The sequence below is a fragment of the Streptomyces sp. NRRL F-5135 genome (assembly GCF_000719775.1).
GTDB lineage: Bacteria > Actinomycetota > Actinomycetes > Streptomycetales > Streptomycetaceae > Streptomyces > Streptomyces hebeiensis.
The window spans coordinates 1-100,219 of record NZ_JOHR01000023.1 but is presented as its reverse complement, the minus strand read 5'-3'; the positions used below and the strand labels follow the sequence as shown (position 1 = coordinate 100,219).

The 100,219-nt window shown below is 71.2% G+C and carries 84 protein-coding genes, 1 tRNA gene and 5 pseudogenes; 40 read left to right on the top strand and 50 right to left on the bottom strand.

Going from position 1 to position 100,219, the window contains the following annotated elements; all coding sequences use genetic code 11:
• Positions 1-212: 212 nt before the first annotated feature.
• The 5 genes from IG02_RS43730 to IG02_RS0131120 form a co-directional block, all read right to left on the bottom strand.
• Positions 213-320, bottom strand: a complete 108-nt coding sequence (locus IG02_RS43730) for a putative leader peptide (protein ID WP_324604758.1) — start codon at positions 318-320, stop codon at positions 213-215.
• A gap of 342 nt (positions 321-662) precedes the next feature.
• On the bottom strand, positions 663-1,412 hold the full coding sequence (locus IG02_RS0131135) for a DUF2993 domain-containing protein (RefSeq protein ID WP_030755436.1): 750 nt from the start codon (positions 1,410-1,412) through the stop codon (positions 663-665).
• 244 nt (positions 1,413-1,656) lie between these two features.
• A complete protein-coding gene (locus IG02_RS0131130; protein ID WP_030755433.1) occupies positions 1,657-3,018 on the bottom strand; it encodes a hypothetical protein in 1,362 nt (453 codons plus the stop codon).
• A gap of 10 nt (positions 3,019-3,028) precedes the next feature.
• A complete protein-coding gene (locus tag IG02_RS0131125; protein WP_030755431.1) occupies positions 3,029-3,283 on the bottom strand; it encodes a MoaD/ThiS family protein in 255 nt (84 codons plus the stop codon).
• Positions 3,284-3,348: 65 nt separating this feature from the next.
• Positions 3,349-4,464, bottom strand: coding sequence for an alpha/beta hydrolase family protein (locus IG02_RS0131120; RefSeq protein ID WP_030755429.1), 1,116 nt, complete (start codon positions 4,462-4,464; stop codon positions 3,349-3,351).
• 215 nt (positions 4,465-4,679) lie between these two features.
• On the opposite strand from IG02_RS0131120, the gene IG02_RS0131115 reads away from it, so the two are divergent.
• From IG02_RS0131115 to IG02_RS0131090, 6 genes are all read left to right on the top strand, one after another.
• Positions 4,680-5,507, top strand: a complete 828-nt coding sequence (locus IG02_RS0131115; RefSeq protein WP_051765942.1) for a response regulator transcription factor — start codon at positions 4,680-4,682, stop codon at positions 5,505-5,507.
• Between the two features lie 237 nt (positions 5,508-5,744).
• Positions 5,745-6,767, top strand: a complete 1,023-nt coding sequence (locus tag IG02_RS0131110; RefSeq protein WP_030755424.1) for a LacI family DNA-binding transcriptional regulator — start codon at positions 5,745-5,747, stop codon at positions 6,765-6,767.
• Between the two features lie 120 nt (positions 6,768-6,887).
• Positions 6,888-8,015 carry a S1C family serine protease gene (locus IG02_RS0131105; RefSeq protein ID WP_078854970.1) on the top strand — a complete coding sequence of 376 codons (1,128 nt, stop codon included), beginning with the start codon at positions 6,888-6,890 and terminating at the stop codon, positions 8,013-8,015.
• Positions 8,016-8,116: 101 nt separating this feature from the next.
• Positions 8,117-8,278 carry a hypothetical protein gene (locus IG02_RS41820; RefSeq protein WP_158712402.1) on the top strand — a complete coding sequence of 54 codons (162 nt, stop codon included), beginning with the start codon at positions 8,117-8,119 and terminating at the stop codon, positions 8,276-8,278.
• 77 nt (positions 8,279-8,355) lie between these two features.
• Complete coding sequence (locus tag IG02_RS0131095) at positions 8,356-9,111, top strand: response regulator transcription factor (protein ID WP_030755417.1); 756 nt, start codon at positions 8,356-8,358, stop codon at positions 9,109-9,111.
• Positions 9,108-10,523, top strand: a complete 1,416-nt coding sequence (locus IG02_RS0131090; protein WP_030755414.1) for a sensor histidine kinase — start codon at positions 9,108-9,110, stop codon at positions 10,521-10,523. The genes IG02_RS0131095 and IG02_RS0131090 overlap by 4 nt, the downstream gene beginning before the upstream one ends.
• 16 nt (positions 10,524-10,539) lie before the next feature.
• Here IG02_RS0131090 and IG02_RS0131085 read toward each other — a convergent pair whose 3' ends face one another.
• The 4 genes from IG02_RS0131085 to IG02_RS0131070 form a co-directional block, all read right to left on the bottom strand.
• Positions 10,540-11,802, bottom strand: coding sequence for a DUF2993 domain-containing protein (locus IG02_RS0131085; protein ID WP_051765940.1), 1,263 nt, complete (start codon positions 11,800-11,802; stop codon positions 10,540-10,542).
• A gap of 162 nt (positions 11,803-11,964) precedes the next feature.
• Positions 11,965-12,873, bottom strand: coding sequence for a phosphatidylinositol-specific phospholipase C (locus tag IG02_RS0131080; RefSeq protein WP_030755408.1), 909 nt, complete (start codon positions 12,871-12,873; stop codon positions 11,965-11,967).
• A gap of 140 nt (positions 12,874-13,013) precedes the next feature.
• On the bottom strand, positions 13,014-13,661 hold the full coding sequence (locus tag IG02_RS0131075) for a response regulator (RefSeq protein WP_030755405.1): 648 nt from the start codon (positions 13,659-13,661) through the stop codon (positions 13,014-13,016).
• Positions 13,652-14,872, bottom strand: a complete 1,221-nt coding sequence (locus IG02_RS0131070; protein WP_030755402.1) for a sensor histidine kinase — start codon at positions 14,870-14,872, stop codon at positions 13,652-13,654. Before IG02_RS0131070 ends, IG02_RS0131075 begins: the two co-directional genes overlap by 10 nt.
• Positions 14,873-15,131: 259 nt before the next feature.
• Between IG02_RS0131070 and IG02_RS0131065 the strand changes: the two genes are divergently transcribed.
• Positions 15,132-16,739, top strand: coding sequence for a serine hydrolase domain-containing protein (locus tag IG02_RS0131065; protein WP_234314977.1), 1,608 nt, complete (start codon positions 15,132-15,134; stop codon positions 16,737-16,739).
• A gap of 244 nt (positions 16,740-16,983) precedes the next feature.
• Positions 16,984-18,507 (top strand): N,N-dimethylformamidase beta subunit family domain-containing protein, encoded by a 1,524-nt coding sequence (locus IG02_RS0131060; protein ID WP_234314978.1) that lies wholly within the window; start codon positions 16,984-16,986, stop codon positions 18,505-18,507.
• Positions 18,508-18,638: 131 nt separating this feature from the next.
• On the opposite strand, the gene IG02_RS0131055 is transcribed toward IG02_RS0131060, so the two are convergent.
• The gene (locus IG02_RS0131055; RefSeq protein WP_037804773.1) at positions 18,639-19,976 is read right to left on the bottom strand and encodes an MDR family MFS transporter; all 1,338 of its coding nucleotides are present in this window, start codon (positions 19,974-19,976) and stop codon (positions 18,639-18,641) included.
• 242 nt (positions 19,977-20,218) lie between these two features.
• Between IG02_RS0131055 and IG02_RS0131050 the strand changes: the two genes are divergently transcribed.
• Complete coding sequence (locus IG02_RS0131050; RefSeq protein WP_030755392.1) at positions 20,219-20,980, top strand: phosphoglyceromutase; 762 nt, start codon at positions 20,219-20,221, stop codon at positions 20,978-20,980.
• Between the two features lie 717 nt (positions 20,981-21,697).
• Here IG02_RS0131050 and IG02_RS42320 read toward each other — a convergent pair.
• From IG02_RS42320 to IG02_RS0131025, 7 genes and pseudogenes are all read right to left on the bottom strand, one after another.
• Positions 21,698-22,153 (bottom strand): annotated as a pseudogene (locus IG02_RS42320) (tyrosine-type recombinase/integrase); the annotation flags it as partial.
• Positions 22,139-22,546: pseudogene (locus tag IG02_RS42315) on the bottom strand (helix-turn-helix domain-containing protein); the annotation flags it as partial. The pseudogenes IG02_RS42320 and IG02_RS42315, both read right to left, overlap by 15 nt.
• 466 nt (positions 22,547-23,012) lie before the next feature.
• Positions 23,013-24,086: a hypothetical protein gene (locus IG02_RS41815; RefSeq protein WP_158712401.1), complete on the bottom strand. Its 1,074-nt coding sequence runs from the start codon at positions 24,084-24,086 to the stop codon at positions 23,013-23,015.
• 34 nt (positions 24,087-24,120) lie between these two features.
• Positions 24,121-26,685 carry an AAA family ATPase gene (locus tag IG02_RS41110; RefSeq protein ID WP_158712400.1) on the bottom strand — a complete coding sequence of 855 codons (2,565 nt, stop codon included), beginning with the start codon at positions 26,683-26,685 and terminating at the stop codon, positions 24,121-24,123.
• 747 nt (positions 26,686-27,432) lie between these two features.
• Positions 27,433-27,771, bottom strand: coding sequence for an XRE family transcriptional regulator (locus tag IG02_RS0131035; protein WP_030755384.1), 339 nt, complete (start codon positions 27,769-27,771; stop codon positions 27,433-27,435).
• The gene (locus tag IG02_RS0131030) at positions 27,768-28,130 is read right to left on the bottom strand and encodes a type II toxin-antitoxin system RelE/ParE family toxin (RefSeq protein WP_030755381.1); all 363 of its coding nucleotides are present in this window, start codon (positions 28,128-28,130) and stop codon (positions 27,768-27,770) included. Before IG02_RS0131030 ends, IG02_RS0131035 begins: the two co-directional genes overlap by 4 nt.
• Positions 28,131-28,294: 164 nt before the next feature.
• Entirely contained in the window at positions 28,295-28,948 is a 654-nt protein-coding gene (locus tag IG02_RS0131025; RefSeq protein WP_030755377.1) for a response regulator transcription factor, read from the bottom strand.
• Positions 28,949-29,022: 74 nt separating this feature from the next.
• Here IG02_RS0131025 and IG02_RS0131020 point away from each other — a divergent pair, with 74 nt between their 5' ends.
• Positions 29,023-29,889 carry an oxidoreductase gene (locus IG02_RS0131020; protein ID WP_030755374.1) on the top strand — a complete coding sequence of 289 codons (867 nt, stop codon included), beginning with the start codon at positions 29,023-29,025 and terminating at the stop codon, positions 29,887-29,889.
• Between the two features lie 105 nt (positions 29,890-29,994).
• Here the strand turns inward: IG02_RS0131020 and IG02_RS42310 are convergent, their stop codons facing one another.
• From IG02_RS42310 to phoU, 3 genes are all read right to left on the bottom strand, one after another.
• Positions 29,995-30,144, bottom strand: coding sequence for a hypothetical protein (locus IG02_RS42310; protein WP_199814120.1), 150 nt, complete (start codon positions 30,142-30,144; stop codon positions 29,995-29,997).
• 226 nt (positions 30,145-30,370) lie between these two features.
• On the bottom strand, positions 30,371-31,060 hold the full coding sequence (locus IG02_RS0131010) for a DUF4232 domain-containing protein (RefSeq protein ID WP_030755370.1): 690 nt from the start codon (positions 31,058-31,060) through the stop codon (positions 30,371-30,373).
• A 376-nt stretch (positions 31,061-31,436) separates the two neighbouring features.
• On the bottom strand, positions 31,437-32,117 hold the full coding sequence (gene phoU, locus IG02_RS0131005) for a phosphate signaling complex protein PhoU (RefSeq protein ID WP_030755367.1): 681 nt from the start codon (positions 32,115-32,117) through the stop codon (positions 31,437-31,439).
• 316 nt (positions 32,118-32,433) lie between these two features.
• On the opposite strand from phoU, the gene IG02_RS0131000 reads away from it, so the two are divergent.
• Together IG02_RS0131000 and IG02_RS0130995 are read left to right on the top strand one after the other, a co-directional pair.
• The gene (locus tag IG02_RS0131000) at positions 32,434-33,783 is read left to right on the top strand and encodes a sensor histidine kinase (RefSeq protein ID WP_030755364.1); all 1,350 of its coding nucleotides are present in this window, start codon (positions 32,434-32,436) and stop codon (positions 33,781-33,783) included.
• Positions 33,780-34,460: a response regulator transcription factor gene (locus tag IG02_RS0130995; RefSeq protein ID WP_030755361.1), complete on the top strand. Its 681-nt coding sequence runs from the start codon at positions 33,780-33,782 to the stop codon at positions 34,458-34,460. Before IG02_RS0131000 ends, IG02_RS0130995 begins: the two co-directional genes overlap by 4 nt.
• 260 nt (positions 34,461-34,720) lie before the next feature.
• Here the strand turns inward: IG02_RS0130995 and IG02_RS0130990 are convergent, their stop codons facing one another.
• Entirely contained in the window at positions 34,721-35,419 is a 699-nt protein-coding gene (locus IG02_RS0130990) for a hypothetical protein (RefSeq protein ID WP_030755358.1), read from the bottom strand.
• A gap of 898 nt (positions 35,420-36,317) precedes the next feature.
• Here IG02_RS0130990 and IG02_RS0130985 point away from each other — a divergent pair.
• From IG02_RS0130985 to IG02_RS0130955, 7 genes and pseudogenes are all read left to right on the top strand, one after another.
• Positions 36,318-36,800 (top strand): CarD family transcriptional regulator, encoded by a 483-nt coding sequence (locus IG02_RS0130985; protein ID WP_003953493.1) that lies wholly within the window; start codon positions 36,318-36,320, stop codon positions 36,798-36,800.
• 683 nt (positions 36,801-37,483) lie between these two features.
• Positions 37,484-38,282: pseudogene (gene ispD, locus IG02_RS0130980) on the top strand (2-C-methyl-D-erythritol 4-phosphate cytidylyltransferase).
• Complete coding sequence (gene ispF, locus IG02_RS0130975) at positions 38,272-38,895, top strand: 2-C-methyl-D-erythritol 2,4-cyclodiphosphate synthase (RefSeq protein WP_037804770.1); 624 nt, start codon at positions 38,272-38,274, stop codon at positions 38,893-38,895. The pseudogene ispD and the gene ispF overlap by 11 nt, the downstream one beginning before the upstream one ends.
• A 310-nt stretch (positions 38,896-39,205) precedes the next feature.
• On the top strand, positions 39,206-39,610 hold the full coding sequence (locus IG02_RS0130970; protein WP_030755349.1) for a PPOX class F420-dependent oxidoreductase: 405 nt from the start codon (positions 39,206-39,208) through the stop codon (positions 39,608-39,610).
• A 257-nt stretch (positions 39,611-39,867) separates the two neighbouring features.
• Positions 39,868-41,268: a cysteine--tRNA ligase gene (cysS, locus tag IG02_RS0130965; protein WP_030755347.1), complete on the top strand. Its 1,401-nt coding sequence runs from the start codon at positions 39,868-39,870 to the stop codon at positions 41,266-41,268.
• A 298-nt stretch (positions 41,269-41,566) separates the two neighbouring features.
• Entirely contained in the window at positions 41,567-42,517 is a 951-nt protein-coding gene (gene rlmB / locus IG02_RS0130960) for a 23S rRNA (guanosine(2251)-2'-O)-methyltransferase RlmB (protein ID WP_030755344.1), read from the top strand.
• Between the two features lie 119 nt (positions 42,518-42,636).
• A complete protein-coding gene (locus IG02_RS0130955) occupies positions 42,637-44,487 on the top strand; it encodes a DoxX family protein (protein ID WP_234314976.1) in 1,851 nt (616 codons plus the stop codon).
• A gap of 88 nt (positions 44,488-44,575) precedes the next feature.
• On the opposite strand, the gene IG02_RS0130950 is transcribed toward IG02_RS0130955, so the two are convergent.
• The 3 genes from IG02_RS0130950 to IG02_RS0130940 form a co-directional block, all read right to left on the bottom strand.
• Positions 44,576-45,292, bottom strand: coding sequence for a nucleotidyltransferase family protein (locus IG02_RS0130950; protein ID WP_030755339.1), 717 nt, complete (start codon positions 45,290-45,292; stop codon positions 44,576-44,578).
• 114 nt (positions 45,293-45,406) lie between these two features.
• On the bottom strand, positions 45,407-45,835 hold the full coding sequence (locus tag IG02_RS0130945) for a hypothetical protein (protein ID WP_030755335.1): 429 nt from the start codon (positions 45,833-45,835) through the stop codon (positions 45,407-45,409).
• Between the two features lie 180 nt (positions 45,836-46,015).
• Complete coding sequence (locus tag IG02_RS0130940) at positions 46,016-47,140, bottom strand: ABC transporter ATP-binding protein (protein WP_030755332.1); 1,125 nt, start codon at positions 47,138-47,140, stop codon at positions 46,016-46,018.
• A 204-nt stretch (positions 47,141-47,344) separates the two neighbouring features.
• Between IG02_RS0130940 and IG02_RS0130935 the strand changes: the two genes are divergently transcribed.
• Positions 47,345-47,421 (top strand) — tRNA-Thr (locus IG02_RS0130935).
• Between the two features lie 318 nt (positions 47,422-47,739).
• On the opposite strand, the gene IG02_RS0130930 is transcribed toward IG02_RS0130935, so the two are convergent.
• Positions 47,740-48,351: a TetR/AcrR family transcriptional regulator gene (locus tag IG02_RS0130930; protein WP_030755328.1), complete on the bottom strand. Its 612-nt coding sequence runs from the start codon at positions 48,349-48,351 to the stop codon at positions 47,740-47,742.
• Between the two features lie 144 nt (positions 48,352-48,495).
• On the opposite strand from IG02_RS0130930, the gene IG02_RS0130925 reads away from it, so the two are divergent.
• Both IG02_RS0130925 and IG02_RS0130920 read left to right on the top strand, forming a co-directional pair.
• Entirely contained in the window at positions 48,496-49,230 is a 735-nt protein-coding gene (locus IG02_RS0130925; RefSeq protein ID WP_030755325.1) for an SDR family NAD(P)-dependent oxidoreductase, read from the top strand.
• A 33-nt stretch (positions 49,231-49,263) separates the two neighbouring features.
• Positions 49,264-49,887, top strand: a complete 624-nt coding sequence (locus IG02_RS0130920) for an NADPH-dependent F420 reductase (RefSeq protein WP_030755322.1) — start codon at positions 49,264-49,266, stop codon at positions 49,885-49,887.
• Between the two features lie 68 nt (positions 49,888-49,955).
• Here the strand turns inward: IG02_RS0130920 and IG02_RS0130915 are convergent, their stop codons facing one another.
• The 4 genes from IG02_RS0130915 to IG02_RS0130900 all read right to left on the bottom strand — a co-directional run bounded on the left by IG02_RS0130915 (position 49,956) and on the right by IG02_RS0130900 (position 54,427).
• On the bottom strand, positions 49,956-51,179 hold the full coding sequence (locus IG02_RS0130915; protein WP_051765936.1) for a cytochrome P450 family protein: 1,224 nt from the start codon (positions 51,177-51,179) through the stop codon (positions 49,956-49,958).
• Between the two features lie 161 nt (positions 51,180-51,340).
• Positions 51,341-52,930 (bottom strand): multicopper oxidase family protein, encoded by a 1,590-nt coding sequence (locus tag IG02_RS0130910; protein ID WP_030755315.1) that lies wholly within the window; start codon positions 52,928-52,930, stop codon positions 51,341-51,343.
• 275 nt (positions 52,931-53,205) lie between these two features.
• On the bottom strand, positions 53,206-53,874 hold the full coding sequence (locus IG02_RS0130905; protein WP_030755311.1) for a DUF305 domain-containing protein: 669 nt from the start codon (positions 53,872-53,874) through the stop codon (positions 53,206-53,208).
• 97 nt (positions 53,875-53,971) lie between these two features.
• Complete coding sequence (locus IG02_RS0130900; RefSeq protein WP_030755308.1) at positions 53,972-54,427, bottom strand: hypothetical protein; 456 nt, start codon at positions 54,425-54,427, stop codon at positions 53,972-53,974.
• A 368-nt stretch (positions 54,428-54,795) separates the two neighbouring features.
• On the opposite strand from IG02_RS0130900, the gene IG02_RS0130895 reads away from it, so the two are divergent.
• Both IG02_RS0130895 and IG02_RS0130890 read left to right on the top strand, forming a co-directional pair.
• Positions 54,796-55,164, top strand: coding sequence for a BlaI/MecI/CopY family transcriptional regulator (locus tag IG02_RS0130895; RefSeq protein ID WP_030755305.1), 369 nt, complete (start codon positions 54,796-54,798; stop codon positions 55,162-55,164).
• On the top strand, positions 55,161-56,069 hold the full coding sequence (locus IG02_RS0130890; protein WP_030755302.1) for a M56 family metallopeptidase: 909 nt from the start codon (positions 55,161-55,163) through the stop codon (positions 56,067-56,069). Before IG02_RS0130895 ends, IG02_RS0130890 begins: the two co-directional genes overlap by 4 nt.
• 107 nt (positions 56,070-56,176) lie before the next feature.
• Here the strand turns inward: IG02_RS0130890 and IG02_RS0130885 are convergent, their stop codons facing one another.
• Entirely contained in the window at positions 56,177-57,271 is a 1,095-nt protein-coding gene (locus IG02_RS0130885; protein WP_030755299.1) for an EstA family serine hydrolase, read from the bottom strand.
• 227 nt (positions 57,272-57,498) lie between these two features.
• Between IG02_RS0130885 and IG02_RS0130880 the strand changes: the two genes are divergently transcribed.
• Positions 57,499-58,539 carry a C40 family peptidase gene (locus IG02_RS0130880; protein WP_030755297.1) on the top strand — a complete coding sequence of 347 codons (1,041 nt, stop codon included), beginning with the start codon at positions 57,499-57,501 and terminating at the stop codon, positions 58,537-58,539.
• Between the two features lie 62 nt (positions 58,540-58,601).
• Here IG02_RS0130880 and IG02_RS0130875 read toward each other — a convergent pair whose 3' ends face one another.
• The 8 genes and pseudogenes from IG02_RS0130875 to IG02_RS0130840 all read right to left on the bottom strand — a co-directional run bounded on the left by IG02_RS0130875 (position 58,602) and on the right by IG02_RS0130840 (position 66,365).
• Positions 58,602-59,513, bottom strand: coding sequence for a M56 family metallopeptidase (locus tag IG02_RS0130875; RefSeq protein ID WP_030755294.1), 912 nt, complete (start codon positions 59,511-59,513; stop codon positions 58,602-58,604).
• Between the two features lie 116 nt (positions 59,514-59,629).
• Positions 59,630-59,950 (bottom strand): annotated as a pseudogene (locus tag IG02_RS0130870) (BlaI/MecI/CopY family transcriptional regulator); the annotation flags it as partial.
• Positions 59,857-61,341, bottom strand: a complete 1,485-nt coding sequence (locus IG02_RS39960) for an MFS transporter (RefSeq protein WP_234314975.1) — start codon at positions 61,339-61,341, stop codon at positions 59,857-59,859. The gene IG02_RS39960 and the pseudogene IG02_RS0130870, both read right to left, overlap by 94 nt.
• Positions 61,338-62,666 carry an ATP-grasp domain-containing protein gene (locus IG02_RS0130860; protein WP_030755285.1) on the bottom strand — a complete coding sequence of 443 codons (1,329 nt, stop codon included), beginning with the start codon at positions 62,664-62,666 and terminating at the stop codon, positions 61,338-61,340. The genes IG02_RS39960 and IG02_RS0130860 overlap by 4 nt, the downstream gene beginning before the upstream one ends.
• On the bottom strand, positions 62,663-63,697 hold the full coding sequence (locus IG02_RS0130855) for a pyridoxal-phosphate dependent enzyme (RefSeq protein WP_078854971.1): 1,035 nt from the start codon (positions 63,695-63,697) through the stop codon (positions 62,663-62,665). Before IG02_RS0130855 ends, IG02_RS0130860 begins: the two co-directional genes overlap by 4 nt.
• A gap of 89 nt (positions 63,698-63,786) precedes the next feature.
• Positions 63,787-64,608 carry a class I SAM-dependent methyltransferase gene (locus IG02_RS0130850; protein WP_078854968.1) on the bottom strand — a complete coding sequence of 274 codons (822 nt, stop codon included), beginning with the start codon at positions 64,606-64,608 and terminating at the stop codon, positions 63,787-63,789.
• 42 nt (positions 64,609-64,650) lie between these two features.
• Positions 64,651-65,376 (bottom strand): sigma-70 family RNA polymerase sigma factor, encoded by a 726-nt coding sequence (locus tag IG02_RS0130845; protein ID WP_420707809.1) that lies wholly within the window; start codon positions 65,374-65,376, stop codon positions 64,651-64,653.
• Positions 65,377-65,681: 305 nt separating this feature from the next.
• On the bottom strand, positions 65,682-66,365 hold the full coding sequence (locus IG02_RS0130840; RefSeq protein ID WP_030755274.1) for a hypothetical protein: 684 nt from the start codon (positions 66,363-66,365) through the stop codon (positions 65,682-65,684).
• Between the two features lie 328 nt (positions 66,366-66,693).
• Between IG02_RS0130840 and IG02_RS0130835 the strand changes: the two genes are divergently transcribed.
• Positions 66,694-67,719, top strand: coding sequence for a ferric reductase-like transmembrane domain-containing protein (locus IG02_RS0130835; protein ID WP_030755271.1), 1,026 nt, complete (start codon positions 66,694-66,696; stop codon positions 67,717-67,719).
• 45 nt (positions 67,720-67,764) lie between these two features.
• On the opposite strand, the gene IG02_RS0130830 is transcribed toward IG02_RS0130835, so the two are convergent.
• A complete protein-coding gene (locus tag IG02_RS0130830) occupies positions 67,765-71,073 on the bottom strand; it encodes a right-handed parallel beta-helix repeat-containing protein (RefSeq protein ID WP_030755268.1) in 3,309 nt (1,102 codons plus the stop codon).
• 399 nt (positions 71,074-71,472) lie between these two features.
• On the opposite strand from IG02_RS0130830, the gene IG02_RS0130825 reads away from it, so the two are divergent.
• Together IG02_RS0130825 and IG02_RS0130820 are read left to right on the top strand one after the other, a co-directional pair.
• Positions 71,473-72,681: a S8 family serine peptidase gene (locus tag IG02_RS0130825; protein ID WP_078854966.1), complete on the top strand. Its 1,209-nt coding sequence runs from the start codon at positions 71,473-71,475 to the stop codon at positions 72,679-72,681.
• A gap of 298 nt (positions 72,682-72,979) precedes the next feature.
• Positions 72,980-73,309 carry a hypothetical protein gene (locus tag IG02_RS0130820; RefSeq protein ID WP_037804766.1) on the top strand — a complete coding sequence of 110 codons (330 nt, stop codon included), beginning with the start codon at positions 72,980-72,982 and terminating at the stop codon, positions 73,307-73,309.
• 674 nt (positions 73,310-73,983) lie between these two features.
• Here IG02_RS0130820 and IG02_RS0130810 read toward each other — a convergent pair.
• From IG02_RS0130810 to IG02_RS0130785, 6 genes and pseudogenes are all read right to left on the bottom strand, one after another.
• Complete coding sequence (locus IG02_RS0130810; protein WP_234314974.1) at positions 73,984-74,172, bottom strand: hypothetical protein; 189 nt, start codon at positions 74,170-74,172, stop codon at positions 73,984-73,986.
• Between the two features lie 444 nt (positions 74,173-74,616).
• The gene (locus IG02_RS0130805) at positions 74,617-75,465 is read right to left on the bottom strand and encodes a helix-turn-helix domain-containing protein (protein WP_030755255.1); all 849 of its coding nucleotides are present in this window, start codon (positions 75,463-75,465) and stop codon (positions 74,617-74,619) included.
• A gap of 6 nt (positions 75,466-75,471) precedes the next feature.
• The gene (locus IG02_RS0130800; protein ID WP_030755252.1) at positions 75,472-75,984 is read right to left on the bottom strand and encodes a DUF6879 family protein; all 513 of its coding nucleotides are present in this window, start codon (positions 75,982-75,984) and stop codon (positions 75,472-75,474) included.
• Positions 75,965-76,230, bottom strand: a pseudogene (locus IG02_RS37100) (hypothetical protein). The gene IG02_RS0130800 and the pseudogene IG02_RS37100 overlap by 20 nt, the downstream one beginning before the upstream one ends.
• Before the next feature lie 86 nt (positions 76,231-76,316).
• Entirely contained in the window at positions 76,317-76,553 is a 237-nt protein-coding gene (locus tag IG02_RS0130790; RefSeq protein WP_030755249.1) for a DUF397 domain-containing protein, read from the bottom strand.
• Positions 76,546-77,439, bottom strand: a complete 894-nt coding sequence (locus IG02_RS0130785) for a helix-turn-helix domain-containing protein (RefSeq protein WP_030755246.1) — start codon at positions 77,437-77,439, stop codon at positions 76,546-76,548. The genes IG02_RS0130790 and IG02_RS0130785 overlap by 8 nt, the downstream gene beginning before the upstream one ends.
• Positions 77,440-77,642: 203 nt before the next feature.
• On the opposite strand from IG02_RS0130785, the gene IG02_RS0130780 reads away from it, so the two are divergent.
• On the top strand, positions 77,643-78,050 hold the full coding sequence (locus IG02_RS0130780; protein WP_158712399.1) for an ATP-binding protein: 408 nt from the start codon (positions 77,643-77,645) through the stop codon (positions 78,048-78,050).
• 255 nt (positions 78,051-78,305) lie between these two features.
• On the opposite strand, the gene IG02_RS0130775 is transcribed toward IG02_RS0130780, so the two are convergent.
• Complete coding sequence (locus IG02_RS0130775; protein ID WP_030755239.1) at positions 78,306-78,995, bottom strand: restriction endonuclease; 690 nt, start codon at positions 78,993-78,995, stop codon at positions 78,306-78,308.
• A gap of 456 nt (positions 78,996-79,451) precedes the next feature.
• Between IG02_RS0130775 and IG02_RS0130770 the strand changes: the two genes are divergently transcribed.
• Positions 79,452-81,155, top strand: a complete 1,704-nt coding sequence (locus IG02_RS0130770; protein ID WP_030755236.1) for a fibronectin type III domain-containing protein — start codon at positions 79,452-79,454, stop codon at positions 81,153-81,155.
• A 160-nt stretch (positions 81,156-81,315) separates the two neighbouring features.
• Here the strand turns inward: IG02_RS0130770 and IG02_RS0130765 are convergent, their stop codons facing one another.
• From IG02_RS0130765 to IG02_RS0130755, 3 genes are read right to left on the bottom strand one after another with little or no spacing between them, the layout of a single operon-like run.
• Positions 81,316-82,530 carry a methyltransferase domain-containing protein gene (locus tag IG02_RS0130765; protein WP_030755232.1) on the bottom strand — a complete coding sequence of 405 codons (1,215 nt, stop codon included), beginning with the start codon at positions 82,528-82,530 and terminating at the stop codon, positions 81,316-81,318.
• Complete coding sequence (locus tag IG02_RS37095) at positions 82,527-82,718, bottom strand: hypothetical protein (RefSeq protein WP_037804763.1); 192 nt, start codon at positions 82,716-82,718, stop codon at positions 82,527-82,529. Before IG02_RS37095 ends, IG02_RS0130765 begins: the two co-directional genes overlap by 4 nt.
• A 51-nt stretch (positions 82,719-82,769) precedes the next feature.
• Positions 82,770-83,837, bottom strand: coding sequence for a helix-turn-helix transcriptional regulator (locus IG02_RS0130755; RefSeq protein ID WP_030755230.1), 1,068 nt, complete (start codon positions 83,835-83,837; stop codon positions 82,770-82,772).
• Positions 83,838-83,938: 101 nt separating this feature from the next.
• Between IG02_RS0130755 and IG02_RS0130750 the strand changes: the two genes are divergently transcribed.
• Complete coding sequence (locus IG02_RS0130750) at positions 83,939-84,517, top strand: DinB family protein (RefSeq protein WP_030755227.1); 579 nt, start codon at positions 83,939-83,941, stop codon at positions 84,515-84,517.
• A gap of 192 nt (positions 84,518-84,709) precedes the next feature.
• Entirely contained in the window at positions 84,710-85,831 is a 1,122-nt protein-coding gene (locus IG02_RS0130740; protein WP_030755225.1) for a winged helix DNA-binding domain-containing protein, read from the top strand.
• 64 nt (positions 85,832-85,895) lie between these two features.
• Here the strand turns inward: IG02_RS0130740 and IG02_RS0130735 are convergent, their stop codons facing one another.
• On the bottom strand, positions 85,896-89,867 hold the full coding sequence (locus tag IG02_RS0130735) for a type VII secretion protein EccC (RefSeq protein WP_037804759.1): 3,972 nt from the start codon (positions 89,865-89,867) through the stop codon (positions 85,896-85,898).
• 605 nt (positions 89,868-90,472) lie between these two features.
• Between IG02_RS0130735 and eccD the strand changes: the two genes are divergently transcribed.
• The 8 genes from eccD (at position 90,473) to IG02_RS0130695 (ending at position 100,120) form a co-directional block, all read left to right on the top strand.
• Positions 90,473-91,873 (top strand): type VII secretion integral membrane protein EccD, encoded by a 1,401-nt coding sequence (eccD, locus tag IG02_RS0130730; protein ID WP_030755221.1) that lies wholly within the window; start codon positions 90,473-90,475, stop codon positions 91,871-91,873.
• A gap of 21 nt (positions 91,874-91,894) precedes the next feature.
• Positions 91,895-93,451, top strand: coding sequence for a type VII secretion protein EccB (gene eccB, locus IG02_RS0130725; RefSeq protein ID WP_078854964.1), 1,557 nt, complete (start codon positions 91,895-91,897; stop codon positions 93,449-93,451).
• A 338-nt stretch (positions 93,452-93,789) separates the two neighbouring features.
• Entirely contained in the window at positions 93,790-94,149 is a 360-nt protein-coding gene (locus tag IG02_RS0130720; protein WP_030755208.1) for a hypothetical protein, read from the top strand.
• Between the two features lie 93 nt (positions 94,150-94,242).
• Complete coding sequence (locus IG02_RS0130715) at positions 94,243-94,572, top strand: WXG100 family type VII secretion target (RefSeq protein WP_030755205.1); 330 nt, start codon at positions 94,243-94,245, stop codon at positions 94,570-94,572.
• A 183-nt stretch (positions 94,573-94,755) separates the two neighbouring features.
• Positions 94,756-95,256, top strand: a complete 501-nt coding sequence (locus tag IG02_RS0130710; protein WP_030755202.1) for a type VII secretion system-associated protein — start codon at positions 94,756-94,758, stop codon at positions 95,254-95,256.
• Positions 95,257-95,374: 118 nt separating this feature from the next.
• Positions 95,375-99,139 carry an AAWKG family protein gene (locus IG02_RS0130705; protein ID WP_030755198.1) on the top strand — a complete coding sequence of 1,255 codons (3,765 nt, stop codon included), beginning with the start codon at positions 95,375-95,377 and terminating at the stop codon, positions 99,137-99,139.
• Positions 99,140-99,286: 147 nt separating this feature from the next.
• The gene (locus IG02_RS0130700) at positions 99,287-99,709 is read left to right on the top strand and encodes a YbaB/EbfC family nucleoid-associated protein (RefSeq protein WP_030755196.1); all 423 of its coding nucleotides are present in this window, start codon (positions 99,287-99,289) and stop codon (positions 99,707-99,709) included.
• A 48-nt stretch (positions 99,710-99,757) separates the two neighbouring features.
• Positions 99,758-100,120: a hypothetical protein gene (locus IG02_RS0130695; protein ID WP_030755193.1), complete on the top strand. Its 363-nt coding sequence runs from the start codon at positions 99,758-99,760 to the stop codon at positions 100,118-100,120.
• Positions 100,121-100,219: the final 99 nt, after the last annotated feature.

Below are 100,219 nucleotides of genomic sequence, written 5' to 3'. Positions count from 1 at the left end.
GGGGGGGTGGGGGGGGGGGTGGGGGGGGGGGGGGGGGGGGGGGGGGGGGGCCTCCGGGCACGGGGTGTGGCCCTGGGCGCGGCCCCGCGTACGGGGCGGACGCGGCCCGCCGTGCGGCCCCGAGCCGTGCGGCGTGTGCCGTGGTACGTGCTCGAAGGGCCGCGGAATCGGAATGAGGGCCGACGGGGAAGGCGGGACGCGTACGGTCCCGCTCAGACGGTGCGACAGAGCATGGCGGCCACGCGGCACAGGTCTACTGCCCGCCGCTTGGTGAGGTCCGCCTGTCCCCGCTGCCGGAGACCGCTGATGAAGCACTGCATGGGTCCGATCGTAGGGACGTCCTGGTCGCCGTGTCACCGGTGCCTCGCATGATGAGATGCCATCGTCCGTTATGTGAGACATGGCCGTCGCCGTACGGGCGGGGCGGGGCGGCGCGCGACCGGGCGGGCCCGCGTCGGCCGCTTCGCATCTACGGAGCGGACACCGGCGTCTCACGATCCGGCTACCCGCTGCCGGGGACGCGCCAAACCACGCTGCGTCCGGGCGGGGGCGGTACGCGCGGCCGGGGGCGGTACGCGCGGCCGGGGGCGGTGCGGCCGGGCGGTTCGTCCGCGTCGGCTACGGGGTCCCCGTCGGCTACGGTTCGTCCGAACCGGGGGCGGTCAGCCCGCCAGGGAGACGTTCGTTCCCGCGCCCGAGAAGCGCAGGCCGTCCTCCGTCGCCGTGACCTGGTCCAGCTTGATGGTGGACGGCAGACCGTCGATCTTGAGGTCGTAGTCGACGGCGTCGCGGATCTGGTCCTCCAGGCCGGGGATCGGCACCGTGGGGAGGTCGGCGGAGCGCAGCCGGACGGTGTCGCCGTTCACCAGCGACACCGTGCTGTACGCGCTCGCCGTTTTGTCTCCCAGCAGCGCCTTGACGGGCTCCGGGACCGAGATGCCCGCGCCCTCCAGGACGTCGGCCAGCCGGCCGGTCAGCTTGACCTGGCCCTTGGCGGCCCGTTCGGCGCCCGCGTAGCCGATGGTGGAGCCCTTCGGCGCGGACTTCGCGAGGTCCGCGTAGGAGATGTGGGCGGAGCCGGTGGCCCGCGCGGCCGTCGCGGCGGAGAAGCTGCTGTTGAACGTGACGTCCCTGAGTTCGGCCTTGACCTCCGTCACCTGGACCGCGTGGCCGTCCGCCGACGCGCTGACGCCGTCGAGGCTGATGTCCACCTCGTCCAGCGAGGTCGCCAGCACCTGGGTGAGGAACGGGAAGCCCTTGATGGAGACCTCGGGGGTCGAGTTCAGGCCCTGGCTCGACTTGACCCGGTCGGCGATCTCGCCCTCGGCGAAGTACACCGCCGCGCGGTCGGCGGCGGTGAACAGGCCGCCCAGGATCACGACGAGTATCAGCAGTATTCGCAGTGCGCGCATGGACCGGTGTCTCCCGTGGTGGTTCCTGGTCTTGGGCCGTTGGGCCGTTGGGTCGTTGGGCCGTTGGGTCGTTTCGTTCCTGGCTGCTCGTTTTCCGCGGATGTCCGAAGTGGATCGACCGTGAGCGTACGCCGACTGGAACCGCTTGTACCGGAAAGACCGACGTTCGCCGGGGACGTACGGTTCCCGGCGGACGCGAGGCGTTCGCCGGGCTCGTCGGACCGGGGTCGTCGGACCGGGCCCGTCAGATCAGCGCCCGCCCCAGCAGGTAGACGGCGGGCGCGGCGGCCGTGAGCGGCAGGGCGACCCCGGCGGTCATGTGGACGAAGCGGGACGGGTAGTCGTAACTCGCCGCCCGCAGCCCGGTCAGCGCGCACACCCCGGCGCCGAGCCCGAGCAGCGCGCCCCCGGCGCCCAGGGCGGTCTGTCCGCCGACCGCGATCCCCGCCCCGGCCGCCGCCAGCAGCGCGGCCACGAGGGAGACGGCGCCCGGCAGCGGCAGCGCACGGGCCACCGTCGCGGCGGCGACGGCGATCGCGCCGACGCCCACCGCCGCCGGCGAGGCGGCGAGGTGGCCCGCCGCGAGGATCGTGAGCGCGGCCGACGAGACGGTGGCCATCAGGCCCTCCATCCGCTCGTCGGCGCCCGCGCGGCTGCGCAGCTGCAGGACGACGGTGAGCAGCACCCAGACACCGAGCGTGCCGGTGAGCGCGGCGACCGCGTTGCCCTCGCCCGCCGCCAGCAGGGCGACATCGGCGGTGATCCCGCCGAGGAAGGCGAGCGCGATGCCCTGCCGGGCCGGCCACATGCCGTTCAGCCGGAACCAGCCGGCCGCCGTGACCGCCTGGAGCAGGACGACCGGGACGAGCAGCGCGTACTGACCGAGGGCCGCGCCGCCGGCCATCAGCAGGCCGAGCACGGCGGTCAGCCCGGCCGGCTGGATGCCCGGCGGGATGATCGGGGAACGGCCCTCGGCCCGGGCGCGCTGGGCGTCGGTGAGCCGGGGGCTGCCCAGGGTGGTGGGGGTCCCGTAACCGGGGGTGCCGAGGGGCGCGCCGGGCTCCGGAGCGGAGGCACCGGCGGACCCGGTGGTACGGGCGGGCCCGGCAGGGGCGGTGCCCGGTGTCTCCGGCGGCAGCGGGCGGGCGTACGGGTTCTGCGTCGGCAGGTACGCGGTGTCCGCGGCGGCGGACGCGGAGACGGGCGCCGAGGCGGAAGACGCGTAAGACGCCGAAGCGGCGGAGGCGGACGGGGCGGCCTGCTGTGGGTACGCGGGTGCCTGGTTCGGGTACGCGGGCGCCTGCGCCTGGGGCTGCGACTGGAGTTGCTGTTGCTGTTGCTGTGCGGGCGCGTTCGCCTGCCATCCCACGTGCGGCTGGTACTGCGTGTCCCAGGTCTGGCCTTCCCAGGTCTGCGCGGAGCCCTGGTCCTGGCCCCCGGCCGCCTGGTCCGGCTCGGCCCAGCCTCGAGGAGCACCGAACTGTCCCTGCGGCTGCGCCTGGCCCGGAGGCTGCCCCTGCCGGCCCTGGCCCTGCGCGTCGTGCCGCTGCCCGTACGGATCGGGGTCGCCGTACCGGCCGTACGGGTACTGCTGGTCGTCGCTCATGTCTGTGGGGTCACCCTCCTGCGAACGGCGGGAGCACCTCGACCGTGCCGCCCTCGGCAAGCCGTACGGTCTCATGCCCGCGGGTCCCCACGGGGTCACCGTCGACGAGAAAGGAACATCTCAGCAGTACGCGGACCAGCTCGCCCGGGTGCCTGCGCCGCGCGTCGGCGAGCGCGTCGGCCAGGGTCTCCGCCGCGTACGGCTCCTCCGCCACACCCGCGGCGGCCTTGGCCGCGGCCCAGTAGCGGATAGTGCCCGCCGCCATGGCGCAACTCCTTTCGTCGGCCTCCATCATGGCCGACGCCCGCGGCGGCGCGGCGCCGGGCCCGGTCAGGGCGCGGGCGGCGCCACCAGCCAGGCCGCCAGCCGCGTGAGCAGGTCCTCGTCCGCCGCGTTCTCGGCATGGCCCATCCCGCGCTCCAGCCACAGCTCCGCCGACGGGCCGCTCCCGCCGCTCCGCGCCGCCGCTGCCGCCGCGAGCATGCGCGGATGGTCCAGCGGGAAGTACGGGTCCCGGTCGCCGTGCACGATCAGCAGGGGCGTCGGGGCGATCAGCGGTACCGACTCGACGGGGGAGAGCGGCACCGGGTCCCAGTCCCGGTCGTGGATGCGCGTGCGCAGCCCGTACCGGCCGACCAGCCGTCCCACGGGCCGGGTCGCCACCCAGTGCAGGCGCCGCATCGGAGCCGTACCCCGGTAGTACCAACGGGCCGGGGCGCTGACGGCGGCCACCGCGTCGGTACGGGCGTCGCGGGCGTCGCGGGCGTCGCGGGCATCGGTACGGGCGTCGGCACGACCGGGGGGCCGCGCGTCGGTCCGGGCCGCGGGCCGTGCATCGATGCGCCCCCCGTGCGCCGCCGCGTGCCGCAGGACCACGGAGCCGCCCATCGAGAAGCCGACGGTCACCACGCGCGCGTGCCCGAGTGCGCGGGCCCATTCGACGGCGGACGCCAGATCGAGCACCTCGCGGTCACCGAGTGTGGAGCGGCCACCCGAACGGCCGTGTCCGCGGAACGAGAAGGTGATCACCGCCGCGTGCCGCCGGAAAACACCGGCCGCACGCCGCACGGCCGGCCTGTCGGCCGAACCGGTGAAACCGTGGGCGAGCACGATCGCGGTCCCGCCGGCCCGCTCGTCGGGCGCCGGACCGGGGGACCGGACGTCCGGCGGCAGGTGCGGCGGCAGGTGCGGCGGCACGCGCGGCGGGACGCCCTGCGGGACGGCGGCCGGTGCGGGGTCCGGCGCCGAGTCCGGCGCGGAGACCTGTACGACGGCCGGTCCGGCAGCCGGGAGGTCCCGCCGGAAACCCGCCGTACACGGCTCGTACACCGCCTCGATGCCCACACCGTCGGCCGTTCTGAGCCATGTGCGCCGGGCGTCCGACGGCCCGCGCGGGCCCGGCGGGAGCGATCGTTCGCGGGATTGACCCTCTGTCTCGGCGCACATCTGGGTTATTCTGCTGTGAAGAGGATCCGGGCGACGCAGCCACCGGGTCCTTTTGTGTTTCCGGTCTGTTGTTACAGACAGATGACGTGACACAGAAAGCAGTGCCGCATACGTCCTCGCAGGGACCGAGGAGGAACCGACGTAATGGGCAAGCGAACCGTGTACGACCACATCACCCACATCTCCGCCACGGCGATCGAAGCAGGTGGGCGGCGATGAGTTCTCTGCTGCTCCTGACGAACGCCCTCCAGCCCTCGACGGAGGTGCTGCCGGCCCTCGGGCTGCTGCTCCACAACGTCCGGGTGGCTCCGGCCGAAGGGCCCGCGCTCGTCGACACCCCCGGTGCCGATGTCATCCTGATCGACGGCCGGCGCGACCTGCCGCAGGTGCGGTCGCTGTGCCAGCTGCTGCGCTCCACCGGCCCCGGCTGTCCGCTGGTCCTCGTCGTGACGGAGGGCGGCCTCGCCGCCGTCACCGCCGACTGGGGCATCGACGACGTGCTGCTCGACACGGCCGGTCCGGCCGAGGTCGAGGCGCGGCTGCGGCTGGCGATGGGCCGCCAGCAGATCTCGACCGACGACTCCCCGATGGAGATCCGCAACGGTGACCTGTCGGTGGACGAGGCGACGTACAGCGCGAAGCTGAAGGGGCGGGTCCTGGACCTGACCTTCAAGGAGTTCGAACTGCTCAAATACCTCGCCCAGCACCCGGGCCGGGTCTTCACCCGCGCCCAGCTCCTCCAGGAGGTCTGGGGGTACGACTACTTCGGCGGTACGCGGACGGTGGACGTCCACGTACGGCGGCTGCGCGCCAAGCTGGGCCCCGAGCACGAGTCGCTGATCGGGACCGTACGGAACGTGGGATACCGCTTCGTCGCCCCGGAGAAGGTCGAGCGCGAGGCGAGCGAGGCGAAGGCGCAGGCCGCCGCGGCCGGAAAGGCCGGTACGGCGGGCACGGCCGGTACGGCGACGGGGGCCACGGGCGGGGCGACGAACGCCCCGCACCTGGCCGAGACGGGACCGGGTGGACCGAAGAGCAGGTGACGGCGTGACGGCGGCGGGCGCGGCGGGCTGACGGCGGGCTGACCGTAAAGCCCCGTACGAGGTGCGTGGACCGGCTTTCCCCGGGGTTGCCCCGGAGCGTCCCGGGGCGTCCGGTGGCGTCCGCGGGTCTCCCCGGGCCCGCGGGGCCGGTCCCGGCCGCGCCGCCGGTTCCGCCGCGCACGAGAACCTTCGGTACGGCCTGCCGGGACGCAGGTCACCCCGCGTAGACTGCCGCGCGTGGCCAAGGTGACGCGGGACGATGTGGCACGACTGGCGGGTACGTCGACCGCGGTCGTCAGCTACGTCATCAACAACGGACCCAGGCCGGTCGCCCCGGCCACGCGCGAGCGGGTGGTCGCCGCGATCAAGGAACTGGGCTACCGGCCCGACCGGGTCGCCCAGGCGATGGCCTCACGGCGGACCGACCTCATAGGGATGGTCGTGCCGGACGCCCGGCAGCCGTTCTTCGCGGAGATGGCCCACGCGGTCGAACAGGCCGCGGCCGAGCGCGGCAAGATGGTCCTCGTCGGCAACTCCGACTACCGGGACGAGCGCGAGGTCCACTACCTGCGGGCGTTCCTCGGGATGCGGGTCTCCGGACTGATCCTGGTCAGCCAGGGACCGAGCGAGCGCGCGGCGGCCGAGATCGAGGCGTGGGACGCCCGGGTGGTGCTGCTGCACGAGCGGCCCGAGGCGATCGACGACGTGGCGGTCGTCACGGACGACATCGGCGGTGCCCAGCTCGCCACCCGCCATCTGCTGGAGCACGGCCATCCGTATGTGGCCTGCCTCGGCGGCGTCGAGTCCACGCCGTCCGTGGGCGACCCGGTGACCGACCATGTCGAGGGCTGGCGGCGGGCGATGCTGGAGTCCGGGCGCTCGGTGGAGGGGCGGCTGTTCCAGGCCCCGTACAACCGCTACGACGCCTACCGGGTCGCGCTGGACCTGCTGGCGGGCCCCGACCGGCCCCCGGCGATCTTCTGCTCCACCGACGACCAGGCGATCGGGGTGCTGCGGGCGGCCCGCGAGCTGCGGCTGGACGTCCCCGGCGAACTGGCGGTGGCGGGCTTCGACGACGTCAAGGAGGCGGGCCTCACCGATCCGCCGCTGACGACGGTCTTCTCCGACCGGCCGGCGATGGCGCGGGCGGCGGTGGACCTGGTGCTGGACGAGGGGCTCCGGGTGGCGGGATCGCGGCGGGAACGGGTGAAGCAGTTCCCGTCGGCGCTGATCGTGCGGCGTTCGTGCGGGTGCGAGTAGCCCGGCGGGCCACGTCCTCCTACCGTCGCGCCACGTCTTTATATCGGGCATACGAGCTTCTGTCGGGCTTCTCAGGACCTCCTCAGCCTGTTCTCATCTGCGGCGCCGACAGTCATACACATGACCGACCACGACCGCCGTCACGGCGCTGAAGGCAGCGATGAGCAGCACCCCGGCCAGGGGTTCCGGAGTCAGGGCCCGGCGTACCCGCCGCCGCCCCCGTACGGTCCGTCCTTCCACCAGGACCAGGCACAGGGCGAGCCGTGGGGCCCGGCTCACGGCCAGGCCCACGACCAGGCCCACGATCAGTTCCACGGGCAGGCATACGCTCGGGCCGCCGCGCCGGCACCGGCGCCCGCGCCCCGGGCCAAGCGGCCCGTCGCGCTGCTCGCGGCCGTGGCGATAGTCGCCGCGATGATCGGTGGTGGCACGGCGGCGTTCGTCGGCCGGTACACGGACGGCGGCGCGAGCGGCGGCACCACGACGGTCAGCGGGACGACCGTCGCGCAGAGCAGCAAGGGCACCGTCGCCGGGGTCGCCCAGGCGGTCTCCCCGGCCATCGTCGAGATCGGCGCGACGTCCGACAGCGGTCAGGCCACCGGTTCCGGCGTGATCATCACCTCGGACGGTGAGATCGTCACCAACAACCACGTCGTCGCGGGCGCCTCCGCCGTCAAGGTCCGGCTGAGCGACGGCAGGACGTACACCGCGCGGACCGTCGGCACGGACCCCGACAAGGACCTCGCGCTCATCAGGCTCGACGGGGCGAGCGGTCTCAAGGCGGCCTCGCTCGGCGACTCCGGCCAGGTCAAGGTCGGTGACGAGGTGGTGGCGATCGGTTCGCCCGAGGGCCTGACCGGCACGGTCACCAGCGGCATCATCTCCGCGCTCGACCGCGACGTCACCGTGGCCAAGGACCAGGGCCAGGGGCAGCAGCGGCAGCAGCAGGGCGGGGGCGGCTGGCCGTTCGAGTTCGGCGGGCAGGAGTTCAACGGCGACACCGGCTCCTCGAAGACCACGTACAAGGCGCTCCAGACCGACGCCTCGCTCAACCCGGGCAACTCCGGGGGTGCCCTGATCAATATGAGCGGCCAGATCATCGGCATCAACTCCGCGATGTACGCGCCGAGTTCCTCGGCCGCGGGCGGCGACTCCGGCGCGGGCAGCGTCGGTCTGGGCTTCGCGATCCCGGTCAACACCGTCAAGGCGGACCTCGACAACCTGCGCGGCGGCGGCAGCGGCGGCTGACGGCACGTACGGCTCACGGCGAGTACGGCTGACGGGCACGTACGGAAGGCAGGCGCGGGAGGCACGTACGGGGGCACGTACGGAAAGCAGGAGCGAACACCATGACCGGTACCCGGAACAGCGGCGGCACCCGCCCCGTGGGCCCCGCCGACCTGGCGCTGCCGCTCGCCCTCGTCCATGATCTCGTCCAGGCCGCCGCACACGGACCGGGCGCGGCCGGGAAGCGCGGCGGACGCCGTCGCTCCCGGCGCGTGCGACGCTGAGAGCAGCCGTGCGTTCCCCGGCCCCGACCGACGAGAACCGACGAGAACCGACGAGAACGGACGAGGTGGACAGCGACATGAGTCCCGCCGAAGGCGATCCCCAGCGGATTCTGATCGTCGACGACGAGCCCGCCGTACGCGAGGCCCTGCAGCGGAGCCTCGCCTTCGACGGATACGGGACCGCCGTCGCCGTCGACGGGATCGACGCGCTCACCAAGGCCGAGACCTACGCCCCGGACCTGATCGTCCTGGACATCCAGATGCCGAGGATGGACGGGCTGACCGCCGCCCGCCGGCTGCGGGCCTCCGGGTCCAAGGTGCCCATCCTGATGCTGACCGCCCGGGACACCGTCGGCGACCGGGTTACGGGCCTGGACGCGGGCGCGGACGACTACCTGGTCAAACCCTTCGAGCTGGACGAACTGTTCGCGCGGATCCGCGCGCTGCTGCGGCGCAGTTCGTACGCCTCGCCCGTCACCGGCGACGGGCAGGCGGACGACGTGCTCGCCTTCGCCGACCTGCGGATGGACCTCACGACGCGCGAGGTCATGCGCGGCAACCGGCGGGTGGAGCTGACCCGTACGGAGTTCACGCTGCTGGAGATGTTCCTCGCGCATCCGCGTCAGGTGCTGACCAGGGAGCAGATCCTGAAAGCCGTCTGGGGCTTCGACTTCGAGCCGAGCTCCAACTCCCTCGACGTGTACGTGATGTACCTGCGCCGGAAGACGGAGAGCGGCGGGGAGCCGCGACTCGTCCACACGGTCCGGGGTGTGGGCTACGCCCTGCGCGCGGACGGCACGGCGGGCACGGTGGGCGCGGGCGGTCCGGCGTGACCGGTCCCGTCGACCGGTTCCGGGCCCTGCCCCTGCGCTCCCGGCTCGCGCTGCTGGTCGCCGCCGCGGTGGCGATCGCGGTCGCGACGGCGGCCGTCGCCTGCTGGCTGCTGACCCGTACCCAGCTGGAGAGCGAGCTGGACAACTCCCTCCAGAACACGAGCGCGCCCCAGGGCACCGTGGAGCAGGCGATCGACAACTGCCGGCGGGGCGTGAACCCCGCCGATTCCGCCGTGCCCGGCTTCGCCTACATCCAGGTGGTGGACGCGACCGGCAGCCGCTGCGTGGCGACGAGTTCGGAGCCGGTGAAGGTCCAGCCGCAGGACATCGCGGTCGCACGGGGCTCCGCGCACGAGAGCCTGCACGACAGCGCGACGGACAACGGCGCCAAGGTCCGGGTGCACACCGAGCCCGTGCCCCTCCAGCCGGGGCTCGCCGTCTCCGTGGCCCGCCCGCTCGGCGAGATCGACACCTCGCTGAACCGGCTCGCCCTGCTGCTCGCCGCCGTCGCCGGCATGGGGGTCATCGGGGCGGGCGCGGCGGGGCTGTGGATCGCGCGGGCCGGACTGCGGCCGGTGGACGGCCTGACCCGGGCGGTCGAGCACGTCGCCCAGACCGAGGACCTCACCGTCCGCATCCCCGTGGAGGGCGAGGACGAGATCGCCCGGCTGTCCCGTTCCTTCAACTCGATGACCGCCGCGCTCGCGTCCTCCCGGGACCGGCAGGCCCAGCTGATCGCGGACGCGGGGCACGAGCTGCGGACGCCGCTGACCTCGCTCCGCACGAACATAGAGCTGCTGGCCCGCAGCGAGGAGACCGGCCGGGCGATCCCGGCCGACGACCGCAAGGCGCTCATGGCGTCCGTCACGGCGCAGATGACCGAGCTGGCGGCCCTGATCGGGGACCTCCAGGAGCTGTCCCGCCCGGACGCGGCGGGCCCGGGCCCGCTCCAGGTCGTCGCGCTGCACGACATCATGGGCACCGCGCTGGACCGCGCGCGGCTGCGCGGCCCGGACCTGACGTTCGGCGCCGAGCTGAGCCCCTGGTACGTACGGGCCGAGCCGGCGGCCCTGGAGCGGGCGCTGGTCAACGTCCTCGACAACGCGGTGAAGTTCAGCCCGTCCGGGGGCACCGTCGAGGTGCGCCTGAGCCCGTACGGCGAGCTGACCGTACGCGATCACGGCCCGGGCATCCCGCCGGACGAACTGCCGCACGTCTTCGAACGCTTCTGGCGCTCCCCGACGGCGCGCGCGCTGCCCGGCTCGGGGCTCGGCCTGTCGATCGTGGCGCGTACGGTCCAGTGGTCCGGCGGCGAGATCGCCCTGCGTCCGGCGGAGGGCGGCGGCACGGTCGCGGTGATCCGCATCCCGGGCGCGCCGACACCGCCACCGGGGACACCGGAGGTGCCGTAGCCGTAACGGCCGGGGCTCAGCCGTTCCCGCCGATCTCCAGCCCGGAGCCCACCAGCTCCGCCCTGATGCCCTCCCGCTCCACCCGGATGTCACGCAGCCGCACGTCGCCCGGGGTCCTCGGCAACTCGAAGGAGAGTGACAGCCGGTCGGACAGCTCCGGGGGCCGGAGGTTCAGCACCGCGTCGACCAGGGCGGGATCGACCCCCGCCTTCTTCATGATCCGCGGGTTGGCCGCGACCACGTCCACCAGGTTGACGTTCATCAACTGCCGGACGAACCCGGGCCTCCCGGTGAACCGGGCCAGTTCGTCCTCGCCGCGCAGGGCCCGTCGCACCTGTTCCTCCGGCACGCCGAGTGCCTTCACGACGGCGGGCACCTGGAGCATCGCGCGCGCCTGGTCCTTCGACCTCGCGATCGCCGAGGCCGTCTCGGGGGCGAGCCGCAGTCCCGAGTGGGCGCGGTCCTTTCCCGGGCGGTACGTGGCCACGCCGGGGATGTCGAGCCGTATGCCGTCCACGGTGGTGGCCACCGACCGGCCGCCCTCGTTCGCGATGTGCGCCCGTGCGCGCAGGCGCAGGTCGTGGCCCGCGACGGGCAGCGAGCCCGCGATGTGTACGGAGTCCGGACCGGCATCGGTGAACTTCACCTGGGAGGCGCCGAGTTCGCGGCCCAGGTCGTCGAACGAGAGCAGTACGTCCCCGTCCAGCCGGCCGACGACGGCGCCCTGGAGGGAGTCGGGCAGACTGCCCTCGACGCGGATGTCACGGGCGGTGGCGCGCACCTCGTCCAGCGAGACGCGGCCGGCGGGGACGTCGGGGACGGTGACGTCGACCCGGTCCAGCCGCTTGGCGGCGACCTGGGTGAGGAAGGGGAACCCGTGGATGTCCACGTCCGGCCGGGTCGCGAGGCCGAGCGACTGCTGGAGCTTGTCGGCGGCCTTCTCCTGCGCGTACATCGCGGCGGCCCGGTCGGCGAGCAGCAGGAAAGCGGCGCCGACGACGAGCGTCAGCGTCAGCTTCACCGCCAGGGACAGCGAGCCGAAGCGGCTGCGGCCCCGGTGGTCGGGCGGTGACCAGGCGTCCGCCGGGTCGTCGTCCCGGTCGGACGCGATGCCCGGGCCGGTCCCGGCGGGGTCGTGCGCGCGGGCGGGCGTGGCGGCGGGGTCCAGCGGGTCGCGGTCCCGGGAGACTTCCGCGACGTCGTACTCGGGTGGGGCGAGTCGGGCGAGTTCGTCATAGGGGTTCGGTGCTTGCCGGGGTATGCGTGTGGGGGGTCGCATCACTTCATCCCACCACGCGTGCCCGGTGCACACGCAAGCTTCACCGGCGGGATAACGGTGGTTTTGCAGGAATTCGCGCGCCGTTCAGGTGTCGTTTCCCACTCCGGGGGCGGCGGAAGGCGCGGCGCGGGGAGCCACCGCCGCCCCCGGAGCGGGCGGGTGTCAGCCGTTGTGCCGGATCAGTGACTCGACCAGCCCGGCCCGGGTGGCGGGGAAGTCCAGCGGTACGATCCCCAGCCCGCGCCAGCCGCTCGCCTCGGAGCCGTCGAGCAGGCCGTGCACCTGGGGGTTGAGCCGGTCGGAGTTCCAGCGGGGCGGCAGCAGCGCGGCCGTGCTCACGTAGTTCACGTACAGCTTGCCCGGCTCCCGCACCGCCTTGCGGAACTGCGCCTGGATCTTGGGCCATTTGGCGCCGGGCTCCGCCTGGTAGTCGTCCTGGATGTCGAACAGGGCGGCGTCCCCGTACCGTACGCCGGGCAGTCCGCCGTTGTCGGCGAGCAGGACGACCCGCCCGCGCGCCTGGCCGAGGGGGGGCAGGCCCCCGTCGAGCCGGAAGAGCGAGCGCCAGCCCTTGCCGTCGAGGTAGGTGTCGAAGATCGCCCGGAAGTCGGCGTCACTGACCTCCGAGTACTCCTGCTTGACCCGCATCAGCACAGTCTCGGAGGGGTGGGCCTGGAGGAACGACCGGCAGGCGCCGAGGACGTCGTCGAAGTTCAGGTGTTGGTAGAAGGCGGCGTGGTGGATGGTGAACGCGCCCTCGAACGCCCGGCAGCGTATGTCGAGGAACCGGATGCCGCTGTTCAGCTGGTCGGCTATCCGGGTGTTCTGGCAGGCGACCCAGAGCCCGCCTTCCTGGGCGCCGGAGTTGTGGGTGCCGGGGATGGTCAGCGTCCGCAGGGCGGTGGAGTCGGCGAAGGCGCCCATCCAGTCCTGCGTGCCCAGCGCGCGGGCGGGCGCGGCGACGGCCGGTGCGGCACCGCCGGCGAGGGCGGCGGTGGCGGAGACGGCGAGGGTGCCGGTGAGGAAGGCGCGGCGGGAGGGACGCGTGCGCGGCGGGCGAGGGGATGTCATATGAGGTGCCTCCGTGGGCTGGTGGGGACAGCGGCCTTGGGGAGTATGACCTGAACACGTCACGGAGGGAATGGTCTGTACCGCTGACCCCGGTGACTCCGCCGCCCCGGTGCCCCCGGTGACTCCGCCGCGGCGTCGGCTCAGGCGCGGAGGTAGGTCAGCACGGCGAGCACGCGGCGGTGTCCCTGGCCGTCGATGTGGAGTTCCAGCTTCTGGAGGATGCTGCTGACGTGCTTGTTGACCGCCGCCTCGGTGACGAACAGCTCGCGCGCGATGGCCGCGTTGGCCCGGCCCTCGGCCATCAGGGCGAGCACCTCGCGCTCGCGCGGCGTGAGCCGCCGGAGAGGGTCGCGGCGGCGGTTGAGGAGCTGCCGGACCACCTCCGGGTCCACGACCGTCGCGCCCGCCGCGACCCGGGCGACCGCCTCGGCGAACTCGCCGACGGCGCTGACGCGGTCCTTGAGCAGATAGCCGACCCCGGTGTCGCTGCCCAGGTCGAGCAGGTGGGCGGCGTACGACTGCTCGATGTACTGGCTGAGCACCAGGACCGGCAGGTCCGGGTGTTCCCGGCGCAGGGCGACGGCGGCACGCAGTCCGTCGTCGGTGTGGTCCGGCGGCATCCGGACGTCGGTGACGACGATGTCGGGGGCGTGTTCCCGGACCGCGGCCACCAGGGTCACCGCGTCGCCGACGGCGGCCGGCACCCGGTGGCCGAACCGGGTGAGCACGCCGACCAGGCCGTCCCGCATCAGCGGCGAGTCCTCGGCGACGACGACGGTCAGTGGCACGGCAGCTCCACATGCAGGAGGGTGGGCCCGCCCGGCGGGCTGGACAGCCGGAGTCTGCCGTCCGCCGCGGCGACGCGGTCGGCCAGGCCGGTCAGGCCCGTGCCCGCCTCCGGGGCGGCGCCGCCGACGCCGTCGTCCTTGACGTACAGGGTGAGGACGTCGGTGTGCAGGCGGGCGTGCACCTCGGCGCGGGTCGCCGCGCTGTGCTTGACGGCGTTGGTGAGGGCTTCGGCGACCACGTAGTACGCGGTGGTCTCCACCGCGACGGGCACCCGGCCGGGCAGCCGGACGTCGACCGCGACGGGCAGGACGGAGCGGGCCGCGAGGTTCTCGACCGCCGCGGGCAGACCGTGGTCGGTGAGGGCCTTCGGATGGACACCCTGAGCGATCTCGCGCAACTCCTCGACGGCGAGCGTCACTTGCTCCTGGGCCTCGGCGAGCCCCCTGGCCGGCGGCGAGCCTGGCTCCGCGTCCAGCAGGGCCAGGCCGAGCCGCACGTTGAGGGAGACCAGCCGCTGCTGCGCACCGTCGTGCAGGTCCCGCTCGATCCGGCGTCGCTCCGCGTCGAAAGCGTCGACCAGCCGGGCCCGGGACGCCCGTACGTCGGTGAGCCGGCGGCCCAGTTCGCTGTCGCGCGGGGCCAGCATGAGACGCGTGACGGCGGCCCTGGCACCGGCCCAGGCGGTGACGGTGTACGGGGCGGCGGCCAGCAGGCACAGGCCGACGACCGTCAGGGGCCAGGCGCCGGGATCGTCGGCCGGCGACATCATCACCAGCACCGGGACGACCAGCGCGAAACCGAGGACGAGCACGTCCAGCCACCACAGGGCGGTCGCGGACACCGCGGTGAACCCCAGCTCGCGCCAGGTCGCCGGCTCCCGCAGCCGTACGTGGAGCCAGCCGCGCAGCCCCGGGCGCTCGGGCGGCCGGTGCGGGTCCGGCACCGGGTCCAGGTCCACCAGGCGCAGCCGCCACCGTTCGAAGCGGGTGACGGCGATGCCGGACAGCGCCACACCGAGCAGCAGCACCGCCCCCACCACCACGATCAGCGAGACGATCCCCGCGGCCAGCGTGAGCACCAGGACGACCGTGGTGACGGCGCCGAAGGCGGCCCCGGACAGCAGGTACGCGAAGGACCGCCAGGGCCAGGCCGAGGCGAGGACTCTCAACGGGTTCTGGCCCAGCGCCTGCCAGGCGGTCCGATGCCGCACCCGTCGAGACTAACGAGGGACGAACTCGCGAGCGGTAGTGCGGGCACTACCTCCGGACTCCTCCGTACGCCAATGCGCCGGAGCGGGGCGGCCCGGTGCACTGGGCGGCATGAAGACGCTCACCGTCCACACCGGCGCCGGTCGCGGGTCCTGTCGCGGACCTCGTGGACCTCGTCGCGGGTTCCCTCGCGGGTTCCGTCGCGGGTTCCGTCGCGGGTTTCGTCGTGGGCCGGGGATCCTGGCCGTCGCGCTCGCCATCGTGGCGGCCACGCCGGCCCCCGCTCAGGCCGCCCAGACCGTTCAGGCCGCGCCGCTCCCGGCCCAGGCGGCGCCGGCCGCGCTGTCCCCGGTACGGGACGCGTCGCGCGCCGCCGTACCGTACGCCGCAGCACCGCATGCCGCTGCGTCGCGCGCCGCCGCCCCGGACCCGGCCTCGATCGACCGTTTCGTACGCGACTACCTGGAGCGGACGGGTCTGCCGGGCGCGGCGGTCACCGTCACCCGGGGCGACCGGGTCGTCCACGCCGCCGGATACGGGCACACCGCGTCCGGGCGGGCCATGACCGCGGACACGCGCGTTCCCGTGGCGTCGCTGTCGAAGGCCATGACCGCGCTCGCCGTCATGCGGCTGGTCGAGGCGGGCAGGGTCGACCTGGACCAGCCGGTGCGCCGCTACCTGCCCGAGTTCACCCTGTCCGACCGGCGCGCGGGAGAAATCACCGTACGGCAGGTGCTGACCCAGACCTCCGGCATGGCCGACTCCGCCTACCCGGACCTGACCCGCCCCCAGCCGCACACCCTCGAAGAGGCGGTCGCCGCGATGCGGGGAGCGCCCCTGGCCGCCGCGCCCGGCACCGTGTACCGATACCACAACCCCAACTACTTCGTCGCGGCCCGCCTGGTCGAGGTCGTCGGCGGACGGCCCTTCGCCGACTACCTGTCCGCCGAGGTCTTCCGGCCGCTCGGCATGGAGCACACGACCTCCGTCGACACCACGGACGAGATGCCGGAGCAGGCCCGCGGCTACGTCCGCGCCTACGGCACGGTGTTCTCCCGCCCCCACCCCCGCTGGTTCGCCGCCGGCAGCCATGGCGTCGTCACCACCGCCGCCGACCTCTCCCGGTGGCTGGTCGCCCAGAACAACCAGGGGGTCTCGGCCGACGGCCGCCGTATCGCCACCGCACGCACGATCGACCTCACCCACACCCCGCCCGGAACGCCGAAGGGCGGCGACTACGCGATGGGCTGGCGGGCGGCCCGGCAGGACGACGGACACCTGGAGATCCAGCACACCGGCGAACTGCTGACCCACAACTCCATGACGACCCTGCTGCCCGACAGCGGGATCGGCATCGCGGTCGTCACCAACACCGGCATGATCTCCGGAGACGACGCCCCGCAGCTCGTACAGGGCCTCGTCGAACTCGCCCGGGGCGGGAATCCCGAAGTGGCCGAGCCCTTCTCGATGACCGCCGACCGGGTGCTCGCGGCGTTCACCCTGCTGGCGGCCGGCCTCGGTGTCCGCGGGGTCCTGCGCGCCCGCCGGTGGGCGCGGAACGCCGCGCGGCGACCGTGCTGGCGCGTGGTGCCGCGCCTGCTGCCGTACGCCCTCCCGGTGCTCTTCTTCACTCAAATCGCCACCGTGCTGGGCCTGTTGCTGAACCGCACGGGAACCCTGGCGCAGGCCGCCTACGCCTGGCCCGCCCTGATCGTCTGCGCGGGCGCGGGGGCGCTGGCCTCCGTGGCCGTGGTCACCGCCCGGCTTCTCGCTGCCCTGACCGCCCCCGCCGCCCCGGCCGGGCGCCGGGCCGCGCGCGTTCGGCCGCTCATCGGTCGCCCGGACGCGGACGGCGCACCACGATCGTAGCGACGGCACATCGTAGCGACGGCACATGGCGGTGCCGGCGCGGACAGCGGGCGGGCGCACACGGGACGGACGGGCGGATCCGGTGGACGAGCACATCAAGGGCGCGGCGGGCGCGGCGGGCACGGCGGGCCCCGGGGCACCGGGCGAAGGCGGTGAGCCCGGCGACGGTCCGCCCGGCCCGGACCGCCGGCACTTCCTCGGCTCCGCCATCGGCATCGGTGTGGGAGCCGCCGTGGGAAGCGCCATGGGAGCCGCCGTGGCCGGCTGTTCCGCCGAACGCCGCTCCCCCGGCGCGGCATCCCGTACCGCGGACGCCGATCCCACGGCCACCGACCCCACCGCCGCCGACGCCGAGCGCGACCGGTCCGGCAGCCCCGACTGGCGTATCCGCTCGGTGGGCCCGCAGGAGGCGGTGCAGGGCTTCACGGACAAGGTGAGCGTGCTGCCGGGGGAGGAGTTCGGGCTGTACGTCTCGACCACCGCGCCCGGCTTCCGCGTCAGCGCGTACCGGATCGGCTGGTACGACGGGCACCGGGCCCGGCTGGTCTGGCGCTCGGAGCGGGTGCGCGGCCGGGTCCAGCGCGGCCCGCGCATGGTCGTCGCCACCCGCACGGCGCGGGCCGACTGGGACCGCACGCTCGGCGTCCGTACCGACGGCTGGCCCGAAGGCGCCTATCTGCTCCGGCTGGACGCCGAGAACGGGCATCAGCGCTACATCCCCCTGATCGTCCGTTCCGCGAGCGCCAAGGGCCGGACGCTGCTCGTCCACGCGCCAGCGACCTGGCAGGCGTACAACAAGTGGGGCGGCTACAGCCTCTACGAGGACGAGAACGGCGGCTACGGCTACCGCTCCCTGGCGGTGACCTTCGACCGGCCCTACGACGGCAACGGGGCCGAGAAGTTCCTGGTCTACGAACGCGCCCTGGTGGTCCTCGCGGAACGGCTGGGCATCCCGCTCGCGTACACCACGGGCATGGACGTCCACCGCGCCCCCGCCGTGCTGCGCGGCGCGGTGACGGCGGTCTCGCTGGGCCACGACGAGTACTGGACGCCGGAGCAGCGCCGCCACTTCACCGAGGCCCGGGACGCGGGCACCAACCTGGCCTTCCTCGGGGCGAACACCTGCTTCCGCCGGATCAGGCTGGAGGACGGCGGGCGCTCCCGCACGTCCGCCGCGCCGCGCACGGTGGTCTGCTACAAGACCTCCTACCGGGACGATCCGTACCTGAAGGACCACCCCGAGATGGCCACCACCGACTTCCGCCAGGGCCCGGGCGCGGACCCCGAGTCCGCCCTGACCGGCGTGCTGTACGAGGGGTACCCGACGGACGCGCCCTATGTCGTCCACGCCGCCGGCCACTGGCTGTTCGAGGGGACGCGGGTGAAGCGGGGCGACGCCTTCGACCACCTGGTCGGGGTGGAGTACGACCGGGTCACGCCGGGGACGTCCGCGCCCGAGCCGATCGAGATCGTCGCCCACTCGCCGCTGGTCTGCGACGGGCGGCGCAGTCACGCCGACTCCGCGTACTACACCGTGCCCGGCGGGGCGGGCGTGTTCGCCTCCGGCACGATGCGCTGGGTGGAGGGCCTGATGGCGGGGACCCGGGAGAACGGCCGCAACCACGGCCTGGACGCCCGTACCGGCGCCTTCGTCACCCGTACGACGGAGAACCTGCTCCGCGCCTTCGCCGCCGGACCGGCGGCGCGGACGAGGCCGGCGCCGAGGGACAACGTGCGGGAGGTGTACGGAAAGGCCCGGCCGGCCTGACCGTTGCGCCCCCTGTGGGCGGGGTGCGCAACGGTCGGGTCGCCGGGGCCGACAGTGGTCCGACAGGCGGTCAGCAGGGCAGCCGGCAAGGCGGTCAACGGGCGGTCAACGGGCGCTCAGCGGACGGGCGGTCACGTTTGGGCGTGGTCCGCGCGGGCCGCGCGGACCGCACCGCTCGCGGCGGTCGCGGCGGTCGCGGCTTCCTCGGGCAGGGCACGCTCCCCGCCCCGCGCACCGTCCAGGGCCGCCTTCCGCTCGTCGGGCAGACCGCGCATCAGCAGCCAGTACCCGGAGCCCGCCGCCGTGCCCAGGACCGCGCAGGCCGCCCACAGCCACGCGGCACCGAACCGGTCGATGACGAAGCCCGACATCAGCGGCGCCACCAGGCTCGCGACCGCCCAGGAGGTGGTGTACACGCCCTGGTAGCGGCCCCGGCCCTGGGTGGGGGAGAGGCGTACGACCAGAATCGTCTGCGTCGGCGCGTTGACGATCTCCGCCAGGGTCCAGACGACGATCGTCAGCGCGTACACGGCGAGCGACCCGGCGAACGCGGTCAGCCCGAAGCCGTACCCCGCCAGCACCGACGAGACGATCAGCAGCCGGCGCGGGTCGCGGTGCTGGATGAAGCGGGTGACCGGGATCTGCATGACCACGATCAGGAGTCCGTTGACGGCGATGGCGGCGCCGAACTCCGCGCTGGTGAACCCGTCCGCGCCCATCGCCACCGGCAGGCCGACGTACGCCTGCTGGAAGATCAGCGCGACGACGAAGGACAGGCCGACGACACCCATGAAGCGGCCGTCGCGCAGGACGGTCCCGAGTCCGGCCTCGGGGCCGGCACCCTTCCCGGCCCCCGTTCCGCCGGGGGCCTCGCCGGCGGTCTCGCGCTCCGGCCGCGACTCCGGCAGCTTCAGGTAGACCAGCACCGCGCACACCAGCGTGAGCGCCGCCTCGCCCAGGAAGCCCGCCAGATAGCTGTACTGCGCGATGAAGCCCGCGCCGGCCGAGGAGATCGCGAAGCCGAGGTTGATCGCCCAGTAGTTGATCGAGAACGCCCGCACCCGGTCCTCGGGCCTGACGATGTCGGCCATCATCGCCTGCACGGCGGGGCGCGACGCGCTCGAGGCCATCCCCACCAGGAACGCCACCCCCGCGATCGCCAGCGGATCCCGCATGAAGCCGAGCAGCGCCACCGAGACGGCCGTGGCCGACTGCGCGATCAGCAGCGTGGGCCGGCGGCCCAGCCGGTCGGTCATCACGCCGGCCCCGAGCGAGGAGATGACCCCGCCCAGCCCGTGCAGCGAGGCCACCAGACCCGCGTACGCGGCGGAGTAGCCCCGGTCGAGGGTGAGGTAGAGGGCCATGAACGTGGCGACGAAGGCGCCCAGCCGGTTGACCAGGGTGCTGGTCCACAGCCACCAGAACGCCCGGGGCAGCCCCGAGACGCTCTCCCGCACCGCCCGTCCCATTGCGCCCGCTGACACGCTGATGGACATAGGAATCCCCCCGGGACGGCTGTGAGCTGCGGTGACGGCCGACCGGACGGCGTTCCGGAGCAGCCACCGGAAACGTACGTACGGCCGGTTTCGCAGCGCCACCGAATTGACGGCGATCGTCAAACGTCGGCGGCCGACGCCCTCCCGGACCCACCGGAACGGCCACCGCCCCCGGCCAGGACCGGGCCAGGTGCGGGTCGATTAGGCTCGGGCCCATGGCCGACGCACCGTACAAGCTGATCCTCCTCCGCCACGGCGAGAGCGAGTGGAACGCGAAGAACCTGTTCACCGGCTGGGTGGACGTGAACCTCACGGACAAGGGCGAGAAGGAGGCGATCCGCGGCGGTGAGCTGCTCAAGGACGCCGGCCTGCTGCCCGACGTGCTGCACACCTCCGTACAGAAGCGCGCGATCCGCACCGCGCAGCTCGCCCTGGAGTCCGCCGACCGCCACTGGATCCCGGTCCACCGCTCCTGGCGCCTGAACGAGCGCCACTACGGCGCCCTCCAGGGCAAGGACAAGGCCCAGACGCTCGCCGAGTTCGGCGAGGAGCAGTTCATGCTGTGGCGCCGCTCGTACGACACCCCGCCGCCCGAGCTGGCCGACGGCACGGAGTTCTCGCAGAGCGACGACCCGCGCTACGCCACGATCCCGAGCGAGCTCCGCCCGCGCACCGAGTGCCTCAAGGACGTCGTCGAGCGGATGCTCCCGTACTGGTACGACGCCGTCGTACCGGACCTGCTCACCGGCCGCACGGTCCTGATCGCCGCCCACGGCAACAGCCTGCGCGCCCTGGTCAAGCACCTCGACGGCATCTCCGACGCCGACATCGCGGGCCTGAACATCCCCACCGGCATCCCGCTCCTGTACGAACTGGACGCGGACTTCCGCCCCACCAACCCGGGCGGCACCTACCTGGACCCGGACGCGGCGGCGGCCGCGATCGAGGCGGTCAAGAACCAGGGCAAGAAGAAGTAAGCGCCCACGAGTAAGCCCCCTGCCTGCGGTTTCTCCGCTGGAAGGGGGCTTTTCAGTGCACCTGGGCCGTCGTGGGGCCGTCGATGGTGCATCCGCTCGTTAGACAGCAGGCTGGCGCCTCGGCACCCTCCTATGTCACCTCCTTGATTGATAACTGACGGAAACCTGATCTGGACCGCTGGTGTGGTCGACTTTGGCTACCTGCTTTGCCCGGATCGGCCGCATGATCCAGGCGGCTATGACAGCTCCGGCTGCGCCGATCACAGCCGCGACTACCTCGGACATGGAACCCCCCTGTGGAGTGGTACGCGGTGTTGCGCCCGGAAGGCAGCGTCCCTCCTCCGCCATACAGTCCGCAACTAGGTCAAATCTTGCGTTTCCGCAGCTCAGGGCCACTTTATTCGAGTCGCCGCGGAAGGATGCTTCCGTGCGGGCTCAACCAGACTTTCCGCTTAGGATTCGCGGGATCTCAGCGAACGGGCCTCAGATGCCAGCGCCGCGACCGGCGCTCTTCGGTGCCACCCCGGGAGCGTCTACCGAGTTCCGCTACGCGATTTTCGCCGCAGTATCTACCACGTTTGGGAGCCTGGCTTGACGCGGTTCCAGCGAGGCAATGTGCGCAATTCAATCGGCTAAGTGTGATGGACGTCACGGCTTGGTGATCGCTCGCCTCTATCGTCAGACTGACTAAACATCAGCGGTCAACGGCCTTGACCGTCAGACTTCCGGCGGGACCGTTTCGAAGATTGCAGCCACGGCCTTGCGAGTCCGCTCCTGGCTGGACGGCATCAGGTGCGCGTAGACGCGGAGCGTTAGGCCCGGATCGGAGTGGCCGAGGTACTCGGCCAAGGCCTTGATGTTCTCCCCCGCGTCCAGAAGCACCGAGGCGTAGAAGTGGCGGAGGGCGTGCATGCCGTTCTCGCGGGACTCGGCGTACTGCCGGCCCCGCTCGGGCACGGGGATGACGCCCGCCGCAGCCAGCGCAGGCTTCCACGCCTCCTCGTTGAGAGACGTCCGCCAGACGTGTCCGCCGCGCGGCCCGGTGAAGATGAGCCGCTTGGTCACCGGAGGACCGTCGGCGACCTTCCACGGCAAGGTGATCTCGACCGGCGGGAACCGCTTCATGTGCACCCGGAGCGCATCGGCGACAGGGCCGGGAAGCGGCACGTCGCGTTGCCAGCGCTTGTAATCCCACCGCTTCCGGCGCCGGACCCCCGGCTCGACCAGCCCATGGCGGACCAGGATCCGATACACGGTCATCCGCGACGGCACCGGCGCCACCGTCCCGGACCGCTCCAGCACATGAGCGATCCGCCGCGGACCCCACCGAGGATGCTTGCGCCGCAGCTCACACACGGTCGCTTCCACCTCGGCGGACACCTGATGCGGACACGAGGCTGGCCTGCGAGAACGGTCCGCCAGACCTGCCAGGCCCGCGGCCGCATACCGCGACTTCCACCCGCTCACCGTCTGCCGCGAGACCCCCAACTGAGCGGCGACCTCGGTCACGGTCGCACCCGCCAGCACGGCCAGGACCGCCCGGTATCTCTGCTCGACAACCGACAACTCCACCAGCGCCAATCCCGGCCTCCTGCCACACGCCGCAACGACGTGCACAGAAAAGCCGATCACGGCCACTGTCAACCATCAGCTGGGACCGGAGTGTCAAGCATCTCCCGGGACCGGACAAGCCTCACGCGACAGACTGAGTTACAACTTTCTCTACTGGTTCAAGGCGGCTCGCTCCGCTCACCGCGCGCGGCCCGGCTCCCGGCCGGGCCTGCGCTCCTGTCTCCGCCCCGCTCCAGCCCGGCCGGCGCCCGTGCCGCGCTCATGACGATCAGCCGCCTGATGCCAGAGAAGGGGTACGTCGTGGCTAGGGCGGTCGGCTCCACGGCTTTACGGAGCCACTTCGGCGCGAGCCTCGAAGATCATGACTCCAACGAGACCATGATCACTCGCGCCAAAGCGGCGCCACCCCAAATCCGCTTCGCCGACATACATGTACGTTGACGCGCTATGACGGGTGGGCCTACCAGACAGAGGAAGTACCGGGCAGCACGCGCGCCCGAATGCGAGTCCTAGACGTGCTTCCGAAGCTGAAGGATCCACCGACCATAAGCATGGTGTCGGCGATGAGCGAATCGTCGATCCGGATCAGACATCCGGGTTCAAGCCATGTGTCACCGGGAAGGGTGAACGAAGCATACTGGATGGCTCCGGGTTCCAGGTCAATTTCTGCAACTCTCCCGAGATTTACCGGGAATCCATAAACGGCGAGTTGGCCAAACACATCGCTAGCCGCGAGTTCGACTAGCTCGTCTGCGGCATCGAAGGCGTCTGCGAATTCTCGAGCCTGGCCAGTTAGAGTGTCCAGCTCTTCTTTCAAGACAGCACATCGATAGTCGTGCCGCGGCAAAGCGCGATGAGGCTCGTGCGCATCAATCATGCTGGGACTAAGCCGTTGTCTCACCCGAGCGCGCGTGTCCCGGAGAGCCTCCCGATCAGCAGCACCTAGAGCGCTGCGGGCCACACCGAGACGCGACCATTCCTCACTTGACCGCAACGTTGAGGCAAGCGCACGAGCGGCCTCGCCGAGACCATGAGCCTGACTTGCATTGGCTCCCAAGCGACGAGCAACGCCTGACGGAACGTCTTGCAGTTGCAGGCCTTGTGCTCGTTCTTGGGCTCCCCACGAGAGTCGATAGGTGAACTCGACGGTCGTAAGAGGAGTTCCGGGCGCAAGCTGAGGCGCGGGGAGTTGCGGGTAACCAGGCATGCGTGATCGCAACCAAGCGACAGTTTCCCGATGAGCAATTTCTACTTGACCAGCCATCTGCAACCAACGCTGCAAATCACTCTCGTCGTATGAGACATCAAATGATTTGACAAGCTCGCTGAATCCGCTCACGAGCCCGGTAAGTCGCAGGGGAGTGGCCGCAATCTGGGCACCACTGGCCTGCAGCGCCTGTAGATATTCTGGCACTCCAGCAGTGCGAGTGGAGGCATTGCGCGGCAATTGCTTCGCGAACTCTTGAACAAGCGGAAGCGCTGCCCAGAATGCAGCTTGCCGAGTTACCGCCCGCCAGATATGCGAGTTGGTCATTCGATACACTCTCTTCTTTGCTCTGGGTTTCCGATCACATGCCAAGCCATCCCTGGATTGTCAAACTTTCGATAGCCTTTTGGATGCGTTCAGCCGCTGTAGATGCAGGAGATTTATCCAGCAAGTACTCAAGCGTCGTGGAACTTTCACCCTCTGACGCGATACCGCTCCCTGACTCGGAGTCAACTCGCACAAGGATGTCACTCGCCCGCCGATACTTTACGGGTAGGAATCTCCCGAAGGGGCCATTCTCCTCTTGGCTAATAACCGCGTGCAACCCTAGAGGGCCCACTTGTGCAGCTAGCATCTCAACATGGCCAGGGGGTGTGACTCTTTCGATCAAGTCACGAGAAATGTCGGCGGTTTTCTTGGCATGCGCCGTTAGCGCCTCACAGGCAGTTTCTCCAGAGGCTAGACGCCGGATTTTTGGCGCAGAATGAGCATGGAGTAGTGCTTGCATTTCCTTTCGCCATAACCTAATTGCCACAGTAGCGGGACCGGCCGTCGCATCAACCACAATTGCACCGAACCTCTGCGCCAGCTCTCGCGCTTGTGCTTGCCCAATCCAGCTAGGCCTATGACCTGGATGACGGACGGCCATCACTCTGTCGTCGCTTAGTAGACAAAGGGCGACAGTTTGTCCCTGCGCCTGGGAAACCATACTCAAAAGGGAAGCCACCAATTCGGGAGCATCTTCCTCTAGCCGCCTAGAGTCGAAGGAGGATAGCGAGACAGAGGTAAACGGGATATTCCTGGCGACTAGCTCCGCTAGCTTCTGATCGACACCGTTTAGTTCTGCGTAAAAGAGAATTCGTTGATCATCCCCCGCAGTAAGCCTGCTAGGCAGAGGAGCAGCGCCGCTAGCATGTGCCGCTCCTGCAAGATAGTCGGCGAACGAATCATGCATTGCCACAACGGTCTGATCCCAGCCGAGCGTTGTGATCAGGCCACAGCGGCGGGCGGCACTTTCGATGTCTGCGATATCAACAACCAACCCGCTTTCGCGCAAGGTCGCAACGGCATCCATCAGTAGCTTGTGCCATTCGTACAGGTCTGCGTAGCGACGTCCCTCATTCAATAGGCGAACGAACACAATTCCAAGGACTGTTCGCACCAAAGAGATTCCCGTGGCACCACTGCGGGCAGCGAGCTTCTCAATGAACGCTTTATAGAGTCCGGCCCTACCCCTATTTGCTTGTGAGGTGTGGATGGTTACAGCCATGGAGAACAATAGCGGATTGCGTGCCGCATCACCGAGTGATGCACAAACCGTACGAACTGCGGCGTAGGCAGTTTCGGGTTCCGCTGGTATGGCGCCTTGGGTGAGTTTTTCCCTCGCCAGGTCAACCTGCCGTTCGTGATCGAGAGGCTCTATTCGATAAACTGCCGGAAGCGCGCTGCTCGGTAGTAGGGCTCGCAGAGCCGCAACGTCCCTCCCCACCACCACGACCCGTGCCCCATGCCCTGAGGCCACAGATGTAAGCAGATCCGTATGGAGAGCCTGGCGCGTAGACTCTGCCACTTCCGAAGCTCCGTCGATGACGAAGGTGACCTGAGTATCCGACAGAGCTTGTTCGCCCGTTGCCGTTGGGTAGTGCTCCCCAAGGACGGAAGCGATACCGTCCGCTGCGAGAGCAGCCATTCGTCCTGGTAGGTAGCTCTCGGCATGGACCACGATGACTGCCTTGCCCTCAGCGGCTGATTTCTGACGCAACAGCCGAACTGCGGTGGACTTTCCAGTACCCGTACTGCCAGCCAGTACTGCTGGTCCCATTCCTCTCAGGAGCTGGTTAATATCCCGAGTATCTCCATCGCCGGATTGCCGAGAATTCCCTCCGGGGGATCCCTCAAGGCTCGTGACTATTGGGGTAACTGCGCACTGGTCGCCGAGAGATGCAGCGACTTCGAGGTATCGCGCTTTGATGATTGGCCATCTCTGAGCGGGTGTTTGATTGGCTGGTACCCCGAGGAGAGCGGCAACGATTTGTCGGTCAATTATACGTAGTCGAGCCTCTGAGTTGCTTGCGTAGTCGAACAGGGCACGGAAAAGGCGGTCGACGGCTCCAGTGGCTTGCTGTCGAAGATCTTCCTCTGTCCGGGCAGAGGGGAGCATCTCGGCAACCTGACTCTCGGCGCGCACCAGCAGCGCACCAGTGTTGTACGGGTCTTGGCGGATGCTCGCTCTTCCAAGCGCGACGCACACGGCATCGCTGATGCCCGTTCCCAGGAGTTGGGCAAGAGGAGCAGTACGCCCCTCCGCAGCCTCTTCAAGTGCTTGCTGTACGCGTTGGCCACTGGGACCGAGCCGGCCGTCGGTGAGGAACTCGAAAGACGCGTGCTCGGCGTCGGGGAGCACTGCCCAACGTTTCAAGACAGCAAGCAGTGCCGTTTCACCCCACGTGTAGTCAGGGGCACGCACCTTGACCTGCATGGCGTGTCGCACGGTCCCATCGCGGTTGAACAGCTCAATGTCGACGGCGTCATCAGAGCCTTCCACTCGGATGCTCCCGAGGGCTGGGTCCTCAAGCAGTCCTACTGCCGCCAAGACAGCCTGTGCCTGCTGGTAGGCAATACCTCTGACTGTGTCTACACCGCTCACGACTCCATGTTTCCATGTTCCTCTGACACTTACGGGAGCTCCGGGTGACTTGACCGCACGTCACGGCCCTCGGTCCTACCAGCTCACGAACAAGTGGCGGCGGTGGTGAAGCGGCTCAGGAACGCGATCCGCTAAGCGACACACGACTCCGCACGGGGGCAGCGGGGAGCACGGTAGAGGCAAGCGACACCGACAGTGCGGTGACTGAGGCGTCTCGCCAGGCAGCGCTTTATCTAGCCGGATGCGCACAGCTTCCCCCGCTGAGGGTTCAGGCGTCGCAGCCACGGACCGGGCGTCGCGGCTTCCTCTGATCGACGACAGGGCAGCGTGGCTGAGGCCGGTGGGGGTGCAGCGAGGCATACGCGTGCATGGTCGGTCGGCGTCCTCAACGTCGTGGCTGACTGTCGCCGGCTGAGGTTCAGACGGGTCGCATCGAAGGTGCCGGCCGCCAGCCGAGCGCGCCAAGGCTGGGCCGTCTCTGGGCCGTCCGAGGCCGCTCGACAGTGGCCAATGACGACAAACGACGACCACCAAGTGCACGAGCCCACCGCCCCTGACCAGCAAAAACCCAGGTCGCCAAGATCCCCGGAAAGAACCAGGGCAAGAAGAAGTAGGCAGCGTGACCACGCTCCCGACCAGCGCTTATGGCGCGGATCGGGGGCGATTTCATGGCGTGGGCCCGCTGCCGGCCGTCAGGCCCGGGGCGATGCGGCCCGGGCCGTAGCAGGGCACTGAGAGGGGCCCGTCTCAGGCGACGGTGTATTCCGCATCCCCGAAATCGGCGACCACACGCAGCCGACCGCCGAGCGCTTCCACGTATGCCCGGAGCGTCGCGACCTCCGCACGGTCCAGTGCACCGTGCTCGATCGCGGAGACACGGGGCGCCGAGACTCCCATCGACGCAGCGACCTGGCGCTGGGTCAGCGCCTGCTCGCGCCGGACCTCTGCGAGCTTGTGCGCGCGCACCTCCGCGGTCAGCCTGTCCATGGCTGCTCGCTTCTCCTCCGCCGATCGCACCGGCAGGCCGGCGGCCTCACGCCGCTCACGAGCCTTACGCCTGGTCTCCTCCCAGCTGACCGTGCTCATTCGTACTCCCTGGTTTCAAGATCGGACAGGTGCGCTTGATAGCGCTCCTCGGCAATCGGGATGTTCACGTCGTACCACTGCCGCCAGTTGCCTGCCTTGTCGCCGGCCACCAGCAAGACCGCCCGGCGCACCGGATCGAAAGCGAAGAGGATCCGGATCTCGCTGCCCCCGGACGACCCTGGTCTCAACTCTTTCAAGTGGTGATTGTCAGCGCCCTTGATCCGGTCGACCAGAGGGCGGCCGAGCGTCGAACCTGTGGTCGCCAGCATGTCGATGGCGTCTTCCACCTGTTCGGCGCTGTCCCAGTCATCCTCAGCCAGCGCTTCGAACCATGCCGCGACCTCTTCGACGAGGACCACTTTCCATTGAGCCGCGACGTTGAGGTTAACGCAAGCGTTAACCTCAACGTCGCGGCTCTCCGCGTCTCACCCACCTGGTCCGTGCGTAGGCTCAGCCGCGTGCTCTTGTCGTGCGGCTTCTGCCGACCGGGCAGCCCGGCCTGCCCCCCTCGGCTGTGCGGGCCTCAGCCGTGCAGGCCCAGCTCACCCGCGCGTACGCCGGCCTGGAACCGGGAGTCCGCGCCGAGCGTGTGGAGCAGTTCCGCCACCCGGCGACGGTAGGTCCGCAGGGACATGCCGAGTTCCCGGGCGGCCGTCTCATCGGTGGCACCGGATCCCAGCGCGCGCAGAACCGTCCGGCTCTCGGTGTCGAGCAGGGGTGGCTCGTCGCTCAGGAAGACGCCGAGGTCGGTGGCGTGCTCCCAGACGGCTTCGAACAGCGCGTAGACCCCGCCCACCACGGCGGGTGCCGTGGTCACGGTGTACTCGCGTCCGCCGGGCGCGTCCACGCCGGCGAGGATGGCGAACCTGCGGTCGATGACGATCGTTTCGTGCGGGAGAGCGGTGGCGGCGATCCGTACCCGTGCGCCCCTGCCTGCGAGCTCGTACATGTGCTCGCGGGTGCGCTGGTCGGCCGGCGCGGCCGGACCGTACAGCTTGCGGACCCGCCGTGCGCCGCTGTTCCGCATCCGTTCCTGGGCGGCGTGCCGGGCGCCGAGGTGGTTCCAGGTGTGGAGATCGCGGGCGGCACAGACGAACTCCTCGCGGACCGAGGAGAAGAGATGCTCGGTACGGGCGACGAGTTCCAGGTCGCCGCGGATGGTCACGCTCTCTGTCATGCGTTCATTGTGTCCGCTGGCAGCAAGCTGCCACGGGCTCGCGGCCGGACGGCCCGCCGTCGAAGCTCAAGTCCATGAGCGATGACTTCCGCGACTTCCCCCTCGGCGGCGACCTCCCGATCAACCGAGTCGGCTTCGGGGCCATGCGTCTGCCCACCCGCGAATTCCATGGCGCGGCCCGTGATCCGGAGACCGGTCGTGCCGTCCTGCGCCGCGCCGTCGAACTCGGCGTCGACCACATCGACACCGCCGCCTTCTACACCAGCGGCGACGGAACCGTCCGGGCCAACGCCCTGATCCGCGAGGCCCTCCACCCCTACCCGGCCGATCTGGTCATCGCCACCAAGGTCGGCCCGGCCCGCACCCCTGACGGCGGTCTGGCCGCGACCACCGATCCGGCGGACCTGCGGCCCATGGTCGAGGAGAACCTCGAAACCCTCGGCGTGGACCGCCTCGATCTCGTCTACCTGCGCATCGGTGGCGCGGGGGACCCGCCGCGCGGCGAATCCGTGGCCGCGCGCTTCGAGGTGCTCGCCGCCCTTCGGGAGGAGGGCCTGATCCGTCACCTCGGGCTGAGCAACGTCGACGCCGACCACCTAGCCGAGGCCCGTACGATCGCGCCCGTCGCGGCCGTCCAGAACCACTACCACGCAGCCAAGCGCGACGACCCCCGGCTCCTGGCCGTCTGCGCGGAGGCGGGCATCGCCTACGTGCCGTTCTTCCCTCTGGGTGGCGGTTTGAGTGACCTCACCGGTGAGCGTATGGCCGAGGTCGCGAACCGGCACGGAGCCACGGTCCCGCAGATCGCCTTGGCCTGGCTGCTCGCCTCATCCCCCAACATCCTGGCCATCCCCGGCACCGGATCCCTCGCCCACCTGGAGGAGAACATCGCCGCCGGGTCGATCGCCCTGACGTCCGAGGATCTGTCCGTACTCGCCTGACACGACGATCGGTCCGGAAACCCGGCGTGCCCCGCCCAGGACAAGGACGTTCCTGGGCGGGGCACGGTGCGTGACGGCGCGGCGCGCGGCACCGGTACGAGCGGGTCAGCCGCAGCTGCCGCCGCACTGGCAGGAGCCGCCGGACTGGCAGCCGCAGCCGCAGCCCGAGCCGCAGCCGCAGGCGGCGAGGACGGTCTGGTGAGGTACTCCGGCGGGCGCTTGCCGGACCGGGGCGGTCAGGGGGGAATCGGCCATGGGATCCTCCTCGAAGGCGGGCATCTGTGTCGCCTCGGCCCATTGCATGCCTCAAGGGGCGGTTCCGGCAACGGCGCATCCACGGCGCAAGCGCGCAAGCCGCGCCGTACGCCCGCGTACGCCCTGCCTTTCGGCTTTCCCCGCTCGCCGCACTGCCCTCCGGGGCAGTGCCCCCGGGGTGCAGTGCCCCGGGGCGCCGAACGCGGACTGCGCGCCGCGGGTCGGTTCAGTTGAAGGGGACGGCGTCCGCCGGGGCGGTGTGCCAGTTGGTGACGACCGGCTCGTCGACGGTGATGGTGCCGACCGGCAGGGAAACCGGGTCGGGGTCTTCGTTGCCGACGGCGACGATGATGCTGTCCAGCTCCTTGCCACCGTCTTCGTTGGTGGTCTTCGGGTTCACCCCGGCGTAGGCGGTGGTGCTCCCGCTCAGTTTGACCTGCGCGCCGACGGACTGCTCCGCGGGGCCCGCCTCGGTGCCGTCGGACCCGAACGCGACGGTCGGAAGCTCGGCGGGCAGGTAACAGGTGATCCCCGACTTCGCCTTCGCCATGATCAGGATGTATCCGCCGGCCTGGGACTCTGACCTGGTGCTCCAGGAGATGTCGTTGGCGCCGCAGATCTGCTCCACCTGCTCCCGCTTGCCGTCGCCGGTGTCGACGCCGGAGCCGGCCCCGGCATCGGCATCGGCCTCGGTGCCCTTGCCCGTCGCGTCGGTGCCCTTGTCCGTGCCCTGACCGCTGTCCGAGGCCGACGAGCCGGACGAGGCGGCGGCACCGCCGGCCTGCGCGGCGGACGGAGAACTCTGCGAGGCGCCGGTGTCCGTGGCCGCGTCCGAGTCCTGGCACGCCGTCATCAGCATGGCGCCACCGACGAGGGCTGCGGAGACGAGGAAGGCCTTACGACGGTTGCCGGACATGAGATCCCCTTGATGATCAGTGGTTGAGGCCGAAACGGTTCGGCTTCTCGGTGCTCGCTTGATAACTATGGGGCTGGTGTGACCCCTGTGGGCCCGGAGTCTTCGTTCCAGGACAGCGCTGTCGCAGACCGGTGACATGATCACGAAGTGGAGAACCCGGGCCTGCCGCTGACCACGGCGGTCAGCGGCAGGCCCGGGTTCTCGGCGTTTCATTTCATTGTCTTGTGTGCCCACGGGCCACGTCTTGTGCGCCCACGGGCCACGGACCGGCTCGGACCGGCTCGTCCCGTCCGGCCCCGCCGGTCGCGCTGTCCGGCAGCCCTGTCAGGTTGGTCAGGCCGCCACGCCCGTTGGTCAGGCCGCCCCGGCCGGTTGGTCAGGCGCCCTCGACCGGGGTCTCCGCCGGCTGGATCTCGTCCGCGTGCTCGCCCGTCACCAGGTACACGACCCGCTTGGCCACCGACACCGCGTGGTCCGCGAAGCGCTCGTAGTAGCGGCCCAGCAGCGTCACGTCCACCGCCGTCTCGATGCCGTGCTTCCAGCGGTCGTCCATCAGGTGCTGGAACAGCGTGCGGTGCAGCAGGTCCATCTCGTCGTCGTCCTGCTCCAGCTGGAGCGCCAGCTCGACGTCCTTGGTGATGATCACCTCGGCGGACTTCGCCATCAGGCGCTGCGCGAGCTGCCCCATCTCCAGCAGTGTCGCGTGCAGGTCGTGCGGTACGGGCGACTCCGGGAAGCGCAGCCGGGCCAGCTTGGCGACGTGCTGCGCCAGGTCGCCGGAACGCTCCAGGTCCGCGCTCATCCGCAGCGAGGTGACCACGATCCGCAGGTCCGTCGCGACCGGCTGCTGCCGGGCCAGCAGGGCGATGGCCCTGGCCTCCAGATCGTGCTGGAGGTCGTCGACCTTCTGGTCGCCGGCGATCACGCTCTCGGCCAGGTTCAGGTCGGCGTCGAGCATGGCGGTGGTCGCCCGCCCGATGGCGGAACCGACCAGCCGGGCCATCTCGACCAGGTCCTCGCCTATCGAGTCCAGTTCCTCGTGGTACGCGTCCCGCATGGGGTGTCCCTCTCTTGTACGTCGTGTACGTCGTGCTGCCTGCTGCTCGGTACGGTCCCGCTCGCGACGGGCGGGGCGGGCCGTCCGGGCCGTCCGGGCCGCGCGGTCTGCCCGGTCCGCCCGGTCCGCGCGGGCCGTGGCCGCCCGGGATCCGGCCCCTACGCTGCCATGTTCGCCACGTTCGGGCGGCTACGAGTCCGTCTCCTCCCTCCCAAGTGAACCGTCACTTTCCCCTCGGTGAACTCTGGGCGACGAGTGTCGGAGGAGACACCCGAGCGTCTGGGAGAGTGTCGGTGGGCGCGCATAACCTGGCTGTATGGACGTGAACGCGGCTGTCGCCGCATTGGCAGCGATCGCCGGGGTGTGTACCGGCGTGATCGCCATGCTGGCGTTCCGCTGGAGCGAGCGCGACCAGGCGAGACCGACCCGTACGTCCCTGCACACGGATGCCGCACTGCCCCCGGGCGTCGACACCGTCCTCTCCGTGCTGCGCTCCTCCGCGGTCGTGCTCGACGAGAGCGACTCCGTGGTCAAGGCCAGCTCGGCGGCGTACGCGCTCGGGCTGGTCAGGGGCGGCAAGCTCGCCGTCGAGCCGATGCTGCTCATGGCCCGCGACACCCGGCGGGACGGGGAGATACGGCAGGTGGAGCTGGACCTCCCCCGGCGGGGCACGGGCCGGGGCGAGGCCCTCGCGGTCTCCGCGCGGGTCGCTCCCCTCGGCTCCCGGCTGGTCCTGCTGCTGGTCGAGGACCTCACCGAGGCCCGGCGGATCGAAGCGGTACGGCGCGACTTTGTGGCGAACGTCAGCCATGAGCTCAAGACCCCCACCGGTGCGCTCTCCCTGCTCTCCGAGGCAGTCATGGACGCCTCCGATGACCCCGAGGCGGTCACCCGCTTCGCGGGCCGGATGCAGATCGAGGCGACCCGGCTGACCAATCTGGTCCAGGAGCTGATCGACCTCTCCCGGGTGCAGAACGACGACCCGCTGGAGGACGCCGAGCCGGTGCGGGTGGACGAGCTGGTCGACGAGGCCATCGACCGGTCCCGGCACGCCGCGTCCACGAAACAGATCACCATGGCCGCGGGAGGCACCGTCGACCTGCGCGTCTGGGGCAACCGCGGCCAGCTGGCCGCCGCCCTCGGCAATCTCGTGGAGAACGCCGTCAACTACTCCCCGGCCCGTACGCGCGTCGGGATCGCCGCGCGGCGCGTCCCCGCCACCGGCGGGGACCTGATCGAGATAGCCGTCACCGACCAGGGCATCGGCATCTCGGAGAAGGACCGGGAGCGGATCTTCGAGCGGTTCTACCGCGTCGACCCGGCCCGCTCCCGGGCGACCGGCGGTACGGGGCTCGGCCTCGCCATCGTCAAACACGTGGCCGCCTCGCACGGCGGGGAAGTCACGGTATGGAGCTCCGAGGGCCAGGGCTCCACCTTCACGCTGCGGCTGCCCGAGGCGGCTGCCGAGCGGAACCGCCGCCGTGCGGCTACGGCCACGGCCACGGCCACGGCTACGGCCACAGCCGCGGCAGCCACGGCAGTCACCGTCACAGACACCCCCGGCCCGGACGACGACGACCGGCCCTCCCACACCGACACCGACACCCAGACCAGCGATGAGCTGGATCCCCCGACCGTGCTTCCAGCCCCGGAGGTCCTTCCGTGACCCGAGTGCTCGTCGTCGAGGATGAGGAATCCTTCAGCGACGTCCTGTCCTACATGCTCCGCAAGGAGGGCTTCGAGGTCGCGATCGCGACCACCGGGCCCGAGGGGCTCGACGAGTTCGAACGCAACGGCGCCGACCTCGTCCTGCTCGACCTGATGCTGCCCGGCCTGCCGGGCACCGAGGTCTGCCGCCAGCTGCGCGGCAGATCCAATGTCCCGGTGATCATGGTCACCGCCAAGGACAGCGAGATCGACAAGGTCGTCGGCCTGGAAATAGGAGCCGACGACTACGTGACCAAGCCGTTCTCCTCGCGGGAGCTGGTCGCCCGGATCCGCGCGGTCCTGCGCCGCCGCGGTGAGCCCGAGGAGGTCACCCCGGCGGCCCTGGAGGCCGGCCCGGTCCGGATGGACGTGGACCGCCATGTCGTCACGGTCTCCGGCGGCAAGGTCGACCTGCCGCTCAAGGAGTTCGACCTGCTGGAGATGTTGCTGCGCAACGCGGGCCGGGTGCTGACCCGGATGCAGCTGATCGACCGGGTCTGGGGCGCGGACTACGTGGGCGACACGAAGACCCTCGACGTCCACGTCAAGCGGTTGCGGGCCAAGATCGAACCGGACCCGGGGGCGCCGCGCTATCTGGTGACGGTGCGGGGCCTGGGCTACAAGTTCGAGCCGTAGGCCGACCGAGACCGGGGCCAAGGCCGCGACCAAGGCCGCGACCAAGGCCAGGACCGGGGCCGGGGACACGGGATCTCCCGGGCCGCCTGCCGGAGGCCGTTCCGTCTCGCCCGCATCGCCCGCGCCGTACGCTTCGCCCGCGTACCGACGCGGACACGCATCCGTACATCTCCCATACGCAGTGCGCAGCCGTAGAGACCGCTGTGGCGCCTCACCCTGCCCGGGTGCGGCGCCACAGCGGTCTACGCGTGTTACGGGGCTCAGTGGCCTTCGCCTTCGCCACCCGCGGCGTTGTCCTGCGGGGTCGGGTCCGCATCCGGGGACGAGCCCGGGCCCGGCTTGTCCCCGTTACCGGCCTGCTCCTCGTTACCGGCCTGCTCCTCGCTCCCGGCGCCGGTCTGGCCGGGCGCCGGCGAGCCGGCGGGGGAGCTGGACGGGGTCGGCAGCGAGCTCGGGCCGACCCCCTTGAAGTAGCCCGTCGCGGGGATGACGAAGGCCCGCAGGTCGATGTCGCCGGTCTCGCTGAACGTGAACACGACCTTCTGCGCGTCCCCGTCCCTCGCGGCCTCGCGGCCCTTCTCGACCACGGCGGAGGCGTTCCCCTCGCCGCCGAGCTGGACCGAGCCGCCGGCCGGCACGGTGATCGGGCCGGAGCCCTTGGCAGGGCTGAGCTTCACCGTGGCGCCGGTGCCCGGCAGCGAGATGGAGTCCAGCGTCTGGGCCTTGCGGCCGCTGTTGAAGAACGTGCCGGTGACGACCGCCGGGCCCGCCGCGCTCGGCTCGGGCTGGGTGACCACCGTCGCGTTCTGGATGCTGATGTCCCCGACGGACGTGGCGGCGTGGTCCGGCTTGACGCCGAGCGTCTGCGCGTTGTTGCCGGCGCCGCACGCGGTGAGCGAGGCGAGTGAGAACACGAGGGCAGGGGCGGCGAGGGCGCCGCGTCGAAGGCTGCGGCTCACGGCGGCGGCAACTCCTAGGACGTACGGACGTTCGGGCGTTTGCGGCGCAACCGTTCAGGACGGGCCCGGCCAGGTCCTGTCCGGGCCGAGGTCGCGCCGACAGCTGACGGTGGAACAAAAAGCGGTATCAGCGGGCATCAGGTTACCGAGCCGCCTCGGACGCCTCGCACCCGACCCGCCTCGATACGCCGCACCCTCGCTCCGGGCCCCGGCCGGGCCGCCGTTGCCGCCACCCGCACGGGCCCCGCGCGCCACCCGCACGGGCCCCGCGCGCCACCCGCACGGGCCCCGAACGGCACCCGCACGGGCCTCGCGCGGGATCGAGCGGGCGCCCCGCCCGGACCCGCGCCCACGAGGCCGCCCGGACCGGCGCCCCGCTCGCCGGCGCCCCCGCTTCCGACCCGCTCGGCACCCTCGCCGCCACCCCGCTCGCATGGCCGCCGGTATCGCGTCGCGTGGACGTTTCGCGGGCCGTTCACATAAACCACGTGATCAATTCCGCCGCCGACAAACTTTCCTTCCGAATACCGTGCCGCGTCCCGCGGTGATCAAATTCGGAATCCCGCACGACTTCCGCCGCACTTCCGTCCCGCATCCGTCTCACTTCCGACCGTATGCGTGATCGACATGCGAACGGAGTAGGGGAAGTACGGCGCACCGAATCGGGCAAATCGGGACGTTCACCCTTTCTGGGGGGTCTCGCGCGGCGGGTGACGGGCGCGTTTCGGGGCGCCCGCGCAGCGGCTCCGACCTGCGAATACCCCCCTCCGGAAGGCGTCCGCAGCACGTTCCAGTCGCTGTTGTCAAGCCCCGAGATACGGCCTGACCTGCGAAAACGCCATTCAGAAGTGCCCATTCTCGTGTTACCCTGGATAGCCACGGAAGGGGTACCTGTCACATGACGTTCAAGGTTGGCGACACCGTGGTCTATCCCCATCACGGGGCCGCGCTGATCGAGGCCATCGAAACTCGCCAGATCAAAGGCGTGGACAAGACCTACTTGGTGCTCAAGGTCGCCCAGGGCGACCTGACGGTGCGTGTACCGGCGGACAATGCGGAGTTCGTCGGCGTGCGCGATGTGGTCGGTCAGGACGGGCTGGACCGGGTCTTCGAGGTGCTGCGAGCGCCGTACGCCGAAGAGCCGACGAACTGGTCCCGTCGCTACAAGGCAAATCTGGAGAAGCTCGCCTCGGGCGATGTCATCAAGGTCGCCGAAGTGGTGCGTGACCTGTGGCGTCGTGAGCGCGAGCGCGGACTCTCCGCCGGTGAGAAGCGCATGCTCGCCAAAGCGCGGCAGATTCTCGTCAGCGAGCTCGCCCTCGCGGAGAACACGAACGAAGACAAGGCCGAGGCTCTGCTCGACGAGGTTCTCGCGTCCTGACGTGTACGCGTACGCGGTGCCGTCCTGCGGTCCGTCCTGCTCCTGAAGCGTGGAAGACCTGAAGCGTGGAAACGACGCAGCACGAACGAGGCGGAACAACAGCGCAGCAGCCGTGACGCGGAACACGGAACACCCCGACGACGAAGACAGCCCGACGAAACAGTCGGGACGACCCGACCGGTCACCCGGTCGGAGCGCGGACCGGACCAGCAACCGGACAACGCAGCACATGCCGTGGTGCCCGCTGACCAGCTCCCGCCCTCGCGCCACCGCCGGCTCCCGGCTCAGGCTTCGAGTTCAGGCGCCAGGCGGCCATCCGAGGGAAAGGCTGAGTCGCCGGGCGCTGCGGCATGCCCGGAAGAAGCCTGCCCGCGCCTGGGTGCGGTCGCGTCCCGGCCACACCCACACGACGTCTTGTTCGTCGACTTCGTCGACACCGAAAACCGAGGCGAGGCCGAAGCCGAAGCGGTCGAACGGCCGCGTACGCCCTCGCGTACCCCGCCCAGTCCCGTCCCAGTCCCCGTGTCGCCATGCGTACGTGCCGTTCCGGCCACGCGTGTCGTGTTACATGACAGCCGCATATACCTTCGTCCCCGGCACCAGCCGTGCTGGACCGGGGAGCCGGGGCGGCCCGTCTCGACCGTGTCACGGAAGGGTCCGGTCAAGGCGTCACGCCCGGCACGCTGTGGCCATACCCATGTCGGCCGAGGAAACAAACCTGCCGGAGAACAACCGATGACAGACCCAGCCAGCCATCGTCGCACCGCCGCGGTGATCCCCGCGGCGGGCCGGGGGGTACGGCTCGGCCCGGGCGCCCCCAAGGCGCTCCGCGCGCTGGGCGGCACGCCGATGCTGATCCACGCCGTACGGGCGATGGCCGCCTCCCGCGCCGTCTCGCTCGTCGTCGTGGTCGCACCGCCCGACGGAGCACCCCAGGTCAAGATCCTCCTGGACGAGCACGCGCTGCCCGAGCGCACCGACTACCTCGTCGTACCCGGTGGTGAGACCCGTCAGGAGTCCGTACGGCTCGGTGTCGACGCGCTGCCCGAGGACATCACCGACGTACTCGTCCATGACGCGGCCCGCCCGCTGGTGCCGGTGGAGACGGTGGACGCGGTGATTGAGGCCGTCCGGGACGGAGCGCCGGCCGTGGTGCCCGCGCTGCCGGTCGCGGACACCGTCAAGCAGGTGGAACCGCGCGGGAAGGGCGAGCCCGAGCCGGTCGTCGCGACCCCGGAGAGGGCGCTGCTGCGTGCCGTCCAGACCCCGCAGGGCTTCGACCGGGAGACGCTCGAACGAGCGCACCGGACCGTGACGGCCGTCGGCGAGGGCGCCACGGACTGCGCGGGCATGGTCGAGCGCCTCGGCGCGCCCGTCGTGGTGGTGCCCGGCCACGAGGAGGCGTTCAAGGTGACCCGGCCGCTGGATCTGGTACTGGCGGAGGCGGTTCTCGCCCGGAGGAGGGCCAACGATGGCTTCTGACACGTCCACGTCCACCGGGCCGGGGTCCACCGGGCCCGGGTCCGGGGCGACCGGGTCGGGCGGCGCACCCGCCGGGGCCGGGAGCGCGTCCCCGCAGACCTCGCCGCCCCCGCAGCCCTCATCGCCCCCGCTGCCGCAGGTCGGGATCGGCACGGACATCCACGCCTTCGAGGAGGGCCGCGAACTGTGGTGCGCCGGCCTGCTCTGGGAGGGCGAGGGGCCCGGCCTGGCCGGGCACTCCGACGCGGACGTCGTCGCCCACGCGGCCTGCAACGCGCTGTTCTCCGCCGCCGGGCTCGGTGACCTCGGCGCGCACTTCGGCACCGGACGCCCCGAGTGGTCCGGCGCCTCGGGGACCACCCTCCTCACGGAGGCGGCCCGGATCGTGCGCGACGCGGGCTTCACCATCGGCAACGTGGCCGTCCAGGTCGTCGGCAAGCGGCCGAAGATCGGCAGGCGCCGGGACGAGGCGCAGAGGGTCCTGAGCGGTGCCGTGGGCGCCCCGGTCTCGGTCTCGGCGGCCACCTCCGACGGGCTCGGTTTCACCGGGCGCGGCGAGGGGCTGGCGGCGATCGCGACGGCGCTGGTGGTTCGCACGGACAGCGCGGCCTGAAAACGTCGGGTGCCGGGCATGGGTGAGGGAACGCTGAGAGATCATTGACCGCGCCACCCGAAAGAGGCGGCACCCGGAAGAAAGCGAGGCCGTCGCCCCGGCCCGAGGCAGTGCCCCGGTCAGACGGTTCAGACCGCCACGGCAGGTCCGGACCGTGACAGCGAGTCCGGACAGTGACCAGCGAGTCCGGACAGTCGGTCGCGGCACTGGGCCGGACGGTTGCGGCCGGTCCAGACAGTCCAGACAGCCCAGACAGTTCAGACAGTTCAGACAGTCCCAGGAAGTTCCCGGCAGAAAGGCACAGGCACCCATGACCGCCGCACTCTCCGACCAGCTCAAGGAAGTCCTCGACGGGCCCGTCTTCGTCGACATCGCCACCATCCAGCCCGACGGCAGCCCCCAGGTGTCGCCGGTGTGGGTCAAGCGGGACGGCGACGACCTGCTGATCTCGACCACCGTGGGCCGGCGCAAGGAGCAGAACCTGCGCCGGGACCCGAGGGTGTCGGTGGTCGTCCAGCCGGCCGACTCGCCGTACACGTACGCCGAGATCCGCGGCTCCGCGACCCTCACCACCGACGGCGGCCAGGAGCTGATCGACGAACTGTCCCTGAAGTACACGGGCAAGCCGTACGCCGAGTTCAACCCGGCCTCGGGCGAGGACGCGGCGCGCGTGGTCGTACGGATCACGCCGCGCAAGGTCGTCGGCCGGATCTGAGCCGACCGGCCTCGTCCGGGCCGGCCCGCAGGCCGAGCCGACCGGTCCGAGCCCCGGGCCGTTCCGAGCCGGACCGGACCGGTCCGGCTCGGAACGGGGTCGCCGTCGTGCGCCGCGCCGCCGGAATCCCGTCGTCCCCTGGCCAGGCGGGGCGCATATGCCGGACGAATGGACCAAGTCGGCGTAAACGGCACGCACCCGTGCCCCGTGCCCCCAAGGGGCACGGGGCACGGCCCGAAGCGCACTACCCTTGTGGCGTGACTATTCGGCTGTACGACACCGGCGCCCGGCAGATCCGTGACTTCACCCCGCTCACGCCGGGCTGTGTCTCGATCTACCTGTGTGGCGCCACCGTGCAGGCCGCCCCGCACATCGGACACATCCGGTCGGGACTCAACTTCGACATCATGCGCCGCTGGTTCGAGTACCGCGGCTACGACGTGACGTTCGTGCGCAACGTCACGGACATCGACGACAAGATCATCAGCAAGTCCGGCGACCAGGGGCGCCCCTGGTGGGCCATCGGGTACGAGAACGAGCGCGCGTTCAACGCCGGTTACGACGTCCTCGGCTGCCTGCCGCCCACGTACGAACCGCGTGCCACCGGCCACATCACCGAGATGATCGAGATGATGCGCGGCCTGATCGAGCGGGGACACGCGTACGAGGCCGACGGCAACGTCTACTTCGACGTCCGCTCCTTCCCCGGCTACCTGGAGCTGTCCAACCAGGACCTGGACGAGATGCGCCAGCCGTCCGGGGAGGGCGAGACCGGCAAGCGCGACCCGCGGGACTTCGCGATGTGGAAGGCCGCCAAGCCGGGCGAGCCGTCCTGGGAGACCCCGTGGGGCCGCGGCCGGCCCGGCTGGCACCTGGAGTGCTCGGCCATGGCGCACAAGTACCTGGGCCCGGCCTTCGACATCCACGGCGGCGGCCTGGACCTGATCTTCCCGCACCACGAGAACGAGATCGCGCAGGCCAAGGGGTTCGGGGACGAGTTCGCCCGGTACTGGGTGCACAACGCCTGGGTCACCATGAGCGGCGAGAAGATGTCCAAGTCGCTCGGCAACTCGGTGCTCGTGAGCGAGATGGTCAAGCACTGGCGGCCCATCGTGCTCCGCTACTACCTGGGCACACCGCACTACCGCTCGATGATCGAGTACAGCGAGGAGGCCCTGCGGGAGGCCGAGTCCGCGTTCGCCCGGATCGAGGGCTTCGCGCAGCGCGTCACGGAGAAGGCGGGGGAGGCCGTCGCGCCCGCCGACGAGGTGCCGCCCGCCTTCGCCGAGGCCATGGACGACGACCTGGGCGTGCCGCAGGCCCTCGCGGTCGTCCACACCACGGTCCGGCAGGGAAACTCGGCGCTGGCGGCGGACGACAAGGAAGCGGCCGTGGCCCGGCTCGCGGAGGTACGGGCCATGCTCGGCGTCCTCGGCCTGGACCCGCTCGACGGGCACTGGGCGGGCGAGGTCGACCGGGGCGACGACCTGCACGGTGTGGTGGACACGCTCGTACGGCTGGTGCTCGACCAGCGCGAGGCCGCCCGGGCCCGCAGGGACTGGGGCACGGCGGACGCCATCCGGGACCAGCTCCAGCAGTCGGGACTGGTCATCGAGGACAGCCCGGCGGGGCCGCGCTGGACGCTCGGGCCGCGCTGACGCGGCGAGCCGGCTCCGGCGCGGCTGACGCGGTGCCCCGGCGCGGGCGCGTCGCCCGCCGGGGCACCGCCGTCGGCGCCACCCGCGCGGGGACCGTTCCGTACGCTGTAGGGGGCGCGTACGGCGTGCGGGGCCCGTACGGCGGGCACACGGGCCGTACGGCCCGCACGGATTTCCGAAGCGACCCGCACGAGCGACGCCGGCACGAGAACCGTCGGACCGAGCGACGCGGCACGAGCAACCCGTCAGCAGCGACGCATCAGAAGCAGCGCATCAGAAGCAACGAAACAGGTAGGTCATGGCCGGGAACAGCCAGCGCAACAACCGCAGCGTGTCCAAAAAGAAGGGCCCGCAGATCGGTAGCGGTGGCAAGCGGCGCCGCGGACTGGAGGGCAAGGGCCCCACGCCGCCGGCGTCCGCCCGCAAGGGCCACATCAAGAACCGCGTCGCCAACGCCAAGGCGAAGCAGGCCCAGCGGCGTCCGGTCGCCCGGCGGGGCGGCAAGGGCAGCAGCGAGATGGTCGTGGGCCGCAACCCGGTCTTCGAGGCGCTGCGCGACGGCGTGCCGGCGACGACCCTGTACGTCCAGCAGTTCATCGACAACGACGAGCGCGTCCGCGAGGCGCTCCAGCTCGCGGCCGAGCGCGGCGGCATCCACCTGATGGAGGCGCCCAGGCCCGAGCTGGACCGGATGACGGGCGGCCTGAACCACCAGGGGCTCGTCCTCCAGGTCCCGCCGTACGAGTACGCGCACCCGGACGACCTGGTGACGGCCGCGCTCGACGACGGGGAGGACCCGCTGATCGTGGCGCTGGACGGGGTCACCGACCCGCGCAACCTCGGTGCCGTCGTCCGCTCCGTCGCCGCCTTCGGCGGCCACGGCGTCGTCGTACCGGAGCGGCGCGCCGCCGGGATGACGGCCGGCGCCTGGAAGACGTCGGCGGGTACGGCGGCCCGTACGCCGGTCGCGCGGGCCACCAACCTGACCCGCGCCCTGGAGGCGTACCAGAAGGCCGGGCTCACGGTCGTCGGCCTGGCGGCGGACGGCGAGGCCGAGGTCGGTGACCTGGCGGCGCTCGACGGGCCCGTCGTGATCGTGATCGGCAGCGAGGGCCGGGGGCTGTCGCGGCTGGTGGGCGAGACGTGCGACATCCGGGTGCGCATCCCGATGCCGGGCGGCGCGGAGTCGCTGAACGCCGGGGTGGCGGCCGGCGTCGTGCTGTACGAGGCGGCACGCCTGCGGCGCTGACGCGGCGGGGCCGTCCGGGGCCTGGGCGGCGGCTGTTCCGGCGCCTCAAACGATCTTGACGGGTCTCGGACAGATCCCGGCCGTCAAGGCAGTGTCCTAAACACAAGTCACTCGGTTAGATGAGTGTGGACACCAGAACGCCCCGGCCCGGGTTCGACGATCAGCCCCCGCTGAGCATGCTCAAAGTGGACTGCGACCCCGCGCAGGTCATCGTGAACCACGCCAGCTTCCGGGTGAAGCTCGCATCGCCCCAGCGCCCCGGCCCCGCTCGCCCCGCCCGTGGCGCGCGCGGGGCGGACACGGCGCGCGTCCCCGCCCTGCGCGGCGCCGGGGGTGGTGCCAGGCGCCGCGCCCCGGTCGTCTGGAGCGGGAAGTCCGAGCCGGGCGACCCCGCGGCGTCCGGGCTGCTCCAGGCCGTACGGAACTCCTCGGCGGGCTTCCGGGCCGGCTCGCAGTCGCAGGCCGCGGGCGCCCCGTCCCGTGGCGGTTCCGGCGCCGCCCTGACGCACGAGGCCGGCGCGACGCAGGTCATCCCCCGGATCGGCTTCGACGACGCCGAGAGCACGGTCCCCACCCCCATCGTCGGCAGCCCGCGCTCCGGTGGCACCGTCCCGCCCCCCGCCCGCCCCGCCGTGCCGGGCGCGCGGACCGCCCCGCTGCTGCCGCCGATGCGGCAGGCCGTCGGCGCGTACGACACGACGTACACGCAGGGCACCGAGGTGGCGGGGCGCCCGCCGTACGGCCACGGGGCCGGCGGCACCGGCGCCGGGGACGACCCGTACCCCGGCCGCGGCTTCGACCGCGACGACGAGTTCGACCGCGACGCGGACCGCTACCCGGAGACCGACGGCGACGCCGAGGCCGACGACCGGCCCCGTACGCAGCGGCACGGCGCGGACTCCGTCCGGCACGCGTACTACCCCGGCCGCCGCATGAACCTCGGCGTGGTGCTGCTCCCGCTCCGCGTCTTCCTCGGCTTCATCTCCGTCTACGCGGGCATGGGCAAGCTCTGCGACCCCGTCTACTTCGACGGCGGCGAGCGCGGCTCCATGGTCAAGTGGCTCCAGTCGCTGCACCCGTGGGCACTGGCGGAGCCGCTGCGGGACTTCGCGCTCTCGCACCCCGTCGGCGCGGGCCTGAGCGTCGCGTTCCTCCAGATCGTGGCCGGCGTGCTGACCATCCTCGGGCTCTGGCAGCGGGTCGCCGCCGGGTTCGGCGCGCTGCTGTCGGCGGCGCTGCTCCTCACCGTCAGCTGGCGGACCGTACCGGCGTACGACGCGCCCGACATCATCTACCTCGCCGCCTGGTCCCCGCTGGTCATCGCGGGCGCGCCGGTGTACTCGGTGGACGGCCGCCTCGCCGGTGAGGCGTGGCGCACGCTCGGACCGCGCTCCGAGATCTGGGAGCTGCGCCGGCGCGTCCTGCGGCGCGGTTCGATCGTCGCGACGGTGGTGATCGGCCTGACGCTGCTGGTCGGCTCGGTGCTGGGCGGCGCCGTACGGTCCTCGGACCTGGTGACGGTGCCGGGCCCGGACGGGAACCCGGTCAACCAGCTGCCCGGCATGCCGCTGCCCAAGAAGCCGGGGCACGGCGGCGGCAGCGCCTCCGGGACCCCGGACAGCACCCGTGGCGCGGACGCCGAGCGGTCGGAGCCGTCGGCGACCCGGTCGGGCAGCCCCACGGCCCCGCAGTCGACGCCCGGCGGCGGGGCGGTCCCGGAGACGGGCGGCGCGGCCAGTACGGGTCAGACGCAGCAGCAGCGGCAGCCGAGCCAGACCCAGGGCACGGTCCAGCAGCCTCCGCAGACGGCCGAGCAGGCCCCGCCGGAGCCCAGTGGCCAGGGGCCGTCCTCGACGGGCGGCTCGGGCGACGGGGGCCTCGGGGGCGGCGACGGCGACAGCGGTACGGGCTCGTCCTCGGGCGGTGGCGGCGGCGAGGCCAGGAACCCGATCGGGGGCCTGCTGGGCTGACGGGCCGAGCGGAGTACGTGGGGCGAGTACGTGGGGCGGGTCGGGTGCTGATCGGGTCGGGTGCCGGCCGGATCGGGTGCCGGCCGGGTCAGGTGCCGGTCGAGGCCAGTTCCTTGGCGGCTTCGGTGAGGTCCTTGGCGGTGTCGATGGCACGCCAGTAGGCACCGTGCGGCAACGGGAAACCGGCGAGGCGGCGTTCGCGCGCCAGCCGCGGGAAGGTGGTCCGCTCGTGGTCGCCCCGGTCCGGGAGCAGCGAGACGAAGGCGGAGGAGAAGACGTACACGCCGGCATTGATCAGATAGGGCGAGGGAGGCGACTCGATGAAGTCGAGAACGTGCCCGAACTCGTCCGTCTCCACCGCTCCCCAGGGGATCCGTGGCCGGGCGAGGGCGAGCGTGGCGGTCGCGTCGCGCTCATGGTGGAACGCGGCCATCTCCCGCAGCGAGAACCGTGTCCAGATGTCGCCATTGGTGGCGTACCAGGGACGCTCGGGCTCGGGCAGCCGGGCGGCGGCGTACTTGAGACCACCGCCGCGCCCCAGTGGTTCGGGCTCCACGACGGTGGTGACGCGCAGGGGGAGGTCGGCCGAGTACAGCCAGTCCTGGAGGACTTCGGCGAGGTGGCCGCACGAGACGACGGCGTCGGTCACGCCCTCGGCGGCGAGCCAGGCGAGCTGATGACCGATGATCGGGGTCCCCGTGCCGGGGATCTCGACCATCGGCTTGGGGCGGTCGTCGGTGTACGGGCGCAGCCGCGACCCCTGGCCGCCCGCCAGGACCACGGCCTGCGTCGGATACGAGTGCATGCGGTGAACGATAGGCGGGGCGGGTGGCCAGGGGCGCGGCCAGGTTCGTGCCGGCTGCCGGGTGACGGGTGATGGCTGCCGGGTGATGGCTGCCGGGCGCCGGGTGCCCGCGGCTCAGCTGCCCGCGGCCTGCTGGGAGACGCCGTACGCGAACGCGGTGTCGCACACGGGCCGGGAGAAGGACTGCGCCCGGGTGGGCCCGTACGCGGTCACGGCGGCACGGCCCAGGGCGCGGGCGATCGCGACGCAGTGCTGGGCGAGCGACGGGCGTTCCTCGACCTCGCGTTGGAGGTGGGTCAGCGCGATCCCCGGGTCCTTCCGCTGCAGTTCCACGAGGAGCTGGTCGCGCAGGACGTCCTGGGGCGCGCGGGCCTTGGACTTGGCCCTGACCGAGGCGGTATCCGACGAGGCGGTCAGGATCTGCGACTCGGCATTGCTGGTCGCCCACGGGACGCGGGCTACCGCGAGGGTCCCGGAGAGCACCAGGACGACGGGCAGGACGGCAGCGAGAGTTCGGCCGATACGGCGGGCTGAGTGGGTCACGCAGGCGAGCGTAGCGCTCGGTGATGATATGGCGACATTTTGTCACCGGAAAGAGCGATGGTTCGAGAGGTTTTTTCGAATTGGGTGTTGACGCGCCGGGGTTGAACGGCCGGCAACGGGCACGGCCCCGCGCTTGCGGCTTGCAGCGCGGGGCCGTGTCACGGGCGGTGCGGGTGCGGGTCAGTCGGTCAGCCGCTCGCCGGTGGAGGTGGAGAAGACGTGGGTCTCGCCCGCGCGCGGGACGACGTGCAGCTTGGCGCCCTTCTCGGGCACGGAGCGGCCGTTGACGCGGACGACCAGGTCCTTCGTCTCGCTGCCGACCTCGGCGGTGCCGTAGACGTAACCGTCGGCACCCAGTTCCTCGACGACGTTGACGGTCACGGCCAGGCCGGCCGGGGCGTCCTTGGAGAGCGCGCCGTTCGTCCCGCCCTCCTCGACGATGTCGAAGTGCTCGGGGCGGACGCCGACCGTGACGGTCTTGTCGCCCTTCCCGGAGGCGGCGCTCAGCGCCTCGCGCGAGACGGGCACGACGCTGTTGCCGAACTTCACGCCGCCGTCGGTGATCGGGACCTCGACCAGGTTCATCGCCGGGGAGCCGATGAAGCCGGCGACGAAGAGGTTGGCCGGCCGGTCGTACATGTTGCGCGGCGAGTCGACCTGCTGGAGCAGCCCGTCCTTGAGGACGGCCACCCGGTCGCCCATGGTCATGGCCTCGACCTGGTCGTGGGTCACGTACACCGTGGTGATGCCGAGCCGGCGCTGGAGGGAGGCGATCTGCGTACGGGTGGAGACACGGAGCTTGGCGTCGAGGTTCGACAGCGGCTCGTCCATGAGGAAGACCTGCGGCTCACGCACGATGGCCCGCCCCATCGCCACCCGCTGCCGCTGACCACCGGAGAGCGCCTTCGGCTTGCGGTCCAGGTACTCGGTGAGGTCGAGGATCTTCGCGGCCTCCTCGACCTTCTTGCGGATGTCCGCCTTGTTGACCCCGGCGATCTTGAGCGCGAAGCCCATGTTGTCGGCCACGGTCATGTGCGGGTACAGCGCGTAGTTCTGGAACACCATGGCGATGTCCCGGTCCTTGGGCGGCAGGTGCGTGACGTCGCGGTCGCCGATGCGGATGGCGCCGCCGTTGACGTCCTCCAGACCCGCGAGCATGCGCAGGGACGTCGACTTGCCGCAGCCGGAAGGGCCGACGAGGACGAGGAACTCGCCGTCCGCGATCTCGATGTCGAGCTGGTCCACGGCGGGCTTGTCACCGCCGGGGTAGACGCGGGTGGCCTTGTCGAACGAAACGGTAGCCATGGCGATATGTCCCCTCACCGGCAGGAACGTGCCGGACGATCCGAGTAAAGGAAGGATCCGCCACGGGAACGCGGCGGACGGGTCTAGTCCACCTGGGTGAACTTGAGGTGACCCTAGCTGTCCGGATGTGATCTGTCAGTACTCGTGCACGGAAGAAATCCCGGGCCGTCCGGTGATCGGGGCCGGTTACACTGCTGGGGGTACGCCTCCTTAGCTCAGCCGGCCAGAGCAACGCACTTGTAATGCGTAGGTCGTCGGTTCGAATCCGACAGGGGGCTCCACTGGAAACCCAGCCCAGACAGTGTCTGAGCTGGGTTTTTCCGTTCAGCGGAGGCGGCGACGGCGACGCGCGCGTGGCGCCTCGCTGTCCGTGGTCTCATTTCCCGGCGCGCGGCGTCGGCAGCTGCCAGGCCGACCATGTCGGCGGGGCCTCGGGGGCGCTGGTGTCCCCGGCGCCTTCTGCTGCGGCTTTCAACGGGCGGGCGGCCGGTTCCGTAAAAGCCAGCGGTCCGGGCCAGGTGCCGGGCGGCTGGTGTCGCGTACCGGCGGGTGCGGCCGCGTGACCGGTAGCGCGTCCGGCCCGTCCGCGGAGTGCCAAGTCAGCTTGACGCTTCCTCCCGTTGCCGGTCATCGCCGGCTGTGGCGGGGATGGCGTTGTCGATGAGGACGGCGGCGATGGCGGCGGCGGTGGGGAAGGCGTCGGTGTTGAGGACCCGGGAGCGGGCCGCGGCGCCGTCGATGAGCAGCGCGAGCTGTTCGCCGAGCTGTTCAGGGTCGGCGGCGCCGGCCTCGCGGGCGGTGTCGGCGAGCCGCGCGGCGACGGCTTTCTTGTACTCGCGTGCGTACTGGGACGCGGGGTGCTGGGGGTCGTTCAGTTCGACGGCGGCACCGATGTAGGGGCACAGGGGGGTGGTGGGGGGGATGTCGAAGGCGGCGAGAAGCCGTTCGCGGGGCGTGAGGTCGGTGCGGTCGAACACGCCGGACAGAACGGAGGGGTCGAACCGGCGCAGGTACTCGGCGACGAGTTCGTCCTTGCCGGTGAAGTGCTGGTAGGCCGTGCGCTTGGACACCTCGGCCGCCGCGCAGAGCTCGTTCATGCCGGTGCGGTTGATGCCCTGCTCGCGGAACAGCTGCTGGGACGCGCTGAGGATGCGCTCGCGTGCGCCCCGGCCGCGGCGGCGGCCCGTGGGGCCCTTCTCCAACTCCGTCATGGGTCCACCGTACCGCAGCTAGGTAACGACTGGTGTACATAGTTTGCGCCCTGCTCGCCCGCCCCGTACTGTAAGCACACAGGGCGGTGTACATAGCACCGTCGTCCCAGGTGCGCACGGCACCACCGACCCAAGGGAGCGACCATGGGAAAGCTCGACGGCAAGGTAGCGGTCATCACCGGCGGCACCACCGGCATGGCGCTGGCAGGCGCGAAGCTGTTCGTCGAAGAGGGAGCGCACGTCTTCATCACCGGCCGCCGCCAGGACGCCCTGGACGAGGCCGTGAAGCAGATCGGCCGCAACGTCACCGGCGTCCAGGGCGACGCCGCCGACCTGGACGACCTGGACCGCCTGTACGACACCGTCAAGCGGGAGAAGGGAAGCCTCGACGTGCTGTGGGCCAGCGCCGGCGGGGGCGAGCCCGCCCCGCTCGGCGAGATCACCGAGGCCCAGTTCGACACCTGGTTCGGGCTCAACGCCCGCGGCACCCTGTTCACCGTCCAGAAGGCCCTCCCGCTCTTCAACGACGGCGGCTCCATCCTCATGACCGGCTCCAACGCCTCCCTCGGCGCCTTCCCCGGCTGGAGCGTCTACGCCGGCAGCAAGGCCGTCCAGCAGGCCTGGGCCCGTATCTGGCTCAACGAGCTCAAGGACCGCCGCATCCGCGTCAACGTCCTGACCCCCGGCCAGGTCGCCACCGCCAAGCAGGAAGAACTCTTCGACGAGGCCACCAAGCGCCAGTTCGAGTCCCTCATCCCCCGCGGCCAGATGGGCCGCCCCGACGAAATCGCCACCGCCGCCCTCTTCCTCGCCTCCGACGACTCCAGCTACGTCAACGGCATGGAACTCGTCGCCGACGGCGGCACCACCGCCATCTGAAGCGGACAACACACGACCAGGGCAGGACATCTCATGAGCAGCATCAGCATCATCGGCACCGGGAACATGGCCCGCACCATCGGCGCGCGGGCGATAGCGGGCGGCAACACCGTCGAGGTCATGGGCCGCGATCAGCCCAAGGCCGCTGACCTGGCCAAGGCCCTCGGCGGCGGCGCCACGACGGGGGAATGGGGCACCGCCCCGGCCGGGGACATCGTCATCCTGGCCCTGTTGTACGACGGTGTCGTGCCGGTCATAGCCGAGTACGGAGACGCTCTCGCGGGCAAGGTCATCGTCGACATCAGCAACCCCTTCAATTCCATGTTCGACGGGCTGGCCCACCGCGAGGAGACCTCGATCGCCCAGGAAGTCGCCAAGGCCGCCCCGGCCGGCGCCAGGGTGGTGAAGGCGTTCAACACCATTTTCCGTCATGTCCTGGAGAAGGGGCGGCCCGACGTCTTCATCGCCGGCGACAATGCGCAGGCCAAGGCAAGTGTGGAGGCGTTCATCGAGAGCCTCGACATGCGCCCGCTGGACGTTGGCGGCCTGAAAATGGCGCACTGGCTGGAAGGAGCGGGCGTGGTCACGGTGGGCCTCGCCAACCACGGGGTGGGGAACTTGGACTTCGCCCTCAGCATCACTGAAATTCCCGTCTGAGCAAACGGTTGACGGGTCGCCGAAAGGAGTCGCCAATGCGGTCACAACGGCGAAACACCATCACGCGTTCAGAGGTCCACGCGCAGTTCGTTGAGGCTGCGGCTTCGAGGAGAAGCGACCCACCGCAGATCGCCGGGTTGATCGACCAGCGACAACGCGGGGAACCTGTTCGTCAGGGAGGCCACGGCGATGCTGTTCTCCAGGCGGGCGAGGGATGCTCCGGGACAGTAATGGAGTCCGTGGCCGAAGGAGAGATGGGTGTTGTTCTCCCGGTGAGGGTCGAATGTCTCCGGTCGCTCGAAACGCTCCGGGTCGCGATTCGCTGCCGCCCAGGACAGCCAGATCCGGTCGCCGGAAACGACCGGGACGTCTCCGATGTGGATTTTCCGTGTGGCGAAACGCCGGGCTGCCAGCATCGCAGGCGGATTCCAGCGCAATGCCTCTTCCGTTACCGCGTGCGTGGTCAGGTCACCGGAACGAAAGGCGGAAAGGTGGTTCGCGTTGCTGAGCAGCGCCATCGCGCTGGTGGCGATCAGGCTCGCGGTGTTGTGGTAACCGCCGAAGAGCAGTAAAAAGGCCATGGCCACCAGCTCGTCGGCAGTGAGACGATCTTCTTCGTCATGGGCGAGGATCAGTGCGGACAGGAGATCGTCGCCAGGTTCTTCGCGTTTGACTTCGATGAGTGTGATCAGGAAGCGATGCATGCGCCGCATCGCCTCGCGTGACTGGGGAGCGGATCCGGCGGCAGGGCTGAGAAGGGTGTCGGTCCACGCTCGGAAGTCGATCCGCTTCTCCTGGGGGATGCCCAGCAGGCGGCAGATGACTTCCATCGACAAGGGCATGGCGAATTCGGTCATGACATCTGCGCGGCGACGGGAAGAAATGCGGTCCAGCAGCCGGTCGGTGATCTCCTCTATATCTGTGCGGAGATGTTCGGTTCGGCGGGGTGTGAACGTGCTGTTCACCAGGCGTCGTAGGCGGGTGTGGGCCGGCGGGTCCGTATTGAGGAGATGGGCATCGAGCTCGGGTGGCATGGAGCTTCCGTCCCTGCCGACACTCCGGGCATGGCACTTGTTGAGTGAGAGGGAGGGACTCACGGCTGCCTCGCGCACCTCCCGGTAACCAGTGACGAGGAAGAGCGGGGCGCCGTCCTGGGTGACGGCCCGATGGACGCCGCCTTTGCGCCGCAGGGTCGTGTAGGAGGCATGCGGATCTGAAAAGAAATCCTCGTCCAGGGCGATGGGGGCGTGGTACGGGGGCAACCGGCTCTCCTCGTTGTTGGACGAATTCATCGGCGGTGGGCAGGGACGCTGCCCAGGGTGAGTGATCCCGGGGGGTGCGGCCCGTCCGGCCAATGCTGCCGCGAGCATCGAGGACCGGCCACGTCGACCTGGGGCCGTCGGTTGTGTGAGGGGCCTTCGGCGACGTGCGCGTGCGGCTCGTGCGCGGTTGGTCAGGCCTGGTAGGCGAGGAGCGCCATCATCCCGGCCTCACCGTGGTAGGCGTTGTGGCAGTGCAGCATCCACTGGCCGGGGTTGTCGGCGTCGAAGACGACGGACACCTGCTTCCTCGGCAGCACGATGGTGGTGTCCTTGCGCGGGCCGGTGGCGCCGAGTTGGTAGGTATGGCCGTGCAGATGCATCGGGTGCCACATGTCGGTGCTGTTGACGAAGTCGAGCCGGACACGCTGGCCCTCCTCGACCAGGAGCGGGTTCGCGGTCGGGAGAGCCATGTCGAACCGCTTGCCGTTGATGGCCCAGTCGTACGCGCCCATGCCGCCGGTCAGTTCGACGCGGTGGACCCGGTCGGGCTTCCTCGCCTCCAGCCGTACGCCGTCGGCCGCGCGCAGTCGCGAGGCGCCCATGATCATGCCGTCCAGTTCGGCGGGGCGCACTGTCGGCTCGGGCGTGCGACCCGGTCCGGTGCGCACGAGGGCCATGCCGCCGGCGTTCTTGCCTTCGGCGAGGGCGACGAGCGGGAAGACGCCGTCGCCGAGGGTGACGAGAACGTCGTATCGCTCGCCCATGCCGATCAGGAGGCCGTCGGCCTGCCGGTGTTCGACGGGGTAGCCGTCGGTGTGGGTGATGGTCAGCCTGTGGCCGCCGAGCGCCACCCGGTAGGCGGTGTCGCCGCCCGCGTTGATGACGCGCAGCCGGACGCGCCGGCCGGGCTTGCCGGTGTAGACGGCCGGGTCGGTCGGCACTCGCCCGTTGACCAGGTGGTACGGGTACTTCACGTCGCCCGCGTCGCCGCCGAGCAACTCGCTGGTGGCGCCCATGAGCATGTACCCCATGGGCATCCCGCTGTCGGAGGGCGCGGGAGCGGTCGGTGACGCGTTCATCTCGCCCATGTGTCCCATGTCGTGACCGGAGGAATCGCCGGAACCGCCAGTGCCGGTTCCGGCCATGCCCTGCCTGAGTTCGGCGAAGGCGTCCTCGGGTGTACCGGCCACGCCGTCCAGCCAGTCGTCGAGGACGACGACCCACTCGTCGTCGTACGACAGCGGCTCGTCGGGGTCCTCGACGATGAGCGGGGCGTACAGACCGCGGTCGAGCTGGACGCCCACGTGCGGATGGAAGAAGTACGTGCCGGGTGTGTCCGCGATGAACCGGTACGTGAATCCTGCTCCGCTCGGCACGGCGGTCTGTGTGACGGGGGGAACCCCGTCCATGTCGCAGCGCAGCGCCAGGCCGTGCCAGTGGATGGATGTCGTGGTCCTGGCCGGCAGCCGATTGGACAGCTCGGCCGCGAGGGTGTCGCCGGCGGATATCCGGATCTCCTTGCCGGGGGCCTGGCCGTTGTAGGCCCAGGACCTGACCGTGGTGCCGCCGCCCAGTTCGAGGGTGGCGGGGGCGGCGGTCAGGCCGAGGCGGTGCACCGTGCCCGTGCCACCTCGCAGTTTCTCGGTGCGGGCGACCTGGGAGCCGGTGGGGCTGAGGAGGGAGGGAGTGTTCGGGCGGTTGCTCTGGCAGGCGGCGAGCAGGCCGGTCGTCGCCGCGCTCAGTCCGGCGAGCAGGACGGAGCGGCGGTCGATGCTGGTCACGAAGAGATTCCTCTTATCGGGGTGGCGCTCGGTCCACCGACCGTGCCGGGTCGCGGCCCGCGGTCGTCGCGTGATGGACCGGGCGGGACGCGACCGGCGTCGGGCGCGGTGCCGCGAGCGTCACGGGGCCGACGCCGGCGGTGGAGCGGAGCTGTTGGGGCAGGAAGGCGGGCCGCCCGGGCCCCGTGGTGCGGAACTCCGGGGGGCGGGCGTGGCGGGGCCCAGGCGGCCGGTGGGGTGCGACGCGAGCCGGACGTGCGGCGCGTCGATGGGGCTCAGAGCCGGTCGAGGCTGCCCCGGAGCTGCTCGACCTCGGTGGACTGGCCCGTGGCGATGGCGCCGGCCATCTTCACGGCGTCGGCGTTCTTGCCGTTCTTCTGCTGGTCCTTGGCCATGGTGATCGCGCCGTTGTGGTGGTCGATCATCATCTGGGCGAACATCTTGTCGAACTCGGTGCCCTTCATGGCCTTGAGTTCGTCCATGTCCGATTCGGACATCATGCCGTCGCCGCCGTGGTCCATGCCGCCGTGGTCCGTGCCGGGCGTGGACTCCGCCGCGGTCGGCTGATTCCAGGACTTCAGCCAGCCGCTCATCGTCCTGATCTCGGGGTCCTGGGCCTTTTCGATCTTCCCGGCGAGGTCCTTGATCTCCGCGTCGGAGGCGCGGCCGTCGGCCAGCCGGGCCATGTCGAGGGCCTGTTCGTGGTGCGGGATCATCATCTGCGCGAAGGCGACGTCCGCGTCGTTGAAGTCCCCGGAGCCGGCGTCGGCGGTCGCCGGCGCCGATGCCGGCTCCGAGCTCTTGCCGCTGCCGTGGTCCATACCGCTCATGTCGTCGCCGTCACCGCCGCAGGCGGCGAGGAACAGTACGCCCGCGGTGACGACGCTCGCCGCGGCGATGCGGCGGGAGTGCTTGTGGCGCGGGGCGCGCGTGAAGGAAGTCATGGTTGGTTCACCTTGTGTGTCGGTCCTGATGGCTGTTCCGGCGTGCGCGAAGCCGCGGGAGCGCGCGTGGTGTGCGCGCCCGCGAGAGCGGTTCGGCCTACAGCCGCAGCACTGACAAACGGGTGAGATCGGGTCCGCATGGCGGAGGGTCGGGCCGCGGTACGGCGGCCACCCCGGCGAGAAGACTCGCCGACCAGTTCTGGCGGCGGGCGAACGCCGACGTGAGGAGCGCACTGAGTCCCCACGCGGCGAACAGGACGGCCACGCACAGCGAGAGCATGTCCATGGCCATCGCGGGAGGAGGCGTGACCGCGCGGTCCGCCGGATCCGTGGTGCGACCGCCCGTGCCGGGGACGGCGGGAACGCCCATGGGATCGTGGGCCGTCTCGGCCGCGTCCGTCGTCGACGCATGGGACGTGGCGCTCATGGTGGAGCCGGACGCGTCACTCGGATGCCCCGTGCTGTGCATCGCGAAGACACCCAGAGCGAGCACCACGACGAGCAGCAGGTGCCCGAGGCCGCCTGCTGCGCGTACGTATCGGCTCGCCTTCACCCGAATTCCCGTCACCGGTCACGCTGGATCTGTTGCCCGACGGCACATCCGGGCGGCGTGGGGGTCCGCACGGTGAACGGCCGTCGAGCGCCATACTACTAAGTTGTTTGGCAGTTGTTCCGGCGGGCGTGCGGATCCGTACGTACCTGTCCGGACAACGCCTCCGTGGGGGCGGCGAGGGGCCGGGGCCGTCGTCGCCCGCGTCGTTTCAACACGCTGACCGGCGGCTTGCGTGCGCGCGGTGGTCGTCCCGACCGGTGCCGCCCGCTTCGCCTCCAGGAACTCCGGCGTATGCGACCCGCCCTCGATTTACGATGGGCCTTCACGGATGCCGGAGCGGTCGGCCTCCGAGGGGGAGGGGAGGGGTCGTGCGTCGGCTGGGTGATCTGGAGGCGGAGATCATGCACCGCCTGTGGGCCTGGGGGCGTCCGGCTACCGCGCGGGACGTGCTGCGGGACATCAACAAGCAGCGCCCGCTCTCCTACAGTTCCGTCAAGACCGTGGCCGACATCCTCCATGGCAAGGGCATGCTCAAGCGGCACAAGGAGGGCCGGGCCTGGGTGTACGAGCCCACTTGCACGCGCCAGCAGTACACAGCTGCCCTGATGCGGGAGGCCCTGGGGGGCAATCCGGACCCGGCTGGCACTCTCGTCAGCTTTCTGGAACGGATGACGCCGGAGGAGACGGACGCCCTGCGCTCGGCCCTTCGAACGGTCAGGACGCGGAGCGAATCGTGATCACGACCGTGGTCCTGGCCGTATACGCCTTTCTGGCGGGCGCCGTGGTGCCGGCCCCGCTGTCCCGGGCGCGGTGGACCCACCGCTCTCCGGTTCTCTCGGTCCTCGCCTGGCAGGGCCTGATGGTGACGTTCGTGGTGGCCACCATGCTGGCGGTGTACCACCTGGTGCTCACCGAACAGCACGCGCACGCCGGCCTCGTGGGGCTGCTCACGCTCTGCGGTCTCGCGGCCGACGCCACGGTGGGCGGGGCGGTGCCCACCCTGAGCGACACCCCGGCGCCCGTCGCCGCCGCGGCGGTCGTGCTGCTGCCTGTCGTACGCCTGGCGCGCTGTGCCTGGCGGGCGCACCGGGCACGGCTGCGCCACCTCGACCTGCTCGCGCTCGTCGGCGAACCGGCACCTGAGCACGGCGCGACCGTCGTCGACCACCATGTCCCGGCCGTCTACTGCCTGCCCGGCCGTTACCGCCGGGTCGTCGTCACGCGGGGTGCTCTGGACGTCCTGTCCGAGGAGCAGTTGCGGGCCGTTCTGGAGCACGAGCGCGCGCACCTCCGGGGCAGACACCACCTGCCCCGCCTGTGGACCGACGCGTTCTCCCGGGCCTTCCCCGGGCTGCCGCTCGCCCGTCATGCCGAGGAACAGACGGCGCTGCTGGTGGAGATGATCGCGGACGACCGTGCCCTGCGGTCCCACGCGCGGGAGACGCTGGCCACCGCGATGTACGCCGTGGCCGCCGGCCGGGTCCCGCGGGCGGCGCTCGGCGCCGGCGGGGCCGGTGCCCTGATCCGGCTGGGCCGGATCCTCGCCCCGCAGCCCCGGCCGCGTCGCCTGACGCGGCTGGGCGTGCTGGCGGCCACCGCGACGGCGCCGCTGCTTCCTCTGCTGGTGGCGTGCGGCCACTGACCTCGTGGAGTCCGGTCGACTGCGCTGTCCTCGACCCTCCTCGCTCACCGAGCCGGCCGGAGGAGGGGTGCTCCGCGCGGGGCCGGCCTCGGGCGAACGGCGGACGCTCAGTCCTCGCCGACCACGGTCAGGTCGTCGCCCAGGGCTGTCGCGATGCGAGCCGCGCGGGAGTGGTCGTCCAGTCTGCGGGTGAGGTAGGCGCAGGCGTGCCGGTGCCGCCGCGACCACCAGGCCGCGGAGCCGCCGATACCGCCCTTGGCGATCTTTCCCTTGTCCCGTACGAAGCCCAGCGTCCAGGTGAGGCGGGTGCCGAAGACCTCGTCGAAATCGGTGACCTGGGGCGTCAGGAGTTCGGTGTGCAGCCGCGGCCCCAGCAGTTGGTGTACGGGGCCGTCCTCGCTGGTGAGACGGGAGAAGAACGCCGCCGTCGCGCTCGCCGTGGTGTACATGTTGACCGCGCCGAACACCGACTGCCGCCAGGCCCGGGAGTTCGTCCGCTCCGGATCCAGGGCGCCGACGGGTATGCCCAGCCAGGGTGCGGCGTGCAACCGCCGCGGCCAGCCGGGGTCCGCGTACTCGAGGTCCGCGACACGGTCCAACTCGCGGTCCGGTACCCCGAACCAGCCGTCCAGGCCCAGCGCGGGCCGTACGACATCGTTGAACATCGCCCCCAGCGTCGTACCGGCGGCCGCACGCATGATTCCGTCAACCAAGTGGCCGTAGGTCAACGCGTGCTCTCCGAGCGACGTGCCGGGAACGTATTCCGGCGCCGCCCGCGCCAAGCTGTCCCGCAGCCCGGCGTCGTCCAGCAGATCGAGGCCCGCTGCCTCGGCCGGGAAACGTGGCTGCCCCGCCCGGTGGGTGAGCACGTGACGCAGGGTCGTCCGTTCCTTGCCCCGGACGCCGTACTCCTTCCAGTACGCGGCGATCGGCCGGTCCAGTTCGAGCGCGCCGTCGCGCACCGCGACCAGAGCGGCGAGCGTGACGAACGTCTTCGACAGGGAGTACGGCATGACCAGGGTGTCATCGCGCCACGGACGGCTCCGTCCGGCATCGGCCCACCCCGCGCTCAGCCGGACGACTTCGCGGCCCTCACGCCAGACCGACAGACCCGCCCCGGTCTCCAGCCCGCTGTCCACCAGTTGTCGGAAGACCCGGCGTACGTCTTCGTAACCGTCCGCCGCGAAACCCTCGACACCCATGGGGCCCTTCCTTCCGTTCGGTGCCGGTGAGCATACGGGGGAGGGGTATATGGGGCAATGCTTTCCGGCCCGAGGAACTAAACAACTAAGCTGTGTAGTATAAATAGTCGCACCTCCGTGCGGTCGTTCACCCGTCCAGCGTGACGCCGGAGGCGCCGTTGTCGGAGGTGCCGTCGCCGCGCCGAGCGGGCGGGGCCGGGCGGCCGAGGAAGAAGGAGACCGCCTCAGTGGCGTCCCACCGTCGTCCCAAGCAGGCCGGCCAGGCGTACGCGTCCGTGCTCACCGCCACCGCGGCGGCGGCCGTCGCCCTCTCGACGCAGTCGGCTTCGGCCGATCCGCTGCCGGACCCCAACAAGAAGGGGGTCCAGGCGCAGGTCGACCGCCTGTACGAGGAGGCCACGCAGGCCACCGAGAAGTACAACGGGGCGAAGGAGAAGGCCGGGCAGCTCCAGGAGCAGGTGGACGCCCTCCAGGACAGCGCCGCCCGCAAGCAGAGCGGACTCAACGAACTGCGGAACCGGCTCGGCTCCATAGCCGCCGCGCAGTACCGGACCGGCGGCCTCGACCCCTCGCTGCAGCTGCTGCTCACATCCGATCCGGACAGCTACCTCGAACGCGCCTCGGCCCTTGACCAGTTGAGTGCCCGCCAGGTCGCCTCGCTCGAGGAGTACCGGTCGCAGCAGCGCGATCTGGAGCAGCGGCGCAGCCAGGCCGCGGACAAGCTCAAGGATCTCAAGGAGACCCGCGAGGAACTCGCCGACCGGAAGACGGAGATCCAGGGCAAGCTCGCCGAGGCTCAGCGGCTCCTCAACACCATGACCGCGAAGGAACGGGCGGAACGGGCCGCGGAGGAGGAGCGCGCCAACCGGTCCAGCGAGCGGGTCGAGCTGGGCAACCAGGCGAGTGCCTCGCAGCGGGCCGCCCAGGCTTTCGAGGCGGCCAAGAGCCGGGTCGGTATGCCGTACGTGTGGGGGGCGACGGGCCCGAACTCCTTCGACTGCAGCGGACTCACCTCCTGGGCGTTCAACCAGGCCGGGGTGTCCATCCCCCGTACGTCGCAGGCCCAGGCCGAGGTCGGCACCCGGATCAACTCCCTGGGCGAGATGAAGCCCGGGGACCTCATCATCATGCGTACCGACCTCAGTCACGTCGGCTTCTACGCAGGGAACGGGCAGATCCTCCACGCGCCGAAGCCCGGCGCGCAGGTGCGGTACGAGTCGATCGCGCGGAGCGGCATGCCGTTCATGTGGGGCGTACGGATCGGCTGAACGCCGCACGGGCACGCCGTGGCGTGGGGACGCGGTGGCGCGGGGGGCGCGGCGCGGAACCGTCAGCCGAGGCCCGGTGCGCAGGCGACCAGCAGCGGCAGCAGCGGAACCGCCGCGGACCCGACGGCGACCGATCCCCACAGCGCGGGGTGCGCGGCCTCGCGCGGACCCAGTACGCGCCGCAGGCGGATCAGGACCGTGTGGCCGCCCGCCGCGAACGCGCCCTTCGGGGTGCGGGCCGCGGCCATCTCGTACATCGCGGTGGCCAGCGCCTCGTGGGAGTGGCCGCGCAGTACGCGGTCGTCCGCGACCATCTCCAGCAGGAGCGCCGTCTGCTCCCGGGCGTGCCGGGCCAGCGGAAGCCGCCGGAACACCGAGTGGAACGCCTCCGCGGCGGCGAGCGGCAGGTGGTGACGGCCCGCGATGTGCGCCTGCTCGTGTGCCAGTACGGCGGCGAGTTGCGCGGGCGTCAGCCGGCGTACCGCCGCGTCGCTGACCACGATCCGGGGCCGGCGGCCGGGCAGGCAGTACGCGGCGGGCGTGCCGTACGGCAGGACGGTGGCGCGGAGCAGGTCCGAGTGGCGGCCCACGAGGTCCACGGCCTCCCGGTGCCTCGTCCGGGTCCGGCGGGCCAGCAGGAGATGGCGGGCGAAACCGGCGGCCAGCGCGACGACCAGGGCGGTCGGCAGCGCGACGGCGAGTTGGTGTGCCGTGTCGGGATCGGCCCGCCCCGCGCCCACGTTCAGCCCGCAGGAGTGCAGCAGCCCCACCAGACTCGCGTGCATGTGCTCGGTCGGCGCGGCGAGGCAGTAGGCGAGGAGGGCGACCCCGGTCGAGAACGAGAGCGCCAGGACGTGCCACACCGCCGCCGCCAGAGCGGGAGCCCGGTGCGGCCACCGGCTGCGCAGCAGCACGTAGGGCGCGGCGAGGCCCACCGCCGCCAGGTACCCGAGGAGAGCGAGAGCCGCGGTCATGTCCCGGTCTCCCGGCCCTCAGTTTCTTGGTCCTCGGTCTGCCGGTCCGGTGCCTGTCGGCCCTCGGTCGGGCGGCCTTCGGCTTTCCGGCGCCCGTCGTCGCGGTCCACGCTCTTCCGGTCCACGCTCCGCAGGGCCTCCCGCAGGGCCGTGACCTCGTCGTCGGTCATGTTCTCGACGAAGTGGACCAGCGCCGCGGGGCGGTCCTTGCTGGCGCCCAGGCCGTCCTCCATGAGCGCGGCGGCGTACGCCTCGCGGCTGCGCACCGGGGTGTACAGCCAGGCGCGGCCCTGCTTGGCGCGCAGCAGCCAGCCCTTGGTGTGCAGGATGTTGGTGACGGTCATCACCGTGGTGTACGCCACCGGCCGTACCGTGTTGATGTCGTCGACGACCTCCCGCACCGTCGCCGGGCGGCCCCAGGTCCACAGGCGTTCCATGATCTCCGCCTCGAGATCGCCCAGCCGCCGCATGGCTCTGTCTTCCCTTCGCCGTCCGGTCGCGCAGAGCCATGGTAGAGGCGGTGTCCGACACGGAGGACCCTCGGCAGCACGGACAGGACCACGACGCACTGCGCTGCCACCGCGAGCCAGAAGAGGCCGGGACGCCCGGTGCGCTCGGCCAGTTGGTAGCCCTCGCCCCCGACGACGCCGGCGGCGAAGGCGCCGAGGCCGGCCGCGAGGCGCTGGCGGCCGAAGACCACGGCGGGGGCGCGCGGGGAGCGGGCGAGGGCTTCGAGGTCGTTCTTGAGGAAGAGGACGATCTCGCCGCAGCAGACGAGCAGGGCGCCGGCCAGGACTGCCGCGTGGTGTCCGAGGGCGATCGTGGCCATGCCGGCGGCCATCGCGGCGAAGCCGAGCCGCAGGGCGCGGGGGTAGCCCAGGCGGGCGATCCGGTCCGACAGGAGGGGCTGGGCCACCACGAGGAGGAGGGCGTAGAGGGCGAGGACGAGACCGTAGTACGTCGTCGAGGTCCTGGGCACGGCGTAGAGGGCGAGGTAGTGCTGGAAGAACATGAACAGGTAGACGCTCAGCACGGTCATGACGAACGGCGTCGCGGCCGGGCCGGTGAGCGCCGTCCTCCACCGCCGGACGGGGGGTGTTGTGGTGTTTTCGCCCTCTGTGGTGTTCTCGTGCTCCGGTGTGGTGTTCTCGTGCTCCGGCCGGCCGGCCGGGTGCGTCGCCCGGCGCTCCGCCGGCAGCAGGGCGTGTCCCGCGGTGACGGCCGCGAACAGGGCGGCGACGGTGGCGAAGAGACCGGCGGAAGCGCTCAGGACGAAGGGCGCCGCGGCGAGGGGGCCGAGCGTGATGCCCGCGTTGAGCGCGGAGCCGCTCGCCGACAGCAGCAGCGGGCGCCGCGCCTCGGCGGCCCCGTGCACCAAGTACGCCTTGTTCGCCGGGAGATAGAGCGCCGCGCCGCAGGACACGAGGAAGAGCGCGGCGACGGCGACGTACGCGTTCCGGAGTCCGGGCAGGAACGCCGCGAAACCCGCCGTGCGGATCACCAGGGCCAGCAGCATGGTGCGCCGCAGCCCGATGCGCTCGGCGAGGGCGCCTCCCACCGTCCCGCCGGAGAACTGCACCAGGGAGGCGACGGCGAGCACCACGCCGACGGTGCCGAGCCGCATGCCCAGCCGCTCGTGGAGCAGCACCGACATGAAGGGCAGTACGGCGAAGCTCCCCAGGGTGATGAGGAACGAGCCGGCCAGCAGGAAGCGCTGCGGTCCGGTGAACCGGTCGCGGGCACGCCAAGGGCCGCGGGCACGCCAACGGGCACGCCAAGGGCCGCAGGGACGTCGGCGGTCGCGGGTGGACCGGGCGGGCGCGGTCATTCCCCGCCGTCGGCGGCGACGAGCGGTCGTACGCTTCCCGCCGCGCTCAGGGCGCGGTGCAGCGCCAGCTCCGCCGTCTCCGCCTCGGCCAGCACGATCCCGGTGCAGCCGCGCTGGTCCGTCAGGTGCTCCACGCGATCCCCGGGAGCGGCGGTGGGGTACCACTCGGGCGCGCCGGGGAAGGCCGCGAGCGTGTCGAGGCCGGTCCAGCCGGTGAGGGTGCCGGGCCGGTCGGGGTAGATCAGCACGAAACCGGTGGCGGGACCCGTGGGACCGGCGGGACCCGTGGGATCGGCGGGACCCGCGAAGCCTGCGGGATCTTCGGGACCCTCGGGACCCGCGGGGCCGGTGCGGCCCGGGGCCGGACCGGCGGGGTCCGGGGCGTCCAGCAGGGCGGGGCGCCGGCCGAGCGCGGTGTCGACCATGGCGTCGTACACGTTGGTGCCCAGCGCGCGGCACAGCGCCTCGCCGACGAGCGCCCCGCCGATGCGCCGGTTGATCTCCACCAGCTCCGGGCCCTCGGCGGTCAGGATGAACTCCACGTGCGCGAAGCCGCTGTCGTGTCCCGCCGTCTCGAGGACCCGTCCCACCCAGTCCCGGAGGAGGGCGGTGTCCGGGGCGGGGAACGCGACCGGGAACGCCGCGGCCTCCTCACGGACCCGGGGCTCGGGCGACAGCTGCCGGCTGAGGACGCCCAGGAGCCGGGTGCTCCCCTCCCAGCTGAGCGTTTCCGCGCTGTACACGGGCCCGGCGAGGAACGGTTCCGCGAACAGGCTTCCCCTGAGGGTCTGTTGAGCGGCCTCGGCGAGCGCGTCGTGGAGCTGGTGTTCGTCCCGTACGAGCCAGACGTTACGGGAGGAGGTGCCCGCCGTGTCCTTGAGCACGGCGGGCAGCCCCGTCTCCCGCAGGACGTCGGACGCGGCGGCGGGATCCGCCGTGAGCGCGAGGGCCCGGCCGCGGCTGAGTCCGTGCTCGTGGAGGAGGTTGCGTACGCGGTACTTGTCGCGCAGCAGGCGTACGGCCGCCGGATCGGGGCCCGGCAGACCCAGCTCCGCCGCGAGGCCGGCGCCCGGGACGCTCCAGGTGTCCGTCGAGTTGATCAGCCCGCGCAGGCCGGGCAGCGCCGACAGGACGGCGGCGCACGCGGCCGGGTCGTCGGTGTCGACGTCGATGATGTCGACGGCGTCGGCGGGGAGCCCGGCCAGTTCGTGCCGGTAGACGGCGCGGTCCCGGGTGAGCAGGCACAGCCGGTGCCCGGCGTTCCGGGCCGCCTCCGCCAGCCTTCCCAGTCCGAAGGTGAGTGCTTCCAGGGCGGCGATGGTCACGGGGTACGGTCCTCCTCGGTCGGCGGGTGATCGGTCGGCGGATGATCGGCCGGCGGGCGTACGTCGTGGTCCCGTCTCCTCCAGTCCATGACGGACCACGGCATGGCGAGGTCGGCGAGCCCGGTGATCCGCAGGGGTTCCAGCGCGCGGGCGTCGAGTGCCTCGCGGTGGCGGGCGAAGACCCGTTCGGTGTAGCGGTGTCCGGTGTCCGCGCCGATGACCAGGTGGGTCCGTTCCGGGTGGTGCCGGGCCTCCCAGGCCGCGGTGAGGAACGCGGCGCCGGTCGACAGCCCGGCGAACACCGCGTGCTCGCGCAGCAGGGCGACGGCTCCCGCCATGGCGTGCCGGAAGTCGACCCAGTGCAGGGTGTCGTACAGGCGGTGGCGGACGTTGTCGAACGGGATCGAGCTGCCGATCCCCGCGATGATCGCCTCCGGGTCGTTGAACCCCTCGCTGCCGAACGTGACGCTGCCGAAGGGCTGCACCCCGGTCAGGGCGACGGGCCTGCCCCGCCCGCGCAGGGGCTGGACCAGGCCGCCGGTGGACGCCCCGGTGCCCACGGCGCCGACCACGGTCAGCGGCACGCCGGGCAGCGCGGCGTCGACCAGGTCGGCGAACTCCCGGTACCCGGCGTAGTGGACGGCGTCGTGGTACTGCCGCATCCAGTGCGTGCCGGGCCGTTCCGCGATCAGCCGGCGTACCCGCCGCACCCGCCGCTCCTGGTCGAGCCGCAGGCTCCGCGACGGTGGCATCTGGTCCACGGTGGCGCCCAGTATCTCCAGTTGGGCGCGCATCGTGGCGTCCACGGTGGTGGAGGCGACGATGTGGCAGCGCAGGCCGTAGCGGTGGCACGCCATCGCCAGGGCGAGGGCGTAGATGCCACTGGAACTGTCCACGAGCGTCTGGCCGGGGCTGACGGTCCCGCGCGCGAGCAGCGTACGGACGGCGCCGAGCGCGGCGTACACCTTCATCGTCTCGAACCGGGCGAGCACGATGTTGTCGGTCAGTCGCAGCAGGTCGGGGGCCTTCATCGCGTCGGTGACGTGCTCGTGGACGAGGGCGGTGGCGGGGGTGCCGGTGCCGGGGGCGGCCCCGGCGCGTACGGGCGTGGCCGGAGGTCTCACCGCTCCTCCTCGCCGGGAGCGACGGTTCCGCCGGTTACGCCAGTTACGCCGGTTGTGGCGGTTCCTGCCGTTGTGGCGGATTCGCGGACACCGGACACGATGAGGCGCCGTGCGCGCTGGTCGTACGGGGAGCCGTCGAAGTCGCCGTAGCACTCCACCTTCGTGAAGCCCGCCTCCTCGAACAGCGAGCGCAGCTCCGCGCCGCTGTAGAGGAACGAGGTGATCGACGCCTCACGCGCCGTCCCGCCGCGGACCAGCGTCCAGTCCGTACGCAACCGGGACCAGTCGTCCAGGACGGTGTCGCGCTGCACGACGTAGCCCCCGTCGTCCAGTTCGACCAGCTGCGGGCGGCCGATCCAGCCCGCCAGCACCTCCTTGCCCATCACATCGATCACCAGCCGCCCGCCCGGCACCAGCGAGTCGTGTGCGTTGCGCAGCACCTGGAGGTTGTCGCCCGGGTCGTCGAAGTAGCCGAACGAGGTGAAGACGTTCAGCACCACGTCGTACGACTCCGGCTCGACGTGCGTCAGCATGTCGGCCCGTACGAGGCGGACCTCGACCCCCGCGTCCGCGCACGCGGCCCCGGCCCGTTCCAGCATGACCTCGCTGAGGTCGACCCCGGTCACGGCGTAGCCGCGCCGCGCGAGCGGCACCAGATACACACCGGGCCCGCAGCACAGGTCCAGCACCCGGGAGTCGGGGGCGAAGTCCAGCAGGGGCGACCGGGCGACGAGCGCGGCCGTCTCCGCGCGCCTGCGCCCGGAGAACATCGTCTCGGAGAAGTCCGACCAGAATCCGTCGTCCTCGTACCAGTGCATACCGCCACAGCCTCGATTCGCGTAGGTGAAAGCGTTTCCGGTTCAGGTCTTGTCCGGCCGGTCGTCGGCGGGTCCGTCGTGGGCGGGGCCGGCGTCCGCCCGCCATATCCCCGTCAGGTCGCGTCGCGCGCGGGCGACCCGGGAGCGGACCGTACCGACGGGGCAGCCGACGGCGTGGGCGGCCTCCGCGTAGGTGAGACCCAGCAGTTGGGTCAGGACGAAGGCCTGCCGCCGTGGCGGGTCCAGCGTGTCCAGTGCGTCGAAGACCGCGATGCCCTCCTCGAAGCCCGGCAGGTGGCGGGCCTGGGACCGTTCGGCCGCCGCCTGCCAGTCGGTGGCGTCGGCGAGCCTGGGGCGGGCGGCGGCGCCGCGGTGACGGTCGACGACGACGCGCCGCGCGATCGACAGCAGCCAGGTGCGGGCACAGGACCGGCCCGCGAACCCCGCCAGGCCGGGCAGGGCCCGCAGATAGGTCTCCTGGGCCAGGTCGTCGGCCGCCGGGGCGTCGACGCTCGGACGGCCCGGGGCGCTCAGCGAGTCCAGGTAGGTGACGAACCGCTTCACATCGCCGTAGGTGGCCCGTACGAAACGTTCGGCGGCCTCGCGGTCGCCGCCTCCCGCCGCCAGCGCCCACGCGGTGACCTGGGCGTCGTGCCGGCCGCCGCGGGACCCGCGCGGGTCCGGCGCCGGGGCGGGGGGCCTCGGTCTCGCGGGGTACGGAGAAAGACGCCTCGCGGCGGTGGGGGACGGCACGGGGGCAGGGCACATCGCACAAGGTCCTTCGCGTCCTCGCGGAGCCGCGCCGGACGTGCCGCGGTCGCGACGCCGGGGGGCGGCGGGCCGCGGTGCTGTCCGTAGGGCTCCGGCGGGTGTGTGGGCAGGCAGCGGCAGGCGGGCGTGCGTCATGGGGCGCGTCGTGGGGTGCCTGACGGGCGGCCTGACGTGGTGCCTGACGGGTGCCTGGGCGGCCGACGAGGGGATGCGCGGCCAAGTGGCGGGGTCGCGCGGCCAGGTTCACGGCCGTACAGCGGAGTTCGTGGGCGGACGGCCACGGGGGCGCCGCCGAACGGTGTTTACGCGGAGGGGAGAAGAGGCGGGCCCCGGCGGGCGGCGGCGCACAGCACCACGAGGTGGCGCGGGCGGCGGGACGGGCGGCGCGGTGCGCGAACGCGCGGCCGCGGCGGGGCGATCCGGGCGTGGGACAGCGCGCGCCAGGCGAGCAGGAGCGGCGCCGCGACGAACACGGCCAGGCACCGGCCGAGTTGATGGACGGCGGCTTCTCCGCGCCACAGCCACCAGCCGCACAGCGCGCCGGCGACCACGTGGGCCGCCGCCATGCCGGGGGGCAGCGCGTGGCTGTCGAAGGCCGAGGCGAAGGCCGTGACGAGGGCCATGAGATCGACGGGACCGTCACCCGTTCCCGCCGGGGCGTGCGCCATCGTCATCGGGGCGTGGGACTCTCCGGAGGCGCCGCCCATGGTCTGTTGGGCGCCGGCCGACGGGAACGCGTGGGCCGAGGTGAAGAGGGCGTGCAGCAGGATCTGCCCGGCCGCGCAGACGCCGGCGACGGCCCGTGCCCCGCGGTCCCGCCCGGTCAGCCACCAGCCGGCCCAGCCCGCCGCCAGCGAGGCGAGAGCCAGGACGGAGGGGGACAGCGGCGCCGGGGACCGGAGCGCGTGGCCGAGACCGGACAGGGAGACGCACACGACCGCGAAGACCGCGGTGCGTGTGAGGCGGAGTGCGGTTCCGGCTCCCATGGGGGTCAGCGTGCCAGTCCGGACAGGGCCTCGGAAAAGGGTCCGCAGTCCGGATACGTCAGGTCTTCGGCGCGTATACAGCGACACTCGGAGGTGTGTGATTCATGTCACAGCCGGACCGGGGGAACTTTCCGCGCGCTGGATCCGACTGCTGGGTGACGTCCCTACCCGTACTCCCGCACTCCCGCACACGCGTAGCCGCGTACATCCGTACCCGCGTACATCCGTACCTCGCCTACACCCGCACTCGCCGACCGGCGCCATCGAGAAGGCCGCTCCCATGAAACCGCCCCCAGCGTCCGCCGCATCCGAGCCCGGCGACACCCCGATGTCCAGCGAGCGCCCCGCGCCCGGCGACACCTCCGCGCCCAGCGATGATCCGACGTCCGCGGACGCTCCCGAAGCGGTCGGCGCGGCCGCCACCGGCACGGAACGCCGCCCCGCGCGGACCACGCTCAGGTCGGACCTGAAGGCGTCGTTACCGGACGGGCTGGTCGCGCTGGTGGTCACCGCGGCCGTGTTCGCGCTCCTCCTGGCCCGCATTCGGGCGAAGACGTCGTCGACCGTGTCCGTCATGCCGTTCATGGCCGACGTCGAGGGCTTCTGGATGTACTTCCTCAGCCAGGCGTTCGGCTGGGCGGCCCTGCTGTGGGCCTGGGTGACGGTCGTTCTCGGCCTCCTGCTCTCCGGACCCCGGCCGGGACGGCTGCCCCTGTCGGGGCCGCGCCTGGAACGCCTCCACCGCACCACCAGCCTCAACACGATCGCCCTCATCGCCGCCCACGCCCTGCTGTTCGCCGCGGAACTCGTCCGCCACGACACCGCGCGCTGGCACGCGCGGCTGTACACCGCCTTCGTCGAGGCGTTCGTACCCGGCGGCTACGACTCGGGCACCGGCCAGATCGCGATCCCGGTCGGCCAGGCGGCCCTCTACCTGGCCGTTCCGCTCGGCCTGCTCTTCTACGTCAGGCACCGCATCGGGCCGAAGACGTGGCGGGTGCTGCACCGCTTCGTCATCGTCGTCTACGTCCTGAGCGTGTGGCACACCCTGCTGTACGGAACGAACGTCTGGTACGACGGCTGGTTCCGCACCACGATCTGGCTGCTGCAACTCCCCATCGCCGCACTGCTGCTGGCCCGGCTGCTGCGCCCGGCGCGCCGCTCCGAGCGGCTGTCCCGGCCGGTGCCCGCGACCCCGGGCGGCTGGGGCCGGCCGGCCTGGAGCCTGCGCCTGGCGGGACGCCTGGCCGTGGCGGCCATCGCCGTCGCGATCCTCGCCGTCGTCCTCACCGGCCGGGACGGCGGCCGCTCGATCCCGCCGGCCGACACGTCGTCCACCCACAACCACGACTGACGGAACGCGGAGACCGGTCCGGCGACGGACCGGTCCGACCGCTCGTCAGTGGCGCAGGGCCGCGGCCTCCGGGGGCAGGTCCTCCGGGAGCAGCAGGCGCAGGTCGTCCAGGCCCGGCGCGGACATCGCGCCGATCCGGCCCGCCTGGCGGGTCATCATGCCCTCCAGGATCTGGCGGGCCGTACGCGCGTTGCCGAAGGCGTGGTCGCGCGGCAGGGAGTCCAGGTAGCCGCGCAGCGCCGTCATCGCCTCCGGGGAGCAGTCGTAGCCGTAGCCGGTGGCCTGCTTGGACAGGATCTCCAGCAGGTCGTCCGTGGAGTAGTTCTCGAACTCCACCGTCCGCGAGAACCGCGAGGCCAGACCCGGGTTGGAGTCGAGGAAGCGGCGCATCTCGCGCGTGTAGCCGGCGGCGATGACGACGACCTCGTCGCGGTGGTCCTCCATCAGCTTCAGCAGCGTGTCGACGGCCTCCCGGCCGAAGTCGGAAGTCGCGCCCTCCGGGGTGAGCGTGTACGCCTCGTCGACGAACAGCACACCGCCCATGGCGCGCTCGAACGCCTCCTTGGTGAGCTGCGCGGTGTGACCCACGTAGCGGCCCACCAGGTCGGCGCGGGCGACCTCGACCAGCTGGCCCTTGGGCAGGACGCCGAGGGAGCGCAGCAGGTCCGCGTAGAGGCGCGCGATCGTGGTCTTACCCGTACCGGGCGGCCCGGAGAAGATGAGGTGGTTGCTGATCCTCGGGGTGGGCAGCCCGGCGGCCTTGCGCTGTTTGGCCGCGGTGAGCAGGTTGACCAGGGCGGTCACCTCGTTCTTGACCGCGGTGAGGCCGATCATGGCGTGCAGCTCGGCCAGCAGTTCCTCGGAGCCGGGGCCGTCGTCCGCCGGTGTGCCGGCGTCCGCCCCCACGTCCTCGGGCAGCAGGAGGGTGAGATCGCTCTCCGCCGGGTTCGTCATGGAGGCGAGCCGGGACGCCTGCCGGTCCACCATCTCCTCGAACACCCGGCGGGCCGCCCGGCCGTTGCCGAACGTGGCGTCGCGCGGCATGCGCTCGTAGTGCCGGGCGAGGGCGTCCAGGGTCCGCGGGTCGAGCTCGTATCGGTGCCCCGCGCACATGTTCTCGGTGATCGTCACCAGCTCGTCGACCGAGTAGTTGGCGAACTCGATGGTGCGCGTGAAACGGGAGGCCAGGCCCGGGTTGGAGGAAAGGAAGGTGTCCATCTCGCCGGTGTAGCCGGCGGCGATGACGGCCACGTCGTCGCGGTGGTCCTCCATCAGCTTCAGCAGTGTGTCGACGGCCTCCCGGCCGAAGTCGGCGCCGGAGCCCTTGCTGTCCGAGAGCAGCGTGTACGCCTCGTCGATGAACAGCACGCCGCCGAGCGCCTCGTTGAACGCCTCGGTCGTCTTGATGGCCGTACCACCGATGACCTGCGCGACCAGGTCGGCCCGGGAGACCTCCACCAGGTGCCCGGAGCGCAGCACGCCCAGATTGGCCAGGATGCCTCCGTACAGCCGGGCCACCGTGGTCTTACCGGTGCCGGGCGGGCCGGAGAAGACCAGGTGGCGGCTCATCTGGGGGACGGGCATGCCCAGTTGGGCGCGGCGCTGGTTGAGCTGGTTGAGGTTGACGAGGGTCCGCACCTGGCTCTTGACCTCGGCGAGGCCGACCAGCGCCTCCAGCTCCTCCAGCGGGCCCTCGGGCTCCTTGGACGAGTCACCGGCCTTGCCGTTCGCGGCGTCCAGCGGCAGGGTGTCGCCCCACGCGTCCTCGGCCACGTTGCCGGCGCTGTTCAGGTCCTCCACCGTGAGCCGTTCGTTGACCCTCGTCTGCTTCAGGCCCGCGCCGCGGTTGTCGCGGACGGTGCAGCCGGTGACGGTGACGGGCTCGGCGGTGTCGATCCGGATGCCGTCGCCGACGCTGCCGATGACCTGGGAGGAGGTGAGAGTGGCGCGGGAGCCGTTGGCGAGCAGGATCCCGTGGGCGCCGCAGTCGGTGATGTGGGCGCGCAGGACGGAGAGTTCGCCGCCGTTGTCCACCGTGATGCCACCGGCCGCGGCGGACTCGATCCGGCAGTCCCGCAGGGTGCCGCGTCCCTCCGAGCCGACGGAGACGGTGGCGTCGGTCGCCGCCCGCATGACCGTGTCGCGGATGTCGGGGTTGCCGCCCGAGGCGATCCGTACCGCGGCGCCGCCCGCCCGGTCGATCTCGCAGTGCTCCAGCCGGCCGCGCCCGTCCTCGATCACCTCGACGCCGTGGCCGCCCGGCGAGGTGATCCGGGCGCGGCGCAGCAGCGGGTTGGCGCCGGTGCGTATCCGGATGCCGGTGCCGGCCGCGTCCGTGACCAGCAGGTCGTCGAACTCCGCGGACGACTCCTCCTCCAGCAGCACGGCACCGTTCGCGTCCGCGCAGTCGCGCACCGCGCAGCCGGTCAGGGTGGGCGCGCTGGAGTTGATCACCCGGATCGCGGGCGCGGCGGCGGTGTCGAACTCGCAGTCCTGGAAGGTGCCCCGGGAGCGTTCGGTGACGGCGAGGCCGCTGCCCTTGGTGCGTGAGGTACGGCAGTTCAGGAACTCGGGGTCGGCGCTCGCGGCCAGCATGATGCCGGGGCCCGAGGTGTCGGTGACGGTGACGTGTTCCAGGACCGGGCGGGCGGTGCTGGTGATGTAGACGCCGACGGAGGTGTCGTGCACCGAGGTGCGCACGACCCGGGTGCCGCTGGTTCCCTCCAGGGCGATGGACGGCTTGTCCGTACCGGAGATGTCGCAGTCCTCCACCAGGCCCTGCGCCTCGTCGGAGGTCAGCACGCCGTTGGCGCGGGCGTCGCGGATCCGGCAGTCCTTCACGGTCGAGCGGGCCTCCGCGCCGATGACGACGCCGGAGGTGCCGAGGTTCTCGATGAGGCAGCCGGCGATGACGCTGCCCGTGGGCGCGGAGTCCACGACGCCGGCGCCCTTCGGGTTGCTGACCCGGCAGTCGCGCATGGCCACCGAGCCCGACTCGCGGGCCAGGACGGCCGTCCAGCCGGAGCCGATGACCGTACAGCCGTCCATCGCGACCTGGCCGCGCGGCGCGTCGACCACCGGCAGGTCCTCGCTCCCGCCGCGCAGGGTCAGGTCGGTGAGCATGACGGCGTCGGCGACGAGGACGACGGCGGTGCCCCGGCGCGGGCAGATCTCGACGCTGCCCGGCTCGCCGTCGGCGACGATGGTGACCCGGGTCCTGACCGTGAGGTTCTCCGGGTAGCGGCCGGGGTGGACCCGGATCACCGCACCCGTGCGTGCCTTGTCCAGGGCATCACCGATCGTCCGGAAGCTGTCCGGTTGTTCCGACCCGACCCTGAGCAACTGCCGTGACACGCTCGATCCTCCTCGTTGTGGTGCCGCCGCCGCGTGCCTCTCCCACCCAGGGGGCCGGCAGGGGACTGGTTCGCGTCCGGGTACGTACGGCTGTGCGCACGCGGTGAAGGCTACGGGACCGGTGCGGCGATGTTCCAGGAGGGACGGACGAGTTCGGACGAGTTCGGATGAGATCTGATGAGATCGGACGTGTGCGGATCAGTACACGATGAGTCCACGACGAGGTCACAGGGGCCGGCGGGCGGCGGGGCGCCGGGGCGGTGTGCCGGACGGTGCGCCCGGACGGTGTGCCGTACGCCACCGTACGCCAGGCCGGTGGTCGCTCGCGCGCCTCTCGTACGTTCCCTCGCCGACCGCGGCCACGTCCCGCTCGACGCGCCGTCAGGCGCGGCGCCTATCATGCGCGCCATGCCCCGTGCCCGAGTTCGCTCCCGCCGCCGCCCCTGGGCCTCGGCTGTGGCCGCCACCCTGCTGATGACCGTGATCCCCACCGCGCTGGGCGCCGTCGGGGCCCTGCCTGTCGCCTCCGCCGCGGCCGACTCCGTGGGACTGCCCGTCGTGACCTCCGTCCTGGCGGAGGACGACAGTTGCGTCTCGGTGTCCAGCGAGAAGGCCAAGGCCGAGCCCTGGACCCTGGGGGCTCTGGGCGCGAACCGCTCCCGGCCGCTCTCCCAGGGCGCCGGGACCACGGTCGCCGTCGTGGACACGGGAGTCGCCGAGCAGGCGCCCGCGCTGTCGGGGCGGGTGACCGCGCTCGGGGCGGCCGGCGAGGACTGCGTCGGGCACGGCACCTTCGCGGCCGGCCTGATCGCGGCGCGGCCCGGCGACGACGGGGGCCCGGCGGGACTGGCGCCGCAGGCCCGGATCCTGGCCGTACGGGGCACGGACGAGCGCGGCGGGACCACGGCCGGCCAGGTCGCCGACGCGATACGCCAGGCGGCGGACGAGGGCGTCTCCGTCATCTACGTCGCCGTCGCCCTGGACAGCGGCAAGTCGCAGCTGACGGACGCGGTCGAGTACGCGAGCGACAAGGACGCGCTGGTGGTGGCCCCCGTGGCGCCGGACGCGCTGCCGAGGAACACGGAGCCGGCGCCCTGGTACTGGCCGGCGGCGGCGCCGGGCGTGCTGGCGGTGATGGACTACGGCCCGGACGGCGGGCGGCCGACCAACGCGCCGCTGGTGAGCGGCGCGGACCTGGCGGCGCCCGGTGACGCGGTGGTGAGCATCGGTCCCAAGGGCTCGGGCCACTTCATCGGCTCGGGCTCCTCGTTCGCCGCCGCGCACGTCGCGGGGGCGGCGGCGCAGGTACGGGCCCGCTACCCGGAGTTGAAGGCCGCCGAGGTCTCGCGCAGGCTGACGGAGGCGGCGTACCCGGCGTCGCCGCCCCGGCTCGACCCGTACGCCGCGCTGACGGCCGTACTGACCGACGCCAGGGGCGCGACACCTCAGCCGGAGAGGGCGGTGGTCCCGCCCCCGCCCGCGACGGAGCCGCGCACGCGCGCTCTGGTGGTGGCGGCCGTGGGCGGCGGGCTGGTGCTGCTGGTGGCCGCGGGCGCGGTGGTGATCCCGCGCGGCCGGGCCCGGAACTGGCGCCCGGCGGGCAGCTGACGGGGGCTGACGGGGGCTGTCGGGGGCGGCGGGCCCGGGGCGGGGCCAGACCCATGCAGGGCGGGCCGCGGCTCACGCCGGGGTGACGTGTGGAGGCCCCGGGGGCGGGCCCTGGGGCGGTTCCGGAGCCGGGGCGGCGGGCAAGGGGCTTCGGGTGCGTCCGGTGTGGGCAGGTGCTCTCAACGCAACACCGGACGCAAGAGAACCGAGCCGCAGAGTCCGCCGTTGCGGGTGGACTTGGACGCGGGCATCGTGTGTGTCAGACGAACGGATGACAGGCCCGGCGAAGGAAGGTCCCATGGCTGAGGTGGTGCCGTATCTGGTCGCGACCGGTTGCCTGGCCGTGGTCGTCGGTTTCCTCACCTGGTTGAAAGGCGTCATCCGTCGCCGCGGGCTCGCGGGTGCGGCCCTCCAGGGGGCCTTGGCTTCCTACGAGGAGGCCATGCGTATCACCTCGCACGACTCCCACCACGAGATCCGGGCGCAGGTGGACCGCCGGGCGCCGATCGCCTCCCCCGACGATCCGCGGTGGACCGGTCGCGAGAGGGCGGGCTACGGTGCGAGGCCACAGCGATCGGCACGACGCCGGCGTACGCGGCTGTGGCGCCGTCTGCGGCGCGAGGGCTAGCCGCGTCAGGCAACGTTCGCCCTGTCGACCACAGCTCGTAAGGTCCTTGCCTAGCCCTCAGCCGCGTTCCCTTCACTTCTGACCGGCGGCGTCGGCCCAGGCGGAAAGGTCGAGATCCGGGTACCGCAGAGACATGCCGGCCAGCGTCTGCGGAGTCCAGTACGGGTGGCCCGGCGGCGGAACCCGAACACCTGCGACTGGCGAGGGCCGGCACGGGAGACGAACCGGTACCACTCCTTCTCCACCGCCGCATACGCCCAGCCACGTCACTGGCCCCAGGTCACGGCGGCAGGACGGTAGTCCGTGTGGATGTTCTGGTCGTAGTCGCTCGCCCCGGCGAACTTCGCCCAGGCCACGGCCTCGTAGATCTGGATCGACTCCTCACCGAGCAGGGCCTCGGCCAGGTCAGGATCCGCGGGTGCACGGCCATCAGGCTGATCTCGGTACTGGCGAACGGGAAGTGGTCGATGCCGGCGAACTGGTCGCCGAAGAACCGCTCCCGGCGCGGATCGGTCCCGTCGTGGCGGCCACGGGCGACGGGCGTATGGCCCTGGGGCGTCCGGTGTGGCGGGTGCTCTCTTACGCATCGCCGGACACAAGAGTGGTGAGGCACAGGGCCCCGTCCGCTCACAGAGCAGTGCGCGGACGGGGGCGATTCTTCAGGCAGGGGTGGGTTACTCGTCGCCGTCCCCGCCGCTGGGCTGTGGGTCTCGGGGGGCTTCGGGCGGCATGGGACCACCGTCGTGCTTCCCGCCGTCCATCTGCATGTCGGACGGGTACCGGAATGGGATGCCGCGCCAGCCGTCGGCGTCCGGGGTGCGCGACGCGTAGTGGTCAACGCGCTCGGGGTGGGCAATGCTCACGTACGTTCTCCTTTCTGGTCCGGTCACCAGGGGGCGGCCGGACCGTGGGGCATTCCACCCGGTGACGTGCACATGCTTCGGTTTCCCGCCCCTGCCGCGCAGTGACAGAGAAGGTGCTCGTGTCGAATCTGTCGATATCGGCTCGGTTGGTCACTCCGGAGACCGTCCTGTGTGCGGGTGATGACGGAGTTCCACATTCAGGTCCGAGACCATCGACCAGTCTCCCCGGGCCCTCCCGTCCTTTCGTTGCTTCGCCAGAGCCGCACACACTCCGCAACGAGGAACGGGCTTCGGCTCCTCGTCCGTTCTCAACGGGAGTTCTACGGGCGGCATCGCGTATCTCGTGGGCTCGCTCATTGTGTCCCCTAGCGTTATCCGGGTGACGACCACGTTAGGGAGGGAGCACAGCCGGCTCACAGTCGATTGCACGCGATTGCGCACGGACTACGAGTGCGAGAGAAGAGCCCTCGTGATCAGCGAGTGGGCCTTGACGCCATAGACCGCCGCGTCGGCCAGTTCGGTGAACGTTTGTGCGTACATGGCTACTTCGCTCGGCTGGGTGATGGTCAGGTAACCGGAGACGAGTTCCACGTTGACTTGAGCGGTATCGAAAATCCAGAAACCTTCCACCGGCATCCGTGCCCGGCCGAGGCAGGCGGGGATCACGCCGACGCTGACATTCGGCAGCGCCGCGACGGTCAGCAGGTGTTCAAGCTGCTCAGCCTGTGTACCGGCGTTGCCGATCCCGTTGTGCAACACCGACTCTTCGATCAGAAACGCGAATCGTCGTTGCCCGTCGTACATCAGCCTCTTACGTTCCATGCGCGCTGCCACGGCGCTCGCCACGTCATCGACCCGCACCCGCCTCCGTTGGACCGCGCGCAGCACGTCTTCCGTGTACCCGTAAGTCTGGGCCAGCCCCGGAACCAGGCCTGGCGAGTAGGACCGGAACCAGCGGGTGCGCTCGTACAGCGGCAACCGGGCTTCCTGGGCGCGCCGCAGCCCCGTACGTTCCATCCGCTGCCACGGCACCCACATGCCTTCAACGGCCCGCAGAGAAGCGATCAGGTCCTCTGCGTGTTCCTCGGCGCCGCAGGCCCGGCACCATGCGCGAATGTCATCGGCGGACGGCGACGTCTTCGCGGTGGAGATGCGGGACACCTTGGAAGGGTGCCAGCCGCATGCCTCGGCGAGAGCTTTACCGTCCAGGCCGGCATCCCTGTACAACTCCCGTAGGCGGCCGGCGAGCGCTTGCCGGGCCTGCTGGACGCTTGACGAACGTGAGACGGCCATGGTGAGTCAGACCGGTTTGAACGCCTCGTGGGGAGTGGCCCGTTCCCACACCGCTTCGAAAGCCGTGCTGGCCAGGGCCACTACGGCAGGTTCCGTACGCCATTCCCGGTCAACTACCTCGCCGATCCCGGAGAAATAGGTGAACAGTACCGATGAGCCATCAAACATCCACAGGTCAGTTCCCGGGAGGGGAATATCGGCCGCATTGCGCCTGGGCAACCAGCGAACGAGTTCCCCTGCTGCCACGTTGGGGAACGTCACGTCGTACTCATACTTGATGTACTCGGTCACCGGCTCCGAAACGATCCGCGCCCGGCGCATCTCGACGCCGCGGCCCGTTGTCTCAACCACCACGTCGAGGAATGGACGCCACCATGACGACCGGTCGTCGGGGTCAAGTCGCTTGCCCTGCTGCCATGCTATGAAATCCGGATCCCTGGGCTGGTAGGCGTCGCGCATCTCCAAGTGCACGGCGGAGCGACGTGCTCTGGCCAGCCCTTCAAGCACGGGGTTCGTCATGGCTGAACTCACTGTCGTGACGGGGGAGGAATTGGCGCATCACCTTCGGCAGCCGAATGACTGTTTCGTGATCCGGGATGTCCGTGGAGTGCCCGGGAATCGAGCCGATCTCCTGGCATGCATTCACCTCCTCTTTGGTCGCTTTGTAGGACTGGATCAGCAGATCGCCCGACTCCTCGTCGATCCAGATCGTCGGTGAGTCGGTGTCAGGGTGTTCGGGATGATCCCGAGAAAGCGTAAGCGCATGGCCTCTCCTGAGCGGATGCACGCGTACTTCGATCGCACGGCTATCGGTTCCATGACGGGGTTCTGTGAAGAGCTGGGGATTCGTCCTACGGGCCGGGCACGAGGCCCGGTTGGTTGGCCTGGACGCCGCCGCAGAACGCCGTGTATTCGGCGTCCGTCAGCCAGATCCTGTCGCCCGGGTTCTTGGAATCCCGAAGGACCCAGCCACCGTCGAGTCTGGCGACCTCCAGGCAGTCGCTGCCGCTTCCGTTGCCGGAGAGTGCCGACTTGGTCCATGCGGTGTCGGGAACCATCTGGTTCTTCAAGGTGCTCTTGTCAGCCACGGGACAGCTCTTTCCTGATCGCGGTCATCTTGTCGAGCGATTCTTCCGGCGAGAGTGCGGATCTCCGCAAGCGATCGAATGACTGGCGGAACTCGCGGACCTCACGAGCTTCCCGAGGCGCTTTCCTGAAGGTCATGCCCGTCATCGAGTCCACCGCCGCGATCGGCTTCTCGTCCTCGCCGAACGCGAGGAGGTGGAACATGTACACGGGCGGCGCGCTCGCGGTGTAGGGCACGACGCGCATCACGACGTCGCGCTCGGAGGCGTCCGCCAAGAGTGAGTCGATCTGCCGCACCATCACATCGGCGCCGCCGACGCGTTGCCACAGAGCACCTTCGCTGAACAGTGCTTCGACCGTCGGCCGCGGATCCTTGTCGAGGATGGAACGCCGCATGGCGCGTAGCTCCACGGATCGTTCCACCGCGTGTTCCGTGAGGACGGATCCGGCCTGTGTGCGTGTGAGGGCGTGTGCGTATTCGGCGGTCTGCAAAAGCCCGGGGAGTGTCTGTCCGCTGCATGTCGAGATGGTGCGTGCCGCGTCTTCGTATGCCACGAACTGAATGAGCGACTCGGGAAACTCGCCATCGAAGTCGGTCCACCATGCCTCGGCGATGGACATGCCCTGGTCGCGCATCGCGCTCAGCCGTGCTCGCGTCTCCGCGTCAACGTTCAGTACGCGCAGAAGGGTGCGCCACTCATCCGCCTCGGGCCAGGCGAGACCGCGCTCCAGGCGGGACACGCGGTCGATGGAGCGACGTCCGAACGCGGCGGCTACGTCTGATTGCTTGATCCTTGCGCCGCCATTCGTCCGGGCTGCGAGCCGCGCCCGCTTGAGGGCTTCGCCGAAGCGTTGCCTGGCGAACATCGCGGCGGTGCTGACGGCCACGAGTCCCCTCCTTCGATGCTCGTACGGCCACTGCGCAGAGTAGCGCGAAGCTCCCGGAGGGTGGCACGTCCGGGTGTAATCCGGGGAGCTGAGTTGCGATCGCGGGTGCGATCGCACCATGCTCGCTGTCACGTACCGGAAGTGATGTGTCGCGGTGCGTGTTCACTGGCGTGGTCGCTCGGCGGCCGGGCATGGGAGGCGTCATGCGCACAGACGGGCAGCACATCCCCGAGGGTGAAACCCTGTTGGCCGAGGCGGTCTTCGCCCGGGAACCGCGGTCCGTACGGAGTGCCCGGCGCTGGGCGAGAGAGGTCTACGCCGGGCAGGGGGCCGACCCCGGACTGTGCGACGCGTGCGAGCTGCTGGTGGGCGAGGTGGCGGCCAACGCCGTGGTGCACGCGGTCGGCGACGCGTTCCGGGTACGGGTGCTGGGCTCGCTGACCGTCGAGGTGTGGGACGAGGCGTACGTCGTGCCCCGGCGGCGCGTGGCGGCGCCGGACAGCGAGAGCGGGCGGAGGCTGGAGCTCGTGCACGCACTCGCCGACGGGTACCAGGTGCGCTTCGGGCGGTACGGCAAAGCCGTCTGCTTCCGTCCCACGGGGGCGTGGTGAGCGTGCCGGACGTCGCGGGCGCCGGGCGGGCCGTCCCGGGGACCGGGGCCGAGTGGGTCGACTGCGCGCCCGCCGCCCTGCTCGCCGCCGCCGTTCTCGTCGGCCTGGTCTCCCTGGCCCTCGGCGCTCATCTCGGCGCCGGGGCCGCGCCGCGTGCCGGCGAGGGCTCGGCCACCGGGCCCTCGTTGGCGCGGCCCGTCGTACGGCGTCGATCATGCGTGTCGGTGACCGGCCTGCCCGGAGCGGGCCGGCCGGTCAGGACAGGGCGGTGGGGTTGCGGGGTGGCGGCAGGCGGTCCAGGATCTCCCACAACGGCCGGGAACCCGCCGCCCATTCGCCCAGCAGGTGCCGGTCGACCAGGTGCAGGCGCTGGGACTTCGCGTACGGCGGGCACTTCGCGCTGAAGCGGCCGTTCGTGACGAGGACGATGACGTCGCCGCCGTGCAGCTGGCGGCCCGTGCCGTTGAGGACGTGCAGGTCCGGCGTGCCGACCGCGGCCCCGGACCAGCCGGCCCTGCGGTGTTTGCACTGGATGACCCAGCGCCGGCCCATCGGGTCGGTGGCCTTCACGTCCGCGCCGTTGTCGCCGCGCCCGCCGACCTGGACCGCGTCGTGGCAGCCGTCCCGCCGCATCAGGTCCCGTACCGCGTACTCGAACTCCGTGTGGTGCAGGGCGTCGAGCTGGGACAGCTGGTAACGCAGCCCCCGCTCCCTCACCCGCTCCCACTGGGCGCGCTGCCCGCGCCAGTGCGCCCAGGCGGCCCCGGCCCCGCCGGCCACCACGGCCAGGACCACCAGCACCCACCAGTGCGCCACCAGCCATTGGAGCGCCGCCACGGCGACGTACACCCCGGCCGCCGCGACGACCAGCAGGCCGATGCCCTCGACCTGAGCGGTCTGCCTGCCCCGTCCTCGCCCCCGTCGCCGGACCGGCCCCCGCCGCACCGGCCCCCGTCGCACCGGCCCCCGTCGCACCGGCCCCCGTCGCCGCGTCGCGGGAGCGCGCCGCCGCGCGGGCGGTCTGCGCCCGGTCACCGTTGTGCTCCGGCGCGCTGCCGGCCGGTCCACGTCCACTCCTCGTTCCGCATGGCTCCCCCTCCGCTCCGACGCGGCGCTCCCCACGCCGGGCCAATATCCAAGCACCCGACGGAAGCCGTGTGTGACCGTTCGGGCTCACTGCGTTACTGGTGTGGCGGATGAGGTGGTCGTCGCCCTTCCCGTACGGCCTGAGCGGCACCTCTTGTGTCCCTGAGCGCGTTGGCGGCCCGCTGCGACGCGAAAGCGCGGTGGTGGCGCCCCGGGCGCCGGCGGACGAAGGCCCGTACAACCAAAGCGCGTTCGGACGAGTCGTGATCACGTGCGGCTGTCCGAGGCCGCCCGGAATCCCGACCAGAGGACCGAATGAACCCAGCCAGACGCACGACCGCGGCCGCCGCCACGCTCGCCACCGCCGGTGGCCTGCTCACCGTGGCCACGCCGGCCTCGGCCGCTGTCAGTTGCCCCTCGCCGGTCTACAAAAGGCAGCTGTTCGCGAACACCGCCTTCTCCGGCACCCCGAAGAAGACGGACTGCGACAGCGCGATCAACGAGAAGTGGGGCACCGGCGCCCCCGCCTCCGGCCTGCCGAAGGACAACTTCGGTGTCCGCTGGTCGGTCACCCGTGACTTCGGTTCCGGCGGCCCCTTCGCCCTGCCGGTCACCGCGCAGGACGGAATCCGGGTGTACCTCGACGGCGCCCGCAAGGTCGACCTCTGGAAGAACGTCTCCACCACCCAGAAGAAGACCGTCAACGTGACCGTCCCGCCGGGGCGGCACAGCCTGCGCGTCGACTTCGTCAACTGGACCGGGAAGGCGGAGGTGAGCTTCTCCTACGCGCCCCGCACCTCGGCGACCGTCGACAAGGTCAAGCCGCTCACGCCGACGGGCGCGTCGACGACGTACGACAGGACCACGGGCAGGACCAGGATGACGTGGGCGAAGAACAAGGAGATGGACCTCGCCGGCTACCGCGTCTACCGCCGTCTGAAGGGCGCCTCCTACGGCACCAAGCCCCTGGCGACGACCACGTCGACGTCCTACACCGACAGCGCGGTGCCCGCGACGGGCGACATCTACTACTACGAGGTCCGTGCCTACGACAAGGCCGGCCACGAATCGGCCGGCACCGCCGACCAGGCCGTCACCACCGTGGACCGCACGGCGCCCGCCGCACCCACCGGGCTGACCGCCGCCGAGGGGACGGGCGGACTGCGGATCGGCTGGGGAGCGGTCACGGGGGCGGCCTCGTACCGCGTGTACCGGGCGGCGACGGCGGACGGCGCGTTCGCCAGGATCGGCACCGCGAACCAGGCCTCGTACCAGGACCCCTCCGCGGCCCACGGCGTCACCTACTACTACCGTGTCACCGCGCTCGACAAGGCGGGCAACGAGTCCGGGCGGTCCGCCGCCGTCAAGGGCACGGGCAGGGACCTCACCCCGCCGCCGCCCGTCACGGGGCTGACCGTCACCCCGACCGAGTACGGCTTCGCCCTGCGGTGGGACGCGAATCCGGCCGCCGACCTCGCGCGGTACACCGTGTACAAGGGCGAGCTGCTCGGCGACGAGGAGGAGCAGCGCTGTATGGGCAGAGAGGTGGAGTACCTGTGGGCCGACACCACCTCGTACGCGTACACCACCCTCCCCGACGGTGACGACGCCTGCTTCTTCATCGACGCCGTCGACGCGGCCTGGAACTCCTCCCTCAAGTGGACCGGGACGGCCGAGGCGGTGACCGCGACCGAACTCGACATGACCCCGAGCGTGCCGACGCCCGAAGGCTCGCCGCTGCGCGTCACCGTGGACCCGGCCGAGGGCGACGAGGGGAACCAAGTGTGGTGGAACGGCCTCGGCGAGTCCTCCCCGGAGGCCGCGGGCGGCTACCGCGTCTACCGCTGGAACCGCGCGGCCGCCGCGTACGAGAAGATCGCCGACCTGGGCAGCGGCGCCTTCTCCTACTTCGACACCCGCGCGAAGCGGGGCACCACGTCCTACTACTGGGTGACGGCGGTGGCCGCGGACGGCACCGAGTCCCGGCCGGCGGGCGACTGGACGGTCACCGCGCCGTGAACGAGGCGGGGGACACCTGAACGTCGCGCACCAGGGGGCCGGGTGGCGGATGAACGCCCGGCCCCTCGCCATGTCGGCGGCGGGGGCCGACGGGGGCGGTCCGGGGCCGGACCGCCCCCGTCGGGCGTGTCGCCCGTTCCGGCGGACGGCGCGGCGCCACTCAGTCCCCGGGCGTGACCACGTTCGCGGGGTCGTCCAGCCAGATCCGCTCCCCCCGCGCGGTGACCGTCAGCCCGAACCGATCGTGACTCGGCTCCCCTTCCCCCGCCCACCAGCGGTACGCGGCTTCCACCTCGTCCCACAGCCGGCGCGGGCCGGACTGGTGCACCGCGCTCTCCGGCGAGCCGTCACGGAAGATCACCACCGCCCAGGACGCGTCGGACAGACCGTAGAACCACACCGGCCGCACACCGTCGCGCTTCTCCGCGACGCTGTGCCGGCAATCACGCATCCGTAGCCCCATGGCGAACGTCACGGCCTCGAACGAGGCCTGTGGGAAAGCCGTCTCCGGCAGAGTGGTGGACGACCTGTCACCGCTGCCCGTCACGTCCTCGGGGACGTATGCGGCGTGTCCCCGCCACGCCAGTCGTTGCGTACGCACCTTCATGAACTCCACGAGCCGCGTGAACCGCCCCGACGCCTCCGTCCCGTCCCCCGAGACCGTCAGCCGCGCCACCGCGTCGCCGTGGCCGTAGTGCGTGCCCCAGGGGGCGACGATCACGGCGCCGGGGCGGGTCTGCTCCACCCAGGCGTACGGGATACCGCGCAGGCCCGCCGTGGCCATGATCCGGTCGTACGGGGCGCCTGCCGGGTGTCCGAGCAGGCCGTCCCCCGTGACGACCTCGACCGCCGCGCCGAAAGCACGCAGGCGGTCGCGTGCCGCCGTGGCCACGGCGGGGTCGACCTCCACGGTGGTGACGGCCGGGGCGCCGAGCCGGTGGGCCAGTAGCGCGGCGTTCCAGCCGGTCCCCGTGCCGATCTCCAACACCGTGTGACCGGGCCGCGGATCGAGGTCGCGCAGCATGGCGCAGACGATGCTCGGCATGCTCGCGGAACTGGTGGGAACCCTGCCCGGCGCCATGCCGGTGTGCCGCCCGTCGTCCCACTGGGTGGTGACGGGCACGTTCGCGTCCGCGCTCTCCTGCCAGGCGGCCGGGTCGGTGGTCCTGCTGACCGCGGCGCTGCGTCCCGTGCGCATGTCGTACGGCCAGATCACGTCGGGCAGGAACGCGGATCGGGGCACGGCGTCGAACGCGTCCGACCACTCCGGGGTCATGGCCTGTGACCGGAGGAGAAAGCGGCGCAACTCGGAGCGGGCGAGCCGTTCCCGCGGTTCCCGCGGTTCCTGGGACTCCCGAGCGTGGCGCTCCGTCATCGCTCCTTCCTGTGCGCGCCGTCGCCTGGTGGTGCTTCGCCGTCGGGTTTGGGTTCATCCGTCGGTCCGGGCCACGGTTGGCCGGGCAGCATGTCGTCCTTCTCGGCTTCGTCGCCGGTGGAGTTCGCGTGTGCGTTCACGGTGAAGGTCTCCTCTCGGGCCGTGTCGTAGTCGATTTTGTGGCGCACTTTTTGTGACGGGAAGGATGCGTACGGTGATCGAGGGGTGGTGTAGGAGTGTTACGGGAGCGGGCCGGGGCGCCCGGCCGCGGCGTCGGCGTAGCGGCGGGCCAGGTGGGCGAAGGCGTCCCTGAGCTCGGGCGGGCCGACGACCTCGATGCCGGCGTCGAACCTGCCGACGGCGGCGGCCAGGCCGGTCCATGACCAGGAGCCCAGCACGAGCCGGCAGCGGTCCGGGCCGAGTTCCTCGACGACTCCGTCGTGGACGTGGCGGGAGACGGCGGCGGCGGGCAGGTCGAGGATCACCTCGCCGCGGCACGGCCAGCCGCCGGAGCCGGAGCCGTCGGAGCCCCGGAACCGGCCGGCCACGAAAGCGGCCACGTCGCCTCCGGGCACCTCGCGCGGGGTGAAGCGGGGCCCGGTGGGGGTGCGGGGCGTGATCCGGTCGGCGCGGAAGGTGCGCCAGTCCTCGCGGTCGAGGTCCCAGGCGACCAGGTACCAGCGCCCGCCCCAGGTGACGAGGTGGTGCGGCTGCGCCCGGCGCGGTGGAGCCAGGACGAGGTCGTCGCCGGCCGTCGTCGGTGTCCCCGCCGTCGTGGGGGAGTCCGCCGTCGGCGGGGAGTCCGCCGTCGGCGGGGACACGGGTACGTAGTCGAAGCGCAGCACCTCGCGCGCGTGGACGGCGGCGCTGAGCGCCATGAGCACGGCGCTGTCGACCTGGGGGTCCGGCCGGGCCGTGGGCCGTTCGACGGCGGTGAACCGGAGGGTCTCGATCCGGCGGCGCAGCCGGGCGGGCATCACCTGCCGGACGGTGGTCAGCGCGCGCGCCGCGGCCTCCTCGATGCCCACACCGGTGGTGGTGGCGATCTGGAGCGCGATGGCCAGCGCGACGGCCTGCTCGTCGTCGAACAGCAGCGGTGGCAGCTCGCTGCCCGCGTCGAGCCGGTACCCGCCGTCGGGCCCCTTGAAGGCCACGATGGGGTAGCCCAGCTCGCGCAGGCGGTCGACATCGCGGCGCACGGTGCGCGGGCTGATGTCCAGCCGCTCGGCCAGGAGCGCCCCCGGCCAGTCCCGGCGCGCCTGGAGCAGGGAGAGCAGTGACAGGAGTCGCGCTGATGTCTTCGGCATGCCGTCCATCGTGCCCCCGGGTAGAGGTCACGTCCTGACCTCTACTGCTGCGACGGTGTTCCCGTGGCAACCGACACGAACGACCGGAAGGGCCGATCACTGTGACCGCTACGACCTCACCCCGCCCCGCCCTCGACGCCGAGCGCACCGACCTGATCGCCGCGCTCGCGACCGCGCGCTCCGCCCTGACCAACAGCGTCCGCGGGCTCACCGACGAGCAGCTCGGCGAGCGTCCGACGGTCAGCGCGCTGTGCCTGGGCGGGCTGGTCAAGCACGTCGCGTCCGTCGAGGAAGGGTGGCTGCGCGTCGCCGTCGAGGGCCCCTCGGCGCTGAACTTCGACCTGCCCGAGGGCGTCACCTGGGCCGACATCCAGGCCGGCACCGCACGCGAGATCCCGCGGTGGATGATCGACCACCAGAAGGACTTCCAGATGCTGCCCGGCGACACCCTGGCCGGGATTCTCGAGCGGTACGAGGAGGTCGCCGCCCGGACCGAGGAGGTCATCGCCTCCCTCCCCGACCTGTCGGTGACGCACGCGCTGCCGGAGGCGCCCTGGCAGGAGGCGGGAGAGGTGTGGAGCGTGCGCCGGGTGCTGCTGCACGTCATCGCCGAGACCACCCAGCACGCCGGCCACGCGGACATCCTGCGCGAGACGCTCGACGGCCGGACGTCGACCTGACCCGAACCGGCCGGGGCCGGGCCGCCGCCCGGCCCCGGCCCCGGCCCCGTACGTACTCGTATGCCAATGAAGGGAATGCTCCACCATGAACACCACCAATCCGGGATGGTCCGGCATCGGCATCGGCATCGGCATGGGCATCGGTCTCCGGGACGGCCGCCTCCGCACCGTCCACCGGGGGCAGGACGCCGCATGACCCGGACGACCGTTCTCTCCACCCGGGCGCTCGGCCGCGCCGCGCTCGCCCGCCAGTCGCTGCTGGACCGCTCCGACGTCCCCGTCCTCGATGCCGTCGCCCACCTCGGCGGTCTCCAGGCGCAGGAGCCGCAGGAACCGTTCGTCGGGCTCTGGTCGCGGCTGCGCGCGTTCGACCCGGCGGCGCTCTCGGACCTGCTGACCGGGCGGCAGGTCGTACGGACCCACCTCATGCGCCGTACGGTCCACCTGGTCACCGCCGAGGACGCCCTGGCCTGGCGGGCCCGCCACAACGCGATGCTGCGCCGGCGCGTACTCGGCACCTACCGCCGCGAACTCGACGGGGTGGACCTGGACGAACTCGCGGCGGCGGGCCGGGCGGTCATGGCCGACGGCGAGCCGCGCTCGATGGGCGAGCTGGCGCGGGCGGTCGCCGGGCGCTGGCCGGAGCCGGGGCCGCGGGCGCTGGGGGAGATGCTGGTCGCGGCCCTCCTGCCGACGGCGCAGATGCCGCCGCGCGGACTGTGGCGCACCCGGGCGGGAGTGCGCAACGTCCTGCTGTCGTCCTGGCTGGGCCGCGAGATCGACCCGCTGCCCCCGGACGGTTCCGGTCCGGCGGGTTCCGATCCGGTGGGGCAGGCGCTGGTACGGCGCTACCTGGCCGCGTTCGGCCCCGCCGCGTCGGCCGACCTGCGCGCCTGGTGCGGCCTCGCCGGGCTGCCGGCCGCGGTCGCCGCGCTGCGCGAGGAGCTGGTGACCTTCCGCGACGAGCGGGGCCGGGAGCTGCTGGACCTCCCCGACGCGCCGCGCCCGGACCCGGACACGCCCGCCCCGGTGCGGTTCCTGCCGGCGTTCGACAACGCGGTCCTCGGCTACCACGACCGCGGCCGGATCATCGACGACGCCCACCGCGGGCTGTCGGTCACCGGCGCCCGCCTGGTCCTGGTCGACGGCCGGACCGCCGCGACCTGGACCGTCGGGGACGGCACCGTGAGGGTCGCCCCGCTGCGCGGCTTCTCCCGGTCCGAGCGTGCCGCCGTCGCGGAGGAGGGGCGGGCGCTGGCGTCGTTCCTGTCCGAGGACGACAGCGACCGCGTCGAGGTCGACGCGGCGCCCTGACGCGTGTGTCCCCTGTCGCGTACCGCGACAGGGGACACACGAGAGCGGAGAGCCGGCCTCCCCGCTACGACTTCTCGACCTCCAGCATCGCCGTCTGCAGCTGGGTCTGCTTGCGGCGCGTCACCCGCGTACCCCGGCCCGGCGGCAGGTTGCGGCCCTTGATGCTGCCCATGATGAAGCCCTCCGACGGCGGGCACGACAGCAGCAGCGTCGGCGTGTTGACCTCCTGCATGCGCCGCAGCATCGGCTCGCCCAGGCCCCGGCCCGCGCCGGCGGCGGAGCGGGAGACGATCATGTGCAGGCCGACCTCGTAACCGAGGGCGAGGTGGTTCAGCAGCGGGTCGAAGGGGGCGTTCATCGCGCTGGTGCCCAGCATGTCGTAGTCGTCCACGAGGATGAACAGCCGCGGGCCGTCCCACCAGTCGCACGTGCGCATCCGGGCCGGTGTGATCTCCGGGCCCGGTGCGCGGGCCGCGACCGCCCGGGCGGCGCCCGCGATCAGGTCCTTGAGCGCGTCCATCGACACCGCGTGGCCGAGGCGGTACTCGTCCGGGATCGCCTCCACCAGCGTACGGCGGTAGTCCACGACCATGATCCGCGCCTCGGCCGGGGAGTAGCGGTCCATGATGGCCTTGGCCGCCAGCCGCAGCATGTTGGTCTTGCCGCTCTCCGTGTCGCCGACCACGATCATGTGCGGGGTCTCGGAGAAGTCGTGCCACACCGTGGAGAGACGCTCCTCCTCCAGGCCGATGGGCATCTTGAAGTCGCCCTTCGGCGCCGGGAGTTCGGACGCCTTGAGCTTGGTCGGCAGCATCCGGACCGGCGGGGCCGGCGGGCCCTGCCAGCTCTCCCGGACCGCCGCCACCAGACCCGCCACGCCCTCGGACAGGTCGTCCGCCGACTCCACCCCGTCGATCCGCGGGAGCGCGGTGAGGTAGTGCAGCTTGGCGTCGCGCGTCAGGCCGCGGCCCGGCAGCCGGGGTACGGTCGCGGCGCGCCGCATGTCGATCTCGGAGTCCATGGGGTCACCCATCCGCAGCTCCAGGTGGGTCGCGGCCTGGTCCCGGATGGACGAGGTCAGCTCCACCCAGCGGGCGGTGGTGACGATCAGGTGGATGCCGTAGTTGAGGCCGCGGGCGGCGATCGAGCCGAAGGTCTGGATGTACCGGTCGAAGTCCTGGCGCACCGTCGACCAGCCGTCGATCACCAGGAACACGTCGCCGTGCCGGTGCTCGGGGAACTCCCCGGCGGCCAGGCGGCGGCGGAAGCTCGCCATGGAGTCGATGCCGTTGTCCAGGAAGAACCGCTCGCGCTCCGCCAGCAGCGTGGTGACCTCGGAGATCGTACGGCCGACCCGCTCGGTGTCCAGGCGCGCCGCGACCCCGCTGACGTGCGGCAGGTCGGCCAGCCCGGCGAGCGTGCCACCGCCGAAGTCGAGGCAGTAGAACTGCACCTCGCGGGGGGTGTGGGTGAGCGCCAGCGCGGTCATGATCGTGCGCACCATCGTGCTCTTGCCGCTCTGCGGGCCGCCCGCGATGGCGACGTGCCCGCCCGCGCCCGAGAGGTCGAGGGTGAGCAGGTCACGGAGCTGGTCGAAGGGGCGGTCGATGATGCCGATGGGGATGGTGAGCCGGCCCCGGTTCGCCGAGTCGACGGTCGTCAGCCCGAGTCCGGGGTCCGGGGTGAGCGGCGGCAGCACCTGGTCGAGGGTGGCGGGGAGGTCCAGCGGCGGCAGCCACACCTGGTGGGCCGGCGGCCCGGCGGTCAGCAGCCGCTCCACGGCCACGGACAGCAGGGTGTCGCCGGTCTCCTCCTGCTCGGCCGCGGGCTCGGGGTCCGGGGTGTCCGGCAGCTGGCGCGGCACGACGTAGCTGTTGGTCCACGGGACGGTCTGGCTGGCCACCCGCGCCTGGTTGGCGCTGCCCCGGCGCTGCTGGTACGGGCCGGAGACGTACGCGGCGCGGAAGCGGGTCAGCGCCTCCACGCCCGACTTCAGGAAGCCGCTGCCGGGCTGCGGCGGCAGCTGGTACGCGTCCGGCACACCGAGCACGCCGCGGCTCTCCATCGCGGAGAACGTGCGCAGACCGATCCGGTACGACAGGTGGCTCTCCAGCTGGTGCATCCGGCCTTCGTCCAGGCGCTGCGAGGCGAGCAGCAGATGCACCCCGAGGGACCGGCCGAGACGGCCGATCATCACGAACAGCTCCATGAACTCCCGGTGCGCGGCCAGCAGTTCGCTGAACTCGTCGACGACGACGAAGAGGCTGGGCAGCGGTTCCAGCGGGACGCCGGAGGCGCGGGCCTTCTCGTAGTCCAGCGCCGAGGAGTAGTTGCCCGCCGACCGCAGCAGCTCCTGACGACGCATCATCTCACCGTGCAGGGCGTCCTGCATCCGGGAGACGAGCGCGGCCTCACCGGCCAGGTTGGTGATGACGGCGGAGGTGTGCGGGAGTTCGTCCAGACCCAGGAAGGTGGCACCGCCCTTGAAGTCCACGAGGACGAAGTTGAGCGTCTCCGAGGAGTTCGTCAGGGCGAGCGCGAGGACGAGGGTGCGCAGCAGCTCGCTCTTGCCGGAGCCGGTGGCGCCGATCAGCATGCCGTGCGGTCCGGTACCGCCCTGGGCGGACTCCTTGATGTCCAGCTCGACCGGCTCGCCGTCCGCGCCGACCGCGATCGGCACCTTCAGCCGGGAGGAGCCGGTGTGCTGCTGCCACAGCGTTTCCGGGTCGTGGCGGTACAGGTCGGGAATGCCCAGCAGCGCGGTCAGTTCCATGTTCGCGGAGAGCGGTTCGGACGAGTCCGACGCCGTGCCCAGGCCCATGCGGTACGGGGCGAGCCGCCGCGCGAGCGACACGGCGCCCGTCAGCCCGAAGGTGTCGGGCCTGCCGAGCCGGGTGGTCCGCTCCTTGCGCTCGCGGTCGGTGCGCACCAGCCCGAGGTCGTCCTCGGAGACCTCGAAGCGCAGCGTGATCCGGCCGGGCCGCCAGGAGAGCGCGCCGCTCAGGTCCAGTACGACGGTGTTGCGGTAGCCGGGACCGTCCAGGCGGTGGCCGGCCGGGACGGTGCCCCCGTCCACCACGATCACGGTGAACGGCTCCTCGCGCCCGGGCAGGGCGTCCGGGTCGAACTGCGGCCGCTCCATGAACTCGGCGCCGAGCAGGTCCTCCAGCTCGCCCAGCGCGGAGACGGTCATCCGGGTCGGGCCCGCACCGTCCGTGTCGTGCGGGTGGAGGCTGTGCGGGAGCCACTTGGCCCACTCCCAGTCCGCGCGCCGCTCGTCGGAGACGCAGAACACGATCCACACGTCGTCCGGCGAGTGGAAGGTGGCCAGCTGGGCGACCAGGGCCCGGGCCACGGACCGTATCCGCTCCTCGTCCCCCCGGAACAGCACCCGGGCCCAGGCCCGCAGGTAGATCGCGATGGGCTGGTCCGGCACCGTCGAGTAGGCGCGGATGAAGCTGCGCAGGGCGTGCGCGCTGAGCGGCTCCAGGTCCTCGACGGGGTTGGTGGAGTTCGGGGTGAGCTTCAGGCCCAGCTTCTGCTCGCCGACCGCGATCCGGACCTCGCCGAAGTCCTCGTCCTTCGGCCGGCGTTCCCACAGCCGGGTGGTGCCCGTCATCGACCACAGGGCGGTGGGCTCGGGGTGACGCCAGGCCAGGGCCAGCTGCTGGTCCACGACGGCGCCGCGCACCTTGCGCCGGATCTGGGTGAGGTAGCGCAGGTAGTCCCGGCGCTCGCCCTTCAGCTTCTGCTTGCGTTCGGCGGCCTTGCGCATGAACTGGCCGATGAACATGGCGGCGGCGCCGAGCACCATCAGGCCCAGGGCGAGGTAGATGAACCCGCCGGTGCCCCGGGTCATACCGGGCCGCATGAACATGAACATCATGGAGACCGACATCAGCGCCATGGGGAGGTACGTCCACACGGCGGAGGTGTCGGGCACCGTCTCGGGGAGGATCGGCGGTTCCTGGAGATTCAGCTCCCCGTCGGGCATCTCCGGGCCCCGGCGTCGGGCCGGGCGGCGGAACAGGACCACACTCAAGGAACCGTCTCCTTACGGGGCAAGGGGGAGAGCGGGCGGAACGACGTCGACGTCGTCGCCGGGGCGCCGCGCGTCGTCGTCGGTGCCGGGTCAGGACACCGGACAAAACCTCGCTGTCGCACGCACCATACGCCGCGCGCGGGTCCACGACGACCGCCCGCCCGGGAACCGACGGGGCGCGACCGTCCCCGCCGTGTCGCCCTGTCACAGTCCTGCAACAGCACGGCACCGCCGTGTCACGGTCCTGCTACGTCGCCACGTCACCACGTTCACTCTTCCGTCACGCGGCGGGGTCGCCGGCACGCCACAGTGCGCGCCACGTCACCATCCGTACCACGGGAACTTCTGAGCCACGACTCCGAGTCGGCTTCCACGCGCGCCGCGCCACCCGTGCGCCAACGTTCACATCACATTCTGTGCCACGGGCCACATCGTCCACAGTAGGTTGCTGATACTACGATCGTCGCGCCGACCGCCAACGACCGGCCCTGTCCCGAGGCTTAGGAACGCGTCCAGAGAAGTGTGATGTCCGGCGGTGCGTCAGCCCGCGTTCCCCTGCCCGTTCTCAGCAGTAACCCGGAGAAGCGTGAGCCATCAGGATGACTGACACTCAGGTGGCCGAGCTGTGCCGTCTGACGGTACGAGCCCCCGCCAAGAGCATCGATCTCGCCGTCCCCGCCGACGTCCCCGTGGCGGACCTGCTGCCGGCGGTGCTCGGCTACGCCGGCGACAACCTCGAAGAAGCCGGTATCGACCACGGCGGCTGGGTGCTCCAGCGGCTCGGCGGCGAACCGCTGGACGAGGAACGCACCCTCGACTCGTACGGCCTGCGCGACGGCGACACCCTCTACCTCAGACCGCGCACCGAAGCCCTGCCCGAGGTGCACCTCGACGACCTCGTCGACGGCATCTCCACCACGATGCGGGACCACCCCTACGGCTGGACCCCCAAGGTCAGCCGGTGGGTGCTGCTCGGCGTCGCGGTCGCGGTCCTCGTCGGCGGCATGGTGGTGATCGCGTGGCCCGGCGGCTCCGCGCTGCCCCGCGCCGTGTTCGCCACCGCGACCGGGCTCCTGCTGCTCGCGGGGGCGGGCGCGGCCAGCCGGGCGGTCGGGGACGCCGGCGCGGGCGCCGCGCTGGGCTTCATGGTGGGGCCGTACCTGGCGCTCGCCGGCTGGCTGCTGCCGGGCGGCGAGCTCAGCGGGCCGCACGCGTACGAGACCCTGGGCGCGCGGCTGCTCGCCGCCAGCGCCGCGGCGGCGGGCGGGGCGGTGCTCGCGCTCGCCATCGTGGCCGCGTTCGCCGCGCTCTTCCTGGGCGTCGCCGTCATCTCGGTGTTCGGTGCCTTCGCCGCCGTCCTGCTCATCACGACGGACCTGGCGCCCGTGCACGCCGCCGGGATCATCGCCGTCCTGGCGGTCGTCCTGGGCGCCTTCGTCCCCTCGCTGGCGTTCCGGATGTCCGGGATGCGGATGCCGCCCCTGCCGACCAACGCCCAGCAGCTGCAGGAGGGCATCGAGCCGCACGCCACCTCCGTGGTCTCGGCCCGCGCCATCCTCGCCGACGGCTGGATGACCTCGCTGTACGGGGCGGTGGGCTTCGTCGCCGCCGGGTGCATCGTGGCACTGGGCCGGGAGCGCGAACTCGCCGAGATCATCACGACGGTGGCGCTGTCCCTGCTGCTCATCCTGCACGCGCGGGGACTGGGCAACATCTGGCAGCGCATGTCGCTGGTGGTCCCGGGCGTGGCGGGGCTGCTCCTGCTGGTGCTGGTCGCCGCCCCGGCCGCCTCGCCGGGCTACCGGCTGGTGACGGCCGCGGGCCTGCTCGCGGCCACGGCGGCGGTCGCGATCGCCGCCTGGACCGTCCCCGGGCGCCGGCTCGTGCCGTACTGGGGCCGCGCGGGGGAGCTGCTGCACTCGGCACTGGCGATCAGCATGCTGCCGCTCGCACTGTGGGTGCTCGGCGTGTACAGCGCCCTGCGGTCCATCAACGGCTGACCGGAAGGGAGACACGCTGCCATGCAGTCCAAACGCGATCAGGTCCAGGCGCACATGTTCGTCATGGGCCGGCTGACCTCGGGCATGCTGCGCGCGGATCCGGACGCCCCGGAGAGCCCCCAGGGCCGGACCAACCGGGGCGTGGTGATCGGCATCGTGATCGCCGTCCTGCTGTCGGCCGGTTCCTTCGTCCTCGGTCTGCTCAAGCCCGGCACCAAGGACTCCTGGCGGGCGGCCGGGACCCTCGTCGTGAACAAGGACACCGGCTCCCGCTACCTCTACCTGGACGGGCGGCTGCGGCCGGTGCGCAACTACGCCTCGGCGCGGCTGCTCGGGGGCGCCGACATGAAGGCGACGTCGGTCGGCTCCGGCTCCCTGAGCGGTACGCCGCACGGGGCGCCCATCGGCATCAGCGGCGCGCCGGACGCGCTGCCCGGGAGCGGGGACCTGGACACCGGTCCCTGGCAGGTCTGTTCGGGCAGCGAGACGGGCTCGACCGGCACCATCGTCGCGGTGGGCGCGCCGGCCGACGCCGCCGGACTGCCCACCGACCAGGGGATGCTGGTGACGGGTCCCGACAAGGCCGGATACCTGGTGTGGCGGGGAAGCAAGCTCCGGCTCGACAAGGACAGCCGCGCCCGCGAGGCCCTCGGCTACGGCTCCACCCCGCTCCTCCCCGTCTCGGCGCCCTTCCTGAACGCCCTGCCGTCGGGGCCCGACCTGCGCTCGCCCGACGTGCCGGGCAAGGGGCAGGACGGGCCGTCGCTGGGCGGCCGGGCGTCCCGGATCGGCGAGGTGTTCCGGGTCACCGTGCCGGGCTCCGCCGAGCGCTACTACCTGCTGCGCAAGGAGGGCCTGGCCCCGCTGACGGCGACCGGTGCCGCGCTGGTGCTCGGCGACCCGGAGACCCGCGAGAAGGTGTACGAGGGCGGCGCGGCGAAGGTGACCGCCCTGGGCGCGGACGTGCTGAGCAGCCATCTGGCCCCGGGCGCCGGCGAGACGGCGGAGGACCCGGACCTGCCGTCGGCGCCGCCGGAGGCGGTGGCCCTCGGCGAGGACCACACCGTCTGCGTACGGGTCGAGGCGGGCGAGCGCGGCCCGCGGATCAGCGTGGCCCAGACCGGGACGGGCTCCTTGGGCCCGGCCGCCCAGGCGCCGCCCGAGGGGCTCACCCCGGCCTGCATGCCGGTCGGCACGATCGCCGTACGGCCGGGCGGCGGGTCCCTGGTGCGCGCGCTCGGGGCGAGCGGGAGCAAGGTCGGCACCACTGTCTACCTGGTGACGGACACCGGGATGAAGTACCGGGTGGGGACGGCCGAGGCGCTCGCGGCGCTCGGCTACACGGAGGGCCAGGCGCGCGGACTGCCGGCACCGCTGCTGGCGATGCTGCCGACGGGCCCGGACCTGACCAAGGAGGCCGCCGCCCTGGGCCGGAGCGCGACCACCACGCCGCGCTGCGCCGGAGATGACGACGACCCGGCGCCGCGATCGGAAAAGAAGACGGAAGAGAAGACGTCGCAGGGTGACGGCGAGGGAACGCAGAGCGCCGTGGCAGGGGGCGATCAATCCGCACGGTGACACCGGACGAACACATCGTGGCGGGAGGGGACGTGAACATCGCGTGACACGGAGGAAAGTGGCCGTGTTCCCGCAACGGGACGAGACGGCCGAGCGTCCTAGAGACCGGAAAGTGCAAGGGCGTGACTGACGATCAGGTTAAATCTCCGCCACGAAACGCCTGAAACACCGGGTCGGAGCCGAAAAGGTGACTCAGGCCATTGAATCGTCAACTCCCCTTTATCTAGGCTCCGTTTGTCCATACCATCCGGGCGTCGGCCCTACGGCCGCGTCCGGCAACGCACCGCGCCGCCCGGACCCGAGGGCCGGCGGCGCGACACACCAGGAGGCACAGGCATATGGCAGGTGCAGGCGCAAGGCAGCAGTCACTGGCATCGGCGACACAGAACGGTGTCACCGCTCTGGACTCGGCATTCAACGGCGTCCAGAACTGCCGTCAGGACGTGGAGAACATGAAGCACAACCTGAGCCAGGGATACGCGGGTAGCGACGGTGGCCGGTTCCAGAGTCTGCTCGACCAGTGGGACGGCCAGGCGGAGATCATCTCCAAGAACCTCCGCGAGATGATCACGACGCTGGAGGAGACCATGCGCGCCCAGGGCATCCAGCAGTCCCAGTCGAACGAGGCCATCCAGCAGGCGTCCAACCGCGCCGACGAGATCTTCAACTCGCTGGCGGGCTCCACCGCCGGTCGCTGACGACCGGCTCTCGCCCAGGAGCTCTGACCGGCACCCGGGCGCGGAACGCACGAACCCTTTCCCCGAAGTACCCCCCGCGAGACGAGGACGACCATGACTCCCCCTCTGGACTTCACCGACGGTCAGATCTACGTCGACTACTCCCACATGCAGAACGCCGCCGACGACATGGTCCAGCAGACCAAGGCGATCGACAGCATCCTCACCAACCTGGAAGCGGAGCTCCAGCAGCTCCAGCAGTCCTGGGAAGGTGACGACAGGGAGGCGTACAGCGAGAAGCAGGCGGCCTGGAACCACGCCGTCGAGGAGATGAAGCGGATCCTCGCCGAGAACTCGGCCCTGCTGACCGACGTCTCGGACAGCTACCAGTGGAGCGAGAAGAACCTGACGTCGCTGTGGCAGACCGTGCGCGTCGGCAGCTGACCGCGCGGGCGACACACCCGTTGTTTTCCCCGGGCGGCCGTCCGCGTGTGCCTCACGCGTACGGCCGCCCGCTGTCGTGAGGGCGGCGCGTCGCCGCCCGTGTTCCGTCCCGCGTTCCGCGCCGTGCGGTCGGCGGGCCGCCCCGAAGCCGGCGGAAACCCATGGAAGCAGGAGAAGTAGGCAATGGCTGAAAACGGCCCCACGCTCAATCTCAACAAGGCCTGGCTGCAGGACTTTCTCACCAACGACGTCGGCGAGTTCCTCACCAAGGTCAAGAAGATGAGGGAGGACGACGGGGAGATACCGGCGATCCCCAATCTGCAGGGCGGGGAGGACGGGGCGAACAAGGCAATTGGCTTCAGGGACGGGCAGAAGACGCCGCTCGCGATCGGGACGATGGCGCTCGACAAGGAGGGCCGGACCAACGGCGGTTACCTGATCAAGTCACTGAACGAGCTGGTGGACCAGGTCGACGAGATCCTCAAGCTCCAGGTCGAGCTCTTCGAGGAGATCGAGGACAACCTCGAGGACACCATCGAGGAGATCTTCAAGACTCAGGAGGACAACCTGGGGAAGATCGACGGGAAGAAGATAGTCAACTTCTTCGAGGGCGTGGACGACGTGCTCTCCGAGAGCGGCGGCGGCTCGAACAACAACAACGATGAAGACGAGGACGAGGACTGAGTAGGTGCGGCCGTCGGCCCACCCGCGCGGCCGCTGTTCCTCCGCGGCCGCGTAACGCCGTACCGCCTGGCCCCGCCCGTTCTCCCCCCATCCGCCCTGACCGAAAAGGCATCCTGGCATGGCGCTCGACGATACCAAGATCACCGACAAACTCACCAGCAACGACAAGTGGGCCGAGGCGGTCGGCTTCTTCACCGGGTACAAGGCGCCGACCAGGGAAGAGATCTTCAAGACCCTGGTCGGTAACGAGGGTATTCCGCTGATGAAGGTGGAGATCTCCGATGTGGGCTATGTCGACTATGTCGACACCGAGGACCTGAACTGGCTGTACGAGAACGCCGGTTCCGAGATCAACAACACCGACTTCGTCATCCCCTTCTACTACTCGAAGAGCGGTGCCGAGGGCTCCGATGTGACGATGCACAAGGCGCGCATCACGCTGCTCGGCAACAAGGGCGACGGCAGGCTCCCGACCCAGGGGTACTTCGAGGGCGGGAAGTTCTCCAGCAGCATCGACAATCACCTGGGGATGGACGGCAAGCCCACCTGGGACACCGCGCCGCTCACCCAGTACGCCTTCGGTACCGGACTGGCCCTGGAGAAGCTGCGCAACGACGAGGCGCTGGGGACCTACGGCTTCAGCTGGAGCGGCAAGGACGTGGCCGACGCCGATTCCGTCACCCTCGCCAACTTCGACACGGTGGCCGGCGCCTTCGACCGGGTCGCCAAGTTCTTCGCCACTCAGCAGGGGGTGGTGGAGGAGTGGCAGAGCAGGCTGGGCAAGGAGAAGGACAAGGCGTGGCGGGGCACGGCGGCGGGCGTTTTCTGGGATCTCATCAACAAGATCAACAAGCAGTACACGGACTATGCGGAGGACATGAGTTCGGGTAAGTCCGGATATTCGAAGCAGGGGGAAGAGATACGGGAGGCGAAAAAGGCCTTCAGGGAGGCGGTGGTCGATCTCCACCAAGCGTGGATGAAGTGGGAGTGGGAGTACGGAAACCCGCTGATTGTGCTGCACAAGCTGCTGTCGGCGGTGATGAAGTATGTGTGGGACAACAATCTTACGAAGATCACCTATGAGATCGAGTCCGCTGGGGAGTCCTTCTACACGAACTACATCGCGGAGGAGCATTTCAAAAATCAGGCCGCCATCGACGCGATTTCGGGCGACGACAAGAAGGACCTGCACGCCGACGCCCAGCAGTTCGGCGACCTGAAGGATCTCAACACCTGGCTGAACATCGGCAACAAGGCCGTTGAGATGTGGCGGCAGACCGTCGTCGACAATCTCGACTCGGCCGCGATCTCGGCCATGGAAAAGGTGAAGAACAGCTGGAGCAACAGCAACTTCGACCTGGGATCCGTGAAGTCCCGGGGCTCCAGCGGCACCCTTGAGTCGGATTACAAGGAGGACAAGGCCGAAGTCGCGGAGGAGGAGGCGAAGAAGAAGGAGGACGACGCCAAGAAGGCCGCCGAGGAAGCCGCCAAGAAGCAGGAGGAGTTCATCCAGTGGCAGAAGGACCAGGCTGCCAAGGCGGAGGCCGAGCGGCAGAAGGAGAAGGAAGAGCAGGAGCGTAAGGAGAAGGAGGCCAAGGCCGAGCAGGAGAGGAAGGAGAAGGAGGCCGAGGCCAAGCAGGCGGAGAAGGAGAAGGAGGCCGAGGCCAAGGAGGCGGCGGCCAAGGCCGAGGCGGAGCAGAAGGAGAAGGAGGCCGAGGCCAAGCAGGCGGAGAAGGAGAAGGAGGCCGAGGCCAAGCAGGCCGAACAGGAGGCCAAGCAGGAGGCCAAGGAGGCCGAGGCCAAGAAGGAGCAGGAGGCCAAGGAAGCCGAGGCCAAGGCCGAGCAGGAGGCCAAGGAGAAGGAGGCCGAGGCCAAGCAGGCCGAGCAGGAGGCCAAGCAGGAGCAGAAGCAGGCCGAGCAGGAGCAGAAGCAGGAGGAGATCCGCAAGGAGCAGGAGGCCAAGCAGGCCGAGCAGGAGAAGAAGCAGGCCGAGGCCCAGGCCCGTGCCGAGAACATGCAGATTGCGCAGATGGGCCAGGCCAAGGCTCAGCAGGATCAGGCCAAGAAGGAACAGGAGCAGAAGGAGGCGGAGGCCAGGGCCGAGCAGGAGGCCAAGGAGAAGGAGGCCGAGGCCAAGCAGGCCGAGCAGGAGGCCAAGCAGGAACAGAAGCAGGCCGAACAGGAGGCCAAGCAGGAGCAGAAGGAGGCGGAGGCCAGGGCCGAGCAGGAGGCCAAGGAGAAGGAGGCCGAGGCCAAGCAGGCCGAGCAGGAGGCCAAGCAGGACCGCATCCGTACCGAGTCGGAGGACCGCCAGGAGCAGCTGCAGGCCGAGCAGGAGAAGAAGCAGGCCGAGCAGGAGGCCAAGGCGGAGGCCAAGCAGGCGGAGCAGGAGGCCAAGCAGGAGCAGAAGGAGCAGGAGGCCGAGGCCAAGCAGGCCGAGCAGGAGGCCGAGGCCGAGCAGAAGCAGGCGGAGCAGGAGGCCAAGCAGGAGCAGAAGGAGAAGGAGGCCGAACAGAAGCAGGCCGAGCAGGAGGCGAAGGCCGAACAGCAGCGGGCGGAGCAGGAGCAGAAGCAGGAGGAGATCCGCAAGGAGCAGGAGGCCAAGGAGGCGCAGTACCGGTCGGAGCAGGAGCAGCGGCAGAACGAGGCCGAGGCCAAGCAGGAGGAGCTCCGGCAGGAGCAGGAGAAGAAGCAGGCCGAGGCGGAGGCCAAGTTCGACAGCACCCGTCGCGACCTCTTCGGCAACGGCAACGGCGACCTGCCCGACCTGCCCGATCTGCAGTCCAACCGCATCTCCGGCCCCGTCAACGACGGCATCCTGGACGTCCCCGGCGGCGGCGAGTCGCGCATCGACTCCAACGGCCGGGTGATCACCGACCTGCCCGACGGCTCCACCATCACGATCGACCCGGAGACCCACTCCTCGACCCTGACCCGCCCCGACGGCTCGACCATCTCCGGCCCGCTCAACACCGGTGACCTGCTGTCCAACCCCGATGGCAGCACCACGCACCTGGACGACGGCGGAAATGTCGTCACGGAGTACCCGGACGGCACCACCCAGAAGATCAACCCGGACACCGGCACCACCACGATCACGCGACCGGACGGCTCGTCCGTCTCCGGCTACCTCGACGACAACAACCCGTCCTCCCTCGGCTCCGGCCACCTCAACAACGGCTCGCTCCCCACGCCTCCGTCGTACGACTTCCCCTCCTACGACTTCCCCTCCTACGAGGAGGAGTTGTTCGACGAGAACCCCTACGAGTCGCCCCTGGCCGGCAGCGGGACGTCCGCCGAGTCGAACACCCCGAGCCACAACCGCCCGTTCCTGAACAGCGGACCGTTCCCGGGCCTCCCCGGCGAGGGGGGCGCCGGTATGGGCGGCGCGGGCGCGGGCATGGCCGGCGCGGGCGCCGGCATGGGCGGCCCGGGGGCCGGCATGGGCGGCCCGGGCGCACCCATGGGCGGCCCGGGCGCACCCATGGGCGGCATGGGCGGCATGGGCGGCGGTATGGGCGGTGGCATGGGCGGCGGTATGGGCGGTATGGGTGGCGCGGGCGGAGGCCAGTCGGACTCCGGCGAGCGCGTCCGTAACGTCATCGACGGCAACGTGGTCAACAACCGCCGCCCGCGGCCCGGCGCCGGCGCTCCCGCCAGGAACGGCCGGTACGCGGACGACGAGGTGCGCGTGGCGGCCGGCGGTCCCACCGCGGGCGGTACGCCGTTCCTCCCGCCGATGGCCGGTGGCGGCGGTGGCGGCGCGCCCGGCCAGCAGACGCAGACACAGAGCGGTGACCGCGCCCGCGAATCGTGGGTGCCGGAGGACGACGACGTATGGGGTACGGACGAGGGCGGCGCGCCCGCGGTGATCGGACGATGACCGGCACGGCGGCGACCGGATGACGCCGGTACGGGGGCGGCCTTCGAACCGCCCCCGTACCGGGCGCACATGGAAAGTTCGCATGACGCACACGTGTACGGCAGAATCCCGTACGAGCAGGTGGAGAGGTGACCGTTGAGCGAGTCGATGGAGAAGAAGCTGTCCCAGGCCATGGCCGAACTGGAGGCCGTGCAGGAGGCCGTGGCACGCGCCGAGGATGAACTCAGTCAGGCATCGGCCACGATCCGCTCACGGGACCGCGCGGTGGAGGTCACCGTGGGCGCGCAGGGCGAGCTGACGGGGCTGAAGTTCCCGGACAACAAGTACCGGAACATGACGGGGCCTCAACTCGCGGCGTCCGTCATGGAAGCCGTGCAGGAGGGGCGTGAGCAGATGGCCCGTAGAGTGATGGACGTCTTCGCCCCGTTGACGCAGGCGAGCGGCGGCCCGACGGGCATCCGAGGCGTGGACATCGACTGGAACCGGGCCTTCGGGTCGGCACTCGACGGCCCGGACGGCGGGGGCAGGCGCTCGACGTCCCGTCTGCACGACGAGATTCACGAGGACTGACTTTCCACAGCGACTGACTTTCCGCAGAGGGACCAAGGGAGGTAATTCATGGGCAAGTTCATTGCGGACCCCGGCCGTGTGCGGCGGGGCGGTGAGATGATGGCGGATCTGCCCGACAGGGCGAACAAGATCCGTGACGACTTCGTCTCCGACATGCAGACCTACCGGCCCTGGGCTGGTTACAACGACGACTTCGCCCTCGAGGTCCGGCCGAAGTACGACGCGAACAACAACGCGTGCATCGAATTTCTCGACTCGGTGGGTCTCGTGTTCTCGTCGCTCCGGCAGGCGGTCTTGAACAACGCGCGGGAGATCGAGGGCGTGCAGTCCTACGCCAATGACGAGATCGCGAAGCAGCAGTCGCGCCTCGAGGCACCGGGTGGGGATTCCACCGGGGGCGGCAGGCACTAAGTGGAGGAGATCGACTTTCCGCCGGACGTCCGGACGATGCTCTGGATCCTGCTGGGCGAAATGCCTTTGCAGGCCAGGGAGAATCTGGCGTGGGAAAGT

Coding starts and splice junctions, on each gene's coding strand:
- IG02_RS43730 (WP_324604758.1), bottom strand. CDS start 320: ATGCAGTGCTTCATCAGCGGTCTCCGGCAGCGGGGACAGGCGGACCTC.
- IG02_RS0131135 (WP_030755436.1), bottom strand. CDS start 1,412: ATGCGCGCACTGCGAATACTGCTGATACTCGTCGTGATCCTGGGCGGC.
- IG02_RS0131130 (WP_030755433.1), bottom strand. CDS start 3,018: ATGAGCGACGACCAGCAGTACCCGTACGGCCGGTACGGCGACCCCGAT.
- IG02_RS0131125 (WP_030755431.1), bottom strand. CDS start 3,283: ATGGCGGCGGGCACTATCCGCTACTGGGCCGCGGCCAAGGCCGCCGCG.
- IG02_RS0131120 (WP_030755429.1), bottom strand. CDS start 4,464: ATGTGCGCCGAGACAGAGGGTCAATCCCGCGAACGATCGCTCCCGCCG.
- IG02_RS0131115 (WP_051765942.1), top strand. CDS start 4,680: ATGAGTTCTCTGCTGCTCCTGACGAACGCCCTCCAGCCCTCGACGGAG.
- IG02_RS0131105 (WP_078854970.1), top strand. CDS start 6,888: ATGACCGACCACGACCGCCGTCACGGCGCTGAAGGCAGCGATGAGCAG.
- IG02_RS41820 (WP_158712402.1), top strand. CDS start 8,117: ATGACCGGTACCCGGAACAGCGGCGGCACCCGCCCCGTGGGCCCCGCC.
- IG02_RS0131095 (WP_030755417.1), top strand. CDS start 8,356: ATGAGTCCCGCCGAAGGCGATCCCCAGCGGATTCTGATCGTCGACGAC.
- IG02_RS0131085 (WP_051765940.1), bottom strand. CDS start 11,802: ATGCGACCCCCCACACGCATACCCCGGCAAGCACCGAACCCCTATGAC.
- IG02_RS0131080 (WP_030755408.1), bottom strand. CDS start 12,873: ATGACATCCCCTCGCCCGCCGCGCACGCGTCCCTCCCGCCGCGCCTTC.
- IG02_RS0131060 (WP_234314978.1), top strand. CDS start 16,984: ATGGGAGCCGCCGTGGCCGGCTGTTCCGCCGAACGCCGCTCCCCCGGC.
- IG02_RS0131055 (WP_037804773.1), bottom strand. CDS start 19,976: ATGGGACGGGCGGTGCGGGAGAGCGTCTCGGGGCTGCCCCGGGCGTTC.
- IG02_RS0131050 (WP_030755392.1), top strand. CDS start 20,219: ATGGCCGACGCACCGTACAAGCTGATCCTCCTCCGCCACGGCGAGAGC.
- IG02_RS41815 (WP_158712401.1), bottom strand. CDS start 24,086: ATGACCAACTCGCATATCTGGCGGGCGGTAACTCGGCAAGCTGCATTC.
- IG02_RS0131035 (WP_030755384.1), bottom strand. CDS start 27,771: ATGAGCACGGTCAGCTGGGAGGAGACCAGGCGTAAGGCTCGTGAGCGG.
- IG02_RS0131025 (WP_030755377.1), bottom strand. CDS start 28,948: ATGACAGAGAGCGTGACCATCCGCGGCGACCTGGAACTCGTCGCCCGT.
- IG02_RS0131020 (WP_030755374.1), top strand. CDS start 29,023: ATGAGCGATGACTTCCGCGACTTCCCCCTCGGCGGCGACCTCCCGATC.
- IG02_RS42310 (WP_199814120.1), bottom strand. CDS start 30,144: ATGGCCGATTCCCCCCTGACCGCCCCGGTCCGGCAAGCGCCCGCCGGA.
- IG02_RS0131010 (WP_030755370.1), bottom strand. CDS start 31,060: ATGTCCGGCAACCGTCGTAAGGCCTTCCTCGTCTCCGCAGCCCTCGTC.
- phoU (WP_030755367.1), bottom strand. CDS start 32,117: ATGCGGGACGCGTACCACGAGGAACTGGACTCGATAGGCGAGGACCTG.
- IG02_RS0131000 (WP_030755364.1), top strand. CDS start 32,434: ATGGACGTGAACGCGGCTGTCGCCGCATTGGCAGCGATCGCCGGGGTG.
- IG02_RS0130985 (WP_003953493.1), top strand. CDS start 36,318: ATGACGTTCAAGGTTGGCGACACCGTGGTCTATCCCCATCACGGGGCC.
- ispF (WP_037804770.1), top strand. CDS start 38,272: ATGGCTTCTGACACGTCCACGTCCACCGGGCCGGGGTCCACCGGGCCC.
- IG02_RS0130970 (WP_030755349.1), top strand. CDS start 39,206: ATGACCGCCGCACTCTCCGACCAGCTCAAGGAAGTCCTCGACGGGCCC.
- rlmB (WP_030755344.1), top strand. CDS start 41,567: ATGGCCGGGAACAGCCAGCGCAACAACCGCAGCGTGTCCAAAAAGAAG.
- IG02_RS0130955 (WP_234314976.1), top strand. CDS start 42,637: ATGAGTGTGGACACCAGAACGCCCCGGCCCGGGTTCGACGATCAGCCC.
- IG02_RS0130950 (WP_030755339.1), bottom strand. CDS start 45,292: ATGCACTCGTATCCGACGCAGGCCGTGGTCCTGGCGGGCGGCCAGGGG.
- IG02_RS0130940 (WP_030755332.1), bottom strand. CDS start 47,140: ATGGCTACCGTTTCGTTCGACAAGGCCACCCGCGTCTACCCCGGCGGT.
- IG02_RS0130930 (WP_030755328.1), bottom strand. CDS start 48,351: ATGACGGAGTTGGAGAAGGGCCCCACGGGCCGCCGCCGCGGCCGGGGC.
- IG02_RS0130925 (WP_030755325.1), top strand. CDS start 48,496: ATGGGAAAGCTCGACGGCAAGGTAGCGGTCATCACCGGCGGCACCACC.
- IG02_RS0130920 (WP_030755322.1), top strand. CDS start 49,264: ATGAGCAGCATCAGCATCATCGGCACCGGGAACATGGCCCGCACCATC.
- IG02_RS0130915 (WP_051765936.1), bottom strand. CDS start 51,179: ATGAATTCGTCCAACAACGAGGAGAGCCGGTTGCCCCCGTACCACGCC.
- IG02_RS0130905 (WP_030755311.1), bottom strand. CDS start 53,874: ATGACTTCCTTCACGCGCGCCCCGCGCCACAAGCACTCCCGCCGCATC.
- IG02_RS0130885 (WP_030755299.1), bottom strand. CDS start 57,271: ATGGGTGTCGAGGGTTTCGCGGCGGACGGTTACGAAGACGTACGCCGG.
- IG02_RS0130875 (WP_030755294.1), bottom strand. CDS start 59,513: ATGACCGCGGCTCTCGCTCTCCTCGGGTACCTGGCGGCGGTGGGCCTC.
- IG02_RS39960 (WP_234314975.1), bottom strand. CDS start 61,341: ATGACCGCGCCCGCCCGGTCCACCCGCGACCGCCGACGTCCCTGCGGC.
- IG02_RS0130855 (WP_078854971.1), bottom strand. CDS start 63,697: ATGAAGGCCCCCGACCTGCTGCGACTGACCGACAACATCGTGCTCGCC.
- IG02_RS0130850 (WP_078854968.1), bottom strand. CDS start 64,608: ATGCACTGGTACGAGGACGACGGATTCTGGTCGGACTTCTCCGAGACG.
- IG02_RS0130845 (WP_420707809.1), bottom strand. CDS start 65,376: ATGTGCCCTGCCCCCGTGCCGTCCCCCACCGCCGCGAGGCGTCTTTCT.
- IG02_RS0130840 (WP_030755274.1), bottom strand. CDS start 66,365: ATGGGAGCCGGAACCGCACTCCGCCTCACACGCACCGCGGTCTTCGCG.
- IG02_RS0130835 (WP_030755271.1), top strand. CDS start 66,694: ATGTCCAGCGAGCGCCCCGCGCCCGGCGACACCTCCGCGCCCAGCGAT.
- IG02_RS0130825 (WP_078854966.1), top strand. CDS start 71,473: ATGCGCGCCATGCCCCGTGCCCGAGTTCGCTCCCGCCGCCGCCCCTGG.
- IG02_RS0130820 (WP_037804766.1), top strand. CDS start 72,980: ATGGCTGAGGTGGTGCCGTATCTGGTCGCGACCGGTTGCCTGGCCGTG.
- IG02_RS0130805 (WP_030755255.1), bottom strand. CDS start 75,465: ATGGCCGTCTCACGTTCGTCAAGCGTCCAGCAGGCCCGGCAAGCGCTC.
- IG02_RS0130800 (WP_030755252.1), bottom strand. CDS start 75,984: ATGACGAACCCCGTGCTTGAAGGGCTGGCCAGAGCACGTCGCTCCGCC.
- IG02_RS0130780 (WP_158712399.1), top strand. CDS start 77,643: ATGCGCACAGACGGGCAGCACATCCCCGAGGGTGAAACCCTGTTGGCC.
- IG02_RS0130770 (WP_030755236.1), top strand. CDS start 79,452: ATGAACCCAGCCAGACGCACGACCGCGGCCGCCGCCACGCTCGCCACC.
- IG02_RS0130765 (WP_030755232.1), bottom strand. CDS start 82,530: ATGACGGAGCGCCACGCTCGGGAGTCCCAGGAACCGCGGGAACCGCGG.
- IG02_RS0130755 (WP_030755230.1), bottom strand. CDS start 83,837: ATGCCGAAGACATCAGCGCGACTCCTGTCACTGCTCTCCCTGCTCCAG.
- IG02_RS0130740 (WP_030755225.1), top strand. CDS start 84,710: ATGACCCGGACGACCGTTCTCTCCACCCGGGCGCTCGGCCGCGCCGCG.
- eccD (WP_030755221.1), top strand. CDS start 90,473: ATGACTGACACTCAGGTGGCCGAGCTGTGCCGTCTGACGGTACGAGCC.
- eccB (WP_078854964.1), top strand. CDS start 91,895: ATGCAGTCCAAACGCGATCAGGTCCAGGCGCACATGTTCGTCATGGGC.
- IG02_RS0130720 (WP_030755208.1), top strand. CDS start 93,790: ATGGCAGGTGCAGGCGCAAGGCAGCAGTCACTGGCATCGGCGACACAG.
- IG02_RS0130715 (WP_030755205.1), top strand. CDS start 94,243: ATGACTCCCCCTCTGGACTTCACCGACGGTCAGATCTACGTCGACTAC.
- IG02_RS0130710 (WP_030755202.1), top strand. CDS start 94,756: ATGGCTGAAAACGGCCCCACGCTCAATCTCAACAAGGCCTGGCTGCAG.
- IG02_RS0130705 (WP_030755198.1), top strand. CDS start 95,375: ATGGCGCTCGACGATACCAAGATCACCGACAAACTCACCAGCAACGAC.
- IG02_RS0130700 (WP_030755196.1), top strand. CDS start 99,287: ATGGAGAAGAAGCTGTCCCAGGCCATGGCCGAACTGGAGGCCGTGCAG.
- IG02_RS0130695 (WP_030755193.1), top strand. CDS start 99,758: ATGGGCAAGTTCATTGCGGACCCCGGCCGTGTGCGGCGGGGCGGTGAG.